General features: G+C 43.9%; 101 protein-coding genes, 1 tRNA gene, 1 pseudogene and 1 riboswitch (2 of these 104 cut by a window edge). Of the genes and pseudogenes, 37 read left to right on the top strand and 66 right to left on the bottom strand.

The window, feature by feature from the left end:
* Nucleotides 1-290: the start of an 8-amino-7-oxononanoate synthase gene (gene bioF / locus MTR11_RS06185; protein ID WP_243327148.1), read on the bottom strand. Its footprint begins 862 nt before the window's first position; 290 of the gene's 1,152 nt are visible here — the first part of the coding sequence; its start codon is at nucleotides 288-290; its stop codon lies beyond the left edge, outside the window.
* Nucleotides 277-1,329 carry a biotin synthase BioB gene (gene bioB / locus MTR11_RS06180; RefSeq protein WP_012841957.1) on the bottom strand — a complete coding sequence of 351 codons (1,053 nt, stop codon included), beginning with the start codon at nucleotides 1,327-1,329 and terminating at the stop codon, nucleotides 277-279. Before bioB ends, bioF begins: the two co-directional genes overlap by 14 nt.
* 130 nt (nucleotides 1,330-1,459) lie before the next feature.
* Between bioB and bioA the strand changes: the two genes are divergently transcribed.
* Entirely contained in the window at nucleotides 1,460-2,740 is a 1,281-nt protein-coding gene (bioA, locus tag MTR11_RS06175) for an adenosylmethionine--8-amino-7-oxononanoate transaminase (RefSeq protein WP_243327147.1), read from the top strand.
* 69 nt (nucleotides 2,741-2,809) lie between these two features.
* Here the strand turns inward: bioA and MTR11_RS06170 are convergent.
* The 8 genes and pseudogenes from MTR11_RS06170 to lrp form a co-directional block, all read right to left on the bottom strand.
* A pseudogene (locus MTR11_RS06170) lies at nucleotides 2,810-3,067 on the bottom strand (DksA/TraR family C4-type zinc finger protein); the annotation flags it as partial.
* Between the two features lie 147 nt (nucleotides 3,068-3,214).
* On the bottom strand, nucleotides 3,215-3,655 hold the full coding sequence (locus MTR11_RS06165; protein ID WP_243327146.1) for a hypothetical protein: 441 nt from the start codon (nucleotides 3,653-3,655) through the stop codon (nucleotides 3,215-3,217).
* A complete protein-coding gene (locus MTR11_RS06160) occupies nucleotides 3,649-4,380 on the bottom strand; it encodes an ATPase (protein WP_243327145.1) in 732 nt (243 codons plus the stop codon). Before MTR11_RS06160 ends, MTR11_RS06165 begins: the two co-directional genes overlap by 7 nt.
* A gap of 206 nt (nucleotides 4,381-4,586) precedes the next feature.
* Nucleotides 4,587-5,894: a serine--tRNA ligase gene (gene serS, locus MTR11_RS06155; protein ID WP_053807197.1), complete on the bottom strand. Its 1,308-nt coding sequence runs from the start codon at nucleotides 5,892-5,894 to the stop codon at nucleotides 4,587-4,589.
* 91 nt (nucleotides 5,895-5,985) lie between these two features.
* Nucleotides 5,986-7,341, bottom strand: a complete 1,356-nt coding sequence (locus tag MTR11_RS06150; protein WP_031780168.1) for a replication-associated recombination protein A — start codon at nucleotides 7,339-7,341, stop codon at nucleotides 5,986-5,988.
* Nucleotides 7,342-7,968: an outer membrane lipoprotein chaperone LolA gene (lolA, locus tag MTR11_RS06145; protein WP_012841960.1), complete on the bottom strand. Its 627-nt coding sequence runs from the start codon at nucleotides 7,966-7,968 to the stop codon at nucleotides 7,342-7,344.
* Between the two features lie 74 nt (nucleotides 7,969-8,042).
* Complete coding sequence (locus MTR11_RS06140; RefSeq protein ID WP_243327144.1) at nucleotides 8,043-11,096, bottom strand: DNA translocase FtsK 4TM domain-containing protein; 3,054 nt, start codon at nucleotides 11,094-11,096, stop codon at nucleotides 8,043-8,045.
* 152 nt (nucleotides 11,097-11,248) lie between these two features.
* A complete protein-coding gene (gene lrp / locus MTR11_RS06135; RefSeq protein WP_005378234.1) occupies nucleotides 11,249-11,743 on the bottom strand; it encodes a leucine-responsive transcriptional regulator Lrp in 495 nt (164 codons plus the stop codon).
* A gap of 156 nt (nucleotides 11,744-11,899) precedes the next feature.
* On the opposite strand from lrp, the gene ald reads away from it, so the two are divergent.
* Nucleotides 11,900-13,024: an alanine dehydrogenase gene (gene ald, locus MTR11_RS06130; RefSeq protein WP_005378241.1), complete on the top strand. Its 1,125-nt coding sequence runs from the start codon at nucleotides 11,900-11,902 to the stop codon at nucleotides 13,022-13,024.
* Nucleotides 13,025-13,117: 93 nt separating this feature from the next.
* Here the strand turns inward: ald and MTR11_RS06125 are convergent, their stop codons facing one another.
* Both MTR11_RS06125 and cysB read right to left on the bottom strand, forming a co-directional pair.
* Complete coding sequence (locus tag MTR11_RS06125; protein ID WP_243327143.1) at nucleotides 13,118-14,314, bottom strand: methyltransferase; 1,197 nt, start codon at nucleotides 14,312-14,314, stop codon at nucleotides 13,118-13,120.
* A 54-nt stretch (nucleotides 14,315-14,368) separates the two neighbouring features.
* Nucleotides 14,369-15,343: an HTH-type transcriptional regulator CysB gene (gene cysB / locus MTR11_RS06120; protein WP_006742885.1), complete on the bottom strand. Its 975-nt coding sequence runs from the start codon at nucleotides 15,341-15,343 to the stop codon at nucleotides 14,369-14,371.
* A 313-nt stretch (nucleotides 15,344-15,656) separates the two neighbouring features.
* On the opposite strand from cysB, the gene MTR11_RS06115 reads away from it, so the two are divergent.
* Both MTR11_RS06115 and miaE read left to right on the top strand, forming a co-directional pair.
* The gene (locus MTR11_RS06115; protein WP_006742886.1) at nucleotides 15,657-16,421 is read left to right on the top strand and encodes a hypothetical protein; all 765 of its coding nucleotides are present in this window, start codon (nucleotides 15,657-15,659) and stop codon (nucleotides 16,419-16,421) included.
* Between the two features lie 97 nt (nucleotides 16,422-16,518).
* The gene (miaE, locus tag MTR11_RS06110) at nucleotides 16,519-17,289 is read left to right on the top strand and encodes a tRNA isopentenyl-2-thiomethyl-A-37 hydroxylase MiaE (RefSeq protein WP_104974277.1); all 771 of its coding nucleotides are present in this window, start codon (nucleotides 16,519-16,521) and stop codon (nucleotides 17,287-17,289) included.
* Nucleotides 17,290-17,416: 127 nt separating this feature from the next.
* On the opposite strand, the gene MTR11_RS06105 is transcribed toward miaE, so the two are convergent.
* Together MTR11_RS06105 and MTR11_RS06100 are read right to left on the bottom strand one after the other, a co-directional pair.
* Entirely contained in the window at nucleotides 17,417-19,045 is a 1,629-nt protein-coding gene (locus MTR11_RS06105) for a methyl-accepting chemotaxis protein (protein ID WP_046874757.1), read from the bottom strand.
* A gap of 155 nt (nucleotides 19,046-19,200) precedes the next feature.
* Nucleotides 19,201-19,467, bottom strand: coding sequence for a hypothetical protein (locus MTR11_RS06100; RefSeq protein WP_012841963.1), 267 nt, complete (start codon nucleotides 19,465-19,467; stop codon nucleotides 19,201-19,203).
* Between the two features lie 292 nt (nucleotides 19,468-19,759).
* On the opposite strand from MTR11_RS06100, the gene MTR11_RS06095 reads away from it, so the two are divergent.
* Nucleotides 19,760-21,088 carry a sphingomyelin phosphodiesterase gene (locus MTR11_RS06095; protein WP_243327142.1) on the top strand — a complete coding sequence of 443 codons (1,329 nt, stop codon included), beginning with the start codon at nucleotides 19,760-19,762 and terminating at the stop codon, nucleotides 21,086-21,088.
* Nucleotides 21,085-22,041 (top strand): ATP-dependent dsDNA exonuclease, encoded by a 957-nt coding sequence (locus MTR11_RS06090; protein ID WP_243327141.1) that lies wholly within the window; start codon nucleotides 21,085-21,087, stop codon nucleotides 22,039-22,041. The genes MTR11_RS06095 and MTR11_RS06090 overlap by 4 nt, the downstream gene beginning before the upstream one ends.
* An 84-nt stretch (nucleotides 22,042-22,125) precedes the next feature.
* On the opposite strand, the gene trpS is transcribed toward MTR11_RS06090, so the two are convergent.
* Nucleotides 22,126-23,148 (bottom strand): tryptophan--tRNA ligase, encoded by a 1,023-nt coding sequence (trpS, locus tag MTR11_RS06085; RefSeq protein ID WP_243327140.1) that lies wholly within the window; start codon nucleotides 23,146-23,148, stop codon nucleotides 22,126-22,128.
* 600 nt (nucleotides 23,149-23,748) lie between these two features.
* Here trpS and MTR11_RS06080 point away from each other — a divergent pair.
* Nucleotides 23,749-24,705, top strand: a complete 957-nt coding sequence (locus MTR11_RS06080) for an AEC family transporter (protein ID WP_243327139.1) — start codon at nucleotides 23,749-23,751, stop codon at nucleotides 24,703-24,705.
* A gap of 46 nt (nucleotides 24,706-24,751) precedes the next feature.
* On the opposite strand, the gene MTR11_RS06075 is transcribed toward MTR11_RS06080, so the two are convergent.
* From MTR11_RS06075 to MTR11_RS06055, 5 genes are all read right to left on the bottom strand, one after another.
* Nucleotides 24,752-25,207, bottom strand: a complete 456-nt coding sequence (locus MTR11_RS06075; RefSeq protein WP_237283754.1) for a MarR family winged helix-turn-helix transcriptional regulator — start codon at nucleotides 25,205-25,207, stop codon at nucleotides 24,752-24,754.
* A gap of 191 nt (nucleotides 25,208-25,398) precedes the next feature.
* Nucleotides 25,399-28,560 (bottom strand): efflux RND transporter permease subunit, encoded by a 3,162-nt coding sequence (locus MTR11_RS06070; protein ID WP_046874752.1) that lies wholly within the window; start codon nucleotides 28,558-28,560, stop codon nucleotides 25,399-25,401.
* Nucleotides 28,561-28,562: 2 nt separating this feature from the next.
* Nucleotides 28,563-29,702, bottom strand: coding sequence for an efflux RND transporter periplasmic adaptor subunit (locus tag MTR11_RS06065; protein ID WP_053807186.1), 1,140 nt, complete (start codon nucleotides 29,700-29,702; stop codon nucleotides 28,563-28,565).
* 462 nt (nucleotides 29,703-30,164) lie between these two features.
* Nucleotides 30,165-31,802, bottom strand: coding sequence for a methyl-accepting chemotaxis protein (locus MTR11_RS06060; RefSeq protein WP_046874750.1), 1,638 nt, complete (start codon nucleotides 31,800-31,802; stop codon nucleotides 30,165-30,167).
* Between the two features lie 526 nt (nucleotides 31,803-32,328).
* Complete coding sequence (locus MTR11_RS06055; protein WP_243327138.1) at nucleotides 32,329-33,807, bottom strand: hypothetical protein; 1,479 nt, start codon at nucleotides 33,805-33,807, stop codon at nucleotides 32,329-32,331.
* Nucleotides 33,808-34,075: 268 nt separating this feature from the next.
* Between MTR11_RS06055 and MTR11_RS06050 the strand changes: the two genes are divergently transcribed.
* From MTR11_RS06050 to MTR11_RS06030, 5 genes are all read left to right on the top strand, one after another.
* Nucleotides 34,076-34,636, top strand: a complete 561-nt coding sequence (locus tag MTR11_RS06050) for a recombinase family protein (protein WP_243327137.1) — start codon at nucleotides 34,076-34,078, stop codon at nucleotides 34,634-34,636.
* A gap of 255 nt (nucleotides 34,637-34,891) precedes the next feature.
* Nucleotides 34,892-35,359, top strand: coding sequence for a ribonuclease HI (gene rnhA, locus MTR11_RS06045; protein ID WP_243327136.1), 468 nt, complete (start codon nucleotides 34,892-34,894; stop codon nucleotides 35,357-35,359).
* A 66-nt stretch (nucleotides 35,360-35,425) separates the two neighbouring features.
* The gene (locus MTR11_RS06040) at nucleotides 35,426-35,797 is read left to right on the top strand and encodes a hypothetical protein (RefSeq protein WP_243327135.1); all 372 of its coding nucleotides are present in this window, start codon (nucleotides 35,426-35,428) and stop codon (nucleotides 35,795-35,797) included.
* A 614-nt stretch (nucleotides 35,798-36,411) separates the two neighbouring features.
* On the top strand, nucleotides 36,412-37,293 hold the full coding sequence (locus MTR11_RS06035) for a hypothetical protein (protein WP_243327134.1): 882 nt from the start codon (nucleotides 36,412-36,414) through the stop codon (nucleotides 37,291-37,293).
* Nucleotides 37,294-37,566: 273 nt separating this feature from the next.
* Nucleotides 37,567-38,514, top strand: a complete 948-nt coding sequence (locus tag MTR11_RS06030) for a hypothetical protein (RefSeq protein ID WP_243327133.1) — start codon at nucleotides 37,567-37,569, stop codon at nucleotides 38,512-38,514.
* Between the two features lie 119 nt (nucleotides 38,515-38,633).
* Here MTR11_RS06030 and MTR11_RS06025 read toward each other — a convergent pair whose 3' ends face one another.
* The 5 genes from MTR11_RS06025 to MTR11_RS06005 form a co-directional block, all read right to left on the bottom strand.
* A complete protein-coding gene (locus MTR11_RS06025) occupies nucleotides 38,634-39,419 on the bottom strand; it encodes an SPOR domain-containing protein (RefSeq protein WP_243327132.1) in 786 nt (261 codons plus the stop codon).
* Nucleotides 39,420-39,534: 115 nt separating this feature from the next.
* Nucleotides 39,535-41,250: a site-specific integrase gene (locus MTR11_RS06020; protein ID WP_243327131.1), complete on the bottom strand. Its 1,716-nt coding sequence runs from the start codon at nucleotides 41,248-41,250 to the stop codon at nucleotides 39,535-39,537.
* Between the two features lie 95 nt (nucleotides 41,251-41,345).
* Nucleotides 41,346-41,433: transfer RNA gene (locus tag MTR11_RS06015), tRNA-Ser, on the bottom strand.
* A gap of 143 nt (nucleotides 41,434-41,576) precedes the next feature.
* Nucleotides 41,577-42,026, bottom strand: coding sequence for an L-alanine exporter AlaE (locus MTR11_RS06010; protein WP_005390779.1), 450 nt, complete (start codon nucleotides 42,024-42,026; stop codon nucleotides 41,577-41,579).
* Nucleotides 42,027-42,545: 519 nt separating this feature from the next.
* Complete coding sequence (locus MTR11_RS06005; protein ID WP_243327130.1) at nucleotides 42,546-44,966, bottom strand: hybrid sensor histidine kinase/response regulator; 2,421 nt, start codon at nucleotides 44,964-44,966, stop codon at nucleotides 42,546-42,548.
* Nucleotides 44,967-45,019: 53 nt separating this feature from the next.
* Between MTR11_RS06005 and MTR11_RS06000 the strand changes: the two genes are divergently transcribed.
* Nucleotides 45,020-45,631 carry a YecA family protein gene (locus MTR11_RS06000; RefSeq protein ID WP_005390772.1) on the top strand — a complete coding sequence of 204 codons (612 nt, stop codon included), beginning with the start codon at nucleotides 45,020-45,022 and terminating at the stop codon, nucleotides 45,629-45,631.
* A 73-nt stretch (nucleotides 45,632-45,704) separates the two neighbouring features.
* Here MTR11_RS06000 and MTR11_RS05995 read toward each other — a convergent pair whose 3' ends face one another.
* From MTR11_RS05995 to aspS, 21 genes are all read right to left on the bottom strand, one after another.
* Nucleotides 45,705-46,871 (bottom strand): glutathionylspermidine synthase family protein, encoded by a 1,167-nt coding sequence (locus MTR11_RS05995; protein ID WP_243327129.1) that lies wholly within the window; start codon nucleotides 46,869-46,871, stop codon nucleotides 45,705-45,707.
* A gap of 8 nt (nucleotides 46,872-46,879) precedes the next feature.
* Nucleotides 46,880-47,449, bottom strand: a complete 570-nt coding sequence (locus MTR11_RS05990; RefSeq protein WP_167426745.1) for a DUF1190 domain-containing protein — start codon at nucleotides 47,447-47,449, stop codon at nucleotides 46,880-46,882.
* Between the two features lie 8 nt (nucleotides 47,450-47,457).
* Nucleotides 47,458-47,874 carry a DUF350 domain-containing protein gene (locus MTR11_RS05985; protein WP_005390766.1) on the bottom strand — a complete coding sequence of 139 codons (417 nt, stop codon included), beginning with the start codon at nucleotides 47,872-47,874 and terminating at the stop codon, nucleotides 47,458-47,460.
* Nucleotides 47,874-48,917, bottom strand: coding sequence for a potassium channel protein (locus tag MTR11_RS05980; protein ID WP_243327128.1), 1,044 nt, complete (start codon nucleotides 48,915-48,917; stop codon nucleotides 47,874-47,876). The genes MTR11_RS05985 and MTR11_RS05980 overlap by 1 nt, the downstream gene beginning before the upstream one ends.
* Nucleotides 48,918-49,035: 118 nt before the next feature.
* On the bottom strand, nucleotides 49,036-50,097 hold the full coding sequence (gene nadA / locus MTR11_RS05975; RefSeq protein WP_005390762.1) for a quinolinate synthase NadA: 1,062 nt from the start codon (nucleotides 50,095-50,097) through the stop codon (nucleotides 49,036-49,038).
* Nucleotides 50,098-50,350: 253 nt separating this feature from the next.
* A complete protein-coding gene (gene ybgF / locus MTR11_RS05970) occupies nucleotides 50,351-51,103 on the bottom strand; it encodes a tol-pal system protein YbgF (protein WP_006742904.1) in 753 nt (250 codons plus the stop codon).
* Between the two features lie 15 nt (nucleotides 51,104-51,118).
* On the bottom strand, nucleotides 51,119-51,643 hold the full coding sequence (gene pal / locus MTR11_RS05965) for a peptidoglycan-associated lipoprotein Pal (protein WP_005378293.1): 525 nt from the start codon (nucleotides 51,641-51,643) through the stop codon (nucleotides 51,119-51,121).
* 30 nt (nucleotides 51,644-51,673) lie between these two features.
* On the bottom strand, nucleotides 51,674-53,026 hold the full coding sequence (tolB, locus tag MTR11_RS05960; protein WP_005390758.1) for a Tol-Pal system beta propeller repeat protein TolB: 1,353 nt from the start codon (nucleotides 53,024-53,026) through the stop codon (nucleotides 51,674-51,676).
* A gap of 12 nt (nucleotides 53,027-53,038) precedes the next feature.
* The gene (gene tolA / locus MTR11_RS05955; protein ID WP_046874744.1) at nucleotides 53,039-54,106 is read right to left on the bottom strand and encodes a cell envelope integrity protein TolA; all 1,068 of its coding nucleotides are present in this window, start codon (nucleotides 54,104-54,106) and stop codon (nucleotides 53,039-53,041) included.
* 13 nt (nucleotides 54,107-54,119) lie between these two features.
* Nucleotides 54,120-54,563 carry an ExbD/TolR family protein gene (locus tag MTR11_RS05950; RefSeq protein WP_243327127.1) on the bottom strand — a complete coding sequence of 148 codons (444 nt, stop codon included), beginning with the start codon at nucleotides 54,561-54,563 and terminating at the stop codon, nucleotides 54,120-54,122.
* A gap of 3 nt (nucleotides 54,564-54,566) precedes the next feature.
* The gene (gene tolQ / locus MTR11_RS05945) at nucleotides 54,567-55,265 is read right to left on the bottom strand and encodes a protein TolQ (protein WP_005378301.1); all 699 of its coding nucleotides are present in this window, start codon (nucleotides 55,263-55,265) and stop codon (nucleotides 54,567-54,569) included.
* Nucleotides 55,255-55,674 carry a tol-pal system-associated acyl-CoA thioesterase gene (ybgC, locus tag MTR11_RS05940; RefSeq protein WP_243327126.1) on the bottom strand — a complete coding sequence of 140 codons (420 nt, stop codon included), beginning with the start codon at nucleotides 55,672-55,674 and terminating at the stop codon, nucleotides 55,255-55,257. Before ybgC ends, tolQ begins: the two co-directional genes overlap by 11 nt.
* A gap of 172 nt (nucleotides 55,675-55,846) precedes the next feature.
* The gene (gene ybgE, locus MTR11_RS05935; RefSeq protein WP_041852976.1) at nucleotides 55,847-56,149 is read right to left on the bottom strand and encodes a cyd operon protein YbgE; all 303 of its coding nucleotides are present in this window, start codon (nucleotides 56,147-56,149) and stop codon (nucleotides 55,847-55,849) included.
* Nucleotides 56,142-56,249, bottom strand: a complete 108-nt coding sequence (cydX, locus tag MTR11_RS05930) for a cytochrome bd-I oxidase subunit CydX (RefSeq protein WP_000270284.1) — start codon at nucleotides 56,247-56,249, stop codon at nucleotides 56,142-56,144. Before cydX ends, ybgE begins: the two co-directional genes overlap by 8 nt.
* A gap of 12 nt (nucleotides 56,250-56,261) precedes the next feature.
* Nucleotides 56,262-57,398 carry a cytochrome d ubiquinol oxidase subunit II gene (gene cydB / locus MTR11_RS05925; RefSeq protein ID WP_006742909.1) on the bottom strand — a complete coding sequence of 379 codons (1,137 nt, stop codon included), beginning with the start codon at nucleotides 57,396-57,398 and terminating at the stop codon, nucleotides 56,262-56,264.
* Nucleotides 57,399-57,415: 17 nt separating this feature from the next.
* Entirely contained in the window at nucleotides 57,416-59,002 is a 1,587-nt protein-coding gene (gene cydA, locus MTR11_RS05920; RefSeq protein ID WP_012841977.1) for a cytochrome ubiquinol oxidase subunit I, read from the bottom strand.
* A 461-nt stretch (nucleotides 59,003-59,463) separates the two neighbouring features.
* A complete protein-coding gene (gene ruvB / locus MTR11_RS05915; RefSeq protein WP_031780162.1) occupies nucleotides 59,464-60,468 on the bottom strand; it encodes a Holliday junction branch migration DNA helicase RuvB in 1,005 nt (334 codons plus the stop codon).
* Nucleotides 60,469-60,757: 289 nt separating this feature from the next.
* Nucleotides 60,758-61,369 carry a Holliday junction branch migration protein RuvA gene (gene ruvA / locus MTR11_RS05910; protein WP_012841979.1) on the bottom strand — a complete coding sequence of 204 codons (612 nt, stop codon included), beginning with the start codon at nucleotides 61,367-61,369 and terminating at the stop codon, nucleotides 60,758-60,760.
* Between the two features lie 67 nt (nucleotides 61,370-61,436).
* Nucleotides 61,437-61,958, bottom strand: coding sequence for a crossover junction endodeoxyribonuclease RuvC (gene ruvC / locus MTR11_RS05905; protein ID WP_012841980.1), 522 nt, complete (start codon nucleotides 61,956-61,958; stop codon nucleotides 61,437-61,439).
* Between the two features lie 91 nt (nucleotides 61,959-62,049).
* The gene (locus tag MTR11_RS05900; RefSeq protein ID WP_243327125.1) at nucleotides 62,050-62,796 is read right to left on the bottom strand and encodes a YebC/PmpR family DNA-binding transcriptional regulator; all 747 of its coding nucleotides are present in this window, start codon (nucleotides 62,794-62,796) and stop codon (nucleotides 62,050-62,052) included.
* 142 nt (nucleotides 62,797-62,938) lie between these two features.
* Entirely contained in the window at nucleotides 62,939-64,717 is a 1,779-nt protein-coding gene (gene aspS, locus MTR11_RS05895; RefSeq protein WP_046874741.1) for an aspartate--tRNA ligase, read from the bottom strand.
* A 273-nt stretch (nucleotides 64,718-64,990) separates the two neighbouring features.
* Between aspS and MTR11_RS05890 the strand changes: the two genes are divergently transcribed.
* The 7 genes from MTR11_RS05890 (at nucleotide 64,991) to MTR11_RS05860 (ending at nucleotide 71,629) form a co-directional block, all read left to right on the top strand.
* A complete protein-coding gene (locus tag MTR11_RS05890; protein ID WP_243327124.1) occupies nucleotides 64,991-65,857 on the top strand; it encodes a DUF72 domain-containing protein in 867 nt (288 codons plus the stop codon).
* 93 nt (nucleotides 65,858-65,950) lie between these two features.
* Nucleotides 65,951-66,688 carry a carboxy-S-adenosyl-L-methionine synthase CmoA gene (cmoA, locus tag MTR11_RS05885; RefSeq protein ID WP_048626189.1) on the top strand — a complete coding sequence of 246 codons (738 nt, stop codon included), beginning with the start codon at nucleotides 65,951-65,953 and terminating at the stop codon, nucleotides 66,686-66,688.
* 85 nt (nucleotides 66,689-66,773) lie between these two features.
* The gene (gene cmoB, locus MTR11_RS05880) at nucleotides 66,774-67,745 is read left to right on the top strand and encodes a tRNA 5-methoxyuridine(34)/uridine 5-oxyacetic acid(34) synthase CmoB (RefSeq protein ID WP_167426749.1); all 972 of its coding nucleotides are present in this window, start codon (nucleotides 66,774-66,776) and stop codon (nucleotides 67,743-67,745) included.
* Between the two features lie 276 nt (nucleotides 67,746-68,021).
* Nucleotides 68,022-68,768 carry an ATP-dependent zinc protease gene (locus MTR11_RS05875; protein WP_012841986.1) on the top strand — a complete coding sequence of 249 codons (747 nt, stop codon included), beginning with the start codon at nucleotides 68,022-68,024 and terminating at the stop codon, nucleotides 68,766-68,768.
* Nucleotides 68,769-68,779: 11 nt separating this feature from the next.
* Entirely contained in the window at nucleotides 68,780-70,285 is a 1,506-nt protein-coding gene (locus MTR11_RS05870) for an inactive transglutaminase family protein (RefSeq protein WP_005390741.1), read from the top strand.
* Between the two features lie 3 nt (nucleotides 70,286-70,288).
* Nucleotides 70,289-71,257, top strand: a complete 969-nt coding sequence (locus MTR11_RS05865) for an alpha-L-glutamate ligase-like protein (protein WP_005390739.1) — start codon at nucleotides 70,289-70,291, stop codon at nucleotides 71,255-71,257.
* A 219-nt stretch (nucleotides 71,258-71,476) separates the two neighbouring features.
* Nucleotides 71,477-71,629 carry a hypothetical protein gene (locus MTR11_RS05860; RefSeq protein ID WP_005390736.1) on the top strand — a complete coding sequence of 51 codons (153 nt, stop codon included), beginning with the start codon at nucleotides 71,477-71,479 and terminating at the stop codon, nucleotides 71,627-71,629.
* A 142-nt stretch (nucleotides 71,630-71,771) separates the two neighbouring features.
* On the opposite strand, the gene mukB is transcribed toward MTR11_RS05860, so the two are convergent.
* From mukB to cmoM, 4 genes are read right to left on the bottom strand one after another with little or no spacing between them, the layout of a single operon-like run.
* On the bottom strand, nucleotides 71,772-76,235 hold the full coding sequence (gene mukB / locus MTR11_RS05855; RefSeq protein WP_243327357.1) for a chromosome partition protein MukB: 4,464 nt from the start codon (nucleotides 76,233-76,235) through the stop codon (nucleotides 71,772-71,774).
* Nucleotides 76,236-76,237: 2 nt separating this feature from the next.
* Nucleotides 76,238-76,963, bottom strand: a complete 726-nt coding sequence (gene mukE / locus MTR11_RS05850) for a chromosome partition protein MukE (protein ID WP_006742118.1) — start codon at nucleotides 76,961-76,963, stop codon at nucleotides 76,238-76,240.
* Entirely contained in the window at nucleotides 76,944-78,281 is a 1,338-nt protein-coding gene (gene mukF / locus MTR11_RS05845; RefSeq protein WP_046874739.1) for a chromosome partition protein MukF, read from the bottom strand. The genes mukE and mukF overlap by 20 nt, the downstream gene beginning before the upstream one ends.
* A gap of 2 nt (nucleotides 78,282-78,283) precedes the next feature.
* Nucleotides 78,284-79,075 carry a tRNA uridine 5-oxyacetic acid(34) methyltransferase CmoM gene (cmoM, locus tag MTR11_RS05840; RefSeq protein WP_012841987.1) on the bottom strand — a complete coding sequence of 264 codons (792 nt, stop codon included), beginning with the start codon at nucleotides 79,073-79,075 and terminating at the stop codon, nucleotides 78,284-78,286.
* A 114-nt stretch (nucleotides 79,076-79,189) separates the two neighbouring features.
* On the opposite strand from cmoM, the gene elyC reads away from it, so the two are divergent.
* Entirely contained in the window at nucleotides 79,190-79,975 is a 786-nt protein-coding gene (gene elyC, locus MTR11_RS05835; RefSeq protein WP_243327123.1) for an envelope biogenesis factor ElyC, read from the top strand.
* 72 nt (nucleotides 79,976-80,047) lie between these two features.
* Here the strand turns inward: elyC and torR are convergent, their stop codons facing one another.
* A complete protein-coding gene (torR, locus tag MTR11_RS05830) occupies nucleotides 80,048-80,758 on the bottom strand; it encodes a two-component system response regulator TorR (protein WP_005390726.1) in 711 nt (236 codons plus the stop codon).
* 266 nt (nucleotides 80,759-81,024) lie between these two features.
* On the opposite strand from torR, the gene torD reads away from it, so the two are divergent.
* The 5 genes from torD (at nucleotide 81,025) to MTR11_RS05805 (ending at nucleotide 85,369) form a co-directional block, all read left to right on the top strand.
* Nucleotides 81,025-81,672, top strand: coding sequence for a molecular chaperone TorD (torD, locus tag MTR11_RS05825; RefSeq protein ID WP_134646941.1), 648 nt, complete (start codon nucleotides 81,025-81,027; stop codon nucleotides 81,670-81,672).
* 467 nt (nucleotides 81,673-82,139) lie between these two features.
* Entirely contained in the window at nucleotides 82,140-83,144 is a 1,005-nt protein-coding gene (gene purR / locus MTR11_RS05820; protein ID WP_005390722.1) for an HTH-type transcriptional repressor PurR, read from the top strand.
* 285 nt (nucleotides 83,145-83,429) lie between these two features.
* Nucleotides 83,430-83,519, top strand: a riboswitch (cyclic di-GMP riboswitch).
* Between the two features lie 116 nt (nucleotides 83,520-83,635).
* A complete protein-coding gene (locus MTR11_RS05815) occupies nucleotides 83,636-84,226 on the top strand; it encodes a TfoX/Sxy family DNA transformation protein (protein ID WP_005390721.1) in 591 nt (196 codons plus the stop codon).
* A 115-nt stretch (nucleotides 84,227-84,341) separates the two neighbouring features.
* Nucleotides 84,342-85,028: a TVP38/TMEM64 family protein gene (locus tag MTR11_RS05810; protein WP_104971470.1), complete on the top strand. Its 687-nt coding sequence runs from the start codon at nucleotides 84,342-84,344 to the stop codon at nucleotides 85,026-85,028.
* 20 nt (nucleotides 85,029-85,048) lie between these two features.
* Nucleotides 85,049-85,369 carry a hypothetical protein gene (locus MTR11_RS05805; protein WP_005390719.1) on the top strand — a complete coding sequence of 107 codons (321 nt, stop codon included), beginning with the start codon at nucleotides 85,049-85,051 and terminating at the stop codon, nucleotides 85,367-85,369.
* 37 nt (nucleotides 85,370-85,406) lie between these two features.
* Here the strand turns inward: MTR11_RS05805 and MTR11_RS05800 are convergent, their stop codons facing one another.
* From MTR11_RS05800 to topA, 4 genes are all read right to left on the bottom strand, one after another.
* Nucleotides 85,407-86,210: an alpha/beta fold hydrolase gene (locus MTR11_RS05800; RefSeq protein ID WP_006742124.1), complete on the bottom strand. Its 804-nt coding sequence runs from the start codon at nucleotides 86,208-86,210 to the stop codon at nucleotides 85,407-85,409.
* Between the two features lie 110 nt (nucleotides 86,211-86,320).
* Complete coding sequence (gene glgA / locus MTR11_RS05795) at nucleotides 86,321-87,778, bottom strand: glycogen synthase GlgA (RefSeq protein ID WP_243327122.1); 1,458 nt, start codon at nucleotides 87,776-87,778, stop codon at nucleotides 86,321-86,323.
* Nucleotides 87,768-88,985 (bottom strand): glucose-1-phosphate adenylyltransferase, encoded by a 1,218-nt coding sequence (gene glgC / locus MTR11_RS05790; protein WP_243327121.1) that lies wholly within the window; start codon nucleotides 88,983-88,985, stop codon nucleotides 87,768-87,770. Before glgC ends, glgA begins: the two co-directional genes overlap by 11 nt.
* Nucleotides 88,986-89,595: 610 nt before the next feature.
* Nucleotides 89,596-92,226, bottom strand: a complete 2,631-nt coding sequence (gene topA, locus MTR11_RS05785; protein ID WP_005390711.1) for a type I DNA topoisomerase — start codon at nucleotides 92,224-92,226, stop codon at nucleotides 89,596-89,598.
* 437 nt (nucleotides 92,227-92,663) lie between these two features.
* Between topA and MTR11_RS05780 the strand changes: the two genes are divergently transcribed.
* Nucleotides 92,664-92,912 carry a YciN family protein gene (locus tag MTR11_RS05780; protein WP_005387884.1) on the top strand — a complete coding sequence of 83 codons (249 nt, stop codon included), beginning with the start codon at nucleotides 92,664-92,666 and terminating at the stop codon, nucleotides 92,910-92,912.
* A 63-nt stretch (nucleotides 92,913-92,975) separates the two neighbouring features.
* Here MTR11_RS05780 and aroA read toward each other — a convergent pair whose 3' ends face one another.
* Together aroA and MTR11_RS05770 are read right to left on the bottom strand one after the other, a co-directional pair.
* On the bottom strand, nucleotides 92,976-94,256 hold the full coding sequence (gene aroA, locus MTR11_RS05775; protein ID WP_243327120.1) for a 3-phosphoshikimate 1-carboxyvinyltransferase: 1,281 nt from the start codon (nucleotides 94,254-94,256) through the stop codon (nucleotides 92,976-92,978).
* 290 nt (nucleotides 94,257-94,546) lie between these two features.
* Nucleotides 94,547-95,023, bottom strand: a complete 477-nt coding sequence (locus tag MTR11_RS05770; RefSeq protein ID WP_005390705.1) for a glycine zipper 2TM domain-containing protein — start codon at nucleotides 95,021-95,023, stop codon at nucleotides 94,547-94,549.
* A 39-nt stretch (nucleotides 95,024-95,062) separates the two neighbouring features.
* On the opposite strand from MTR11_RS05770, the gene aat reads away from it, so the two are divergent.
* From aat to infA, 3 genes are all read left to right on the top strand, one after another.
* Nucleotides 95,063-95,770 (top strand): leucyl/phenylalanyl-tRNA--protein transferase, encoded by a 708-nt coding sequence (gene aat, locus MTR11_RS05765; RefSeq protein ID WP_243327119.1) that lies wholly within the window; start codon nucleotides 95,063-95,065, stop codon nucleotides 95,768-95,770.
* The gene (locus MTR11_RS05760; protein WP_243327118.1) at nucleotides 95,767-96,468 is read left to right on the top strand and encodes an arginyltransferase; all 702 of its coding nucleotides are present in this window, start codon (nucleotides 95,767-95,769) and stop codon (nucleotides 96,466-96,468) included. The genes aat and MTR11_RS05760 overlap by 4 nt, the downstream gene beginning before the upstream one ends.
* 81 nt (nucleotides 96,469-96,549) lie before the next feature.
* Nucleotides 96,550-96,768, top strand: coding sequence for a translation initiation factor IF-1 (infA, locus tag MTR11_RS05755; protein ID WP_001040192.1), 219 nt, complete (start codon nucleotides 96,550-96,552; stop codon nucleotides 96,766-96,768).
* Nucleotides 96,769-96,903: 135 nt separating this feature from the next.
* Here infA and clpA read toward each other — a convergent pair whose 3' ends face one another.
* The gene (clpA, locus tag MTR11_RS05750) at nucleotides 96,904-99,171 is read right to left on the bottom strand and encodes an ATP-dependent Clp protease ATP-binding subunit ClpA (protein WP_005390700.1); all 2,268 of its coding nucleotides are present in this window, start codon (nucleotides 99,169-99,171) and stop codon (nucleotides 96,904-96,906) included.
* A gap of 50 nt (nucleotides 99,172-99,221) precedes the next feature.
* Entirely contained in the window at nucleotides 99,222-99,542 is a 321-nt protein-coding gene (gene clpS / locus MTR11_RS05745; protein ID WP_031780157.1) for an ATP-dependent Clp protease adapter ClpS, read from the bottom strand.
* 704 nt (nucleotides 99,543-100,246) lie between these two features.
* Between clpS and cspD the strand changes: the two genes are divergently transcribed.
* On the top strand, nucleotides 100,247-100,465 hold the full coding sequence (gene cspD / locus MTR11_RS05740; protein WP_005378407.1) for a cold shock domain-containing protein CspD: 219 nt from the start codon (nucleotides 100,247-100,249) through the stop codon (nucleotides 100,463-100,465).
* A 187-nt stretch (nucleotides 100,466-100,652) separates the two neighbouring features.
* Here cspD and MTR11_RS05735 read toward each other — a convergent pair whose 3' ends face one another.
* Nucleotides 100,653-102,878, bottom strand: a complete 2,226-nt coding sequence (locus MTR11_RS05735; protein WP_170891654.1) for an NADP-dependent isocitrate dehydrogenase — start codon at nucleotides 102,876-102,878, stop codon at nucleotides 100,653-100,655.
* A 311-nt stretch (nucleotides 102,879-103,189) separates the two neighbouring features.
* On the opposite strand from MTR11_RS05735, the gene MTR11_RS05730 reads away from it, so the two are divergent.
* Nucleotides 103,190-103,891, top strand: a complete 702-nt coding sequence (locus tag MTR11_RS05730) for a pseudouridine synthase (RefSeq protein WP_085343558.1) — start codon at nucleotides 103,190-103,192, stop codon at nucleotides 103,889-103,891.
* Between the two features lie 85 nt (nucleotides 103,892-103,976).
* On the opposite strand, the gene MTR11_RS05725 is transcribed toward MTR11_RS05730, so the two are convergent.
* On the bottom strand, nucleotides 103,977-104,654 hold the full coding sequence (locus MTR11_RS05725) for a DUF2057 family protein (protein WP_085343604.1): 678 nt from the start codon (nucleotides 104,652-104,654) through the stop codon (nucleotides 103,977-103,979).
* Between the two features lie 76 nt (nucleotides 104,655-104,730).
* Nucleotides 104,731-105,810, bottom strand: a complete 1,080-nt coding sequence (locus tag MTR11_RS05720; protein ID WP_005378424.1) for a porin — start codon at nucleotides 105,808-105,810, stop codon at nucleotides 104,731-104,733.
* A gap of 515 nt (nucleotides 105,811-106,325) precedes the next feature.
* Here MTR11_RS05720 and dinG point away from each other — a divergent pair.
* The 5 genes from dinG (at nucleotide 106,326) to xthA (ending at nucleotide 110,808) form a co-directional block, all read left to right on the top strand.
* Complete coding sequence (gene dinG / locus MTR11_RS05715; protein ID WP_243327117.1) at nucleotides 106,326-108,401, top strand: ATP-dependent DNA helicase DinG; 2,076 nt, start codon at nucleotides 106,326-106,328, stop codon at nucleotides 108,399-108,401.
* 14 nt (nucleotides 108,402-108,415) lie between these two features.
* Complete coding sequence (locus tag MTR11_RS05710) at nucleotides 108,416-109,201, top strand: sulfite exporter TauE/SafE family protein (RefSeq protein ID WP_005390688.1); 786 nt, start codon at nucleotides 108,416-108,418, stop codon at nucleotides 109,199-109,201.
* The gene (locus MTR11_RS05705) at nucleotides 109,198-109,743 is read left to right on the top strand and encodes a primosomal replication protein (RefSeq protein ID WP_048626180.1); all 546 of its coding nucleotides are present in this window, start codon (nucleotides 109,198-109,200) and stop codon (nucleotides 109,741-109,743) included. The genes MTR11_RS05710 and MTR11_RS05705 overlap by 4 nt, the downstream gene beginning before the upstream one ends.
* Nucleotides 109,743-109,907, top strand: a complete 165-nt coding sequence (rsmS, locus tag MTR11_RS05700; protein ID WP_005378432.1) for a pleiotropic regulatory protein RsmS — start codon at nucleotides 109,743-109,745, stop codon at nucleotides 109,905-109,907. The genes MTR11_RS05705 and rsmS overlap by 1 nt, the downstream gene beginning before the upstream one ends.
* 94 nt (nucleotides 109,908-110,001) lie before the next feature.
* Nucleotides 110,002-110,808: an exodeoxyribonuclease III gene (gene xthA, locus MTR11_RS05695; RefSeq protein ID WP_048626179.1), complete on the top strand. Its 807-nt coding sequence runs from the start codon at nucleotides 110,002-110,004 to the stop codon at nucleotides 110,806-110,808.
* 97 nt (nucleotides 110,809-110,905) lie between these two features.
* Here the strand turns inward: xthA and MTR11_RS05690 are convergent, their stop codons facing one another.
* The 4 genes from MTR11_RS05690 to MTR11_RS05675 form a co-directional block, all read right to left on the bottom strand.
* A complete protein-coding gene (locus MTR11_RS05690; RefSeq protein ID WP_225462350.1) occupies nucleotides 110,906-113,626 on the bottom strand; it encodes an ImpA family metalloprotease in 2,721 nt (906 codons plus the stop codon).
* Nucleotides 113,627-113,781: 155 nt separating this feature from the next.
* A complete protein-coding gene (locus MTR11_RS05685) occupies nucleotides 113,782-114,459 on the bottom strand; it encodes an ABC transporter permease (protein ID WP_005390676.1) in 678 nt (225 codons plus the stop codon).
* A gap of 3 nt (nucleotides 114,460-114,462) precedes the next feature.
* Entirely contained in the window at nucleotides 114,463-115,203 is a 741-nt protein-coding gene (locus MTR11_RS05680; RefSeq protein ID WP_006742137.1) for an ABC transporter permease, read from the bottom strand.
* An 81-nt stretch (nucleotides 115,204-115,284) separates the two neighbouring features.
* A protein-coding gene (locus MTR11_RS05675) for an ABC transporter substrate-binding protein (protein WP_012841998.1) crosses the window boundary here: on the bottom strand, nucleotides 115,285-115,343 show its 3' end. 712 nt of this gene lie beyond the right edge of the window; 59 of the gene's 771 nt are visible here — the last part of the coding sequence; its start codon lies beyond the right edge, outside the window; it ends in the stop codon at nucleotides 115,285-115,287.

Here is a 115,343-nt window from a genome sequence, read left to right as displayed (position 1 = left end):
CATTCTGTTAGTGCCGCTTCTAAATTGCTGTGCGCGGCACTAAAACCTGTGACCATTGGAGATGCACCACTGCCACTGCCGTATACACTCAAGCCTTGCTGCCAAGCACGAACGAGCGCTTGGTCATTGGCCAATCCCAAATAATCATTACTTGAGAAGTTGATGTAGCGTCTGCCTTCGTATTCCAAAATCGATTGGTTGCCGGAAAACACCACATTCATCGAACGATTCAGCCCCTGCGCTTTACGATCGGCAAGGGCGGACTCGATACGAGATTTAAACGCTGGCATCGTAGAAAAGGTCGTCTTTTGTCGGACGAGCAGCAACGCGCTCTACGACGCGATCCAGCAACTCGTTTTCTTCGATTTCATCAGGTTTTTGAGACACCTCTTGGCTGTTAATGCCGAGCTTGTCGAACAGCATCATGTCTTTGTCTTCAGAAGGGTTTGGCGTGGTCAGAAGTTTGCAACCATAGAAGACGGAGTTTGCACCCGCCATAAAACACAGCGCTTGCATTTGTTCGTTCATGTTTTCACGACCAGCCGATAAACGGACTGCGGATTGGGGCATCATAATTCGTGCTATTGCAATCAGACGAATAAAGTCGAACGGCTCAACGTCGTCCACTTCTTCCAATGGTGTACCCTTCACCTTAACCAGCATGTTGATTGGCACACTTTCAGGATGTACTGGCAAATTAGCCAGTTCAACCAACAAACCTGCTCGGTCGTTAGCACTTTCACCCATGCCGATGATGCCACCGGAACAGATCTTCATGCCAGCATCACGAACGTGAGACAAAGTGTCTAAACGGTCTTGGTAAGTACGTGTGGTAATGATGTTGCCGTAAAACTCAGGTGAGGTATCTAGGTTGTGGTTGTAGTAATCCAGACCAGCAGTTGCCAATTGCTTTGCTTGATCTGGCGTCAGCATGCCTAATGTCATACACGTTTCTAAACCCATGCCCTTCACGCCTTTGATCATGTCGGTCAAATGCGGCATGTCACGCTCTTTCGGGTTTTTCCATGCTGCACCCATACAGAATCGAGTAGAACCAGCATTTTTGGCTTTTTGCGCAGCATCGAGTACGCGTTCTACTTCCATCAAACGCTCTTTCTCGATGTCTGTGGTGTAACGAGCACTCTGAGGACAGTACTTACAATCTTCTGGACAAGCACCTGTCTTAATCGACAGAAGCGTGCTTACTTGAACATGGTTGGTTTGTTGATATTGACGATGTACAAGCTGCGCTTCGAATAGGAGATCCATGAATGGTTTTTCCATGAGATCGCGCACTTCAGCATGCGTCCAGTTATGACGAACTTCCACGTGTATTCCTTTAGTCACTTTTGTTGTTGTGTTGACAGTCTACTGAGTCTCGATAAACTGTCAACACAACACAAAACAACAAAGTTTACACCTGTTTATTTTTTAATCTTAATTATTATTGGAATCGCACATGGATCTCGCCTTCGACCGCCAGCATATCTGGCATCCTTACACTTCGACATTAACACCTCTGACCTGCTACCCAGTAGAATCAGCAAGTGGTGTTCACATTAAATTGGAAGACGGTACTGAGCTTGTCGATGGCATGTCTTCTTGGTGGTCGACAATCCACGGCTATAATCATCCGCACTTAAATCAAGCGGCTCACCAGCAAATCGATCAGGTCTCTCATGTGATGTTTGGCGGGATTACCCATCAGCCAGCAATCAATTTGTGTAAGAAGTTGCTGTCCTTAGCACCAAGTAATCTTGAACATGTATTCCTTGCCGATTCAGGCTCCGTTTCCGTAGAAGTCAGCTTAAAAATGGCACTGCAATATTGGCATGCAAAAGGCGAACGCCGACCGAAGTTTCTTACTTTGCGACACGGTTATCACGGCGACACTTTTGCGGCCATGTCGGTTACCGATCCTGATAACTCAATGCACTCTCTCTACAAAGGCTTTTTGCCTGAGCATATCTTTGCGGAGTCACCAACTTGTGGCTTTTGGGATGAGTGGAAATCTGAAGATCTTGCTGACTTTGAGCACAAGATTGAAACACATCATCAAGAACTCGCTGCGGTGATCCTAGAGCCTATCGTTCAAGGCGCAGGTGGCATGCGTATCTACCATCCAGAATTTCTCAAAGGCGTGCGTAGGCTTTGCGACAAATACGGCTTGTTATTGATTGCAGATGAAATCGCAACCGGATTTGGGCGTACCGGTAAACTGTTTGCTTGCGAACACGCAGATATCCAGCCAGACATTTTGTGTGTCGGGAAAGCACTCACTGGCGGCTACATGACGCTCTCTGCGACCCTAGCGAGCAAACACGTCGCGGATACTGTTTGTGGTGGTGATGCTGGTTGTTTCATGCATGGTCCAACCTTTATGGGTAACCCGCTCGCCTGCGCCGTTGCCACCGCAAGTTTAGAATTGATAGAACAAGGCAACTGGCAGCAGCAAACCCAGCAAATTGAAACGCTGTTTTCTGAACTACTGCCAAAACTTGAAAAATACGACTTGGTGAAAAACACTCGTTGGTTAGGTGCCATTGGCGTTGTGGAAACGCATCGTCCAGTGAATATGGAAACCATCCAAGCCTTGTTTGTTGAACACGGAGTTTGGATTCGCCCATTTGGCAAGCTGATTTATATGATGCCACCGTTTATCAGCAAACCAGACGAAATTGAGAAGCTAGTGAATGCGATTGATGCTGCTTTGCAACGTAACGACTGCTTCGCTTCATAGTTCAACTCAACACGAAAACGGTTTGAGTATGAGACTCAAACCGTCTCTTTATTTACAAGAAAAGCAAAGCTATCGAAGTTGACTGTCTTTACTCGCGCGTCGATTGAATAATACTTGGCGTTGAGATGTCAATTCGATTGTTGACTGGCATTCGATACACAAACGAACGCCTTTCATTGCAAGACGACGCGCTTCCGGAATCTCATCACCACACTCATCGCAGTAATGGGCGCTCTCACCCTTTGTGATACTGCCACGAACACGGGAAATTTCGTCGCCTATTGTGTTTTGAATTTGTTGGCTGACGCTATCGTCGTTTGCCCCCCCCTACGGCCATAAGCCCTCCTCGTTACTTGAATGAGAAAATCTACTTACCGTGGTAAGGTGGATGATTATATCGATTACAAATAACAAGATAATTAGGGTAAATTCGAAAACACTATTACGCTTTGGTAATAATTACTCTGCAATCGATTATTCGGCACTCTCATGGAAAAGCAATGCAAGGTTACTCATACTCCCTTCCTCACATTCAAAGTACTGTGTTTGCTCAGGCTCTCTCAAAGTAACACTGAGTATCTTCTCTACCTCACCTAACTCCTCGCTAAAGTACTCACTGACTAATATGACGCGCTCACCAACACTAAATTCCAGTGACTTCTCATCTACCAACGCTCGATGATAATGTTCAACACGATAATCTTGAGGTTTTATCCGCTGTAAAACAGAGCTTTGATTCCCAATGGACTCATCAAAGATAATCCCACCTTTGCCTTGCTCTATAAAAATACTAAAGTTCATAGTTTGGTTCACTGAGCATTCAAAGACTTTTCTGGGCGAGGTGTTAGCAACAGCAAACGTGCTCATCATCGCAACACTTAAACCCAAAGTGACCGCCAATCGTTTCATTACCATTCAGCCAACACTGTAAATAGCGCTTGTTCAGACATACGGGTTAATACATATCCGTGTGAAGATGAATACGAGCCACTGAGTACACTATTCTCTTTCTCAATAACGATATCCTCGATGCCGTCAGCGTTGTAATCACCTTTTGCGGTAACGGTAATAACCTGAAAGCCATCAGTCGAATCGTAATACTCTGCTCTGACTTCACTGATGACCTGAGTTCTTTGGATATGGTCTGCTTCATCCCACGTTGATAGTGTCTTTGCTTTCTCTGCACTTTCGTCAGAAATAACAAAAGCAAGTGCACTTGGAGCGAAATTAGGAAAGGTATCGTCTAACTTAAAGTCTGATATAAATGAGCGCTTAGAGGCAGCTAACTTTGCCGTCTCACTCCATGTTTGGCACTGAGTTAAATATGCTTTAAACGCGCCGTATTCATAGGCTTTTGCCGCAGTAAAGCCCGAAGAGTATGCCGTAGCTAAGTCTTGGCAATTAGATACTAGTTTTTCTTCATCAGATGCACGTTTCAATTCAAGTTCATAGCCCCAATCGAGTGAGTTACGAAGTTGCATATTTTCTTTGGAAGATTGCGCTATTTCGCGCGCGAAAAAGCGATCGGTTCGCTCACTATCTAAGTATTGAGGCTGAATAAGTTCACTTGCGATAACACTCTTACTAACGAGCAAAGTAAGCGCAAAAATAACAAGCAATGAAAGATGATTTACTGGCATAACGTTTAACAACAAGGGCAAATGATGCCATTAGCTTGTCACGTGAAAAACCGTTTAGAAAAATATCATTTGTCTCGTACTGCTAGATTCTGGGCGAGCTCTTCACTATTGCGTGTGCTAATTACATAACAACGTATTTTCACTCGACGCAGATAACAAAAAACCCAGCACTATGGCTGGGTTTTGGTGTTCTAGTGGCTAATGCATTAACCGATGTGCGTTGCGCCGCCCATGTACTTCTGAAGTACTGCCGGGATTGCAATGCGACCGTCTGCTTCTTGGTTGTTTTCTAGGATAGCAACCATGGTACGACCTACAGCTAGACCAGAACCGTTTAGCGTGTGTACAAGCTCAGGTTTCTTCTCGCCTTTACGACGGAAACGCGCTTGCATACGACGAGCTTGGAAGTCCCACATGTTAGAACATGAAGAGATTTCACGGTAAGTTTCTTGAGCAGGAACCCAAACTTCTAGGTCGTAAGTTTTACGAGCGCCGAAGCCCATGTCGCCAGTACATAGAACGACTTTACGGTAAGGAAGTTCAAGAAGTTGTAGAACTTTCTCAGCGTGACCTGTTAGCTCTTCTAGTGCGTTCATTGAATCTTCTGGCTTAGTGATTTGTACTAGCTCAACTTTGTCGAACTGGTGCATACGAATCAGACCACGAGTGTCACGACCGTAAGAACCTGCTTCTGAACGGAAACATGGCGTGTGAGCTGTCATCTTAATTGGTAGATCCGCTTCGTCAGAAATCGTGTCACGAACTAGGTTCGTTACAGGCACTTCTGCAGTAGGGATTAGAGACAGTTTACGTGGCTCTTCGTCGTTTACTTTTTCCGCTAGAGGCTCTGTGTGGAAAAGGTCTTTACCGAACTTAGGAAGCTGACCAGTACCGAATAGGCTGTCAGAGTTCACTAGGTAAGGTACGTACATTTCAGTGTAGCCATGTTCTTCTGTGTGAAGATCTAGCATGAACTGAGCGATTGCACGGTGTAGACGAGCAAATTGGCCTTTCATCACGATGAAACGTGCGCCAGTGATCTTAACTGCACTTGCGAAGTCTAGACCGCCACCCATTTCACCTAGGTCAACATGGTCTTTTAGTTCGAAGTCGTAAGTCTTAGGCTCACCCCAACGAGAGATTTCAACGTTGTCATTTTCGTCTTTGCCATCTGGCACTTCATCTGCTGGGATATTTGGTACAGAAAGCGTGAATTCGTCTAGTTGAGCCATTACTTGCTCAAGTTCAACTTTCTTCGCGTCAAGATCGCTACCTAGAGTACCGATTTGTTTCTTGATCTCTTCTGCGCCTTCTTTGTCGCCAGCCGCCATTTTTTGGCCGATTTGCTTGGAGATGGAGTTACGCGTGGATTGTAAATTTTCTACTTCTACTTGAATGGACTTACGTTGTTCTTCAAGTTTACGAATAGTCTCTACGTCTAGCTTAAAGCCACGACGCGCCAGTTTAGCAGCTGTTTCATCCAGCTCTGTACGAAGTAATTTAGAATCCAGCATTGTTAATCCTATGCTTTTTGTTGTGAAATCACGCGCACTTTCCAAGCGTACGCGTTAAAAAAATTTACTGAACAAATGTATCCAAAAACGCCTACTTTTCATAGCGCTTTTGTTGGCTATTTGCGTCTAATTTAGCCAAGTAATCTAACTTTTCGCCGATTTTGGTTTCTAGACCGCGATTTGTTGGCTGATAATACTTACGATCTGCCATTTCTGGTGGCAAATATTGCTCACCGGCTGCATAGGCACCCGGCTCGTCGTGAGCATAACGATACTCTGCGCCATAGCCCATGTCTTTCATCAGACTGGTGGGTGCATTACGCAAGTGATGCGGCACTTCATATTCAGGCAAGTTATGTGCGTCAGTGAGCGCTTGTTTCCAAGCAACATAAACGGCATTACTCTTTGGAGCGCACGCGAGATAAACAATTGCTTGAGCAATCGCACGCTCACCTTCTGCTGGACCAACGCGTGTAAAACAGTCCCACGCGGAGAGTGCAACTTGCATGGCTCTAGGGTCCGCATTGCCGACATCTTCCGATGCTATCGCAAGTAATCGACGGGCAATGTAAAGTGGATCACAACCTGCAGCTATCATACGAGCAGCCCAATACAAAGCGGCATCTGGGTTTGATCCACGAATAGATTTGTGAACCGCAGAGATTAAGTCGTACCAGATATCACCTTTGTTATCAAAGCGAGAGACCTTTTCTCCCGCCACTTCCGCAAGTAACTTAAGCGTGATTTCTTTTTCACCCTGCGCATTGTCTTCTGCCATATCGTATAGTAGCTCAAGGTAGTTGAGAGACATGCGAGCATCACCGTTAACTAGCTCTGCTAGGCGATCTAGTACGTTATCGGCGAAATGTGCTGGTATATTCCCCAAGCCGCGATCTTTGTCGTTAATCGCTTGATCAAGCGCCAGCGATATTTCGCTCTGGCCAAGAGAAGTCAACTTATAAACGCGAGCACGCGAGAGTAATGCGTTGTTTAACTCAAACGAAGGGTTCTCTGTGGTCGCACCGATAAACGTAACCGTACCGTCTTCAATATGCGGTAAAAACGCATCTTGTTGTGATTTGTTAAAGCGATGCACCTCATCCACGAATAAGATAGTGCGGCGACCTGCCATTTTGTTCTCACGCGCTTTGTCGATCGCAGCACGGATCTCTTTAACGCCAGACGTCACCGCAGATACACGCTCAACTTCGGCGTTGGCATAGTTTGCTGCCACTTCCGCTAATGTCGTTTTGCCTGTGCCTGGTGGTCCCCACAAAATCATCGAGTGAATGTGTCCAGCCTCTAGCGCTCGGCGTAGGGGTTTACCCGGACCTAAAATATGCTGCTGTCCAATATACTGTTCGATAGTTTGTGGTCTCATACGAGCAGCAAGGGGACGAAAATCTTCGTCCCCTGAGAAATCTAACGTGTAATTACTCACTACCAATTAATTCCTTTGGTCATCCACTTCCACGCCATCTGGAATTGTGAATGTAAATCTGTCTACCTTTGGTTTACCAAGCTTAACATTACTAAAAGTAAACAGCCCTTTCTGACCATCTTGCTCAATGACGTTAAAGCCTTTCACTACGCCTTTTGCATCAATATTAATCTGGAATTGGCCTTGAGTAGAGTCAATTGCCGTTGGAATGAGCGTAAACTCATTACCTTTCTGAGAAATCTTATAGTTATCCCAGTCGCTTGCTCTATTGCGAGTTAACAGCACAAATGGTGTTTGCTCGGTCGCTTGCTCTTGCCAGTAAATGCTTACTTGCTCAATGAATGGGCTGTAATACCACAACGTCTTGCCATCAGATACTAAAAGATTTTCATCAGGAAAAGTCGTACTCCAACGGAACAAGCTTGGACGAGCGATTTCAACCGTGCCCTCACCTTCCATTACCGTTTCACCTTCAGGGCTGATCACTTGCTGGGAGAAATCGGCACTGAAACCTTCGTTCATTGCGAGACGTTTATTGAGTTCATCTTTTGGAGATGCTGCATTCGCAGCTGAGAAGAAAGAAACGCTTAAAACTAGCGCTGAGAAAAGTTTCGCTGAAAATCGTTTTTTCATTCAGATACCTATCAGAGGGTCAAAGACCTAAAGTTACTCACCTCAGTTGGACTGAAGTGAGTAAAACAAGTTCATTAATCTTTTGGCGGCGCAGGAGCTAAAACTTCGCGGTTACCGTTGTGACCCGGAGCACTCACGATACCTTGCGCTTCGAGTTGCTCAACAATACGGGCGGCACGGTTGTAACCGATCTTAAATCGACGCTGTACGCCAGAAACAGAGCCTCGACGTGACTGAACTACGTGCTCAACGACTTGATCGAAGAGTGGATCCACATCTTCATCCGCTTCCATTTGCTCACCTGGCAATAAGCTTTCTGGACTTTGATCTCCGCTGATGATCTCTTCAATGTAGTTCGGTTTACCACGCGCTTTCCAGTTGTTTACAACAGCATGAACATCATCATCTGATGCAAATGCACCGTGGACACGAGTTGTATGACTTGAGCCCGGCGGTAGATACAACATATCACCCATACCAAGCAGTGATTCTGCACCACCTTGGTCTAGAATCGTACGGGAGTCTGTTTTAGTCGATACCGTAAACGCAACACGAGTTGGAATATTCGCTTTAATCAGACCCGTGATAACATCCACCGATGGACGCTGAGTCGCAAGAATTAAATGAATACCTGCCGCACGCGCCTTTTGTGCCAAGCGTGCAATCAGTTCTTCTACCTTCTTACCAACCACCATCATCAGGTCAGCAAATTCATCGACAACAACAACGATGTAAGGCAGTTTTTCTAACAATGGCGGTTCCGTATCCATACTGTCGCCTTCTTGCCAGAATGGATCATGAATTGGGTGACCTGCTTCTGCTGCCATCTTCAACTTCTCGTTAAAGCCTTTCACATTACGAACGCCCAATGCCGACATCAATTTATAACGACGTTCCATCTCACCCACACACCAACGTAGAGCGTTTGATGCGTCTTTCATATCAGTCACAACTTCAGAAAGAAGATGAGGGATACCTTCGTAAATAGAAAGCTCTAGCATTTTCGGGTCAATCATGATGAAGCGTACATCTTCTGGGCCAGCTTTATACAGCATGCTCAAAATCATCACGTTCACACCCACCGACTTACCAGAACCGGTTGTACCTGCTACTAGCACGTGAGGCATCTTCGCGAGATCAGCCACAACAGCTTCACCCGCAATGTCTTGACCTAACACAACCGTTGTTGGTGACGTTGCTTGCTCAAACTGAGGACTACTGATTACATCAGATAAATAGACCGTCTGACGACTCATGTTTGGCAGTTCCAAACCGATGTAAGGCTTGCCTGGGATTACTTCTACAACACGTACAGCCATTGCAGACAATGCACGAGCTAAGTCAGTTGAAAGACCAGAAATACGGCTTACTTTTACCCCCGGCGCCAAATCAAGCTCAAAACGAGTGATCACTGGACCAGGATAAATCCCCACCACGTCGGCTTTGATTTTGTAGTCCGCTAGCTTGCTCTCAACCAATCGAGCGACCTGCTCTAGAGCATCACGGTCGATAAAGTTTTCGCGTTTTTCTGGATGGTAAAGCAACTCGAGCGTTGGAAGTGGTTCTTCTGGAACAGGCAAGTTTTCTTCTTTCTGTACCAAAAATGGGTTCTGTGTCGCTGCTACTTTGGCTTGCGCACTAGAAACCATGTCTTGGAATGCCGCTACATCTTCGTCGCCGTCTTGAACCTCTTCAACCTCCGCTTTTTGAAGTGCAGGTTCAAATGTTGTTGAAGGTGTTGCCACTTGCTGATGAGGTGTTGCTGGAGCTGGCTGTAGTTGTTGTACAGACTGTGACTCCACTTCGTCTTCATCGTCTAACACGTCAAAATCAGAGATCGTAGGTTCAATGTGTTGACTCGATTCTGTTTGCTCCGTGATGCTATCTAGCGCAGCGGAATCAATTACAGGCTCTTCATGCACAGGATGCTCAATACTTGGCTGCTGTACTTGCTCTGCTTCAAATTGTTCGTACTCCGCATAATCTGGTTCAACACTGTTCGGTTCTTCTGTAGCTGTATGTTGCTCTACATAGGAAGAGTAAGTGTCTGCAAGTGATGGGGCTACCTGTTCTTCAGTTCCCCAGTCATCTGCTTGTTGCGCTGCAGCTTCAAGCTCTTCTATCGTGACATTCAGCTGCTTGGTACGCTCCAGAAGCGGATCAACGTTATCAGTATTCACCGCATGGACAGGTTGCGTTTGGTGCTCAGGTTGAGCATAAACTGGCGCAGCATTAACCGTAGCCTTGCGTTGTGGTGGCGTTGGTTCCACCATCATTTGTTCCGCTGGCTTCTCAGGTTTAGCTTGCGGCATATAAATAGGATACTCATGTACAGGCGCCGATTCTTTCGGCTCATCGACATCGAACGCCGTTAAATGAGGAAGCGGCTCATCATCAATGTCATGGTCTACGTTATGTCTAGGCGTAGAGACTTTATCTTCCACGAACTCATCTAACTGAGGTTCTAAAACTTCTTGCTCAGAGCCTCTTATCTTATTTGCAAGCGCCGCAATTAGCGCTAATGCACGATCTCCAAGCCACTCAACGATGTTAAGCCATGAGATGCCAGTAAAGAGAGTAAAACCCGCTCCCCATAAGAACAGCAGTACCAATGTCGTGCCAAGTACATTCAATGTAGGTAAAGCTAGGCTAGACAACACGTCCCCGACGACACCACCGGACGAGAAATACCAAATATCATCAAAATTAATATCGGCTAGACCACAGCTCGTCATTATAAGGACGACAAGGCCGAGTAACCTCGTACCCCATAACATGAAATCAATTGGCTCATCTTCTCCTCGTTTACGGCAAATCACCCATGCAGCCGCAGCTAGCAAGAAAGGGATGGGATAAGCGAGAGAGCCAAATGTGAAGAATAGTGTGTCCGCAAGCCAAGCGCCGAAAAGGCCACCAGCATTGTCGATCTCCCCTCCCCATGCGGTTTGGGACCAAGAAGGATCGGCCGGACTGAAGGTAAATAGTGCAACCGCAAGCAATACCGAGCTAAGAACGCCAACGATAAAGCAGCACTCTTTTAAGCGTTGGAAGCCATTTAAGCGTGAAGACTGGGGCTCTTCACTGGTTTTGATAATGGTTTCGACTTTCTTTGCGTTCTCTTTGAACATAAATCAACTTGAATATGGAAATGAAATAGGAAATTGCAAAACATTCCGAGCGGCATCAAGCCGCTCGGTAAATTGATTTAACCATATCAAAGAGAAAAACCCAATTACTCTCTGGCGAAAGCGGAAGCATATACCGCTTTCTTTGCAAGAAATTAACGAGTTTTGATCACAAGCTGGTTAGATTGCTTCACTTCTTCCATTACAACGTATGTGCGAGTGTCATTTACGCCAGGTAGACGTAGTAACGTATCGCCCAATAGTCGGCGGTAAGCACCCATATCTGATACACGGGTTTTAAGAAGATAGTCAAAGTCACCTGATACAAGATGACACTCTTGTATGTCGTCTAGCTTTTGAACAGCTGAGTTAAACTGCTCAAATACATCCGGCGCACCACGGTTTAATGTAATCTCAACGAATACTAATAGTGACGCATCCAGGAACTGCGGATTCAATAATGCAGTGTATCCTGTGATGTAACCCTGACGCTCTAAGCGACGTACACGCTCCAAACATGGCGTTGGAGAAAGTCCCACACGTTTTGAAAGCTCAACGTTTGAAATACGACCGTCTTTCTGCAGTTCATTAAGAATGTTGCGGTCGATACGGTCTAGTTCCTTGGACGGCTTTTTATAGTTGTCTGCCATTTTTTATTCCACCTTATTACTTCCTTGCAAAAAAATATACTACAACTTTTTAATATTTGGTGCCAAATTTTACAAATCTATAACTATACTAGTTATTAATTCGACAATAACACCCTACAAACAGTTAATACAACCATTATAGAAAGAGGATACAGGATGATCATTGGCGTACCTAAGGAAATCAAGAACCACGAATATCGTGTTGGTATGATCCCAGCAAGCGTGAGAGAACTCATCTCACATGGTCACCAAGTTTTAGTTGAGACCAATGCAGGTGCCGGCATTGGTTTTTCAGACGATGATTACATCGCTGTCGGCGCATCCATTCTCCCTCATGCTGCAGACGTATTCGCGCAAGCAGACATGATTGTAAAAGTAAAAGAACCCCAAGCAGTAGAGAGAGCAATGCTCCGCGAAGGGCAAATTTTATTTACTTATTTACACCTAGCACCAGATTTTCCACAAACTGATGAGCTAATCAAGAGCAAAGCTGTCTGTATAGCCTATGAGACTGTAACAGATAATATGGGTCGTTTGCCACTGTTAGCACCAATGTCAGAAGTGGCAGGGCGGATGTCTATCCAAGCTGGTGCCCAAACTCTAGAAAAATCACACGGGGGTCGTGGTTTACTTCTAGGTGGCGTACCTGGTGTTGAGCCAGCGAAAGTCGTCATCGTTGGTGGTGGTGTTGTTGGTGCAAACGCAGCTCGTATGGCTGTTGGTCTTCGCGCTGACGTAACCATTCTAGACCGTAACGTAGATACACTTCGTAAGCTTGACGAAGAATTCCAAGGTCGCGCTAAAGTGGTTTATTCTACTGAAGACGCTATCGAGAAGCATGTTCTAGAAGCTGACCTTGTTATCGGTGCCGTTCTAATTCCTGGAGCAGCAGCGCCTAAGCTGGTAACAAAAGAGCACATTGCTAAGATGAAACCTGGTGCGGCAGTGGTTGACGTGGCTATTGACCAAGGTGGCTGTTTCGAGACATCTCACGCAACAACCCACGCAGATCCAACTTACATCGTTGATGAAGTGGTTCACTACTGCGTAGCAAATATGCCTGGTGCGGTTGCACGTACTTCAACTTTCGCATTGAACAATGCAACACTCCCTTACATTGTGAAACTCGCAAACAAAGGCTACCGTGAGGCACTTCTAGAAGACAAAGGCTTCCTTGAAGGTCTAAACGTTATTCACGGAAAAGTAACATGTAAAGAAGTAGCAGAAAGCTTTGACTTGGAATACGTTGAACCAACTCAAGCTATCGCTATGTTCAATTAATGACAAAATAAAACACAACTTGTCACGTTTTGTTTACAAAAGCCCACGCATAAGTGGGCTTTTTCATATAGAGCGTTTAGCTATAAAAAATAACTAATTCTTATATGCGCAAATTAAAATATTTCTAGGTGTAACTGATTTAGGGCAAAACTCTGACAATCTAACACGATAACCACGTTCTTCAAGATAAAGTGCTTTGTCCAATGCGAGCCAGATCTCCAATGGACGTTGAAAAACCAGTTGCACTAAGCTCATTCTCTCCATTTGCCAGAAGCGTTGTTCGCTTAACTTTTCAAAATGATCGAAATCGATTTCTTGAGAAAGAACGATACCTTTCTGCTCCGCCGCCCAGCGACACAAAGATTCAAAGCCTTCACTTAATTGCGACTTACGAATACTGGGGACAGGTTGGTACTCTGCCATGCCTAACGCTCGTCGAGTAATCAAATCGAAGCCAAGACGAAACACCATTTCCTGCTGACGATGGCGACGTACACGCTCTCCCCCTGTCACCGTTTGCTGTAACGGGATACGCAGTTCTTGCTTAGACAATGAGAGAGAAGAAACCCTCCCCGGTTTCGACATCGGCTGGTATTGTTCCGACTGAATCAAGTGATAACAACAAGGTGAGATGGTCATCGCAGCAATCCCATTCTCACTGCCGTACTGCATTAGACGAACATGGAGGTCACCACACGCATGCAGTGCCACCGCGTGTTGCGTTGGCTTGAATACCGCTTTTGCTTTGCTATCAAACGCGTCACCTTGAATAAACGTCATTTTCCAATGGTGTTCATTCGCAGCTTGTTGCCCTGAATCACACAGTGCTTGTTGATATTCGAAACTGGTCACAGGCTGATCGGTTTGTGTTGCCAGGATTCGTCCTAAATAACCTTTCCCTGAACACCACTCTAACCATTCTTCGCCACAGTGTTGTTGAATTGCAGCTTCACCCATCGAGCTGATTTGCTCCAGCTTACGTCCGGGAATGCCGTTGTCTAAACCACGAGCGAGTGCCAAACCATTTAAGGTTAAAGACTCTAAACGCGTGTGATAAGCGAGTTGTTCGAGTTGAGGCACGAACGCGCTTATCGCTTTTAAGGCGAGTTCAGGTTCCGCTTTATACTCTTCGATTTGAGAGGGAGAAAGAAACACTAACCACTGGCACAACTGAGGGTGTTGCTCTTGCCAAGGTAATGCGGTGTGAATGCTACTTTTAAATGGTTCAAACCGCCATAGCGATTCGTTTTCCAATAAGCAGTCATTAATAAATTGAAATTGCGTTTTCATAACTCCCCCCTACAACGAGCGCATTGTAGAGGGAATCGAAACATCAATGAAGTGTTATCTCACCGGGAGCTCGATGTCTTTAAACATCTCTTCGATTTCTGCATTAGATTTCAACGAAATCGCCTGCTCTACCACTGGGCGAGTTAAATGAGGAGCAAAGCGTTCCATAAAATCGAACATGTATGAGCGCAGGAATGTGCCGCGACGGAAGCCAATACTTGTCGTACTAGCCCCGAATAAATGGCTCGCATCTATTGCGACTAAATCGCTGTCCTGCTCTTCATCCACAGCCATGCTCGCAATCACACCAACACCAATACCCATGCGAACATACGTTTTAATAACGTCCGCATCAGTTGCAGTGAACACCACTCTCGGGGTTAAACCCTCACGATTAAATGCGGTATCTAACTCTGAACGGCCCGTAAAACCAAACACATAAGTGACCAATGGATAAGCGGCAAGATCGCTGATCGTTACCTTATCTTTCTTCGCTAATGGATGATCTTTAGGCACGACAATTGAACGGTTCCAGTGATAACAAGGCAGCATGATGGCATCTTGATATAAGTGAAGCGCTTCTGTCGCAATCGCAAAGTTCGCCGTACCTTTAGCAATTGCCTCAGACATTTGTGACGGCGTACCTTGATGCATGTGTAATGACACTTTTGGGTAGCGAGAAGTGAAACCTTTGATGACATCCGGCAAAGCATAACGCGCTTGCGTATGTGTCGTGGTGATATTCAGCGTCCCCATTTCTGGGTGGGTGTGCTCCCCTGCTACAGCTTTGATACTTTCTACACGAGCGAGAATTTCTTGAGAGATACGTACAATTTCTTCACCAGCAGGTGTCACCTGTGTTAAGTGCTTACCGCTACGTTCAAAAATCTGAATGCCTAACTCATCTTCCAGCAACCGAACCTGCTTACTGATACCTGGCTGAGAGGTATACAAGCTTTCTGCCGTCGCGGATACATTCAGATTATGGTTTACAACCTCAACAATATACTTCAGCTGCTGCAGTTTCATCGTAATCCCTTACTTGTTCATGAGATAATTTATTGGCCACTCGGACGAGCGATATAATAATTAGTTATAACGCGTTCAAATCGAAATGAACAGTAATTTCTAACTTATACCTCAATCACATACTGATAATCCTCAACATAGAAACAATATGCACAAAGTTGAGCCAATAAATGACTGAAGTTCTATGATGTGACTTCTATCAGTAGCTAAAACGTGGGAGAGACAAAATAATCAAACAAATAGGGTGCCGAGTAAGATAAGATTCATGTATTCTTTAACGCTAGCCGTAGAAAAGTAAAGCAGACGCAAAGATATGAATATTGGTTTAATAATCGCTTTGGTAGCCATCCTACTGGTGTTGATCCTAGGCTATAACATTATGTTGCAGTATAAGGTCAAGGTAGAAACTGCGAAAAGACAGGAGTCCGCACGCTATGTTGCCTTGATTGATGGCACTGAAGAGTTGATTGGTCACGCGCACCATATCCCTTTTAGTAAGGAGCTGTTGCTGTGTCTAAACAATCGTATTCTTGACGCGCTAGAAAGCATGCATGAGCTTGACCCGAAGAATAAGCAACTTGCTCAACGTATCGAAAACATGAAGCAACAGATTGAGCAACTGAAAGAGAATGGTCCCACTGGCGAGAGTACCACGTTCAAAATGCCGAGCAGTGATAAACAAGCCATCGTCATGCTTAAGTTGGTGAAGCGCCTCCGCGATACTATCCGTAACGAACACAATAAAGGCCGTATCGACACCCAGACTTATGTCGCTGAAAATGCGCGTTTAGAAACGATGCAGATTCGTATCAACATCGAAAACGTCATTAAAAGAGCAAACGACTCAATCGCTCGAGGTCAACCTGGTACAGCACTTCAACTGCTACGCAAAGGTATCGATGCATTGAGTACAAAGAGCGATCCCTACTCGATTCAAGCGAAACAGAAGCTTGAAGACATGCTGGGCGACCTAGATAAAAAACGCCAAGATAAAAGTGATGCCGAAATGCAGCAGATCGCCGATAAAGAGCGCGACAATGACATGGAAGCACTCTTCGGCGAGAAGAAAAAGTGGTAACATTCACTTAAGGTCAATAAAGGCTGCAATCGCAGCCTTTTTTCTATCCGTAAGATAGCGGATATGCCCAATTAGAATGTGAAGTACTAAAACTAAAATGATGAATCTAGACGCCTATCAAGATCTTCTTGCTCCCATTAACCAATTTCTGCAATGCAGCACACCTGATGAATGGGTAGAGGAAGCAAAGAAACCAGAAAACCTTCAAACCATTTTATTAGACCACCTACTGTGTGAGCTAAAAGCTGGCCAATCTGCGATGTTTTTAATTCGTAAGTATGCCGTTGACCAATCCAGTTCACATGCTCTGCTTGACTGGTTTAAACCCTATGAAGATTTTGCTTATCGCAATGTAGGCTCACTAGAAACTTTAAAAGGTAAGAGCAATATTTCCAAAGCGATCATGGCTAAGTCAAACTCACCGTACAGCCAAGATTTGATCGATAAAATGGTGCTTTTGATTAAAGAGGAGTTACACCACTTTTATCAAGTTTTAGAGATCATGGAAAGTCGTGGAATTGAGTATAAAAATATTCCAGCAAGTCGCTATGCTAAAGGGCTCATTTCGCATATGAAGACTCATGAACCGGAAACGCTGATCGATAAACTCATCATTGGTGCCTACATAGAAGCCCGATCTTGTGAGCGTTTTGCCAAACTAGCACCACATATGGATGACGATATCGCAAAATTCTACGTTTCTTTACTGCGCTCAGAAGCACGCCACTATCAAGATTATCTTGTATTGGCAGAGCAAATCGCGGGCAAAGACATCAGCGAACGCATAGCCTATTTTGGCCGAGTTGAGGCGGATTTAATTTCTACGCCAGATACAGATTTTAAGTTCCATAGTGGTATTCCAGCCTAGCGAGCATATTCTCCCAAGATTGAGCATGCTCTGAACTTATTTATAGACAGAGAATAAATAAGCCGGACATTTCGTCCGGCTTATTTTTTGTAGTAATGAGGTTAGGAATAAAGCTGAAACACAACAACTAGAGCTGGAATGAACCCATTCGAGTTTTCAAGTTGTGCGCTAGGCTACTGATCTGCTGGCAAGCCACAGCCGTTTGCGAAGCTCCCTCAGCCATCTCTGTTGAGGCACTATTAATATGCTCCACACTGCGATTCAGCTCTTCGGATACAGAATTCTGCTCGCTGCACGCCGTTGCGATTTGTGTGCTCATTTGCGCTATGTTATCGACAGAATGTTCAATTTCTTTTATCTGGCTATCAGCGTCATTGACTTGCTCAACACACTGAGAAATGCCCTCCTGACAATCACGGCTTGAATGCCCTATTTTGCTGCTGCTCTCTTGTAGTTGATTAACAATTTCCACAATTTGTGAAGTGGAGTCTTGAGTGCGTTGCGCCAGAGAACGAACCTCATCTGCCACAACAGCAAACCCACGTCCTTGTTCACCGGCCCGAGCAGCTTCAATTGCGGCGTTCAGTGCTAACAAGTTTGTTTGCTCCGCAATCCCGCGGATCACATCTACGACCACATTGATATTGTTTGAGCTCGATTCAAGCTCACGTGCCAGTTCATCTGACTCTTGGATCGTATGTGATACACGCTCAATTACTGCGATAGTTTGTTGTAACGTCGCCGTTCCTTGTTTAGCCACTTCCGTTGCCGAGTAAGCAGAGGTCGCGCCAACTTCGGTATTTTGTGCCACTTCACTTACAGCAGCTTGCATTTCTGTCATCGCAGAAGCCACCGAACTAAGTTCAATTTGTTGATTTTGCATACCAGAAGCGGTCTGAGAAGAAATAGCACTCACTTCCTCTACTGCTGCCGTTAGCTGAATCGTTGAGTCATTAATCTCAGAAACCAGCGAATGTAAGTTTGTTTGCATACCGACAAGCTCTTTGAGCAACGTTCCTAACTCGTCTTTGCTCAATTCACTTTCGTCGATTTGATTATTCAATTGACCCTTGGCGATTTTAGAAGCGAATTCCAATGCTCGATCAACAGGCCCGCAAATGACTCGAGAAAGCAACATGGCAGACATTACCATGACCAATGCGACGACAAGCGCCCCAACAGCAGCGCTGTATTGTGTAAATGCCGCTTCATTTTGTACTTCTTCGCCAATCAAATTCACCAACTCATCGTTCAACGCGAGGGTATCATCCAAGCTGCTCAACGCTTTTGAGTAGGTATCGAAACTTGATAAAATCACATCATTTGCACTTTCAGCATCGCCTTGGCTTAGCAATACGTTGTAAGTCTTCGTTTCTTTGATGTATTGATTCCAAGTTTCTTTAAAAACGCTAAAAGACTGCGTTTCACGCTGATTAAGGTCGAGCTTTTCGTATTCTGCAATACCAGCCTGCACATCAGAACGCCATTGGTCGAGGCCTTTTAACCACTCACCAATTTTGGGGTGATTTGCGTTTGGCAATAAAGAGAACTCATCTTTACGCACTTTGGTAATATCAACTTGGATACCTTTCAAAATCGCAACAGAAGGTAAACTTTTATCTGTTAGCACTGAGATGTCTTTATTCAGTGTTAACAAACCTTGTACCAACATTACTGACACTAAACCAAACACGGCAAAAACGGTTAAATAACTAACCGATATTTTCTTTACGACACTTAAGTCTTTAATACGCATGCACTTTCTCCCTGCAGCCTTTCCAAACCTCTCACTTAAGTGAAAGCTTAACCTCTAAAACACACTGTTTTTTGCGCTCGATATCATTGAGCACTCTTATATACATCGGCCTGAGAGATCAAATCTTGACCAGTAATTGATATTTTTATCACGTGCTATTTTAGAGATAGGCTCGCATGCTCCGTATTGTGTCTACATTTTTTTATGAGCGCTTCCCGGCGCAACTCTAAGATCTCATCGATGAGTTTTTCTTTAGCGTTGATGCCAAAGTGCTGGGCATAATTTTTGACTTTTTCAATCTCGTTAGGCTGTAAGCGGTATACCTCTTTCTTTAAACGAGCTTCTGCTTCGCTTCTAATCAAACCTTGGTCTTGTAGTAATTTAATGATGGTTTCATCGATTGGATTTACTGCTCTAGCCATGGTGCTCCATCTATCAATTTAAGTTCTAGCCATGTGGCTGGATGAATGACGCCGCACAACTTATAGAGCGAAGATGACAACTTGATTGCAGTGAGTACGATTCGGTAACCATCGCTATTATTTACAACCGCTTAAGCAACCATTAACTCTCTACCCCGACTCCTCACCATTGAATAAAGATCACATTCTGATAACAATTTTTAGTACTGGCTTCGATGTCATCCATATTTAACGTGCAAGTAATATTTATAAACAAGAATGATTGCTCTAGTTCAAATGATGGAAAAATAAGATGAAATTATCGCAGTGGGGTCTTTTATTAAGTGGCTTGGTGGCATTGCCAAGCATTGCAGATACAGATGTTTATCTAACCAATAACTCTGATCAGCCTTTAACTATTCAAGTAAAGCACGAAGGCAGTGATTTACTTCAATATGGAGAAGAGTGGCAGCAACATGTACAAGTACTTGGTCCGTGGGAAACCAAACCTGTATTGAGCTTCAATCGTTGGGAAGGCGTGAAATCCAACCAAACTTACCGTTTTGAAACTGTGGTTTCTAGCCCTAAAGGTGAAAGCATAACACTCAATCAGGTCATGGAAGGTCATTGGTATAATTCAACCATTGAATATGGCTTATCGGCGGCCGATGTCGATTTATCTCTTAAAGATGATCGTAATATTCATCGTGCCAACACTAACGCTTTTGGCATCCGAGAAACCGAACTGGCATTTAAGTCAGACAGTACCGCTCGATACGACGATCTTTATTACACCATCACACCAAGCAAAGTAAATGAACCTGTCGATAACGAAGAACAAAACCTTAAGTTGATGACATACAACATCTGGGCTCTTACGGCTATTGCCTCGCACATCGGTGATCGTTACGAACTGATTCCTCAATACGTCAAAGGTTATGATGTATTAGCGCTGCAAGAAGTGTTTGCAAGCGGTCGTGAAGCATTCCTACGTGAGTTAGCTAAGGAATATCCGTACCAAACTAAGATGTTAGATAAAGAAGGCGTTAATATTCATGATGGTGGGGTGATCATTGTCAGTCGCTATCCTATCGTGAATGAAGCGCAATATGTCTTCCCCGACTGCTCTGGCACAGACTGCTTTGCCGACAAAGGCGTGAATTATGCGGAAATTATTAAAGGTGGTCAGGCTTACCATGTGTTTGCTACCCATACCGCATCTTTCGATACAGACACCGCTCGCGAGTATCGTCAGCGCCAGTTCAAACAAATCCGCGCACTCGCTAAATCTCTCAACATTCCCTCAAACGAAACTGTGGTATATAGCGGCGACTTTAACGTAAACAAAAGAAAGTTCCCTGGTGACTACCAACAAATGATCGCTAACTTAAGCGCCATAGAGCCTCAGTATTCTGGTTACACGGAGTCAACCTTTGATCCCCGCATCAATAACTTCGCAGGTGAACCGTTATCAGGTGGCGAAAACGTGGAATACCTTGACTATGTTATGGTGAGTAGTGAATACAGGGTGAAATCATTCAATGACAACCGTGTAGACGTGCCGCGCACAACCGCAGAGAGTTTATGGAAACACTACAATCTTTCTGACCATTTCCCAGTTAGCGCAACAATCAAGCCATGAAGAAAATCGCGTTGATAATCATGTCCGCCATTATGGCGGGCATGATGTTTTTAACTTTCAGTCAAGATGGGCAGCAAGAAACGGCCGCGTCCGCTTCTGATCCGAAGACAAAAAATAAGAACGTCCCCAGTACATCACTAAAAACAAGCAATATCGCTCCCAATGCAGATGCTTCACCACAGACTGCAGAGCTCCCTTCTGCGGTTCAAATAACGACTGAGAGATTAACTCTGCTCAAAGGGAGAAAACTGGTCGCAGAGCTTGAGTCATTTTGGCATGAGTGTATGTCGAACCGCGACTGTGAGGAACAGTTAGCCTTGCTCGAGCCTTATTTATCGTCAGCACGATTTCAACTTTTGGCGAGCTACCATCAACTCAACAGTCAATGGCAAGAAAGTGTGGGTAATTTGTTGTTTGATGAGCAACAACCACTAGCCTCACGTATTGCACAACTTAAAGCCGAGGCAAGAGGCATTTGGGGCGAGTTGGCTGATGTTATTTTCGCGGATGAGTTCGCCCTATACGATTTCAATTTAGAGGCCCAACAGCTCAACACGCAAAGTCCAGAAAGCTTTTTGCAAGCTTTCGAGCAACTCATCATAGACTGGCAAGAAAATGCAGAGGCTATCGGGCTTACAAACGACCAAGCAAAATATGAGCGTGCAGTCGCCCTGATACCCAATAGCATGAGCTTTCCAGATCGCCAAACCATCATCGCAGAGCTGCAAAAAACTTACTTAACGAAGGACGAAAGCGAAGAGATTCACGATCGTCAGCAACAAATTGCTGAGCAAAAAGAGCAAGTCAGAGATTACCAACAAGCATTGCAACAACTTGAGTCCAGACTCAGAAAAGAAAGAACCACAAGCCATTCGAATTTGTCAGAACCGGAATGGCAAAGCTATTACCAACAAGAAGTAGCGGATTTTCGTCGTGAATTTTTTTCTTCTTAACAATGCGCTTTGACTGACTGGGAACTTAAAAAGGCACGTTGCTAACCAGCCGTCGTGCCTTATGTTCAACTCTCTACTTTTAATTCAGAACAAATTTAAACCAAATACATCTTTCACATCAAATAGCACTTTTTCGGCTTTCTCGCGAGAACGCTCACTACCTTGTTTTAAAATATCAATCAGCTGCGCTTTATCATTCAAATACATAGCGCGCTTTTCTCGAATAGGGCGAAGCATCTCTTGTAAGCATTCTTCTAACACTTTCTTGGTCAAACCATCACCTAACCCACCTCGTCGATAATGGTCTTTTAGCTGTTCGACGTAATCTTTATCAGGGTGAAAGGCATCGAGGTAGATGAATACAATATTCCCTTCGACTTGGCCAGGGTCCTCAATTTTCAGATGATTAGGATCGGTATACATAGATTTCACTGCCGCGGAAATCTCCTTTTCGGAGGCCCCTAAGTTGATTGCGTTCCCCATGCTTTTAGACATCTTATTTTTACCATCAGTACTCGGCAAACGAGGTGCATCACTAAGTAATGGACGGCATTCTCTAAGAACCTCTTTTCCACCCAGGTAGTTTATTTTTCTTACGATTTCATTAGTTTGCTCCAACATCGGCAGTTGGTCATCACCTACCGGAACCAACGTCGCGTGAAACCCCGTAATATCGGCAGCTTGAGAAATTGGATACGTTAAAAAGCCAGCAGGAATAGAGCGTTCAAAGCCTTTACTCTGTATCTCATTTTTAACCGTGGGATTACGCTCTAAACGCGTAATAGAGACAAGATTGCTGTAATACATCGTTAACTCTGCTAACGCTGGTATTTGAGATTGCAACGTGATCGTGGTTTGTGTGGGGTCGATACCAACGGCCAAATAATCCGCAACGACATTGAGAATATTGGAGGATACTTTTGATGGATTGTGGGCGTTATCCGTCAAACCTTGCATGTCCGCGACCAAGATCGTTTGCTCATGCTCCGTTTGCAATTTGACTCGTTGTTGCAATGAACCGACATAGTGTCCGAGGTGTAACGGACCTGTCGCTCGATCGCCGGTCAGGATAATTTCACGCTGTGATGTACTTTGAATGGTGTTCATATTTATCTCCAAGTATTTAATAGATCGCTACTGGAGATAAAAAGATAAAACACTCTTAGCTACCATCCAGCAGCTTAAGAATGTGAGTATTCCGTGCCGCTCTATTTAGAGCGCCACCAAAAGAAGGTTGTTGATGAAGGGCTAACGTGTATTTTCATGTTTTCAAACTAACAGTACATCAAGCTGAACTCAATCTGTTTTTGTATTGAATTAGCGTAAGTATTCAAAGAGCCTACAGAAACGATTACATTGGTAAAGACATCGCAATGACTAAAGCTGCACCAAACACCGAACCTGAGACAAATGCACAAAGTACGGTTTTGTTGTGTTTCCTTTTCATCGATGAACTCCTATCCATAACCACAATGACCAACCCTTTTATTTAATACGCATGTGGATGCATCACGGCAAGTAGTAAACCAACATATCGCGCATAGAACCAGTACAGCTTTGTTAAACTGGGACCTCGTCCATAACTTGGAATGCAAATGGTTCTGGAAACAACAAAAGAGGAAAATTTCATCACTTTTCTGTCCTGTCTCCCAGAGTTTATGGCTTAATAGACAGCAGGAATATTTTTCTTTTGCTGCGGGTACTTACATGGAAGCTGTTCTACATCAGTTGCAATTCTCTTTGTCGATAACCGGCCCTATCTGCTTAATGTTAATACTTGGCGTGGTGTTCAAACGCATTGGACTGATCAACGATAATTTTATCGAAGTGGGCTCTAAACTGGTGTTTCAAGCTACGCTACCTGCGATGTTATTTGTCAGTATTGTGGCTTCAGAACACGATTTTTCCGCGGCGAGTGGCTTTGTCAATTTCGGCGTCATCGCTAGCATTTCGTTTTTCATTTTCACCTACCTTTCGGTCAAGCTTCTGTTCAAAGCATCACCTGACCAAGGTGTTCTTATCCAAGGTGGGTTTCGAGCAAACACAGGTATTATTGGCATCGCTTACGTTGCCAATGCGTATGGTTCTCAAGGTGTGGCGTTAGCAGCGCTTTATGTCGCGGTCACCACGTTTCTTTATAACGTCCAAGCAGTTATTTGCTTATCTCCCAAGGGCGCAACTTCTGTCCCACAAGCCGCAAAAATGATGGGCCGAACACTGACGAGGAATCCACTGATAATCTCAATCGTCCTAGGGATGGCTTTCTATTTGCTCTCTATTCCAGTACCGAATGTTGTTATTGATGCAGGGGACTACTTGTCCAAAATGACATTACCTTTAGCGCTGTTGTGTACGGGCGGCTCACTCGATTTTAGCTTGATGAGAAAAGAGAAAGGTCCATCTTGGTTTGCAAGCAGTTACAAGCTGATCGTGGCACCCGTAATGATCACTATTGGTGCTTACTTAGTAGGTTTTCGAGGAATTGAGTTAGGTATTCTTTTCTTTATGAACGCTTCCCCAGTGGCAGCAGCCAGTTATGTCATGGCACGTTCTATGGGAGGCAATGCCACATTAGCCGCAAATATCATCGCACTCACTACGGTACTTTCTACCATCACGTGTACGTTGGGCATTCTATTTCTTAAGTTTTACGACTTAATATAATTGATCACCGATAAAGTAAAGGCGCGTTAGATAGCATTAAGATAAGCTACTGGTCGTGATTTGCAAAAGTGAGCTTTCTTACCAAACGAAAAAACTCACTCGCTTCTGATTCAGACAAACAAGCAAAAAATTCTTTCTGTAAGTTCGTCATGATTTGATGCACTTGCTTTAAAGCGTTTGCCCCCTCTTTTGTCATGCTGAGCATTTTGAGACGCTGATTCGATTTACTTTTAGAAACTTGAACAAACCCTCGCTTTTCCAAATTATCCACCATTCGCTTTGCTACACTTCGCTCAGTTCGAACCGCGTCAGCCAACGCTTGCTGACTCATGGGTTGAAACTCTTCCAAAGCGGCCAGTGCACTTGCCATCTCGAGTGTCATTAAATTTTGCTGAGAGAGCTCAGCTTGAGCACGGTTGCGATACATTCGCTGCATCACACCGCAGACAAACATAGGGCTTTGATCCAAAACGGAAATTGGGGAGATTTTCTGATCTTTCATCGTCGTTTGTTCTTCTTTAGGCTTTCATTCGGTCGGAGGAGTAAGCAGATTCTGCATAAGGCAAAACGCTCCCCCTTCAAGTTTGCGTCAAAGACGGTAACCACCAAGTGAAAACATAAAATAAAGAGCGCCGAAGCGCCCTTTTATCGTGTTTATTATCACCAGTATAACTCAGTTACAGCAACCAAGTCTTACTCGCTTTGCTGAGCTGGTTTAGGATTAGTCTCAGACAACTCTGCCTCCGATTCTTTTCTCGCACGTCGATCAAACAATCGCTCAACCACCACAAAGAAGATTGGCACAAAGAATATACCTAAGATCGTCGCACTGATCATGCCACCAAGTACACCAGTACCTACCGCATTTTGACCTGCTGAGCCCACACCTGAACTGATAGCAAGCGGTACTACACCCAGACCAAAGGCTAGCGATGTCATAATAATTGGGCGCAGACGAACACGAACGGCATGCAGGGTAGCTTCGATAAGGCCTGCGCCTTTCTCGTAGTAATCTTTCGCAAACTCAACAATCAGAATGGCGTTTTTAGTTGCCAAGCCGACCGTCGTTAATAAGCTCACCTGGAAGAATACATCGTTGTCCATACTTCGCGTCATTACCGCGAGCACAGCGCCAAGCACACCAAGTGGCACAACTAACACTACGGCGAAAGGTACTGACCAACTTTCATACAAAGCGGCGAGAACTAAGAATACGACGAGGATAGACAGCGCATATAACATTGGCGCTTGGTTTCCAGACAGACGCTCCTCATAAGAGATGCCATTCCAGTTCACCGTAAAGCCTTCTGGTAGCTTTTCTACCATTGCTTCAATTTCTGCCATGGCTTCACCAGTACTGACGCCAGGAGCTGCGCCGCCTTGGATATTCATCGCTGGCAAACCATCAAAACGCTGCAAAAGAGGTGAACCATACGTCCACTCTCCGCTCGCAAAGGCAGAGAAAGGCACCATCTCACCTTTTGAGTTGCGCACGTACCACGAATCGAAGTCTTTTGGCTGCATACGGTATTCCGCATCACTTTGCATCATGACTTTTTTCACTCGACCGCGATCAATATAGTCGTTAATGTACGCCCCGCCCCATGCCGCTGACAGGATTTGGTTGACGTCATTAATGCTAACATCCAGAGCACGCAGTTTAACGTGGTCAATGTTCACTTTGTACATTGGCGCATCTGCTTGGCCGTTCGGACGAACACCGACAAGTTTCGGGTTTTGTGCAGCCATGCCAAGCAGTTGACCTTGCGCAGCGACTAATGCGTCGTGACCTTTGTTCAACGAATCTTGAAGATAGAAATCAAAGCCTGTCGAGTTACCCAATTCTTGAATCGCAGGAGGTGCAAATGCAAACACCAGTGCTTCTTTAATGGTTGAGAAGTACCCCATCGCTCGACCCGTAATGGAAGCTGCATCAGCACCCGGCGCTTCACGCTCTGACCAATCTTTCAGACCGATAAAGGCCATCCCCATGTTTTGGCCTTGACCTGCAAAACTAAAGCCCGCAACGGAGAAGACTGATTTCACGTTGTCTTTCTCATCCACAAGGTAAAAGTCGCGCATTTTCTCAAGTGTTTTTTCCGTCTGCTCTTGCGTTGAGTTAGGCGGCAAAATGGCCATTGAGAATACCGTGCCTTGGTCTTCATCCGGCAAGAATGACGTCGGAAGGTTCATAAACAGCCAGCCCGCACCTGCACTCATTGCCAAGAATACAACCAACATACGACCTGTGCGCTTTAGGAGTTTAGCAACGCCGGTTTCATAGCCAGCTGTCATCGCATCAAACTTGCGGTTAAACCAGCCAAAGAAGCCTTTCTTTTCTAGAAGCTCAGCATCGCCTTTTTTCAGTAATGTTGCACATAATGCTGGAGTCAGAATTATTGCTACCAAAACTGAAAGTGTCATCGCCGCCACAATCGTTATCGAGAACTGACGGTAAATAACCCCTGTAGAGCCAGACATAAACGCCATAGGGACGAATACCGCAGAAAGCGTCAGACCCACACCAATCAGAGCACCAGTGATCTGCCCCATCGATTTTTTGGTCGCTTCTTTGGGCTCTAACCCATCCTCATGCATCACGCGCTCGACGTTTTCCACCACAACGATGGCATCGTCCACCAGCAAACCGATAGCCAGAACCATCGCGAACATGGTTAACGTATTTACGCTAAATCCAGTCGCGTACAAAATAGCGAAGGTGCCGAGTAGTACGACAGGCACTGCGATCGTTGGAATGATCGTCGCACGGAAGTTCTGCAAGAACAGGTACATGATTAAGAACACAAGAAGAATGGCTTCTAATAGCGTTTTAACCACTTCTTGAATCGAGGCTTTGACGAATGGCGTCGTTTCAAATGGGTAAGCAATCTGTAACCCTTCTGGGAACGTAGCACTCAGTTGGTCTAAGCGCTCTTTTACCGCATTGGCTGTCTCAAGCGCGTTTGCGCCAGTACCTAATGAAATACCTAACCCCGATGCTGGGAAGCCATTATATTGGCCTCGAATGTCGTAACTTTCTGCCCCACGTTCAACGCGAGCTACATCTTTCAAATAAACATTCGAACCGCTGGCGTCAGACTTAAGAATGATGTCTTGGAACTCTTCCACACTGCTCAAACGACTTGCAGACGAAATCGTTGCATTCAACAGCTGACCTTCCTGCGCAGGTGCTGCACCAAGTTGACCTGAAGAAACTTGCGCGTTCTGTTCACTGATCGCATTCGCTACATCGATTGCGGTCAAGTTGAACTGCGTAAGCTTAAATGGGTCCAGCCAGACTCGCATCGCATACTGCGCACCAAACGCCTGCACTTGTCCTACGCCAGTTACACGACTTATCGGGTCTTGAATATTCGTTACAACAAAGTCGCCGATATCGTTTTCTGTAAAGTCAGGATCTTCAGAATAAACTGCCACCACCATGAGAAACGCCGTGTTGGATTTATTCACGACGATACCTTGGTTTTGTACTTCCATCGGCAATGATGTCAATGCCAATTGCAGTTTGTTCTGCACCTGTACTTGCGCGATATCAGGATCAGCTTCGCTATCAAACGTCAGGGTAATTGTCGCATTACCGAATGCATCACTGCTCGATGATAGGTAGCGAAGATAATCTAATCCCGTCATATTTTGCTCGATAACCTGCGTTACCGAGTCTTCAACGGTTTTCGCTGATGCACCTGGATAACGTGCACTGATGGTGATCGTTGTCGGTGAAATCGTTGGGTATTGCGAGACGGGTAAATTGAATAATGACATTACCCCCGCCAACATCGTTAGAATCGCGAGAACCCAAGCAAATACCGGACGATCGATAAAAAATCGTGCCATGATTACTCCTGCTCACCGTTTTGGATAGTTACAGGACTACCTGGACCTACCTTTTGTAACCCAGCAGTAATGACTTTATCGCCCGCGTTTAAACCATCAATAATACGCCATTGATTATTGATCGCTTCAGCTGTCTTCACTGGTCTCGCTTCCACTTTGTTCTCACCATTCACCATCATCACTGTTGCTTTGCCTGTCGCATCACGAGAAACGGTATTTTGTGGTATCAGAATCGCGTCAGGGTCAACACCAGTAATAACCGTCGCACGAACAAACATTCCTGGTAGTAACAAACCGTCAGGGTTTGGGAATTCAGCACGAAGCGTCACGCTACCCGTACTTTCGTTCACATTGACCTCGGTAAATTTCATCGTGCCTTTATGTTCGTACGTGCTGCCATCTTCAAGCATCAATGTAACTTGCGCAGAGTCATCTTCTTGCATATGACCCTGGGAAAGAGCCGCTTTTAAACGCAGCAGTTGCGCGGATGATTGCACAATATCAACGTTGATAGGATCAAGCTGCTGAATGGTCGCTAATTTGGCTGCTTGGTTAGCCGTAACCAACGCACCCGCCGTCACACTCGATTTACCGATCACACCGCTAATCGGAGCTTTCACTTGCGTGTAATCTAAATTGATTTTTGCCGTATTGATCTTAGCTTTTGCGACTAGGACCTGTGCTTGCGCTTCCTTGTATGCTGCTTCTGCTTCATCCAAATCTTGTTGGCTGATGGACTTTTTGGTGATCAAGGTTCTGTAACGCTTCACTGTGGCATGGGTCGATTCTGCCGCTGCTTGAGCTCGGATTAATTCCGCTTCAGCGCTCAGCAAATCCGCTTGAAATGATGAATCATCAATTTGATATAGGGACTGTCCTTGTTCAACAAGGCCGCCTTCAACAAAATTTCGTTCTGAAATAATGCCTGTAACTTGCGGACGAACTTCCGCTTCTTTGAATGCACGGCTACGACCTGGCAACTCAACAGTTAACGCTTGGCGAGTTGGCTCCACCGTTAACACTTCAACTTCGGTTGCGGGCGCAGGACCACTACCTTGACTCGATCCTTCTTCGCTAGGTTGACATCCAACCACAAAAAGGCTCGACGCAATCAGCAGAGATAGCGTGGTTTTACGTCTCATGAATTTTTCTCTCTTTTACCTACAAGCCTTCAAGATTCCTTGCTAAAAACTTCTAGAATGACTTAATGATGACTAACGGATGTATATCCAGAACAAATTAATTAGGATGATAATTACCCAGTGTTGTACATACAACAAAATTTACAGTTCTATACGCTTACGAAAAACGTTTATGGTAAAGGTGTAATGAAGTTCTCAAATTTGAAGATTTTGGGTTGGAAATCACACTTTCCTGTGAGCAATTGCAATGGTTAAAAAGCAGCAAAAGTGATGATAAAAGCATCATCACGCTGTACAGAGTTTGTCACCGCTGTCTAGGATTATTTACCCCTCTGGTATACAAAGTTAAGTAAAAGAGGAATGTAAATATAGTCGAGCCTTCACAAATCAGGTTCGACCCTTATCTAAAAAATAACCCGCTAAGAAGCGGGTTATTTCGTCAGTGAGACTGCAGTTCTCAGCTTATACTTTGAACTGACTAACCTGATGATCTAAGCGCTGGGTTTGCTCTGATAACATGGCTAAAGATGCTTGCGCTTGGTTGACGATTTCCACAATAGATGTACTGCTATCTGCAATGCCTTGTACGTTGCTATTTACTTCGTCACTTACCGTACTTTGCTGGCTTGCAGCCGTTGCAATGTGTGTATTCATCTCGTTCATACGTGAAATCGCGTTCAAGATTTCAGAAAGGGATTGACTCGCCCTCCCTGCCGATTGAATTGTTTCATCACTGCTATTTTGGCTACCACGCATCACTTCTACGGCTTGTCCCGCACCAGATTGTAGCTTTTCAATCATGGTTTGGATTTCACCCGTACTCTGTTGTGTGCGACTGGCTAACGAGCGAACCTCATCTGCTACAACAGCAAAACCTCGCCCTTGCTCTCCTGCACGAGCCGCTTCAATCGCTGCGTTAAGCGCCAATAAGTTCGTTTGCTCTGCGATACCACGAATGACATCCAATACAGAAGCAATGTTACTCACATCATGATCCAATGTGTTAATGACGTGGCTTGCACTTTCGATTTCACTTGCGAGGCTACGAATTGAGCTAACGGTTTGATCCAAAATAACATTGGTATTGGTAAGTTCATCATTCGCTGTTTGGCTCGCAACCGCAGCTTCGTTAGCGCTATCGCTGACATTTCTGCTGGTGACTTGCATTTCATGCACTGCCGCTGCTACCGCCTCGCTGTCTTTTTGCTGTGAAACGGTCGAGTTCGCGATGGTCGTGGTCAACGAGCTAAGATTTTCCATCTCATTACGCAAGGTATTCGAACTTTCAATTACTTGAGAAACTGTCGCTTGGATTTTAGACACAAACTGATTAAACGCGTTCGCTAAATTGCCAATTTCGTCTTGTGTTTTCACATCGATTCGCTGGCTTAAATCACCTTCACCAGAAGCAATTTCTGTCATCGCATTTTTGATATCGTTGATAGGCTTCACGACGGTTTGCAACAACAAAAACGCCATCGCAATAGCGGCCAGAATAACAATCACAATGCCCGCTTCAAGAATTACCTGAGCTCTTGTTGCGGCTGCTGAGATTTCATCTTTCAATAGGCTTTGTTTTTCTTCTATCGCATCTTTCACAACATTCAGTTGCGCTCTTACCTCGATAAACTGATTTTCAAAGGTGTGTTTGTGTTCGTTGTAGTAACCAAGCCATTGTGATTGAGGTAAACGCAACATCGCTTCATAACTCGCCAACCATTTTTCACCTAGGGAGACAAGCTTTCTCACTTCATTACCGTGCGAAGAAGGCATCACGCCAGCTTGCGATAGCTCAATCATTTTCTCCATACGAGGCAGCGCTTTGTATGCGTTGTCTTTGTATTCACCGATGTGGTGGTCAATATCGGTTTGAGTATCAGAAAGAGCAACACCTTGGATTGCAGATGTAGCTTGGTAAAGATCGCGGTAAGCATCCTCAATCGTTAATAAGTTCGGCACTATCTGTTCGTTAAGTGTTTCACTCAACTCAGATTGTTTCCAACTTGTCATAACGTTTAATACAGAGCTCACAATAAACAATCCAATAATCAGTGACAGCGGAATCACTATCTTCTGCTTGATCGTTAAGTTCTGGAACATGAATAGACTCTCTTTAATTATGGTATACAAATTGCGAGAAATTATATCAAACAAATAGAGTATCCCATTAGGTAAAAGACTCTATTAAACATGATATCTGATGACTTTTTGACAAGCGTTCTAATTTCAACAATTAATTGATTTTATGGAAAATTTAATAAGGAACGCTCATCACAACATGCGAATAAAAACGCACTACCTGTACGGAAAATGTGTAACAAAAGATGAATAAAAAAGGAGGCTTTTTGAAGGGCTTGCCGACTCAATGAGTAATTGAGAACCAATACGATATACAGCTCTGGGATTGAACTTGTCGCGTAATACGAAAAAGCCCCAGCATTTCTGCTAGGGCTCAAATGTGGCGGTGAGTGAGAGATTCGAACTCTCGAGTGCTAGCTACCAAGTTTAAAACAATTAAAATCAACAACTTAAATGTAAACCATCTAGAGACTTTGTACCACCCTGTTGTACAAATAAGTTCAGCATAAAATCGGAGCATCTATAGTTCACATGAATTGTCTTATTTTCAGCCTCTTTTGAACTTCCATCGAATGGCTAAAGCAGATAAGGCAATACATCCAATAGATATTAAACTGTTTATCACACCAAAAATAACATATAGATAATTTACTGTCCCACTTTCTTCAATATTAAATGAAATATCTTTTAGTGTAGAGAATGGTTGTAAGACCTGCTTAATTGTTAAAATAAATGATCTAAAAACCAGTTCCCAATCAATAGGTAAACTTGGTGAAACTATAGGTGATAATAATATTGAGTTGGTCAAAGAGAAGAATATAATTGATAGAGATAGTATGATAAGAGGTCTAGTGTAATTAGTTCCATAATTGGATAAAGCCAAGTAAAGATAACTCAGGCTAAAATATTTACTAACACCGTCTTTTATATTCATTATGCTTTCTTGCTCTAAACCAAAAAACATACCTTCTAAATCTCTATCTCTTTGAGATTCCATTGCAAAACGAATATTCCGGTAACAAGAAGCATCATGAACCCCACTTCTACTTTTAAAATACTCCTTTTTAGGAAAAATACTACCACTAGGTATATTGGCTCCTAAAAGCTCAGGAGGGGTATTAAAAGTAGTATTAAGTAGTGACATTTCATGAACGATATTTTTATATCTAAGAGATAATTTATCCACTTCTGATTCAATAATGTTGATATTATAAATATAGTTATTCTCATCATCACTTGCCGTGTAAAACTCAAGAATACCTAGAACTGATTTTTTAATATCAACATTCTCAATCCTCTTTTTAAAAAAGTAAAGGTTCATCCCTTTAAGTTTAGAGTCAAAAACCTCAATGTTTTTAATAACAGTGTTTTTACTAACATTAAAACTTACTAAGCCTGATAGGGATTGAAATAGATCCTCATGATTATCCTTATCAGTTACTTGTGATTTTTTTATAATTATTTCAAGATTATCAACATCTAGAACCTCGATTTTCAACCCAGAGATAAATCTACAATTACCAAAAAACAACGATATATTTTCATTAGCCAAAATGCATCTATATGTAAACTTATCGATAAAGACAACATTAGTAAACTCAGGACATGAAATAGAATGACAATTAAAATGATGAAAAGCACAATTTTTAATGAATGGTGACAAATTTAAGTTAGAAAACAATTCTTCTTCATCAATATTTTCAGGGACTTCTTCTATAAATGAAAACACTCTACAACAAATTTCTTTAAGAGTAACATTACCAAAAATAAAATTCTTCTTGCAATTTTTAATACCAAAATAACGACCTTTTTCAAGACCACATATCTCGATTTCTTCATTGAAACTGCAGTATTTAAATTCAATGCTACTTATTGATTCAGGGATAACCAACTTTGACATGTTAATACCCACACCCTTTACTATCAGGCTAATATCATCATGACTTTTAGTAACTTTAACTATTTCACCCCAGACGTCATCATCTAAATCAACATCGATAGTTAAAGATTTATTAACAATTTCCATAATTATTTTATCATCCCAAAAATACCACAATAAATGATAATACTATATTTATATAATGTGTAAATATATACCTTTCCACTTCATCAGAGATTCAAGACCTACATCAGAGTCCAGTTAATATCTATTAATACAACCCAAGCACACGTACTCATTAGGTATACCCATATGACTATGGTCAAACACTGATCTAACAGTACCCATTAGGGTTGATTTGCATTTATAGGTACTATAGCCTTAAGCACTTCTAAGAACCAAACGGGTACACTCAGTGGCACACATAGCTTATCTAAGGGTCTCTACTGTAGACCAGAACACAGACCGTCAACTTACTGATACTGGTATCTCATTTGATAAGTCTTTCACTGACAAGTGCAGTGGTGGCTCAACTAAACGACCAGCCTTAACGGAACTGAAGGAATACGTAAGGGATGGAGACACCATTCATGTACATAGCATTGACCGTCTAGCCCGTAACTTGGTTGATTTAAAGCAGTTAGTAAATGGTTGGAATGAACTAGGTGTGAGCGTTAAGTTCCACAAAGAGAACCTTAGCTTTAACGCTGGTGGCAGTGACCATATGTCTGAGTTGATGCTGAATATGCTAGGGGCTGTTGCTCAGTTTGAGTTAGCAATGATTCAAGAAAGGCGTCAGGAAGGCATTGAGAAGGCTAAAGTGGCTGGTAAGTACAAAGGTAGACCTAGTAACGAAACGAACCACCAGCGGATCATAGAGCTACGTTCTGAAGGGGTATCACTGCGTAAGATTGCTTCTGAGGTTGGTGTGTCTTTGTCCACCGTTCAGAGAGCATTAGCGGCTAATACGCCGTGACCAAGTCACTTCATAAGGGGAAATGTGCCTAAAATTCCTGCAATCAGAAACTTTTTTTCAGAATTTTTCAGCATTTTTTAGCTCAAATGTTAATCAAAATAATTGGAGTCTACCTAATTTTCAATTGCTTAAAAAAGTTAGTTCCGCTTTGTTGACTAATAACGAAGTGGAACAATTGATTGTAATAACAATAACTTATGTATAATCTCCACCTCGATCTCTAAAAACAAAAAACAAAACGAGCAAGGAGAAAATATGACAACTAAGAAAGAAATTCCTACGACGACAGTTTACTACGCATACCCTGACGGTGCGTGTATTACTCAAACTAGACTCGGTGGCTGGGGTTATGTGCTAAGCAGAGACGATATGGTAAGAAAAGGCTCAGGGGGTGAGCTACAAACCACTGGGAACAGAATGGCACTAACAGCGGTAATCAAAGCCTTAGAAGAGTTTCAGCGTCGTCGCCCTAAGAACCCTATTGTGGTTCGTTCAGGGAGCCAGTATGTGATTAAGGGAATCAGTGAGTGGATAACTAACTGGAAACGTAACGGGTGGCGTACCGCCTCTAAGAAGCCTGTAGAGAACGCTGATTTATGGCAACAGTTAGACTCTTTAAATGATGCGCTGAACGTATCTTGGGAATGGATTAAGGGTCATAGTGGAAACCCACTTAACGAGAAAGCTGACGCACTAGCTCGCGCTGCAATACCAAAGCCGTAATAAAGCAGCTTACAAAATTGACAAGGAATGTCTCATTTAACAAAAGTATTTTAAGAAGGGCTAAGAGTGATTTCAAAACTAGTAATCGTCTTAAAGGATTACTCTCAAACTTTTTCTCTTGAAGATTTGATAGCGGGAAACCCCGATAGTTTCAATGATGAAAAGCAATTGAAGATAGTAGATTTACAAAAACCATTTGCTTTCCACGTGGACGTAAATATCAGCGTAAGATTAAGGAATCTAGCCCCCGAGTATGCCGAGCTTAGTTATCATATAGATTGGTTAATTGATAAACTTCATAAGCTTGGGTTACCCAAAGACAACATAGTGGTGACGAGTGGCGCTTACTATATATGGGATGGAGATAAAGGTGAGAATGAGCTTGGCTTTATCATAAAGGCGGCAAATGCCGACTCTCCTCTAAAAAAACACTACTGATAGAGCTAAGAGTGTTTTCAGTTTTCAGTTTACAGTTTACAGTTTAAAAAACACGCTCTGGTAAAACACCTTTTGTGTAAAAGTAGGGAGACGATGCAATCGTAACACTTTCCCTACACCTCCTACCCTCCCCCCTATACCTATAACCACCAGACTCACTCTCTAAAATTATTTAATCTAAGTGGTTAATAGTTAGTGGTTAACACGATAAGGATAATCTTAAGAAGAGTCATTTGGTTTTCTTTCCCTCTAATCTGTTTCTTACCAGAGTTAGGGGAAAAATCCCTGTTAGTGGAAAATTCCCGAAAGGGAGAACACCGGGAAATTTAGATTATGAATCAGAAAAACTTCTGACTAAACGCTCAACCTTTTGATTAAAAGAATAAAAATATTGTTCATCAATTAACTTAAACACATTCCTGCGCATATGTAATTCTTAATGCTAGCCGTTGAGCATGCTTTAAATCAGGTTTATGCGATGAATTGCCCATATACAGGTCATTTTTTAGCCTAACCTTATTGATACTTTACCACTTAACAATACATGCGCATTGCATAAACTCTGTTATTGCACCCAGTACACTTTGTCTAAGTTGCTCCACTTGGAGGTATATATGAAATCAAACTCAATACTTGTATATGCTCTAAAGGCACTTCCAACTACAATTTTAGTATTCTTAGCTGGTCTCTTTATAGCTAGTCTCTTTTTTGTTGATTCAAATAAGTCAGTTACGCCAGTACCTCACTCACCACCAAGAATAGTAAGCACTGCAAGTGAACGGCACGTAGAAGATGAAATAAAGAAGCTAGATGCCTTGCTTCGTGAAAGAGAAGCCTTGCTTCTTGAAGAAGATGAAAGAAGGAAGTTAGAAGCCTCGCCTCGTGAAGAAGTAGAACCACGAGTAATGCCACCACAACTACGGGGCAGTAACTCTACAGATTCAGAGCCGAAGTCTATAGAGTCCGATGTAGAAAATGCACTTAGGAGTATGCTTGATGCTGTAATAGCATACAATGTCCCTGAAAAGCCTATCAATATAGATAGCTCACATCAAATTCAATTATTACTAGACCTCAACCGTACAGTTGAAGAACTCAAGCAATATATACTTAAGCAAGGGGAAAGGGAAGGTGCAGAAGTTAAAGTAAGCAGAATAATGGAGGCTACACTTTCTGGGGATAAATTTTCTATTACCTCAATAACACCAGACATACAAGCCATATCAGAATCTATGCCAACTGAATGGAGATGGGAAATTACCCCAAAAATAGAGGGGAAACATAACCTACACTTAACTTTGGTGGCTTTGCTAGATATTAACGGACGACCTACCGCACGCTCTATTAAAACTTTTGATAGAGTTATTGAAGTTGAAGTCACCGGAATACAGAAAATTACTGCTTTTGTATCAAATAATTGGCAATGGCTATGGGCAACCATCTTAGTTCCTGTCGCTGGCTGGATTTGGAAGCAGAGAAAAAACAAATCACAATAGTCGGTACGTCTGTTTATTTGAGATGGTAGCTTAAAGTCCAATTAGCAGTCTCACCGTCTATATCACCAGCTCCTAGACAATGGAATTCACTAATTTTAAGTGAACGTAGTGAGACGATGTAATCGTAAAGGTACACTCCCCCCATACCTCCTGCACCTAGTAGAAAGCTCGTGCAGACATATTCAAGTTGTGTAGAATGCGCAGCCCCATCCGTGTCTAAATAAATAAGAACTAAGGCTTAGATAGCCACATAGAAGCATTATGAATGAATACATGCAAAGTAGCAGACGTACAGAGTTAGACCCACGTACACTGACTCTAGACCCTGCTATGCAAGCCCGTGATGTTGAGTTAATCAAAGACAAGCAACTCAGAGCAGCACAAGAGATCAAGCAAGCAGCACAGGACAAAGAGATATTAGAAGACCTACGAAACGGGCAACCTATCCGCCAAGCAATTACGGTCTTTGAGGTTGAAGGGACGTTCTATGTTGTTGATGGTTTTCACCGTACAGGCGCTTGCCTTACACACCTTAAGGAAAACCCAGACGCAGACCTATTTATCCCCGCTCTACTGGTAGAAAATAGAACCTACCAAGAAGCCTTTACACAAGCACAAGAGGCTAATCAATCTCATGGTGTTGGGGTTACACAGGATGAGGTGATGCAATCTAAGTTCAGAGCTTTGATTGTGTCTAAACAATTTGAGCTAAGTGTCTCTCAAGTAGCCAGTGCTGTTGGGTGTAGCCGTGGTCAAGCTAATCATATTGCAAGAGGTCTAAAGGCTTGTGGAGAAGCTCTTGGGGATTGTATTAATACAGAGCTAACTGACTTAGAAACCTTTACAGAACAACTGAAGGAAGGGCTAGAGTGTAATTACGATCTACCCCAAAGCGCTTGGGATTCTAAAGGCTTCCCAAAGATTAGACGTTTATCAGATGCTATTACTGGTAAAGATAACTTACCAAGTGATATGAACAATGATGAATGGGAGCAGCATCAAATCAAAGGAGCCTCAAATGATATCAGCCGTATCTTAGAGACATACGGAGCGGATTACTTCAGAGAGGGCTTAAGGAAAGCCGTTAAGGGCAATGGTCTAGGAGTCTCCGTATCTCTACGCAGTAAGTGGCTAGAGCAAGCTGGGTCTGTTGAGGGGGATGATGCCCCTAAAGGTTGGGATTCTTCTATGGTAGTAGTATCTGAAGACCCTGACTTCTAGAAGTCACATTGAGAGCCTGTAAGCCTTATGTCACGGGGTCTACAGGCTATTCTTGGTCGGAGTGTACACGTGTGTACAGTGAGAAAAACTTAGGGTGTACACAACAGGGTAATCCTTGGTCAGGCAGGTGAGTTCTTAAACTTAAGTTTTTGAGCTGTGGAACCAGTTATAGACTGTAACTCCAATATTTCATTATCTATATCTTTTGGATTCTGGCTTTTAGGAACAACTATCACTCTTGTAAACTCAGTTTCTTGACGAGTATAAGCATCGTAACCTCTGCGTCTCAAATCAGCAACCAAAGCAATAGCACTGTCATGGCTCCTCAGAGCAAGCAACTGAAGAATGTAATCCCCATCCTTGATTTCAAAGCTATTATTTGTCGTTTCTTTGGCAATTCCTTTACGAATATATCCAGTCAAAACTTGAGATAATTGGTCTTGTATTACTTTTAGATAAAAGAGTTTTGAGTCAGCATCTGTCCCACCAACAACTAACCCACCGTGATTTAAATCTTCAACAATAGCAACCCCTTCCAACTCCGAACCAAATCTAATATCTGAGTTAATAGCGTATCCAGTTTCAAAACCAGATTTGTTAGCTAAACGAAGGCAAGTGATTGTGACAGTGATATTTTTTGACTTATTTCCAGCACTTGGAACAAGGTTAGCCCTAAGAAATTCACCTTCTAGACGACTCTCTACATCACTATAATTGAAAGGACAATTAACACCTACAGAAGTAAACAACCCTAAATTGGTAGGTAGTTGGTTATTAGTTTCTACGAAAGGAGACTGAGCGTAAGCCAAGTTACTAGACATCACTACTAACAATAAAGCTTTCAACCACATCAAAATATTAACCTTAAAATTTATATTGGTATTTTGAGCAATGTTAACACACACAGTGAATGCTGGATTAAAACAAAAAGGTTACAAACGGTTAAGCCTGATAGCGTCATCTAGAGCTTAAATATACAAGGGAGCCACCACAATCTAATAGCTCCCAAAGATACTTCGTTTACAAGAACTGTAGTCTATTTAGAGGTAAGCTTGGCAAACGGTCTAAAGCCGCTTTTTTAGTCTTGAGATCAACGGTACCGTAAGATGCGCCAACATTAGAAGGAGCATGACCAGCAATTGAATCACTAACAGTATCTAATACCTCTAAACCTCTTAACTGAGTCCTCAACGTATGCCTAAATGAATGAAAAGGCTGACTTGTATTGATGCCCAAAGCTTTCACCTGCCTGCTCCACCACTTACCTAAAGCTGGAGACCGCTTACCATGTTTGTTACCTTTCAATTCAGGGAATAAAAACTCTGAAGAATCCTTTACGTAATCCAGAAAGCCCAGCTCAATTACATGGTCGTGTATTGGCACATGTCTAAGTGAAATGTTGTTCTTAACACTCTGGTCATCACCCCTACGTATGTTTATGTAGTGAATCCCATCATCAGACATTACTAAATCTGACTTACGAAGCTGAACCATCTCTTCTACCCTAGCCCCTGTATATCTACATAGAATTGGAACCCAATAACATGCCATCCCATACGGCTTTGGAGCATGGGGGTTATTAAAAATATCAGCTTTAAAGAGTAAGCTCACCTCAGCAGTAGAATAGCCCTTACCGTCATCAACTTCTGTCTTTCGTTCAAGAGTAGCAACAGGTACACCTCTGTGGGGGTTTACATCAATCCAACCAAGCTCAATAGCATAGCCAAACACAGCAGAGGTCTTTCTTAGGCAGTTCTTAACTGTTGTACGGGCTATGGTCGGAAGACCTTTAGCTTTCACCATCTCAATTTGAGCTTGTAGAGATTTTCTCCTAACAGCCTTTTCTTTGGATTTAGGCAACTGGAACAAAGTATCTCTATAGTCAGCAATATGACTACGCTTAACCTCAGCAACGTCAATATCACCAATGATTTCAATAAGACGCTCTATTTGTAATGTGACTTCATCAAGGGACTTAGAGTCTTTACCTTTAAGAGTTTCAGACTCAACGTACCGTTTAAACAACGCTGAGATGGAGTTAGCAGATGGTCTAGCCTTAGTTCGTGATGGCAGTGCAGCCACAGGAGCCTTAGGAGCTACTGAAAGGTGGTTATTTGAAATAGGGTTAGTGATTGGGTCAAAGCCAAAGTCACGTTTATGACGAGCTCTACACAAGGCTTCTATACGGTGAATATAGTGGTAGAACGCAACAGCTAAGCGACGAAATGAATCACTATTGGTAGAAACGACCAAGCCCTCACGATCTAACTGTTCAATGATGAAACCTTCTAGGCTGTCAGTAAGCTCTTGAAGTTGTTCTTCTGTAGCAGTTTCAATTTCTTGACCACATATAGGTAATGTGTCAGATAGACCAAACTCATGAATTTTACCGTTATTAGGGTCACGAGTAGTCGTTAAGAAACTATGGTAATCACCAGAAGTATCAACTTCAGTTTTAGCGTGCTCAAACCAACGCTCAGCTATAATTGCGCAGTCTCTAACATTAAGCTCAACATTAGACGCTTCTGATAGTTTGAGTTTTGCTAGCTCTAGTTGGTTTTGGGCATCTTCTAGATGCTGACCAAATAGGAGTTTTGCTTCACGGAGGTTTTTAGTTCTTAAGGAGGTCTTGAAGACGGTCTTCCCAATTAAGGGAACTAAGGCTTTGGGAACAGCCATGCGGAAGTAATAGACTCCCGTTTGGGGATGTTTATATGGGGACGTCATAATGCTCATTTGTACCTACCCTTTGTACCAGTAGGTAGCTACGCCAGAAACAACTAAGCCCTTGTAACATAAGGCTTCCTTACACTACAAGGGCTCACAGAATGTGGCGGTGAGTGAGAGATTCGAACTCTCGATACGTTGCCGTATACACACTTTCCAGGCGTGCTCCTTCAGCCACTCGGACAACTCACCGAATCAATTTTGGTTAGCATCATTGGCTAACGAGGCGCTAATTTAATGATTATGTGCCTGATGGTCAAGGCTAAACATAAAAAAAAGCGCCCTTTTCCACTCGATTGCTCACTAAGTAACTAAATTGAGCAAAACTGGGTCATTTAGATACTTTGAGAATAACCGGGAACACGGAACCAACGGCGGCACATGTCCAAGAAGTACCCATACAACACACCCATACCGCAAGAAATAATGGCGTTACTTGTCACCGCGGTCACTATTTGGTCTGTAGACGCACCAACTGCGAATAAAATTCCTGCATAAACTGGAGACTGAAAAAGCACATAAGCGACCAGATCAGATACGTTTTTCATAAATGAAGACGGCGATACCTTGTTGCCCTGACGTAGCACCCAATCACGAAAAACGCCATACGGCCAAGCAATAGCAATATTCACTGGAATAGATAGTGTACGTGATGCTAAAGATTGCTCAAACGTCATCCCTGAAATCAAAATCTCGACAATCATCCCTGTGATAAAGCAAAAAACAACCATAGCAAAGGTATCCGCTGCGGCGTGACGAATACAAAATGGTCCGCGAGACTTCATTAACCAACCCCTAAAATTAAATACCACCAACAATAAACAAAATAAAACTATCAACCATCAAACAAATAAATGACCAGTTAATAAGGCAATTAAATCACATAAAAAGCAGCGTATGGCACTGTATTTGAAATCAAGTTGTAAATTTATAACCATTTTTTAAAATGAAAGTAGTTTTTTTCACCACCAACAACTAAAAACGCCTAAAATGACGTAAAAATGGTAGAAAAATACGGATTTAACTTACACAAAAAGTGGGATAAGTGATTGTTTGGATGGAGGGTTAGGATAAAGTTCGGGGAATAAACGATCATTCTAATAACTTATGCTACTGAGTTGTAAAAATTCAGAGTATTCCCGATGTGAGCGCAACTGAGAGCCGCACCGTTTCTCTTATGACAGAATCTAACAGCAGCGCTAAGCTCATTGAAAGTAAGGAAAAAATAGACGATTCAGCCAAAGGTTAGGTATGAAGAGTAAAGACAATTCATGATTGCGTTGAATCGCGCTATATGGATTAAGCTATGATGATGCGAGCAAGAGCGTTAATGTATCGATATCATCTTGGTTTGGAGACTGCTGACGCTTTAAGTTACGCCTTATTCGCTCGGCAACTAAAGAAACGTCTTTATTAGCATCTGGAGTGACTTGAGCAATAATCGCTGAAATAGCCTCTAGCGCTTCGTTGAGATGACCATTATCTAGAGCAACATAGAAGTTTAGTAGCCACTTTTCCGCATCAAGGATATTCGTTGTATTATCGCCAAAGTCCGACTGGTATTGGTATAACCGTGCTGCATGGAGATATAACGCATCATTTAATTCAGACTCCACAATTGGTTTCGCAATTATGTGGTCGGCTCCTACATTTATCATGCGCTCTTGTGTTTCTTTGAATACATCCGCTGTGCAGCCAAAGATCAGTACCGACTTTACAGGCGAACTCATCGCTCGAATGGCTGATATCGCCCCAACACCATCAAGAACAGGCATATGATTGTCCATTAATATCAAATCAAATGACTGAACGGCCACCTCATCGACGGCAAGCTGACCATTTTCAACACTTGTGCACTCAAAGCCTTTGGCTCTTAGGAAAGTTTCCATAATGATCGCATTTGTTCGGTTGTCTTCGACAATGAGCGCTTTCAAACCTTTGCAATTCAGCTTATGTGCATTGACTGCTTCCACTTTCCCAGGCTCACAAGGCGTAAGCGCGATCTCGACGGTAAAGGTTGTCCCGACATTCTCTTGACTCTGCACAATCACATGCCCTCCCATATGCTCGGCAATTTCTTTTACTATCGCCAAACCAAGCCCTGTCCCACCAAACCGCCTCGTCGTCGAGGACTCCGCTTGTTCAAAAGGACGGAAAATGCGTTTTTGCGCTTCTTGAGAAATACCGATACCCGTATCTTTCACCGCGAGAATAAGCTTGGTATCTGCCTTGCTCGATTTCTCGGTCAGCTCTACCTCTACGATGCCTCGGTCGGTGAACTTGACAGCGTTGTTTAGTAGGTTAAACAATACTTGGCGCAGACGGGCTTTGTCATTGTTGTACCAGCGCCCTGTTGGTAAATGAGACACGACTCTAAAACGAAGGCCTTTTTCTGCACATAGTGTTTGATAAACACTTTTTATGCTGCCGATGATCGACTCAATTGGGAAAGGCGTATTTTCGAATTCAACATGCCCTTGCTCAATTTTTGAGTAATCTAAAATCTCATTAAGTAACGTCATCATATGATCACCTGAGTCATAAAGTGTTCTCAGGTGCTTACGTTGATCATCGGTGAGTGGTGTTTTTAACAATATTTGAGCGGTTCCTAATACACCGTTCATTGGCGTACGAATTTCATGGGATAATGTGGCTAAAAATGCCGTTTTAGCGTTCGTCGAAGCCTGGGCTTTTATTCTCTCTTGCTCTAGATAGATGGTTTTTTCATTGAACTTCTCGATGAGCTGTCCAATTTCATCTTCGCTATCGTAGTCAATATCTATGATCCCGCCAGTTTTCGAGTCATCAATCTTAGCCGCAATACGGACAATCGGTTCGACAACGTAACGATTCAGCAAGTAATACCCGACCAGTACACACAAGAGTAAGAATGGAATGATCCTCCCCTCAACACTCATGACTTGTTCAAACACTTGATCGGCTACTTTAGCTTTCGCGTTGACAACTTCCATACGCCAATCGAACTCTCCAAAATCAAGCTCACTGACGTAAATTTCGTCTGTTAGTTGGAAGTTGTGCTCAATAATCACGTTCGATTCAGCATCGCGAACCACCACACCTAAAGAATGCAGGTTCGTGTGCTCTCGAATAAACTGAAAAAGTGCATCAAGTGATAAGTCTACCGTTACAACGCCAGCGAATTGACCGTTTTGATAATATGGGGAAGACGCAGTAATCATCTGAACCTGAGTAAAAGTGTCGATATAAACCGTAGACCAACTCACAGAACCAACTGGCGCGTCAGCAGCTGCCTTATACCATGGTTCATTGTCATAACCGCCAGATTCAGGATTATTGTAGGAGTGAATTTGGTCAATACCGCCATCACTGTTTTTATTGAAGAATAGGCTTTTATATCGCCATTGTTCAGCTTTGAGTTCTGGTTTAGGCCATACGCCACCACTGACGAGCATCTCATCACTCAATTGGAGAATATGCGGAATTGTTGTGTTGAGAGATTGAATTTTTTCTGTCCCCTGGGCGAGTCCTGCTAGGCTGCTCAATACACCAGTAGAGCTAAGGAGAGGCTCTTTAATCTCTAGTGCAAGCAGTTGGGTGCGTAACTCTAGGTTTTGCTCTAGCTTTTGCCTAACCGGAGGCTCGACAACCAAATAGGCAACAGAACCAATCGTTGCGATAAAGAAACACAGGTACAGTGTCAGGGCGAGAATGCTTTTTTTTCTAAGTGATGAGCGAATTTCCATAGATGTCTGTGAATCATTCCCTAATATCGATTTATCACAAATTGATTGGTAAGATGAGCGCAATCAACCAGCCCATTAACAAATGGTATTCTATTTTGAAACTACAAGACATCCTTTCTCTCCCAGAACTTGACGGTAAACTACTAAACCTAGCAAAAACTCAAGGCTTTGTAACAGCGATGGCTGCTGCGCCAAACGTATTAATGCCTCAAGAGTGGTTGCCATTCTTATGGGGTGGTGAAGAAACAGCGCCATTTACTGACGGTGAGCAATTAGAGCAATACATTGATGAGATTGTACAAATGTGGAACCAAACTCGTCCTGCTCTTCTAGAAGGATCTTGGCAGTGGCCTGAAGGATGCGCGTTAGATGAACAAGATATTGTAACAAGCCAGACCCGTGATTTCTGTGAAGGTGTATTACAAGGTTGGCAACTTGCTCGTGATGACTGGGAAACGCTAATGCCAGAGGACAGCGAAGATAATGCTCTGCTCGGCGGTGTTTTGCTTTCTCTTACGATGCTTTACGATCCAGAAACGACCATTGAAACGTTGGCAGAACAAGGCATGGAAGGCTTAGAACAGTTTGAAGAGATCTTCAATGCCATGCCAGTGATGCTATGTGGTCTTACTCAGCGCGGTGTTGCATTAGCTGAAGAACAATAAGACACAACGCTGTCGACCATCAAGATTGAACCGCTGAATAGACAAAAGCTCTCTGGATGGAGAGCTTTTTTGATCATGTTAAAATCACATGTGGAATGTATCGCGCCATATCTTGCGTGACTAAGCTAGTGTCTTCCCGAATCGAAATCCCAGCGGCTCTATCGTTGACTAGCCAGCTGCCAATTAATGTATGGCTTTGCCCAAACTTGGGTAACGGATGATACTGCTGGACGATATTGAATTTAGATTCATAAGGCCCTGCTGTTTTGAGTATGCGTTTCCCACCTTTGACGACCTCAATATTTGCGCCTTCTCGAGAGAATAGTGGTTTGATTACATAGTCTTTCAAAGTGTTCGCTTTTGAATCGTTAGCAAAATAGGCAGGTAAAAGATTAGGATGATTCGGAAAGCGCTCCCACAATAACGGTAAAAGTGCTTTGTTGGATAGAATCGACTTCCACATGGGTTCTAACCAATTCACTTTCGCGGTCGCTAGGTATTTCGCATATTCCTCTTCAAACATAAACTCCCACGGATAAAGCTTGAACATCCAACGAATCGCTCTGTCATCTGCATCCACAAACAGACCATCTTCCGTCGCACCAATATCTTCGACATAAACAAACGCCGTCGCTAACCCAGCTTCGCGCGCGCAATCTTCTAAATACTGGACAGTCCCTTTATCTTCTTCAGTGTATTTGCAGCAGCTAAAGTGAAGGGTTTGCCCGGGTTGATATTTGGCTATCTCGGAAAAACGCTCAATCAAAAAGTCTTGAAGAATGTTGAATTGATCCGCGCTCTGGTGAATTAGACCTTTATTTACAACATCCTCTAACCACACCCACTGCCAAAAACCCGTTTCAAACAGGCTGGTCGGCGTATCCGCATTGTTCTCCAGTAACTTAGCTGGCGAAGTTCCGTTGTATGCAAAATCCAGACGCGAATAGAGTGAGGGTTCATTTCGGTGCCACGAAGAAGCAACCTGCTCCCACATAAATTCAGGGATCGCACATTGCGTCAGCAACCTCTCACTCCGAACTACTTCATCCACAATAGCCAAGCACATCTGATGCAGCTCTTCAGTGGGCGCTTCAATATCGTTCTCTATTTGCTCAAGCGTGAATTGATAGTAAGCACTCTCATCCCAATACGGTTGGTCATACATGGAATGGAAGCCAAAACCAAACTGGCGTGCTAACTCACGCCAGTTTTCTCGTTCTTGTATTTCTCGTCGAAACATAGTGCTTATTAACCGCCTCGGCTGACCGATACCGCTTTACCAAACCCGCCTCGAGACATTGCTCTACCAATAGTTCCGCCACCACGTTTATTTAGGTTACTGGTCGCAACCTTCGTCGGCTGATTACGATAGGAACCAAAAAATTGTCCGGCACCATTATAGAATTTGGATTTATAGCGATACATTGGTTCAGAGTAATAGCTCTTGTTGTAACCTTTCAAACCGCTCAGTGCGCGACTGTAAAAGAAGCCCCCAAAGTGAGGCACATAAGATCGGGAACTGGAACTGTAGTAACAATCGTCTTCGTAAAAGTCATTTTCACATTCGAACTCATTGTTGTAGCGAGGGGCATTTCGTTCGGCTCGAGCCAAAGCTTCTTGATAAGCAATATCGCACTGCTCACTGAACTCTGGCGAGTTTGATTTGCATTCATCAGCGTCAGAAAAAATGTAGCCTTCGGTTTTCGATTCTTGTGTCGCAAAGAAGAAAATACCGCCAAAAGCAGCAAAGGGAATAATTTTCCCAAGCTTTAAACTTTTGTCCATGGAAGAACGTTTAACGTTAGAACTCCGCTTCATCGTTCCTCCTAGTACGTCATACAAGCGGCATTTAATACACCGACCGATATAGAAACAGCCGCTAATACAATACCGGCAGGCAGCTCATCTTTTTCGATACGCTCAGTCACTTTTGGAAGTAAAACAAAACGTACAATCGCAAATGCAATGATCTGCGCCAGCATTGCAACAACGCCCCACACCATAAAATCGACAATGTTGACTGAGTTTTTTGCCGCCCCCGAAATCGCAATACAATAACCAAGAAATGCACCACTTAGTGCAATCGCTGCCGCTGTATTTTGCTTTTCTTTGATCAGGTGCCATTCATCGTAAGGCGTAAGCTTGACGTAGATGAACTTAAACGCCAAAACGAAAATAATAGAAACAGAAAAATAGAGTAAAAAGTTGGGAAAACCTGCTAACAGGTCAGCAATCATGTGCATTATTGTTCCTTGTTCATTTCTTTCCATGCAAAATCTTCAATACGTTCATCTGCAATGTAAAACAGCTTGGTACTCGGTGGTACTTCTGCATCTAAATCTGGGTTGAGTTGGATACCATGGCCAATGTCAAAAGCAATTAGCGTGGCATGATGACGTCTTTTGAGAAAAACAAAGAGACTCTCAACAGTAGTTACTGGCAGCCTTTCAGGATAAATAACCGAGTATTGAGTCATGCCTCGTGTTGAAGCTAATAGCTCTTGGTGAAGTGCACTTGAGCCTGGATCTACCGCCGCTTTTGCCAACATTTCTGCGCCAACAGCAGGTATGCATTCCGCTTTAGGACAGTGTTGACTTAAAAGACGGCCTAACGCCTCATCTTTAAAGTAAGCGACCAAATGTGCGGAAGGATTCACAGAAGCACAGTACAGCGCGGCTGACAGCGTGATATCGTCCGAGAGGTTATCAACAATAACGCAAGCTGCTTCAGCAATATTGGCGTTTTTCATCTCTTGTGAATCCGTGTAGCTGGTCACTTTGATAAAACTGATCTCGCCTGGTAACGGGTTTTCTATTTCTGAACGGCTGCACAAAACAATCGGACGCTTCCCCTCTTCTTCATGTTGTAACATGCGAATAAGGTGCATCGTTCTCGATCCATTCCAACCCAACAATACAATATGGTTTTCCACTCTTACTCTCCGTTTTCCTAAAATACCCGCTCGCCAGTAATCCATCGCTGCTCCAGCGACACGTCCCAATAATGCAGCGAATAGGCTCAAGCCGCCTGGGATCACAAACAGTACAACAACCCATTTACCCAAATCTGTCACTGGAGAATAATCGCCATAGCCAACCGTACTCGCCGTAACCATAAGGTAATAGATAAAGTTAGAGAAGCTGTCTGTTAATGCGGTTTCACCAGCGAGAATGAGCAACCCCCAAGAAACGCTCACATATAAGCCACTAAAGATGAGAAGACTTCGGTTGCTCAATTTAAAAAGGTGTGAACTAAGCCACTTTTTAACTACTAACCACACCGCCATAAATTTATAACCTCGACATTCATTGATTGCATCAATAGTAACTCATTGATAGTAAGACACAAAAAAACCAGCCATATTCGGCTGGTTTTTGAGATTTACTTTCAGTTACGCCTACTTTTTAAGCATTACCTTTCACTTGCATATTTAGCTGCTCAGCAAAGTCCAACATACGATTTAACGGAATGAGCGATTTAACACGCAATTCTTCATCAACAAAGATCTCGTGTTCTTCACCGCCTTCACTAAGCGCTTTCTCTATCGCTTTCAAACCGTTCATTGCCATCCAAGGGCAGTGTGCGCAGCTACGGCATGTTGCGCCAGCACCTGCGGTTGGAGCTTCGATAAGTTCTTTCTCTGGCACAAGTTGCTGCATTTTAAAGAAAATGCCTTTGTCTGTCGCAACGATCATTTGTTTGTGAGGAAGCGCTTTCGCTGCTTTGATCAGCTGACTCGTTGAGCCAACGGCATCGGCAAGTTCTACGACACTTGCTGGTGATTCAGGGTGAACCAAAATAGCCGCATCTGGATACACGCTCTTCATTTTGCGTAGCGCATCAGCAGAAAACTCATCATGAACCACACACTCACCTTGCCATAGCAGCATGTCTGCGCCAGTTTTATTAGCGATGTACGATCCTAAGTGACGGTCCGGTCCCCAAATAATTGGCTTATCTTCAGCGTCTAAGTGTTCCACGATTTCAAGCGCAATGCTTGATGTAACGACCCAATCGGCACGAGCTTTAACAGCAGCAGACGTATTTGCATAAACCACAACCGTGTGATCAGGGTGAGCATCACAGAACTCACTGAACTTATCCGCTGGACAGCCAAGATCGAGCGAACATTCCGCTTCCAACGTTGGCATTAGAATTCGCTTTTCTGGTGTTAGGATTTTGGCCGACTCGCCCATAAAGCGAACACCGCCAATGATCAGTGTGCTTGCAGGATGACGATTACCAAACTTCGCCATTTCCAACGAGTCACCAACAAAACCACCCGTTTCTTCCGCTAGGGCTTGAATCTCAGGATCGGTATAATAGTGTGCGATAAGTACCGCATCCTTTTCTTTTAGCAGCTTTTTAATGCGCTCAATGTAAGACGCTTTTTCTTCTTCGCTTAATGGAACTGGCTTCGGTGGGAATGGGTAAACAGTGTCGATTTTATCTAATATATGGCTCATTGCTCTTGCTCTACGCAACTTCCTTTAATCCGAGTATTGTAACCTCGTTAATTTTCAAAAACCAACTTGTCGCGGGGATTTCTAGCTATCTAGCCGTATATCTTTGTTACAGGTAGCATTTCTGATTGAAAGAATCCGTTGCAAGATGGGGGTAAAAGGCTCGATGCCATTCCTCTCGATTTATTCGATCACCACCGATAAAGAAACGGAAAAGAAAAAGGAAGCCGAAGCTTCCTTTTTAAAACATAACGTCTTACAGCTTAGAGCTGGCAAGTTTTGCAGATGCACTACCTGGGTATTCATCAACCACTTGTTGGTAGTACTTTTTCGCTTGAGCTGCATTGTTATTACGCTCAGCGATTTCACCTAACTTGAGCAAAGCATCGGCTCGCTTATTGGAGTCTTTATAAGACACCACCGCAGCAAAGCTCTTTACAGCATCTTTGTCCTGCTTCTTAGCGAAGTACAATTGGCCTAGCCAATAGTGAGAGTTCGCTGAGTATGTGGAGTCAGGATAATCTTTCTGGAACTGCTGGAACGCTGCAATTGCGCCAGTGTAGTCACGTTTCTTGAGAATGAGGTCGACTGCATTTTGGTATGCCGTTTGCTCATCAACATTTGGTGTGTACTGACCACCTGTTTTAGCCGGTTTCGCTTCTTGCGCAGGCGCGGATTTGATTTCTCCACGCACACGATCTAGCTCGACAAACAACTCTCGTTGACGTTGCAACATTTGCTTCATTTCGTAGCTATTTCGCTCTAATTGACCACGTAATTCACTGATCTCTTGTGACATTTGGTCAATTTGCTGTTGCATTTGGAGCTGAACGCGATTGCGGTTTTGTAGCAAGCGCTCTAGACGCTCTACTTCCGTTTCAGATGAACGGCTCTTAGAGACGGATGATGTGCTGTTGAGATCGGATACTGGAGCTGGTGCAGCGAACGCAAAGTTCGCTGCACTTGCCAGTAACGTAAGCGCAACAGCGCGCTTAGTGTTACTGAACATGAGGATTACCTCGAATTAGTATACTAGAACCGCGCGACGGTTCTTAGCGTAAACTTCATCTGATTGACCTAGAAGAAGTGGCTTCTCTTCACCGTAGCTAACGATTGAGATTTGGTCAGCTTGAACACCTAGTGCTTGTAGGTAGTTCGCTACTGCTTGTGCACGACGCTCACCTAGAGCGATGTTGTACTCAGGAGTACCACGCTCATCAGCGTGACCTTCGATAGTTACGTTAAGTGCTGGGTTCTTGCTTAGGTAAGAAGCGTGAGCCGCTAGCATCTCTTCGTAATCTGCTGCAATTGTTGAGTTATCAAAAGCAAAGTAGATTGTTTGAGTTTCACGTAGCGCTTGCTCTTTTAGCTCTTGCTCTGTTAGCTGACCGCTTTGATCAATTGGCGTAGCTACTGTTGTTTCAACTGCGCCATTGTTGTTTGTTGCTGCACCAGTGTTAGAAGCAGCGTCGTCGCTTGAACTACACGCTGTAACAGCCATTACAGGAAGCGCGATTAGTAGCCCTTTTAGAACCTTGTTCAGTTGCATCTTATTTTCCTTTATTAATCAAACTTATTACTACAAAAACGGTGACCATGCAGGCGCTCTAACACGCCCATTTGTTGCCGGTAATCTAGCTTTGAATCGACCATCAATTGACACCATCGATAGTACGTTTTTCTTGTTGTAAATCGAGCTATACACAACCATGCCACCGTTTGGGGCAATACTAGGAGACTCATCAAGCAAGGTCTTAGTTAAGACTTGAAGAGCACCAGTTTCCAAATCTTGTTTCGCCAAGTTAAATCCTGCGTTACTGCGGTTCACCATTACTAGGAATCGCCCATCAGGAGTAATCTGGCCACCCAAATTTTGGCTGCCTTGCCAAGTCAAACGGTCAATAGAACCGCTGCCCAAATTTACTTGATAAATCTGTGGTTTACCACCCCTATCCGATGTGAAAATCAACGATTTTCCATCTGGATGCCAGAACGGTTCAGTATTATTTGATCTGCCACGCGTAATTTGCGTCAGCTTGCGAGTGTTAAGATCGAACGTGTAAACATGAAGCGAGCCTGTCTTAGAGAGAACAATCGCTAACTTATTGCCGTCAGGCGAAAATCTTGGCGCACCATTATGACGTGGGTATGACGTAATCTTCTCACGCTCACCGGTGTAGATGTTCATGATAAAGATTTCTGCTTGACCATTTTGGAAGCTAACATACGCAAGCTTTTTACCATCTGGCGACCATGCTGGTGACATTAATGGTTGCTTAGAACGTAAAACCAAGCGCTCGTTGTAACCATCGTAATCAGCCACACGAAGTTGGTAAGGGAAACGGTCTTTATCATTCACCACCACGTATGCAATACGGGTCATGAAGGCACCACGGTCACCCGTTAACTGCTCATACACCAAATCAGAGATGCGGTGAGCGTACTCACGCATGCGAGGGCCTTGAACGGTCGCGACCTTATTGAACAGCACATGATCTTTTGACAGTACTAATTCGCCATCGCTACCAAGCGCTTTACTTTTTCCACCCGTTAGCTGACCACGCACAATATCAACAAGTTGATAGTTGATAACGTAATCACCTTGAGCATTTTGTTTGATTGAGCCAGTCAGCAGAGCATCTACACCTAAATTAGTCCAGGCATCAAAATTGACTTCTGATTCACTGAACGGAGTTTGTGGCATCTTGCTCGTTGGAACGGGGCTGAACTTACCACTGCGTTGCAAATCCGAGGCAATAACAGCAGAAATATCCGTTGGAAGCGCTTGAGTACCCTCCCACTTAAACGGAACAACAGCAATTGGTCGTGCTGAATCAATACCATCGGTAATGACCAACTCTAATGCGGCATTCGCCACATTTGTCATACTGCTAAACAGTACAAACATTCCTAGTAAAAGGCGTCTAATCACGTCTTATTCCTTTTAGTCCAAAGCAACAGTTATGTTGATGTCTTTTAGTCTTTCGTTTACTGCAGCTTCTGAAGATTTAGGGAACGTCCCTACCTGAGCTATCGCTCGCTTCGCCGCTGCACATACTCGAGTATCACCACTCAAAACGGTAACACCAGAGACCATCATATCAGTTCCTGTCGGAATCAATTTGATGTTTACCCTACACTCCTTTCCCAGCAAGTAGTCATCCTTAATCAACTTTTGCTGAATATTTTGAGTATAGATGGATGACATTCGAGAAAGTTCATCGTCAATAAATTGATTTCGAGCAGCACTATTTTTACTAACCTCATCCTCAAGACCCGCAAAAATATCATCTAGCGCGGCTTCTTGTGCTTTACGCTCGCGCTCCGCACGTTCTGCAGCTTCTCTCGCTTTGCGCTCTCGCTCTGCCGCTTCTTTTGCCGCTTTCTCTTTTGCAATGCGCTCTTTTTCAGCTTTTTCAGCGGCTTCACGCTCACGACGTGCTTTTTCTTCCGCTTCTTTTGCTGCCTTTTCACGAGCTAGACGTTCTTGCTCAGCTTTTGCTATAGCGGCTTCTTTCGCTAAACGCTCCTGCTCAGCTTTACGCACAGCTTCTTCTTTTGCCTTACGCTCTTTTTCTAGCTTAGCAGCTCGCTCTTTTTCTTTGCGAACGCGTTCTTCTTCCTGCTTGCGCTCTTGTTCTTTTTTCTTACGTGCAGCTTCTGCTTCTCGTGCCGCTTGAGCATCTTTCGCTTGCTGTTCTTTCAACTTGCGAATTTGCTCTTCTTCAGCTTTACGGTTTTTTTCTAGCTGCTCTGCTTCGCGTCTCAATTTATCAAGACGCTCTTGTTCTTTTTTTGCTGCCTTTTCGCGTTGCTGGCGAATTTCTTTCGCTTGTTGCTGCACAAGTTTTGGATCGATGACAACAGCTTGAACCATTTGCCCTGTAGGCTCTGGTTTAGACATGTTGAAGTCCGTCCCCCAAAGCAGGGCTGCAACTAGAATTGCATGCAAACCAACCGATATTGCTATCGGTTTGGCGTATTGGTTGGGCTTCTTCTTGTGATCTTTCATAGATAATTGATGTCTATTCCCTGATATCGGTCATTAGACCCACCTTAGGGATACCAGCTCGACTTAGTTCATCCAGTAATAGAACAACATCGGCATATGGTGTTGCCGCGTCGCCACCTACCGCAACTGGTGAATCTGGCTTAACCTCTCGCTCCGCTTTCACTCGCACAATAACATCTTGCAACGACAAACCTCGCTGAACTTCTTCATCGTTTACGCTTAGGCCTAAATTACCCTCGCTATCAATTTCGATGATGATAAAACTACTGTCAGTTTCGCCAGCAAGGTCTTGTATAGATTCAGCGGTCGATGTTTTCGGAAGATCAACATCGACGCCTTGAGTCACAAATGGAGCGGTCGCCATAAAAATGATCAACAGTACGAGCATTACGTCAATGTACGGAACAACGTTGATCTCCGCTGTCATTTTTCGCTTTTTAGGTTGATAACCCGCCATGCTTTATTCCTTATCCGCGCTGTCTCGGCCAGCCATCGCTTGACGATGAAGGATGCTGTGGAATTCTTCAGAAAATGTTGCGTAAGTGTGCTCTAGTTTGCTCACTTTATTGCTTAGGCGGTTGTAGGCCATTACAGCCGGGATAGCCGCAAATAGACCCATCGCTGTCGCGATCAATGCCTCGGCGATACCCGGTGCAACCATAGACAACGTAGCTTGTTTTACTTCACCCAACGCAATAAAAGCGTGCATGATGCCCCAAACGGTACCAAATAGGCCGATGTAAGGACTGATAGAACCGACTGTCGCTAAGAACGGTAAGCTTGTTTCTAGTTCATCAACTTCACGAGAGACAGCAACGCGCATTGCGCGGCCAGTGCCTTCCATGATGTACGCTGGTGAGTTTGCGTTGCTCTTACGTAGACGAGCAAACTCCGTGAAACCTGCGTAAAAAATTTCTTCTGTGCCTTCAATTTCGTCTTTACGCGCTTTTACTTTTTGGTAAAGCTGAGAAAGATCAGTACCCGACCAGAATTTGTCTTCAAACTGCTCTGCATTCTTTGAGGCTTGAGAAAGCACTTTGCTGCGCTTGATGATCATTGCCCATGACACAATTGACATACCAAGCAACGTCAGCATCACAAGCTTTACCAACAGACTAGCCTGAAGAAAGAGATCTAAAATGGAAATATCAGCAGTCACTATTTGTTAGCTCCGAATTTATAAAGGTTGGAATAGCTATTGGTTTCATTTTCTTATTATCGATACATGCTACCTTAACAGAGGCCTTGCACAATATCTTGCCTTGATCATTGACCAACTCTTGACAGAATTGCAGGGAAGCACGTTTTATTTCTGACACTCGGGTTAATACTGTCAAATGCTCGTCCAGCCTTGCCCCTTGGTTGAAATCAATATCCATGTGTCGGACAACAAAGCCGATATTTTGTTCCAGTAACACATGTTGAGAAATGCCTTTGGCACGTAACATTTCTGTCCGCGCGCGCTCAAAGAATTTTAGATAATTAGAATGATATACAACGCCGCCCGCATCGGTGTCTTCATAGTACACGGTGATCGGCCAGCGAAAGAGATTTGATGTGCCTAGCAAGGGAGTCCCAATATATTCAATTCTTTAAAGTAATTACTATAACTGAAGCGACAGCAATTGGTACCGAGCTAAGGGAATATTTTTGAAATTTGTAGAAAAAATAAAAGCTAGGCGAAATACCTAGCTTTTATTCGATGATTTAGTAACCGACTTTATTACAGCGTATTTCAGCCTAAAAGAAATAAAGTGCCGTTAAATAAATTAAGATAGCTAACGAAAAGTAGGGACTAAACAAAGCTTGCCAGTACCAGTTTCTCGGTTTGAAGCCCACACCGTAAACCATGCTTGAGCATACAGACCAAATCAGTGCTGGTGCGATGATTGAGTTAAAACCACCAATTGCTTGATGGTAAGCTTCAGGATCCCACATCACCAATCCTACATGCATAAAGCCAAGGATGAGAGATAAGACTCTTAACAGAGTCTTATCCATCGGAGCGTGAAGTTGCGCTACCTTATCAGCGAGATTACTCACTGTCTTTGTCCATCATTTCTGAGTGCTCTAACCAAAGAGCGTTGATGATACCGAATGCACAAGCAAGTAGTACACCTAGAATCCATGCGAAATACCACATAGTAAATGCTCCTTAGTAAAGTGAGTTTTTGTTGTCTTCAATGTACTGATCATCAAGGCGACCAAACATCTTGTAGTAAGTCCAAGACGTGTAACCAAGGATGATTGGCACCATAACAAACGCAACGCCTGTCATTAGGTTCAGAGTCAGTTCAGATGACGTTGCATCCCACATTGTTAAGCTGTGGCTTGGCATTAAGTCTGAAGGCATGATGAATGGGAACATCGCAAAACCTGCAGTAAAGATAACGCCAGCAACACCCAGACTTGAAGTAATGAACGAAATCGCACATTTTTCAAGACGAGATGCCAATACGGCAAGAAGCGGCATTGCGACACCTAGTACAGGAGCAGCCCATAGTAGTGGGTAGTTTTCAAAATTCTTCATCCACGCACCAGCTTCACGGATTACCTCTTTGTTTAGAGGGTTAGAAGCTGCATTAGTGTCGATACCGCCAACAATGACGTAACCATCAATATTTTGGATCCAGAAACCAGCAGCTACAAACGCTGCAACCGTCAGTAAACCAGCCAACTGAGCAACGTTGCGAGCACGCACATGCACTTCGCCCGTTGTTTTCATTTGTAGCCAAGTCGAACCTTGCATCAAAATCATGAACAAACTAACTAAGCCACACAGCAGTGCAAATGGGTTTAGAAGACCAAAGAATGAGCCATGGTATGTTGGCATCAAGAACTCACTCAATTGGAATGGTACACCCTGTAGTAGGTTGCCAAACGCTACACCAAAGATGATTGGTGGAACAAAACCACTGATTGAGATACAGATATCCCAGGTATTGCGCCATTTTGGATCTTCAATTTTAGAGCGGTAGTCTAGGCCCAGAGGACGAAGCCATAGCGCTGCTAGTGTCAAAATCATCGCTAAGTAGAAGCCTGAAAATGACGTTGCGTAAACCAAAGGCCAAGCTGCAAACAATGCACCACCAGCAGTGATAAGCCAAACTTGGTTACCATCCCAGTGAGGGGCAATTGAGTTAATCATGACGCGACGTTGCGTGTCGTTTTTACCGATAATAGGTACAAGCGCGCCTACACCCATATCGAAACCGTCTGTTACTGCAAAACCAACTAGTAGAACACCGATTAGTACCCACCAGATGAGTCGCAAGATTTCGTAATCAAACATGTTGTTATCTCCTTACCTTACGCTTCTACTTGGCGACTAACTTTGTCTTCAACAGAGTCAGCATTTTGCTCGAAGTGGTAGCGACCCGTTTTCAGGCTACTTGGGCCTTTACGAGCGAATTTCAACATTAGGTAAACTTCTGCAACCAGGAATACCGTGTATAGCGCCAGAATTGCGAATAGTGAAGTCCAGATTTCACCTGCAGTTAGTGCAGAAGCTGCAACATGCACTGGTAAAATTTCACCTACAGCCCAAGGCTGACGGCCGTACTCAGCGACGAACCAACCCGCTTCAATTGCAATCCAAGGTAGTGGAATGCTAAATAGTGCAGCTTTTAGAATCCATTGTTTCTGTTCAATCTTCTGACGACACGTTTGGATAAACGCCGCACCAAAGACAAACAACATGATGAAACCACAAGCAACCATGATACGGAATGACCAGAATAGCGGCCATACTGTTGGGATTGAGTCATCCGCAGCAGCTTGGATTTGCTCTTCTGTCGCATCAACAACATTGTCTGTGTAGCGTTTTAGAAGTAGACCGTAACCTAGGTCACCCTTCACTTCATCAAACGCAGTCATGTTTTCTTCTGACTTGTCGCCCGCACGAAGCTTCTCAAGAAGTTCATAAGCGTACATACCGTCACGAATACGATCGACGTGCTCATCACGTAGGTCACGAAGACCTGTTACTTGCTCATCAAAAGAACGTGTCGCGATGATACCCATTACGTAAGGGATCTTGATTGCGTAATCTGTGTGCATGGTTTCTTGGTTAGGAACACCAAACAACGTAAACGCTGCTGGAGCTGGTTCTGTGTGCCACTCTGCTTCAATTGCAGCAAGCTTCACTTTTTGAACTTCACCAAGCTCGTAGCCAGATTCGTCACCAAGAACGATGGTAGATAAGATAGCTGCAATACCGAAAGATGCAGCGATAGCAAATGAACGACGAGCAAACGCAATGTCACGACCTTTTAATAGGTAGTATGAACTGATGCCTAGAATAAACATTGCGCCACAAGTGTAACCAGAAGCAACCGTATGCACGAACTTAACCTGAGCAACTGGGTTTAGTACAACTTCAGAGAAGCTTACCATTTCCATTCGCATGGTTTCGAAGTTGAAGTCCGCGCCTACTGGGTTTTGCATCCAGCCGTTTGCGATAAGAATCCAAAGTGCAGAGAAGTTAGAGCCCAACGCCACAAGCCAAGTAACCGCTAAGTGTTGACGTTTAGATAGACGATCCCACCCGAAGAAGAATAGACCAACAAAAGTTGACTCCAGGAAGAATGCGACAAGGGCTTCGATCGCTAGCGGCGCACCGAAGATGTCACCTACATAGTGGGAGTAGTAAGACCAGTTCGTACCAAACTGGAATTCCATGGTAAGGCCTGTCGCCACACCAAGTGCAAAGTTAATACCGAATAGCTTACCCCAGAACTTGGTCATGTCCTTGTAGATTTGCTTGTTCGTCATTACGTACATCGATTCCATAATGGCCAGAAGGAAGGCCATACCAAGGGTCAATGGTACGAATAGGAAGTGATACATCGCTGTCAGTGCAAACTGCAACCGCGATAGATCAACTACGTCAATCATGGTAACTCCTATGTGTCGGCTGAATGACACTCTCTACATATTGCAATCCATATTCAAGTGTTATTTACACTTGAAAAATGTTGAATTATCACAACTCATTGTTGCAAAAATGTGCTTCATTGGTTAGTTAATTGTTAAGCATCAGCTAATATAGCTAGGGCTAATATTACTTGTAAAAACAGATTGTTTCAAAAGGTTTATAGCCGGAATGCGCTTTGATATACATCAATGTTTATGCGCGGAATTTGCACAAAAATCCATCACATTGATCCAGATCAACCAGTATTAGATACGGATGTTAAGAGAGAGTAATCAGGAGAGAAATTAACCAGTTGCGAGCAAACATAGAGTTAACAATCAATGCTTTTTACTTACTAAACTGGTATGAGAAGAAATTCAAAAAATGTGAGTTTGGTCAACTTTAATGAAGCGCTGGGCCGCAAAGGCCCAGCGCGGGAATCTTATTTTTCAATTCCGAAATGCAAATACGCACGATCTGTCGCGATTCTTCCACGTGGAGTGCGTTGTAAATAACCTTGCTGAATAAGATAAGGCTCAAGAACGTCTTCGATAGTATCCTTTTCTTCACCTATCGCTGCCGCCATGTTATCGAGTCCGACCGGACCACCACCAAATTTCTCCATAATTGCGAGTAGTAGTTTGCGGTCCATATAATCGAAACCTTCGGCGTCCACATCAAGCATATTCAGCGCTTTGTCGGCAACCTCTGCACAAATGTGACCATTTCCTTTCACTTCCGCATAATCGCGAACACGACGTAGTAGACGGTTAGCAATACGTGGTGTGCCACGTGCACGTCTTGCCACTTCCAATGCGCCTTCAGGTTCCATTGACAAACCTAAACAATCCGCGCTGCGCTGCACAATATCTTGTAGGTCTTTTATCTTATAAAATTCAAGACGCTGAGTAATACCAAAACGGTCTCGTAATGGTGACGTTAAAGAGCCCGCTCGGGTCGTTGCACCAATCAAAGTAAACGGCGGCAAATCGATCTTAATAGAACGAGCGGCCGGACCTTCACCGATCATAATATCCAGTTGATAATCTTCCATCGCCGGATACAGCACCTCTTCAACCATCGGGCTTAAGCGGTGAATCTCATCGATGAACAACACATCGTTTTCTTCTAGGTTGGTTAGTAACGCGGCTAAATCCCCTGCTTTCTCAAGTACAGGGCCCGAAGTGGTGCGAATGTTCACTTCCATTTCATTGGCAACGATATTCGCAAGTGTGGTTTTACCCAAACCTGGAGGACCAAAAATCAAAAGGTGATCAAGTGCTTCACTACGTAACTGAGCAGCTTTAATGAAGATCTCCATTTGGTCACGGACATGGTCCTGACCTTGGTAATCCGCTAATTTTTTTGGCCGAATAGCACGGTCAATGACATCTTCATCACGAAAGGCAGGGTTTTCTGGCGCGATTAAACGATCGGCTTCAATCATCTTTTTACCTTGAAAAATGGTTACCTGAGAGAATAATGCCGCTCGTTTAACAGCAAGTGGCATATTTTTTCTATATCTCGTCATCCTGTACAGCGACGAAGGAGCGTGATACAGGATCTTCTATCCGAGCGGTTTATGGTCAAATTGTTTCATTAACCGCTCAGCGTGCTGCTATTAGATTCCCAGTCTCGCTAGGCTCGCTGGAATGACACAAAAAATATCGTTAAGCGATTGGCATTAACCTTAGAGAATGAGTTATCTTGAACAAATGCTCACTGTGAAACCAGCGTTACACCATTGATTTTAGAGCTTCACGGATCATTTGCTCACTGCTCATGTCCGGTTTAGCGATCTGAGACACCACTTTCGACGCTTGAGTCGGCTTGTAACCCAAAGCTAGAAGCGCGCTAATTGCCTCTTCTTCCGCGTTGTTGGATGTCGCACCAGAATCCGCAGGAGCAGCATCCGTAAATGGTGTAAATAGATCGCCAGCGCCCCACCCTTTCAAGCGGTCTTTCATTTCAACAACCAATCGCTCTGCGGTTTTCTTGCCAACGCCTGGAAGCTTAACCAGCGTAGAAACGTCTTCATGTTCCACACAAGTAACAAATTGCGTTGCTGTCATACCAGAGAGAATACCAAGACCGAGTTTAGGACCAACGCCATTGGCTTTGATCACTTCACGGAAAAGTGCGCGTTCTTTTACTGTGTTGAAACCGTATAGCAATTGTGCATCTTCACGGACGACAAAGTGAGTATAAATAATGGCTTCTTCGCCAACATTTGGCAGCTCGTAAAAACAGCTCATTGGCATCTGGACTTCATAACCGATGCCATTAACTTCAATTAATACTTCAGGTGGTTGTTTTTCAATCAGTGTGCCACGAAGACGTCCAATCACTATAAATACTCTTTGGAAATGAATTTGCGACAGGATAATAAAGAACTGGATAGACATCCAGTTAATTTTATCGGTAGCGCCCTTTTCTAGCACTGGTTGCTTTGCCCGCTAAGGCAACGAGGGTTTTGTTCGTATTGGCATGACAAATCGCCACACCTAAAGCATCGGCTGCATCCGCTTGAGGCTTGGCGGGCAGTTTAAGCATCTGCTGAACCATATGCTGAACTTGCGCTTTGTCCGCACCACCAGTACCGACTACAGCTTGCTTAATAAGACGCGCGGCGTATTCATATACCGGCAACTCTGCATTCACCGCAGCAACAATTGCGCTGCCACGAGCCTGGCCAAGCTTTAATGCTGAATCCGCATTTTTAGCCATAAACACTTGTTCAATCGCAAATACGTCCGGTTGAAACTGAGTAATGATTTCCGTGACGCCAGCGTAAATCTGCTTAAGACGGCCCGGAAGTTCTTTTTCTGAAGTACGAATACAGCCACTACCAAGGTATTGCAAATGGCGTCCATTTTGACGAATGACCCCATAACCGGTAATGCGTGAACCTGGGTCAATGCCCAAAATAATTGACATGAATGTTCCTAAAAAGGAGGCCGAATACGGCCTCAATTTCTTATTATTACTTTCTAACTTCGGAGCGAATACCGCTCACTGCACATTGAGTTTACTCTAGAGAGGCTGCAACGTCGTCAGAGATGTCACCGTTGTGATAAACCTCCTGAACATCGTCCAGATCTTCTAAAGCGTCAATCAAACGAAGTAGTTTTGGCGCAGTGTCCACATCCAGTTCTGCTTTCGTTGAAGGGATAAGCGACACTTCGGCGTTTTCCGCCTCAAAACCTGTAGCATCAAGGGCATCTTTTACGAGTCCAAAATCGCTTGGCGCGGTGTAAACATCAATCGAGCCATCTTCTGATGTTTCGATGTCATCAGCGCCACTTTCTAACGCCACTTCCATCACCACATCTTCATCTAAACCTGGGGCGTATGAGATCACGCCTTTCTTGTCGAAAAGATAGTTTACACTACCATCCGTACCCAGATTGCCTCCTGACTTCGAGAACGCATGGCGTACGCCAGATACTGTGCGATTTCGGTTATCCGTCATACATTCGACCATGACCGCAGTGCCACCCGGACCATAACCTTCATAGATTACGGTTTCCATATTGTCATCGCCTTCACCACCAGCACCTCGGCTGACAGCGCGGTTGACAGTGTCACGCGTCATGTTGTTAGACAACGCTTTATCAATTGCAGCTCGCAAACGTGGGTTATTTTCTGGCTCACCGCCTCCCTCTTTTGCAGCAACAACGATTTCACGGATTAATTTGGTAAAGATTTTGCCGCGCTTCGCATCTTGCGCTGCTTTACGGTGACGAATATTCGCCCATTTACTATGACCTGCCATAATTCACCTTTTAATGTATTTTGACGCTTAATAGCAAACATGAGCTAAAAAGCGTTGCTTGGGAAATTGCTTTGGAAGTTTCTTAGGTTTATTTAAACAAAAACTCCCGCAGTTGCGGGAGTTTTCTTCAAATGTTGTGCGCTTATTCTGCGTCTTTTTCTTTCGCTGCAGTCACTGCGATTGCTAGCTCTTCTAGCGCAGCTGGGTTCGCAATGCTTGGTGCGTCTGTTAGTAGACACGCCGCTGCTGTTGTTTTCGGGAATGCAATAACATCACGGATGTTCTCGGTACCACATAGCAGCATCACTAGACGGTCAAGACCGAATGCAAGACCAGCGTGTGGAGGCGTACCGAATTTTAGTGCATCAAGCAGGAAGCCGAACTTAAGCTGTTGCTCTTCAGGTGTGATGCCTAGAATATCAAATACGGCTTCTTGCATATCTGCGTTGTGGATACGAACAGAACCGCCGCCAACTTCGTAACCATTTAGAACCATATCGTAAGCGTTAGAGTTTGCCGCAGCTGGGTTCGCTTTTAGCTCTTCCGCAGTCACACCTAGAGGTGACGTGAATGGGTGGTGCATCGCGTGTAGGTTGCCTTCGTCATCTTCTTCGAACATTGGGAAGTCAACAACCCATAGTGGAGCCCATGCAGATTCGTCAGTTAGCTCTAGATCTTTACCTAGTTTCAAACGTAGCGCGCCCATTGCTTCTGCAACGATACCCGCTTTATCAGCGCCAAATAGGATGATGTCACCAGATTCCGCTTGAGTGCGATCTAGGATAGCGTTGATCACATCTTCGTTTAGGAACTTAGCGACTGGAGATTGGATACCTTCCATGCCTGCTGCACGATCGTTAACCTTCATCCAAGCTAGACCTTTCGCACCGTAGATACCAACGAATTCACCGTAGCCATCAATTTGCTTACGAGTCAAAGATGCACCACCTGGAACGCGAATAACGGCAACGCGACCTTTCTCATCGTTTGCTGGGCCAGAGAATACTTTGAACTCAACGTCTTTCACTAGGTCAGCAACGTCTACTAGCTCTAGTGGGTTACGTAGGTCTGGCTTGTCAGAACCGAAACGGCGAATCGCTTCGCTGAATGGCATTACTGGGAACTGACCTAGGTCTACGTTTAGTAGCTCTTGCCACATATCGCGAACCATGTTTTCCGTCACTTCACGTACTTGGTCAGCCGTCATGAATGACGTTTCGATATCGATCTGAGTGAATTCTGGCTGACGGTCAGCACGCAAGTCTTCATCACGGAAACACTTAACGATTTGGTAGTAACGGTCAAAACCAGACATCATTAGAAGCTGTTTGAATAGCTGTGGAGACTGAGGAAGCGCGTAGAAGCTGCCTTTGTGAACACGGCTAGGTACTAGGTAATCACGCGCGCCTTCTGGTGTCGCTTTCGTTAGTACTGGTGTTTCGATATCTAGGAAGCCGTTGTCATCTAGGAAACGACGAACAAAGCTAGATGCTTTAGCACGTAGCTTGATGCGGTCACTCATTTCAGGACGACGAAGGTCTAAGTAACGGTACTTCAGACGTTGCTCTTCAGAGTTCTTTTGGTTGAAATCTAGAGGCAAAACGTCACTGCGGTTGATGATTTCAAGACCTGTCGCAAGGATCTCAACTTCACCTGTTGCCATGTCTTTGTTTGCTTGGCTTTCTGGACGAACGCGTACTTCACCCGTTAATTTGATACAGAATTCATTACGAAGTGTGTTAGCCACTTCATACGCATCCGCCATATCTGGATCAACAACTACCTGAACGATACCTTCGCGATCTCGCATATCAATAAAAATAAGACCGCCTAAATCACGACGACGGTTAACCCAGCCGCAAAGTTCTACAGTTTGTCCTGCAAGGGACTTGTTCAGGTGACCACAGTAATGGGTACGCATAATGAAATTCCCAATCTCTCAAATGTTGTTAACTACGCTCTGTCAGCCTCATTGCCAAGCAGAGTAAAGATTCAGTTATACGCTGAATGTCCACGAAAATCGACTACTCAACATACAATTACGTGTGTTTTATCATTCACTGGTGCTTTTTAGTACAACAAATGTTCAAAAGCGCACCAAAGCGAAAAAATTGGTGGGGATTATAGCGTGAAATTACCTATTTCAGCAAAACTCTCGTAAAGTATTCACACGAGTAGCAAGCAGTAAAGAATAATGGATAACTTACCTCTTCGACTTGGATTGACGATGTGGTCGCACAATCAATGGCAACAAAGCTTTTACGGCAGCGGGACAAAGTCCGCTGAACGTTTAGAAAAGTATGCACAGGTGTTCCATACCGTGGAAGGCAACACGACATTTTATGCCACGCCGACGCTCAACACGGTGCAAAACTGGAGAGCAGCAACCCACGATGATTTTCGCTTTACTTTCAAACTTCCTAAAGCCATCACTCATGAGCAAATGCTAAGAGGTTGCAGCGAACAGCTGAGAGACTTCATGAAAGTCATGGAGCCGTTGCATGACCGTGTGGGGCAATGGACAATTCAATTGCCAGCCGCATTTGGTCCTGAGCACCTTGATCGACTGAAAAAGTTCTGTGCGAGCTTTCCACCTAACTTCCCTCTTGGTGTTGAGGTTCGTCATATGGCATTTTTCTCCAAAGGTGAAGAAGAGCGAGCGCTTAACCAATGGTTAGTAGAAAATAACATTGACCGCATTATTATGGATAGCCGCCCTGTCTTTGCCGCTAAGCCAAACAATGAAGCGATCATTGATGCGCAAATGAAAAAACCAAGAGTACCAGTCCACGCCATTGCTACCGCTTCACACCCTTTGATTCGCTTTATTGGTCATCCAGAAGAACAGCAAAATTACGAGTTTTTTACACCATGGCTCAGCAAGTTGCCGCAATGGATTGCAGAAGGTAAACAGCCGTATGTCATGATCCATACTGCGGACAATATAATTGCGCCGGAGTTGGCAGCCAATCTGTATAAAGACATACAAAAGCGTATAACACTTCCTGACTTGGCATCTTTCCCGGCTAACGATGGCAACTCGCAGTTGCAGATGTTCTAACGCAACACATGACAGAGGCGCGAAATTCCCATAAAATACGCGCCTTTTTTGGTGCCTGACGTTTTCAGGCGGCTTGTATGCAGAGACTTGGTTATGAACCCTAAGAGCAATCCAGATACTATTTTTTCGGCTCCAATCGATAAAATTGGGGATTTCACGTTCGATGAACGCGTAGCGGAAGTATTTCCTGACATGATTCAACGATCGGTGCCGGGTTACAGCAACATTATTTCTGCAATTGGTATGCTGGCAGAGCGTTTTGTAAAACCTCACTCAAACATCTACGACCTAGGTTGCTCTTTGGGTGCTGCTACGCTGTCTATGCGTCGTCATATCAAACAAGAAGGCTGTAAGATCATTGCGGTCGACAATTCACCTGCAATGGTTGAGCGTTGCAAATTGCATGTAAACGCGTACCGAAGCGATACTCCTGTAGATGTGGTTGAAGCGGATATCCGTAATATCGATATAGAAAACGCATCGGTTGTCGTACTGAACTTTACTCTGCAATTTCTTTCTCCAGACGATCGTTACGCCCTGCTTGAACGAATCTACGCGGGTCTACGTCCCGGCGGAATTTTGATTTTGTCGGAGAAGTTCGTCTTCGAAGATGAAGTGTCAAACGAGCTGTTAATTGACCTTCACCACGACTTTAAACGTGCAAATGGTTATAGCGAACTAGAAATCAGCCAAAAGCGCAGCGCGATAGAAAACGTAATGCGCCCAGATTCAAAGAAAGAGCATAAAGAGCGTTTCGCTAAAATTGGCTTTTCTAGCTACGATGTTTGGTTCCAATGCTTTAACTTTGGCTCTATGTTCGCAATTAAATAAACCTTGCATACAAAGGCCCTGAATCACGCCACTTTAGGCTGTTATTTAATAATTTTAATACCATCAACTCAGCGATTAACTAACTATGTTTAACTTTGCAAACTTCTACCAATTGATTGCCCAAGACACACGTCTTCAACCTTGGCTCAATGTGCTACCACAACAGCTAACGGATTGGCAAAATGCAGAGCACGGTGACTTTGGTCGCTGGTTGAAAGCACTGAACAAGATCCCAGAAGGCTCACCGGATCAAATTGACATCAAGAATTCAGTGACCATCAGCAACGACACTCCTTTCCATGAAGGTGAGCTGAAGAAATTAGAGAACTTACTTCGTACATTCCATCCGTGGCGCAAAGGGCCATACCACGTACACGGCATTCATATTGATACTGAGTGGCGCAGTGATTGGAAATGGGACCGCGTGCTTCCGCATATTTCTCCATTAAAGAACCGCAGCGTACTCGATGTTGGTTGTGGTAACGGCTACCACATGTGGCGTATGCTGGGTGAAGGTGCACGCTTAACCGTCGGTATCGATCCATCTCACCTGTTCCTAATTCAGTTCGAAGCAATTCGTAAACTAATGGGCGATGACCAACGTGCGCACCTACTGCCGTTGGGTATTGAACAACTACCTAAGTTAGAAGCGTTCGACACGGTATTCAGCATGGGCGTACTTTACCACCGTCGCTCTCCACTGGATCACTTGGTGCAGCTAAAAGATCAATTAGTGTCTGGTGGTGAACTAGTATTGGAAACACTCGTGATTGAAGGTGATGAGAATGCAGTGTTGGTTCCAACTTCTCGTTACGCACAAATGCGTAATGTCTATTTCTTCCCTTCAGCAAAAGCGCTGAAAGTGTGGTTAGAGTTGGTAGGATTTGAAGATGTGCGCATCGTTGATGAAAGCGTCACTTCGGTTGATGAGCAACGTACCACAGATTGGATGACGCATAACTCTCTACCAGACTATCTAGATCCGAACGACCCAAGCAAGACTGTAGAAGGTTACCCTGCCCCTCGCCGCGCGGTTCTTGTCGCTCGCAAACCATAATTCGCTGAGATTCCTGACATTGTCTTAACTCATTTTACGAGTTAAGACATTACCCTCTTTCCTCGTACTGAGCGTGTTTGTTTTTCGAGTCCATTTGTTACATCAAAACATAAGCACGCTCTAAATAAGGATGCGCTTTTATGTCCTTGATTTTTAGCTTTTCATCACTATTCCTCAAACAATAAGTAATAGAGAAACATTCTTACTTGTGAGGCTTTATCGATATGAGCTAAACTCCTAAAAAATAAACAACTTAATCCAATCCCAAGGTTTTCAATGTTATTACGATTGACCCCGATTGTTGCCATCGCCTTACTATCTGGATGCTCACTAACCAAAGGCGAACAGTACCACCAAGAAACGTTAGCGGCTATTCAAACTTCAGAAGCGAATGTCAATAATCGCATTACTAACTTAGAGCTTCAGCTCAGCAACCAATCGGACTATATCGACAGCCTTGAAGAACAAGTCGATAAACTACAGGTTGAACTTCTGACATTTCGTGATGAAGCAATGGCAGAAGTGAAAAAGCCAAAAGAGCCGATTATTGTCCAATCTCCTGCTCCTGTGGAACCAACACCAACTCATGATATTGTCCTTGGCTCAATTGAAAAGGTCACTATCGACTCCATTAAGCAGACTTTTGATGCACGTGTCGACACTGGTGCCGCAACCTCATCTTTAAATGCAGTTGATATTGAAGAGTTCGAAAGAAACGGCAAAAACTGGGTTCGATTCCACCTGGCAGATACCAGTAAATCTGAAGAAGAAAAAAATACTTGGATCGAAGCGCCAGTCATTCGTTACGTAAAAATTCGCCAAGTTACCAGTGAAGAACTAGAACGTCGCGCTGTAGTCGAACTTTGGGTGCGCGTTGGAAAAATTCATGAAAAAGCGCAATTTACGTTGGCAGATCGCTCGCATATGAACCATCCTATTTTACTGGGTAGAGAATTTATGCGCGACATCGCACTTGTCGATGTAAGTCGTACCTATATCCAAACGGACGAAGATAAAAAATAATAAGGTAGATTATGACGTCAAAAATACCGTTTTACCTTTCAATCATCTTATTGGTGATTGCGGGCATTGCTTTGAGTGTTTTCAGACATGAAAACTACGGCGTGCCTTGGACACCAGGCGAAACTCGTCAGGTATGGGATGTAGAGGCACGTATTGAGTTCAATGCTAACGGCAATGAAGTCAAAGCTTCACTCGCAGCACCTCATACACAAAGTGGTTATACGCTTATCGGTGAATCCGCTTCCTCTTCTGGTTATGGCGTTTCCTACATTAATTCTGATTCTGGACGTCGTGCCGAGTGGTCAATTCGTCAGGCCAAAGGTCCTCAAACCATTTACTACAAAGCGCAGTTCTTAGTGGACCCTCAGGCTAAAGTTACGCCTCTACCACCAACTGAAGACATTACGCCACCAACTCTATCAGCGCCACAAGCTGCGGCGGCAAATGCCCTTGTTGAGCGTGCGATGAGTCGTTCTGCCGACAATGTGACCTTTACTCGTGAACTCATCAAAGCGCTTAATGACCCAGACAGTCAAAACTCATCGCTACTACTGAATGACTTCAGCCGTACTGATGCACTACATAATATTTTGCTTACCGCAGGTATACAGAGCAAAACTGTCGGTGTTATCGAACTAGAAGATGGCCGTCGACGCCAAACCATTCAACCAATGGTTCAGGTTTGGTCAGGTAAAGATTGGGTACTGTTCTCACCAAATTCCGAACAGAAAGCCGTGAAACCAAACTTATTAGTTTGGGATGAGTCGAATGTATCCCTGCTTGATCTTGTTGGTGGTAAAAATAGCCAAGTTCATTTCTCAATGATCAAGCAAGAAATGACTCCACAGCAAGCGACGAACAACAAGATAGAAGCTGATGGGCTGCTGAATATTTCAATTCATAGCTTGCCTCTTGAAGAACAAGCAATGTTTAAGACCATCATGCTGATCCCTATCGGTGCCCTTATCGTGGTGTTCTTGCGTGTGATTATCGGTCTAAAAACATCCGGTACTTTCATGCCAGTACTGATTGCTGTTGCATTTGTTCAAACCCAGCTATTAACGGGTATTGTCGGTTTCTTACTGATCGTTGGCACAGGCTTGATTATTCGAAGTTACTTATCGAGGTTGAACTTACTGCTTGTAGCACGGATATCAGCGGTCATTATTACCGTTATTATGATCATTTCGGTGTTCACAGTAGTCGCATTTAAGATGGGCTTAACGGAAGGCTTAACAATTACGTTCTTCCCGATGATCATCTTGTCTTGGACAATTGAACGTATGTCTATCCTATGGGAAGAAGAAGGCGCGAAAGAAGTTGCTCTGCAAGGTGGGGGCTCACTGCTCACCGCAGTATTGGTTTACTTAGCGATGACGAACTCATACATTCAGCACCTAACCTTTAATTTCATTGGTCTACAGTTGATTGTTCTGGCCGGTATTCTATTGCTAGGTACTTACACAGGTTACCGTCTAACTGAGTTACGTCGTTTCAAACCACTAGCGGAGGACTAAACGATGTTCGAAAGTTTTACTTCGCCAGCTAAGCTTCGCCATAAAGGCATTATGGGAATGAACAAACGTAACCACAGTTATATCGGCCGTTACAATGATCGTTCTAAATACCCATTAGTTGATGACAAGCTCAAGACTAAAATTATTGCGCAGGCAGCAGGGGCGACAGTCCCTGCCCTGATCGGCGTTATTCATAACCAAGCAGAAGTAAAGACCATCCATAAGATGGTGCAAGATTGGCCTGGTTTTGTTATCAAGCCCGCTCAAGGTAGTGGTGGTAAGGGTATTTTGGTTATTACCTCGCATAAAGATGGGGTTTATACCAAACCTTCCGGCTCTACAATTGGTAAGGACGAAGTTGAACGTCATATCAGTAATGCGCTTGCTGGCCTTTTCTCTCTTGGCGGTAAAAACGACGTCGCAGTCGTTGAGAACCTGATTAAGTTTGATGATTGTTTCGATGGCTTCAGTTATGAAGGTGTGCCTGATGTTCGAATCATCGTATTTAAAGGCTACCCTGTTATGGCAATGATGCGCTGTTCTACGGCGGCGTCGGACGGTAAAGCAAACCTCCACCAAGGCGCTGTGGGCGTGGGCATTGATATCGCCACAGGTAAAGCAATCCGAGCGGTGCAATTCGACCATCCAGTCACCCACCATCCGGATACAGGCAAAGACCTTTCTACCCTCCAAGTCCCGCACTGGGAGCGCTTGCTTGAGCTTGCGTCTAGTGCGTGGGAGATGACAGGGTTGGGGTACATGGGCACGGATATGGTGTTAGATAAAGAAGAAGGACCTATGGTTTTAGAGCTCAACGCTCGTCCTGGCTTGGCAATCCAAATCGCCAATGGTGCAGGCTTGCTTCCTCGTTTGAAACACATAGAGAGCCTCGGCACACCTGCCGAGTATCCAAAGCCGATTGAACGTGTCGCCTACGCAGCAGAGCAGTTTGGGGTAAAACCACAGTTCTAATCGCCAATCAAAATATCATTCGCCAGTAATTGTTCTGATTGCTGGCGTTTTTGTTTCCGTTTCCAAAACCGTCTACCTACTCATCTTATTAAACAAACCCATCTCACCTATAACTTGAATCAATGATCGAGCTAACAGAATCAACATAGATCGTTTCTTTTCTCCTTTAACTTTTGAGTATGATGAGGTCTCCCCTTACTCAACTTGAGAGGTTGAGAAATGCTAACAAAAGAAACAGATAACGATGAACCAGAGCTTGAAGAACAAGAGAGCTTAGACCAGCATTTACAACGCTTGTCTGAGCTTTCTGTCCAAGCACTTGAAGAGCTTGCTGAAATGATCGATATCAGAGACGATATTTCAGAGGAATAAAACTTAGCCTCCCTGCTGAGTTCTATTAATAAGCCGAGACTGTCGTCCTACAGTCTCGGCTTATTTTATACGCTTTGAAGCCTCCCTCTAACAAATACAAAAACGCCCGCAATAAATGCGGGCGTTTTGCTAGATTCGAAGTTTACGATTCAAACTCTTCAATCATCTCTTGCGCTTCGGTCTTAGGCTTATCCGTTTGACCAAAACCACGTAGACCAACTACGTGTACGTGCTCATGGTCTTTAAACACCTTACGCACCAACTTGTAGGTAGTACCTTTCTCTGGGCTGATGTTTTCTGGTGCCGCAATAAGAAGCTGCATATCCAGACGGTCACACAATTCGAACAATGTCGCGATCGATTTCGCATCCAGACGCGCTGCTTCATCCAAGAAGAGCAAACGACAAGGCACAATGTCTTTGCTGCGTAGACGACGAGATTCTTCTTCCCAGCTTTGAACAACCATCAGAAGGATTGACTGACCAGTACCGATCGCTTCACCTGTTGATAGCGCGCCAGACTCGGCCTGTAGCCAACCATCTGTACCACGGTTCACTTCTACACTTAGCTCTAGGTAGTTACGGTAATCCAGTAGCTCTTCACCCAGAACCTGAGGAGAACGTTGACCCATATCGATATGTGGGTTCACACGTTGGAACAGTTTCGCCATTGCTTCAGAGAAGGTAAAGCGAGTCGATTCGAACAGATCTTTATGCTGCTCTTGTTGTGTCGCTAGACCGTTCAGTAGCACTTCGTGACTTTCGCGAATTTTCACGTTTAGACGTACGCCCTTCACCTGACCGAACGAGATATTCGACAAGCCTTGGTTCAGCATACGAATACGGTTTTGCTCACGCTGAATCGTCTTCTTGATGATGCTCGCTACCGACTCAGAACTGATCGCTAGGCGGTTTTCACGTTGCGTTAGCTCTTCCGTTAGACGCGCTAGCTCTACTTCCATCTCTTCAATCGCTTCCACTGGATCATCAGTACGGATGATATCCTGACGAATACGCTCACGAAGATGTTGGTATACAGCAATGTAGAACAGAACTTTACGCTCTGGACGTGCGTTGTCTTCTGATAGACGCAGCGCATCACGCAAGTCGTCATTGTTCGCAACCGCTAAACGCAGCGCACCCAATGATTTATCCGACATCGAACGCAATTCATCCGCCGACATGTAAGCCAGTTCGCGCTTGTGTAGACGACGCTCAACATCGTTCTCACGCGCCAGACGAAGTACTGAACACCAGCCAGCTTTCGCAGCAACCACGAACGTACGCAGCTCAACGTATTCTTTCTGAACTTTCTTCAGACGTTTTGCCAAGCCTTTCATCTCTAGTTCAGTAGAGGTAATCGTACGCTCGTATTCGCTCTTACGACTGCGAGACGTGTGTAGACGCTCGTGCAGTTCGTCACGACGACGCATTGCACGTTCTTCCGCACCTTCGTCCGCATTAACACCAAACTCTTGAAGTTCTTGTTTGAACTCTTGAACGGTTTCTTGCTTAGCTTGATGCGAACTCTTCAAAGACGCCAATACTTGGTTGTATTGGTTCATTTGTCCTTGTGCTTGCTTCAACTCTTCACGAGAACGAGTACGAGTCTGTTCAGCTTGAACCAACTTCGCTTTTAGCTGCTCACTCAGTTCGCTACTTTTGTTCAGAAGATCAACCGAGTCTGAGTAAGCGAAGTAGTGACGACGTTCAACCAGATCCGAGAGTGCAAAGATTTGCTTCTTAAGATCTTGTAACTGTTCATCTGCTGCTTTGTATTCTGCTTCTAGTGCATCGAATTGCTCTGGGTCAGCATCAAGCGCAGACGCAATATTTTCTAGTTGCGCGACGGCTTTTGCATGGTTGTTTAAGAAGTTTTTCGCCTCTGCAAGCTGAGCGATTTTCTCTTCTAGCTCATCAAAACGCGCTTGCAATGATTCATCTTCAACAAGCACCATGTGTGATGATAACTTGTCCAGAGAAGACAGTGCTTGCTTACTAGTTTGAAGCTGAGAGCGTTGCTGCTGCTCTTTTGCATCCAGATCCGCCAGCACGCGAGCGATTTGGTTACGCTTATCACGAATGGTTGCGAGCGCTTGTTCTGGATCAGCGTCAAAAGCTACTTGAATGTGGTTAGACACAAATTGGTTAAATGCTTGGTACAAACGCTGCATTTTCTGAGAGTCAAACGCCGCTTTTGCGTGCTTCTCTACCACTTCTTCTCGTTCGTTACGCAGCAACTCTAAACGCTGCTCACGTGCCGCACGACCAAACAATGGGATCTCAGGCAAGCGAGAGTAACGCATTTGGCGATCGTTCATGCGAACACAAACCGCGCCCTCTAACTCTTCTGCATCGAACGAGCTGTCATCAAAGGCATCGATGTCACCTTCAATGATGTACAAGTCTTCTGGACAGTCGTCTAGCTCTACCAGTTTCTCTTCGATACCTGACAGGTCAGAAACAACGATAGCGTGACGAGCCGGACCGTACATCGCACTGAAGTAAGGCGCATCATCAATCGTGATGTCATCGTAGATCTCAGACAGTAATACACCGCCTAAAGTATCAGCCAAACCTTTCAGGCGAGGGTCGTTTGAACCACCAGGAGAAGCAAGACGTTCAATCTCAGTGTCAAGCTGACTGCGACGCTCAGCAAGTTTATCTTTAGCTAAGGACAGCTCCCTTTCTTGCTCAAGAACAACCTGCATGTGGTTCATTACCGCATGGCGATCCTCAAGGTCTGCCCCGCTCTGCTCTCTCAGTTTCTCTAGCGCATCATTAGCCGCAATCCAAGCTGGCGCTATCGCTTCAAGTTTACTGATTTCTGCCGCCGCGTTTTGCTCTAGACGGCGCTGTTCACCACGCTGATCACGAACTTCTTCTTGAGCTATCTCTAGTGATTCGATTTGCATCGCATGACGTTCACGTTCTTGTTCAAACGTAACTTCATCGGTTAGCTCGACGTGATATTGCTTTTTGTATTCAGCAACCAGTTCACGTGCTTGACGTTGCTGATTGAGGCTACGCTCAAGATCGCGATGTTGCGCTCGCCATTGCTGTTCGTTTTGTGCAATTTGTTGTGACTCACGCGCTTTCGCAATTGCGGTTTTCGCATGTTCAGACGCGTCTTTGCGCTCAACAGGGCCAACGATGCTCTGTACAAGCTTCAATGCAGTATCAAACTGCTCTGCCGCAGCTGATGACATATCGAGCTTATGTTTCACAGACAACAACGTATTGGTATTTTCTGTCTCTTTGTTTTTCAGCTCCGCCACTAACGCTTGTGCGGATTCTGCCGTTAGGCTGTCATCACCAAGTAGCTGCTTCGCTTTCTCCAGCGCTTGAACCGCTTGTTGGTATTGCAGCGCGCGAGTTTGCTGAACGTCAAGAGCTTGCTGGTAATCAGCAAGTTGCGTCTTAAGGCTGTCCACCTCTTCTTCTGCAACGGTCGCTTGCTCTTCAGCCATCATCACGCGTTCTTGCGCTTCTTCCACTACCATCATTTGTTCTTCAAGACGCTCGCTCAGCTCTTCAAGATCTTCTTGGTAACGTTCGATCTTCTCTTGCTGACGCAGCGCGTTTTGCACCAGTTGCAAGTGATCCGAAGCCGCTTGGTAGTCTTGCTCTAAAGAAGATTCTGATTCGATCAGCAGTTCCAGCTCTTCTTGAACGCGGTTAAGCAGGTTGTTTTGCTCAATCAAGGTCTCGCGAGAACCAAATAACTCTGAACGCAAAGACAGTGTCTGTTCTAGTTTTTTACGACGCTCGTTGGCATGGCGCATATAGTCCGCTGCCACGTAGTTGGTCGACTCTGTAATCAAGTGTTTGAACAAGTCACGGTCTGCTTGCGTAGTTTTGATCGCTTCTAGCGTCATGCGGTTTTCACGCAGCGCCGATTCCATATCTTGGAACGCTTTCTTCACGCCGCCGTTTTGTGGCAGAAGGTAGTCACGTAGCGAGCGCGTAATCGCACTTGAAATACCACCGTAAAGCGATGCTTCGATCAAGCGGTAGAATTTAGAGCGGTCACCAGAGTTGCGCAGTTTCTTCGGAATTACACCGAATTCAAACATTTGTGCGTGGTAATCAACAATAGAAGAGAAGGCTTTGAATTGAACACCTTCAAATTCCGCGATCGATTCTTTTACTTCGTTGATTTGACGTACACGAGCTTGAGTCGCAGATACGCTTTCAACCAAGATATCCGTTGGTTTCACATGGCTAGGAAGACCTTGGATAACAAACGGTTTGATGTCTACTTTCTTATCACGACCCGCAACTTGCTGCAGTTTTACTGCAAACAATAGGCGTTGGTTACGTGAGTTCACCACGTCTAGCGCTGCATAACACGCCCCCGGTTGTAGCTTACCATATAGACCTTTATCGCGAGACGATTGGCTGCTGCCCGCTTCGGTTGTGTTACGGAAGTGCAGTAGCGTTTGGTCAGGAATCAATGCGGTGATGAATGCCGCCATTGTGGTTGATTTACCTGCACCGTTACCACCTGATAGCGTGGTGACTAGACCATCGATGTCAAATGTACGGGCAAAGAAGCCGTTCCAGTTGACCATGGTCAGCGATTGGTATTTACCGCGTTCAATCATGCTCATGCTTCACCCTCTTCTGTTGTTTCTTCTTGGGCTTGGTCGTCTTGATCTTCTTCAGACAATAGGCTGCCTTGGCTTGGCTCTTTGGTGTGCACTACCGCTTCACCATCACGGATCAGACGCAATTGCGCTTCACGCATATCATCGCCTATACGTACATCGGCACCAAAGCGGAATACAGCTTCACTGATGCTGAATTTACCGGTCTCACCAATGTTGATGATCATGCCTAGGCGGCGTAGACGACGAAGTGACGTGCGTACTTTTTCAAACAGCTTTTCTTTATCAAGGTCAGAACCGGTAGCACGGTTGGTCACCAGCTTCATCAGCTTGTTTTCATCTGCTAGTGCAAGCAGTTCGTCGTACAGCTCTTGGTTAGTGAAGATACCTTCGTGCGCAAGACGCTCTGGGCTTAGGTAAAGGAAACACAGTACCTTCCCCACCAGCATATCCAGCTCAGAAAGCACACTGCGGCCAATCAGAGACGTTGAACGAGGACGAAGGTAGAAGAAACCTTCTGGCGCTTTCACCAATTCGGTGTTGTAGCGTTGGTAGAAAGAAGAAAGCTCAAGTTCGAAATCTGACAGCAACGCGTGGTTGTCTAGATCTTCACTTGAGATATGACGCCCTGCTCGAAGCATGCTGTCTAGCGCTGGGAACAGAGGGTTAGAAATTGCTTTTGCCAGTTTATCTGACATGTATTCATTAGTATCGGTCGATGACATTCGCTTGTACCTTTGCCCCAAATTCGTTGATTGCTTTCCAGTCCGGTTGAATCGCTTGGTAATCCGATTCTGAATACCCCAGACGTACGGCTTGATCAACGATAATGCGAGCTAAATCAAAATGATGAGTGTAAGGATGCTGTGCAAGGTAATCTCGCAATACCACACTCAAGTCGATTGGCGTGCCTTGATCTTTATGCGCTTTTAGCATGTCACCAATTCGTTCAGACAACTCATCATTGACTTGTTGAAATTCTTCATACTCTACTTCCATCGGAACTTGGCCGGTCACTTCGTCATCACGTAGCACCAACGCCTCATCACGAAGGTCAGAAAGCCTTTCCGCATCTGCATAAGTCAGATACCAAGGCATATCGAAATACTCTTTAATTGATTGGCGTAAACGCGAGCTAAACGCACGGTTCTTATCCATATCAATTGCAGTACGGATGAACTTGTGCACATGTCGGTCGTAACCAATCCAAAGGTCGATCGCTTGCTGGCCCCAGCTTGTGATTCGGTCCAGCTTCATTTGCAGACCAAACAACGCTTCTTCGATGAACTCAAGCTCAGGATCGCCGTAAACAATTTCTTGAATATCTAGGATCTGAGTTTGCAGTTCATCACTGGCGGCTTGCAGCGTATCTTGAAGTTCACGCAACGTGCTCGACGTTTCTGACAGTAGCGCTTCACAGTTGTTGATCGCTTCGCGCCAGTCTTTATTTAGCAGGTCGGCAATTTGTTGTTTTACAGATTGCTGCTGCTCATCCATCACACGCTGGTTAAGATCGATTTGATCGAAGATCTCGCCTACAGAATATTTTAAAACTCCGTATACGTTTTTCTTCCAGTGGCCCGGTGTGCCACCTTTTTGTGCTGCCTCAATCGCTTTCGCCATTTCATCTGCCACCATAGACAGTTGAATAGAAAGGCGCAGTTTCGAGAACTCACGATGACGCACGTAGTAATCGGTAATTCCTATCGCTAAAGGCGACAAGCGGTAAATGCTCGCTCCATCAGTAATCTCACTGACAAAACGGCTAATAAGGCGCTGCTTTACCATCTCGTTGATGGCGTTGTTAGCACGAAAAGCGGATGCTTCGCCAGTCTCATCAAATAATCGAGTGACGATGGCAAACGCATCATGCAATTCACCTTCACCCAATTCTTCATCGAACCTTTCATTACTCAGTACGGCAATGGCTATCAAGAATGCCAATCGCTCTGTGGTCAGGTTCAACGAGAAATCGTGCTGCTTAACCCAGCCAACCAACTCATCGATTGGTTGCTCTGCAGCATTGAGAGTCATCTCACTCATTGTTATTCCTGTTTATCGTTCTTTTTAGCCCACACATGAATGTAGCGGCCTAATGAGAGGTATGGCTCTTGTCGACAAAGTTGTTTTTCTAGCGCCAACACATCTTCAAACTCGTAATCGCCCATGTATTGCATATTACCTATGTAATCACTAAATGAGCGGATACCAGATTTGCCACAAATACTAAAGCCTGAATCTTCTATCCATTGGTAGACTTCTTCAGGTTTTAAGCCTTTTTGCGGCTGTAGTTTAAATCTTTTTCGGTGAGGCATGCCGTCTAATATATGAGGAATGTTGCCACAAACCACGTTTTTATAGACTAAACCATGGTGGTTATAGAACATCACTGATGCGATGCCTCCCGGTTTTACTTGTTCTAGTACCGTTTCAAGTGCGGCCTTAGGATCGACCAACCACTCCATGACGGCGTGAAACATAACAAGATCCACCTGTTCATCCATATGCTCACCAATGGATTGGACAGGCGAATGAATCAGGCGATACTGCTCAAGCAAACCGTTTTTTTCAATATCCTGCTTAGCCAACTGCAGCATTTCCGAAGATAGATCACATAAAGCGATTCGATGTCCGAGCTTAGCAAGCTTTTGCGACATTTGTGCCAAACCACCACCAGCATCCAACACCTCTAGGGGTTGCTGGTCAGCATCTAATTCACTTAGAATCTGTAGAAAATCTTCCCACACAATGATTTGGCGGATCTCCCCTTTGTCGGAGCCGTAAATATTTTTTGCAAATTTGTGGGCGATATCGTCGAAATTGCGGTCTTCTGTCACTTCTGCTGAGTTATCATAACGGATTGTGCCGCTATTCTGGCACAAGGAAAGCAGGAATAAAGAGGGGTACCCTCATTTTTATTATCAATTGATGTTTTTTCGGACTATTTATGTATGTTTGAGCTGAAAAAAGTAGTGTCAGCCTTGCTTATGCCACTTCCGGCATTGCTGCTGATAGGCTTGTTGGGTCTTGCTCTCATTAGTTTTACCACAAAACGTAAAACTGGCTGCTTCGTTGTTCTATTCTCTTTTGTTGGCATTTTTCTTGTTGCCTTCCAACCTGTTTCAACCAAGCTTCTTATGCCATTAGAGCGAGAGCATAAAGCCTTTTTGCCAGTTTCTGGCACCATCGACTACGTGATGGTTTTAGGAAATGGTCATGTTATCGATGACGAAATTCCACCCACCTCGCAGTTAAGCCGTGCAGCATTAATGCGCTTAACTGAAGGCATTCGTATTTTAAGAATGTATCCAGGTGCTAAATTAATTTTGTCTGGCTATGCTGGCGGTTCTGAAATTAGCCATGCGAGAATGATGGCGAACGTTGCCCTTGCGTTGGGAGTCGCGAAATCCGATATCATTTTATTAGAAGATGCGAAAGATACGTGGGAAGAGGCGCGTCAAGCGGCTGCATTCGTTCAACAAAAGGAGATTGTGTTAGTCACTTCTGCGAGCCACATGAACCGTGCATTGTATGAGTTCAACGCAGCAGGCATTAAACCAATCCCAGCCCCGACCAACTTCTTGGCTATTAGCGAAATCAGTCAACCTTGGGATAAATACTCACCTAAAGCACGTTACTTAGAACAAACAGAGCTTTATTGGCATGAGTACTTGGGCAGCATTTGGCAAAGGTTGCGTGATACTGTCGGCCAAACACCAATGGTTGAAGCAAAGTAGTACTATCTTGAAACCACAAAAAAGGAGAGCCGAAGCTCTCCTTTTTCTTTTTAAGACTTAGGTTTGTTCAGTTTAATCACCAGCAAACATATAGCCTTCGCCGTGCACCGTCACAAAAATTTGCGGGTTCTTTGGATCAAACTCCATTTTTGCGCGCATACGTCGAATAAGAACATCAATAGTACGATCATTGGGAGCATCAACTCGGTGGCTGATCATATTCAAAATACGCTCGCGACTTAACACCTGGTTAGGGTAAGACGATAACGCCACCAAAAGTTCGTATTCTGCTTTGGTCAATTTTACGGGTTCACCGTTACGGCTCAGCGCACGACGTTGAATGTCGAATGTCCACTCTCCAAAACGTACAATATGTTCTTCACTGGTTTCGTTCGCTTTCGCGCTACCGCTACGCGCTGCTGAAATACGCCACAGCAAGTTTTTAACGCGAACCAACAATTCCCTCAGTTCAAAAGGTTTTGTCACATAATCGTCAGCGCCCATTTCTAGGCCTACGATTTTATCAATGCTATCCGTGCGTCCTGTTACTAATATGATACCAATATCCGATTGGCTACGTAATTCACGAGTAAGCATCAGGCCGTCTTCACCCGGCAGGTTGATATCCAGCATGATCAGGTCTACATCGCCCGCTTGCAGGACCTCACGCATTTCTGCGCCACTCTCTGCTTCGCTGACTTGGTAACCCTCATTTTGGAAATATCCCGCAAGCTTACTACGAGTTACAACATCATCTTCTACGACTAATACGTGATAGCTCATTTACACCACTTTTCTGTCTTCTTATTATCCAAGACGTATTCTATTCATAACTAGTAACATTTCTAGTCATAGATACATTAAAAAGCAAGATTTAGCGTTTTTATTGATTCAAAACAAGCTTACCCATCGCTATTAATAAACGTTAATTTTTGACCATAAAACATAATAATTATAGTTACTGCTATTCATTTTAATTGATTACACTTAGGGGATATCCCTAATTGACTTTGTGATGCACAACTTGAAGCATCATTCAGGAGCCCAAAATGCAAGAAGTGAAAGCTTTTAATGAAAAACGCGCTGAAATTTACTGGTGGTTTTCGAGCTTGTTCGCAAAAGAGCTAACAGAGAAAGAGCTGGAAGCCTACCACAGTGTTGAAATTCGCAGTTTTCTAGCAGGTTTAGGTGAAAATGAGTCGCTGAAACCAGCCGTTGATAGCCTCGTTGATGCGCTAAACCGATTGCAAGATCGTGAAGACGCTCAATTGGAGCTTGCTGCTGACTTTTGTGAACTGTTTTTGAAGACAGAAAAATACGGCGCTCTTCCTTACGCATCGATGTACATCGGTGAATCAGGTTTGCTGAATGACAAGCCAGCCGAGGAAATGGAAAAGTTGATGGCAGAATTTGGCGTTCAAGTAGATGAAAATCTAAAAGAGCCTGCGGACCACTTAGCCGTTGAACTCGACTTTCTCGGCAACATGATTATCCGCTCAAACGAACTTGAGCAAGAAAAACACATGGAAGAAGCCTTCGTTAAACAAAACGACTTTATCCAGCAACAGTTGATGTCTTGGCTACCTCAGTTTGCAGACAAATGTAAACAATTCGACGAATTTGGGTTCTACTCGAGCGTCGCGAAACTATTAGTTGCATTTTGTAAACTAGACAGCGCTTACCTTATTGGGGAATAATTGCCGCCTATTTTTTAAGGAGCCCGCCTATCGGGCTTCCTGTATACCTGAAATAACTGAATGTAAGTAAGTTGGGTATATTATTCGTTTGCCTTAACTTAGCTCAAAGACGCTTGGTTATTTAGCAGTCAAAATGTGACTTCAAATACACAAATCTCTTGCTGAAAACATTGCTAGTCAGTCCACATAGGGCTAAAATGTGAGCGCAAACGATTAAATATGATTTATATGTAAACCGCTGAAATATAGCGGTTTTTGTGTTTTTTAACAGGTTGATGGCAATTTCTCATCAGATAGAAAAAAGATAAAATTCATCGACCGATGCTGCTACGTACCCTTTTGTCGTACTTGGACCAACCGCTGCCGAAACACTTAGCGCCAACCTTAGATTGCTGGGTGTAAAACCATTAGAGCATCAGGTACATCCAACACGACATATTTCAGTAGCTCGATACAGGACACCATTTATGGCCACTATAAAAGACGTTGCTCGCTTAGCCGGCGTTTCCACTACGACAGTTTCGCACGTTATCAATAAAACGCGTTTCGTTGCAGAAGCAACGCAAGAAAAAGTAATGAAAGCCGTGGACGAGTTGAATTACGCGCCAAGTGCTGTTGCACGCAGCCTAAAGTGCAACTCAACTCGTACGATTGGCATGTTAGTAACGCAGTCAACCAACCTATTCTTCTCAGAAGTGATTGACGGGGTTGAGAGCTACTGTTACCGCCAAGGCTACACTCTGATTCTGTGTAATACGGGTGGGATTTACGAAAAACAACGCGATTACATCCGTATGCTGGCTGAAAAACGTGTTGATGGCATCCTAGTGATGTGTTCTGACTTAACCGAAGAGCTTAAAGAGATGCTTGACCGTCATGCCGACATTCCTAAAGTGGTCATGGATTGGGGTCCAGAAAGCTCACAAGCGGACAAGATCATGGATAACTCAGAAGAAGGTGGCTACATCGCAACCAAACATCTGATCGACAATGGCCATACTGATATTGCTTGTCTAAGCGGTCATTTTGAAAAACTTGCTTGCCAAGAGCGCATTGCAGGTTTCCGTCGCGCGATGAGCGAAGCGAACCTAACTGTAAATGAGGACTGGATCCTTGAAGGTAACTTTGAATGTGATACGGCCGTATTAGTCGCAGATAAAATTACAGCAATGGACAAACGTCCGACAGCGGTATTCTGTTTTAACGACACAATGGCTCTGGGCCTAATGAGCCGCCTACAACAAAACGGTATCAAAGTTCCTGATGATATTTCAGTGATCGGCTACGACAACATCGAGCTTGCGGAATACTTCTCTCCACCGTTAACAACTATCCACCAACCTAAACGTCGTGTGGGTAAAAATGCGTTCGAGATCCTACTTGAGCGAATCAAAGATAAAGAACACGAAAAGCGAATTTTCGAAATGCAACCTGAGCTTGTAATTCGAAACACCGTGAAGAAAATGAACTAATATTCGCCAAATATAACGATGTCAAATAAGCGCTCTAAAAGGGCGCTTATTTTTTATCTCTAAATAACTTTTCCCTGACTTAGGTTTGTTAGACAAAAAATCTCGAATCTCTAAGTCTCTGTTTTATATGTAGGTAAATCACACTCCCTCACAACCTCGAGATCATCCCGCCTTATTCTCAAATATGCACAAATATGCGCTTGTCGACACTTTTTATTGAACCAGAATCACACTTTTACGGGTAAAACGTGATGTTAATTCAATATACGAAGTATGCTCATTCTGTCACGCACAGGGCAAACCATTCGAAAGGGTGGGACGCAAAGCCTCCGGCCTGAACCATAGTACTATATGGAAGGTAGCGGGGTTACCGATGGCAAGTGTGCAAGCGATGACTTTACCCTGTAATGACATTGCTTTTGCGCATGTTTGCTACTCTCTCGGACCTGACTTTTGGTGGCGTAATATTAATTACACCGAGATAACAAAACATGGATAAACCGATACTCAAAGACTCTATGAAGCTATTTGAGGCACTTGGTAATATCAAGTCGCGCTCAATGTTTGGTGGCTTCGGACTATTCGCTGATGAAACAATGTTTGCACTAGTTGTAAATAATCAGCTTCATATAAGAGCAGACCAACAAACTTCATCTGACTTCGAGAAACAAGGGCTAAAGCCTTACGTTTATAAGAAACGTGGCTTCCCAGTCGTTACTAAGTACTACGCAATTTCCAACGATTTATGGGAGTCTAGCGAACGCTTAATCGAAGTAGCTAACCAATCGTTGAAAAAGGCAAAGCTTGAAAAAGAACAGCAAGCAACTACAAAGCCTAATCGCTTAAAAGATTTGCCTAACTTACGACTGGCGACTGAACGCATGCTGAAAAAAGCAGGCATTGAGTCAGTAGAAAAACTGGAAGAGGAAGGTGCACTTAACGCTTATAAAGCGATAAGAGATACGCACTCTGCAACCGTCAACATTGAGCTGTTATGGGCACTAGAAGGGGCTATTAACGGTACTCATTGGAGCGTTGTACCTCAAGCTCGCCGAGATGAGTTGATGAATGGCCTCCAATAAAAGTCGGCCTTAAAAACTATCTTGTAAAACCGCAGTCTAATCTGCGGTTTTTTTGTGAAATTTTTTCGACTTTCCTTCTGTCTTATTACATATATCCCAAATTGGAATCATAAATATGAATAAGAAACTGATATTAGGCCTAATCCTGGTCGCGATCATTATCTTTTTAGGCGTTAACTTTAGTCAGTATTTAACGTTGGAAAATGCAAAAGCACAACAAGAAGCGCTGACCACATACATCGATCAGAACTTTGTTTTTTCGGCAGCTATTTACTTTTTTGCCTACATTGCAATTACCGCTTTTTCTATTCCTGGTGCTGCTGTGGTTACATTACTTGGTGCGGCTCTATTTGGTTTTTGGACGAGCTTATTACTGGTTTCTTTCGCCAGTACTATGGGTGCAACACTAGCATTTTTAAGCAGCCGATATTTGCTGCGTGACTGGGTACAAAACAAGTTTGGCAATAAGTTAATCGCAATTAACCAAGGCGTCGAGAAAGACGGAGCATTTTATCTATTTTCCTTACGTCTCATTCCGGTATTTCCTTTCTTTCTTATCAACTTGTTGATGGGCTTAACGCCAATGTCTGTAGGTCGATTTTATCTTACTAGCCAAGTAGGTATGTTGCCAGGCACTGCAGTTTACTTAAACGCCGGTACTCAGTTAGCCACAATTGAAAGCCTGTCAGGCATTGTTTCACCTGCGGTATTGGCCTCTTTTGCATTACTGGGGCTGTTTCCAATCATCACTAAATGGGTTATGAATAAAGTAAGGCCAACACCGAGTCAGCAAAACTCATAATTAGTAAGTGGACGTGTTTAATGAAAATATTCATTGCTAAAAACCCAGCAGAAGCGCATATCGTGTGCGAATTATTGAAAACCGAGCAAGTCTATTGTGAAGTCCGCGGAGAGGGTATTTTCGGTTTAAAAGGAGAGCTGCCGTTTAGTGATGATACCGATCCTTATGTCTGGCTTTTTGACGCCAAACAACAAGTAAAAGCAGAAGGAATAGTACAAGCCTACCGCAAACAATCCGATGGAAATGAGTATCAAGATTGGCAGTGCCCGAAGTGCCATGAGGTAAACGAGGGGCAGTTTGGTGCTTGTTGGCAATGTGGACATCAAATAGGGGAGCCTTAATAACTCCCCTACTCCTACTCAATCGATTTATTCAGCGCTAAGCAGAAACCGTTTGCTGCTTAATAAATTCGATGGAATGTTGATTGAAATCTTCAGGGCGCTCAACATTACAAACATGACCACAGTTGGGGATCTCTCGTAAAACACTAAGCTTATGCGCCGCAACCATTTCTTTAACAGGCTTAATAAACATGTAATCTCTGTCGCCCATTAAATAGAGTGTGGGAATGGGTAACTCTCGATCTTTAAAATACTTCATTAAAGGATTTACATCAGCAGCAAGAATAAACCAACGTTTAAATTCTTTTTGGCAAAGCTTCTTGGCCTCACGAATAAAAAGATGGCGAGACTCTCGCTGGCTTCTCTGTGGCATAACAATGTACGCAAAAAGTTTGTAGAGCCACATGTACGGCAGGATATGCTTACAAAAATTACCTAATTTAACCAATATTTGAGAACGAGTATTGAGCCTTGTGACAGCGCCACCGAGTACCATTGAACGCACGCGCTCTGCTGATAATTCAGCAAGGTTTCGAACAATAATGGTACCAAGTGACATACCGACAAAATGAGCGGATTGGATCTTTAAATGATCCAATACTTTCAAAATATCTTGGGTAACTTCCGTAAAGGTATAACGGCTGGCAATGAGCTCTTTAAGTAACTGATTTGACTTTCCATGACCTCTTAAATCGATCAGCAATAAGTTAAAGTGTTGCTTGTAAGCTTTGATTTGCTTGAACCAGATAGAAGAGCTACCGCCAGCACCATGCACAAATACAACCCACTCATGACTAGTAGGGTGCAAATAGGTTTTATGAAAAAGTAGCGGCTGGGTCATATTCAAGTATCAAAAAGGTCGTGCTATTGAGTAAAAAGCCATCCTACCACACTCCCCTTACTCAAGATAATAAAGGCACCTCATTCGGTGCCTTTCGTTACAATTTTAAGTCAATTTAACGCCGAATTGTAAAGTTGCAAATAAGCTTCTGCGGCCTTTTGCCAACAAAAATCTTGTTGCATCGCATGCAACTGTACTTTATTCACTTCAGGTTCGTTTTGAGCATAGAGCAACAGTGCCCTTAGCATCGTTAACAACAATGCCTGCGGTGTCGGTTCGAAAAAAACAAACCCCGTCGCTTCAGAAGGGTTCACATCATAATCGTTGACGCTGTCTTTTAGACCACCGACACCACGTACTATCGGTAATGTCCCATAAGCCATACTATAGATTTGATTCAAACCACACGGCTCAAACTCAGAAGGCATCAGAAAGAAATCAGAACCCGCTTCAACGATATGCGCAAGTTCATTATCATAAGCGTCTACGAAGACAAATTTACTAGAAAACTGTGCAGCAACCTCTTCTAGCTGAGCGGCTAGTACAGGGTCTCCGGTCCCAACGACAACTAGTTGAACATCGTGCTTCAAAAAATCGGCCAAAGCAGGCAACAAGTAATGCACACCTTTTTGTTGGGTCAACCGACAAACCATACCGAACATGGCTACATCTTTTTCAGGCAAATTTAGCCGCAGTTGTAATGCTTGTTTACACGCTTTCTTGCCTTGCGTCATACTTTGTTGGTCAGCGCAGTAATTAACTGGCAAGTAAGTATCCGTTTCCGGGTTCCAAGCACTGTAATCACAACCGTTCAAAATACCAACTAAGTCCTGCGCGCGTTGCTGAAACTCCCAAGCCATTCCATGACTGCCAAGCTCTGTTTTGAGTTCCTCTGCGTACGTAGGGCTGACCGCGTTTATCTTATCGGCATTCATTACACCAGCTTTGAGCATCGTAATATGCGTTGCACTCACCGCAGCATCGGGAACGTTTCGACAATGAAACTCTGGCAAGCACTGCACGTCTTCATAACTAAATACGCCTTTAAAGACCGCATTGTGAATTGAAATGACGCTTTTAGTATGAGCAAAAAACGGATCATTGCCATACCTGTGCTTGAGCAAAAATGGAACAAGACCAGTGTGCCAATCGTTCGCGTGTATGATATCTGGCTGAAAAGCAAGCTTTGGCAACATGTCTAAACATGCCGCACTAAAAAACGCAAAGCGCTCACCGTTATCGGTATACGCTTGGTTGTTCTCCGCATACATCGAAGGTCGATTGAAATACGGCTGACAATCAATCAGATAAACAGGATTTTGACCTAGCATGAGCCGCAGAACTCGATACTCCGTATGCGGCCATGATGTTAGTTCTGTTTCTAATACAACTTCTGCGTCAGCGAGTTTATCAATACTGCTGTACGCAGGGATGGTAATTCTTACGTCTTGCTGTAGGTTTTGAAGGGCTTCCGGTAGTGCCTTGGCAACGTCTGCCAAGCCACCACTTTTAATGAGACCTTCAACCTCAGAAGCTACAAACAGAATAGATAAGTTGTTAGTAGCCAACTCGAGCTCCTTTCGGAATAACAACAATGCCCTCCTCAGACACGTGGAAGTGTTTTTTATCTTCTTGAAGATTCACACCAATCTGAGTACCAGGGGCAATATCGGCATCCTTATCGACAATCACACGACGTAAAACACAGCCTTCGCCAATTTTCACGTCACCAAGAAGGATACATTCGCTGATATCGCAAGCAGATGCAATATTACTGCGGAACCCAAGCACCGACTTTTCTATTCTTGAGCCTCTGACATAACTGCCATTACATACCAAACTGTCGATGATCTGAACACGGCCATTATCAGAGTCTGTAAATGTCGCTGGCGGCAATGGAGGATAATAAGTATGCAGCGGCCATTTACGGTTATATAGTGAAAACGGTGCGTCTTTTTCTAGCAGATCCATGTGCGCTTCCCAGTACGCATCAATGGTTCCCACGTCACGCCAATACACCTCTTCTCTTTCGCCGCTGATTTTGTTAGTACTGAAGTCATACACGTACACGTCACCTCGAGGGAACATCTTAGGAATAATGTCCTTCCCAAAATCATGTGATGAAGCTTCATTATCCGCATCTTCAACCAACTCAGAGAATAACACCTGAGCCTCAAAAACGTAGTTACCCATTGAAACTAAAGCGTAATCAGGATCGCCAGGAATCGACTTCGGGTTTGCTGGTTTCTCTTCAAAGCCTATCATGCGACCTTCACTGTCCACTTCGATAACACCAAATTGCGACGCCTCTTTTAGTGGCATACGCAATGCAGATACCGTGAGAGAAGCCTGTTTCTCTGAGTGGAAGTTCAGCATTTGTTTAATATCCATCTTATAGATATGGTCAGAACCAAAAATACAAACTTGATCCGGTTCCTCTAGTTCCATAAAACGGAGGTTTTGATAGATCGCGTCTGCCGTTCCTTCGTACCAACGCTTACCAGTGCGCATTTGAGCAGGAATAGGATCGATAAAGCGGTCAGTGATGCCATTAATGTTCCAGCCCTTTTTTAAATGATGGAACAAAGATTGAGATTTAAATTGGGTGAGGACGTAAATGCGCATTAAATCCGCATTTACAAAATTGTTTAGAGCAAAATCGATCAATCGATAGCTACCACCAAACGGTACCGAAGGTTTACTACGAGATTCTGTTAAAGGTCTCAAACGAGAGCCTTCACCGCCAGCAAGAATCATTCCCAAAACACCAGCCATTTGTTGTTCTCCATATCGTTATAGCTTGGATTTGGTACTCGCTTGAATGAGTCATACTCGGGGAGTCAAGCGAATACATTTAGTAACCGTATCAGGAGTTTCTTTGAACTCTTACAACACGATAAAAAAGCTACGGCACTTCCAGTATGCAACGTCCACTCTTTTCTTATTTTTCGACGCAAAATGCACACAGTTGCACTAATTTTTGTAATAAATTATCTAAGCAGGTTCTAAATTACAATTTTTAATACGCCATTCTGTGTTCCATACAGTTCTTGCTTACTCAAGACGATATCTAGATCACACATGCAAAAGCAAACGATTACATTATGAAAACAATTTACGAACGGATTCACTACACCACCGACTTTTTGAGCTTAATATATAACAAATATATGAACGCAAAATGAAAGTTACGACGAATGTTTTTTACATAAAAAATACGTTCACTACTAATAAATCGTGACTCTGGTGTTTTCTAGCGACAATGGTGCTTGTTAAAGTGAGGAAAGGTCGATTAGAGGAAGAATGCGCAGAAGAAAACTGTAGGCCCCTACGCAAAAAAGGCAGCGATATCGCTGCCTTTTTACATTACTTTAATGGTGCATTTTTATGCTTTCGCTTTTTTACGCTTATCTGTGACTTCCCACTTACCTTCAACAAAGAGCGCTGTCCAACCAGATGGTTTGCCGTTCTCTTCCGAACGAACGTAGTTCTCTTTTGTTTTGCGACTAAAGCGTACAACTGCAGGACGACCATCAGGATCTTCTTGCGGTGCGGTCGCTAGGTATTTGAACTTCTCAGGTAAACGCTCTTCAAAACGTGCCAGTTCAGCAACCAAAGGAGCACGTGTCTCGCGCGATTTCGGGAAGTTGCTTGCCGCCATAAATAGACCTGAAGCACCATCACGAAGTACGAAATACGCATCTGAGTTTTCACAAGGCAACTCGGGGAAATGAACAGGATCTTCTTTCGGTGGCGCGACTTCGCCATTCTTCAGAATCTTACGAGTGTTCTTACACGTTTCACTCGTACAGTCCATGTATTTACCAAAGCGACCGTTCTTAAGCACCATATCAGAGCCACATTTGTCACATTCAACAACTGGACCATCATAGCCTTTGACTTTGAACTCACCGTATTCAACAAGGTAGCCTTCACAGTTCGGGTTATTACCACAAACATGCATCTTACGCTTGTCATCAATCAGGTACGCATCCATCGCCGTTTCACAGATCGGACAACGCTTTTTAGCACGAAGCGCGGCCGTTTCAACGTCTTCTTCTAAAACGTTAATAATACCTTCTTCGTCACCCAAGTTGATGGTTGTCTTACAACGCTCTTTTGGTGGTAACGCGTAACCAGAACAGCCTAAGAACACACCTGTCGAAGCAGTACGGATACCCATTGGACGGCTACACGTCGGACATTCGATATCCGTCATGACGATATGGTTTAGCTTCATACCGCCTTCTGACTCATCCAATTCCGCTTTTTCAAGATCGCCAGTGAAATCAGCAAAGAAGTTATCTAGTACTGCTTTCCAGTTCACTTCACCTTCAGCGATTTGGTCCAGTTTCTGTTCCATGCGGGCGGTGAAGTCGTAGTTCATTAAATCGTTAAAGCTGTCATCAAGGCGGTCGGTAACAATTTCGCCCATTTTTTCGGCGTAGAAACGACGCTGATCAACTTTTACGTAACCACGATCTTGAATCGTAGAAATGATCGATGCATAAGTCGAAGGACGACCAATACCTCGTTTTTCCAGCTCTTTAACCAGTGCTGCTTCAGTGTAGCGCGCAGGTGGCTTTGTAAAGTGCTGTTTAGGGTCAAGTGACTCTAAGCTTAGCTTATCGCCAAGTTGTACCGCAGGAAGGATTGTATCCTCGTTTTTGCCCATTGGACGTTGTACACGAGTCCAGCCGTCAAATTTAAGGATACGGCCTTTCGCTTTAAGCGTGTATTCTGCTGCTTTTACGCTGATGGTTGTTGAATCGTATTCTGCTGGTGTCATTTGACACGCGACAAACTGATTCCAAATCAAAGCGTAAAGTTTGTGCGCATCAGCATCGACACCTTGCAGGTCTTCCGCTTTAACACCCACATTTGAAGGACGGATCGCTTCGTGCGCTTCCTGTGCCCCTTCTTTACTGCCATACGTCAGCGGTTTCGCTGGTAAATACTTATCACCAAACTCAGAACCAATAAAATCACGTACAGCGTCCACAGCCTCGGCACTTAGGTTAGTCGAGTCCGTACGCATATAAGTGATATAACCGGCCTCATAGAGGCGCTGAGCTAGCATCATGGTCTTTTTCACGCCGTAGCCAAGACGTGTACTCGCTGCCTGTTGAAGCGTAGAGGTGATGTAAGGTGCTGAAGGCTTGCTCTTCGTCGGGCGATCTTCACGCTTACATACTTCGTAACTTGCATTCTCAAGCACAGACATCGCTGCTTTGGTTTCTGCCTCATTAACTGGCTTAAACGCAGAACCATCTTTCTGAGCAACAAGTAGTTTAAAGTCCGCTTTGTCTTTCGTTTTCGTATTCGCATGAATATCCCAGAATTCTTCTGGTACAAACGCGTTAATCTCACGCTCACGCTCAACTAATAGTTTCACCGCAACAGACTGCACGCGACCAGCAGATAAACCACGAGCCACTTTTTTCCAAAGTAGAGGTGAAACCATAAAACCAACGACACGGTCCATGAAGCGACGTGCTTGTTGGGCATTTACACCATCCATGTTCAGCTCACCAGGTGTCTGGAAAGCTTGTTGGATCGCGTTTTTCGTAATTTCGTTAAAAACTACACGTTTGTATCGCTCTTCATCGCCACCGATGATCTCACGAAGGTGCCATGCGATTGCTTCCCCTTCGCGGTCCAAATCGGTTGCGAGATAAACGCAATCTGCGTCTTTGGCGAGTTTTTGTAGTTCGTTGACAACTTTTTCTTTGCCTGGAAGGATTTGGTAATTCGCTTCCCAGTCATGATATGGGTTAATCCCCATTTTTTTGATCAACGCTTTGCGGTCTTTCTCTTTTTTAACGCGCGCTTTCTCTTCCGGACTCATCCCTTTTGTTGAGATGGCTGCGGCTTTTTTCTCACCAGTGCTTTGACCGGCCGTAGGCAGATCACGCACATGACCAACACTAGACTTAACAATAAAGTCTTTACCAAGGTACTTATTTATCGTCTTTGCCTTGGCTGGTGACTCCACTATAACGAGTGATTTACCCATAACTGACTCTAACGTCCTTCATAATAATGCGGGTAGAAACCTTGTTTAAAGGCCACCCGCATAATGTTCTATTTCATTGCTTCTTTTTTTACTATTGTGCGAGATGAAAAGAAGATCAACTGCTTTTTTGAAATTCAGATCCGATTGGTTGACAATTCATCGTCTTTATACTTCAAAGAGACAGGGTTCTGAAAGGTATTGAGCGGCATATCTAAACAGGCAAACTTAGCATCCGCTAATCCAATGCAATAAATTTTGTTACGCATCACAAAATAGTTTCGTTCAGTGGCTCTGTCATATCCTCCAACTAATCATACTTACACTCTAAAAATTGATCTGTTTAGGCTAAGTGAACGATTGACTGAATTAATCATGCAAACCCATTTTAGTTGTAGGTATACTCAGCGTTCTCAACTGAAATGAATGGTAGAAAAATTATGTCTGATAGAACGTTTATCGAAGAGTTCGACCTTCTTTTGATCGCTAACCAAATCATCCAAGAGCACGATGATTACATCGAGGGAATGCGAGCAACAAGCGTAGAAGAAAAAGAAGGTGTTTTAGTTTTTAAAGGTGAATACTTCCTTGATGACAAAGGTTTACCAACTTCAAATACGACTGCAGTATTCAATATGTTCAAATACTTAGCGCATCACCTTTCCAAGGAATTTACGCTGGTTAAATAGTAGCGGAAAACAAAAAAGCCAGAGTGTTATTCACTCTGGCTTTCCTGTTTCAGGTCAGGATATTTAGCAGCTTAAAGCCTTAAGTTTGTCGAAGTAGTCAGGGAACGTTTTCGACGTACACTTTGGATCGTTAATCGTCACAGGCGTATCACTAAGTGCCACCAGCGAAAAACACATCGCCATTCGATGATCATCGTAAGTATCAATCGCAGCATGCTTTAACTGAGAGACAGGTTTGACGATGATGTAGTCTTCCCCTTCTTCCACTTCCGCACCAACTTTACGTAATTCCGTCGCCATAGCTGACAAACGGTCTGTTTCTTTTACACGCCAGTTATAAACGTTACGAATAGCAGTAGTGCCTTCGGCAAATAGCGCTGTTGTCGCGATGGTCATTGCAGCATCAGGGATATGGTTGTAATCCATATCGATGCCTTTCAATTGACCAACACGTGAAATTACGTAGTCATCACCCCACTCAATTTCTGCACCCATTTTTTCAAGCGCATCAGCAAATTGAATATCACCTTGAATGCTGTTTTTACCGATACCTGTGACTTTAACTTCTCCGCCTTTGATGGCTGCCGCCGCCAAGAAGTAAGAAGCAGAAGACGCGTCACCTTCAACCAAGAAATCACCTGTAGCGATGTATTGCTGACCGGCAGGAATCACAAACTCTTGATAGTCGTTGTTGATCACATCGACCCCAAACTGCTTCATGATATGCAGGGTGATATCGATATAAGGCTTAGAAACCAACTCGCCTTCGATGTTGATGCGAATTTCACCTTCAGCCAATGGCGCAGACATTAAGAAAGCGGTCAAGAACTGACTTGAAATGGATCCATCGATAGAAACTGTACCTGCTTTTAGGCCAGTACCGACTATTTTGAGAGGCGGAAAGTTCTCGTTTTCCATGTACTCAACGTTCGCACCAGCATCTTTCAGTGCCGTGACAAGGTGACCAATTGGACGCTCTTTCATACGAGGTTCGCCCGTCAGTACATACTCCCCTTCTCCAAGACAAAGAGCCGCAGCTAATGGTCGCATCGCAGTGCCAGCATTACCGAGAAATAACTCTACCGGTTCTGAGACAGAAAACGGACGCCCAAGGCCTTCAACGAGACATTCTGTTTTATCTTCGGAAAGTTGGTATTGAACGCCGAGTTTAGTCAGCGCATTCAGCATATGACGGATATCATCACTGTCGAGGAGGTTAGTAAGGCGAGTTCTGCCTTTAGCAAGAGCAGCAAGTAAAAGAGCTCGATTAGAAACGCTTTTAGAGCCAGGAAGATTCACTTCCCCTTGAATTTTATTGATAGGTTGTAACGTTAGGCTTTCCATTAAAAGTTGATAATCCTTTGTGCCCTCAACATACGATTTTTTATGAGAGCTAAACAATTCTTCGTGAATTCAGACTACCCAAAAAAACACGACAAAACCAGAGCAAATCGGCGCTAATTTATGAATATACTCAAGTAGCCTAAAGATGCAGAATTAAAGGCATTGCCAGCGATGTAAATAAGAGCGAAAGAGGCGCGACGAAACAGCAAGCTATTTCGACTTTATTTGACGATAAGCCAGCCCTACTGTGCATGCCTGGTTAGGCTACCTTAGGTTAAAATAACGTAGGATTAATAAGCGATATCAACCCTGACTCCATCATCAAAATATAAGATACGAACTTCATCCCCTCGACTAAATAGCATATTTTTATCAACATCTTGGATAACATTAATCAGCTTGTCGCCCTTCACTTTGATGAGTAGCTCAACTAACTTATATTCAACCGTGTATTGGTAATTACTTTGATTTTGTGCAACCGCCGCACCTGCAAGTGCACCCACTGCCGTCGCAACTTCTCGTCCAGTACCACCACCAAATTGATTGCCGACTAAACCGCCTATTGTGGCACCAAGTAGCGTTTTCCAACCATTATTTTTCGATTGAACGACCTCTTGCTGAGTAATATAACGGACAGAGTCAATCTTCCCATACACCACTTCATTTACCGGCTTGGCAACATTTCTTTCATATGCTGCGTTGGCGGCAAGTGGGAAAAACAGTATGATCCAAAGCCATACTTTCACAATATTTCTTGACCAGGTCATCATAAACTCCTCTGACTCTAATGTTGGTAACGACTTCTTATGGCTATTTATTTAACTGAACTCGATGATACGTTCAACTTTCCCTCACCGTATAAAGCACTCAGCGATCCCAATGGTTTGCTTGCTTTTGGCGGTGACTTAGATCCCATGAGAATCCTCAATGGTTACTATCAAGGCATTTTCCCTTGGTATGGTCCTGGAGAACCTATTCTATGGTGGAGCCCTTCCCCACGCGCTGTTTTTGATCCCTTAGCGTTTAAACCGTCTAAAAGTCTCAAAAAATTTCAGCGTAAACATAACTATAAAGTAACGCTCAATTTCGCGACAGAAGAAGTGATTAGACTATGTTCATCAACACGTCCTGCAGAGGAAACTTGGCTCAACGAGGAAATGCAAGCGTCTTACATTGAGTTAGCTAAACTTGGTCACTGTCACTCTGTAGAAGTATGGCATGACAACGAGCTCATTGGGGGACTATATGGCATCTGCGTTGGTCAACTTTTTTGCGGAGAGTCGATGTTTAGCCTAAAAGATAACGCATCTAAAATTGCATTGTGGTACTTATGCAACCATTTGGCGTCAAAGCAAGGTCAATTAATCGATTGTCAGGTTATGAACTCGCACTTGGCATCACTTGGCGCATTTGAACTACAGCGTAACGAGTTTATGCAAAAACTACTATCTTTAAGAGAAAAACAAACACTATTTGATACCTATAAGCCCCAAGTTTTGCAGGATTCAGTATGAGTACGGATATACAACATATTCGAATTGGATTAACGAATAATCACCCTTGCAGTTACTTGCCTGAACGGCAAGAGCGTGTGGCGGTGGCACTTGATGCAGGGCTGCATACTGAAGAAAACTATCAACTACTGATGGCTAACGGTTTTCGTCGTAGTGGAGATACCATATATAAACCGCACTGCGAGCATTGCACCGCTTGCCAGCCAATTCGAGTCTCGATTCCAGACGTTAGACTAACAAAAAGTCAGAAGAGGCTGCTCAGTAAAGCACAGCCTTTACGTTGGGAAATGAAACCCGAAATGGATGAGGAATGGTTTGCGCTTTACAGTCGGTACATCTGCAAACGGCATAAAAACGGCACTATGTATCCACCAAAGCGTGATGAATTTTATCGGTTTGCCCAAACCAGCTGGTTGACCACTTCATTTTTGCATATTTACGATGAGTCAAATCAATTACTCGCCATTGCGGTAACGGATGTAATGACTCAATGTTCGAGTGCATTTTATACTTTTTTTGACCCTGACTACCCGTTATCTCTTGGCACTTTGGCAGTGCTCTATCAAATAAAATACTGCCAAGAAAACAAACAACAGTGGCTTTATTTGGGTTATCAGATTGATGAGTGTCCAGCAATGAACTATAAAACACGCTTTCAACGCCACCAAAGGCTAGTAAATCAGCGTTGGCGAGGGTAGAATACGCCTCAACTTTACATAATTACTATTTAGCGGCAGAATATAGACCGCTAATATTGCCTAATTTCTAAAGAGGATTAAATGGCTAAAGAAGACGTAATCGAGATGCAAGGCACGGTCCTTGACACTCTACCAAACACTATGTTCCGTGTTGAACTTGAAAACGGTCACGTTGTGACTGCTCACATCTCTGGCAAGATGCGTAAGAACTACATCCGTATCCTAACGGGTGACAAAGTAACTGTAGAGATGACTCCATACGACCTGTCAAAAGGCCGCATCGTCTTCCGCGCTCGTTAATCTCTGATTTTCGGATGCAATAAAAAACGGAGCAGTTTGCTCCGTTTTTTATTGCATGATTTTTATTTCCGAGTAGGTTCAGACAAACAAAAAGCGCACGATAAAATCGTGCGCTTTTACTTCCCTACGGAGCAATTAATGCATCGCTGCCTCTTTCTCACTCAAATATTCAAATTTAAGTGTGTCATTCACTAGTGTTACTTTCACAGTACCGCCGTCGACTAGAGAGCCAAACAACAATTCATTAGCCAAAGGTTTCTTAAGTTGCTCTTGGATAACGCGTCCCATTGGGCGAGCACCCATCGCCTTATCATAACCTTTATTCGCTAACCAATGGCGTGCATCTTGCGATACCTCCATTGATACGCCACGAGCATCAAGTTGCACCTGCAGTTCAACAATAAACTTATCAACAACTTGATGGATAACGCTTTCATCAAGGCTGTTAAACCAGATGATGTTATCAAGACGGTTACGGAACTCAGGAGTGAATACCTTCTTAATTTCCGCCATCGCATCGTGACTGTTGTCTTGCTGAATCAAACCAATTGATTTCTTCTCAGTTTCAGCCACACCCGCGTTGGTTGTCATAACGAGGATGACATTACGGAAGTCTGCTTTACGACCGTTGTTGTCCGTTAGCGTACCATTATCCATCACTTGCAATAGCAAATTAAAGATATCTGGATGCGCTTTCTCAATCTCATCGAGTAATACGACTGAATGTGGGTGCTTGATAACAGCGTCTGTCAGCAAGCCACCTTGGTCGTAACCGACATAACCAGGAGGTGCACCAATTAAGCGACTCACGGAGTGACGCTCACCATATTCCGACATATCAAAACGAAGTAGCTCGATCCCTAGAAGCTTAGATAGCTGCACCGTCACCTCTGTTTTACCCACCCCAGTAGGGCCAGCAAACAAGAATGAACCAACTGGTTTGTTATCCACGCCCAAACCTGCACGTGTCAGCTTGATCGCTTCGGATAATGCATCAATCGCATTATCTTGACCAAATACCAACATCTTCATCTTGCTATCTAGGTTCTTCAAGATGTCTTTATCTGAAGAAGAAACCGACTTCTCTGGGATTCGTGCCATCTTGGCAACCATCGCTTCGATATCGGCAACACCAACCGTTTTCTTACGGCGGCTTGCAGGAGCAAGACGACTGCGAGCGCCAGCTTCATCAATGACATCAATGGCTTTATCTGGTAAATGACGTTCATTGATGTATTTCGCCGAAAGTTCTACCGCGGCACGCAGTGCTTTATTGGTGTAACGTACTTCATGGTGTGCTTCGTACTTCGGCTTCAAGCCCATCAAGATTTTAGTTGTGTCATCCAGAGAAGGTTCTACAACGTCAATCTTTTGGAAACGACGGGACAACGCACGCTCTTTCTCGAAAATGTTGCTGTATTCTTGGTATGTAGTCGAGCCGATACAACGCAACTTACCGCTACTTAGTAGAGGTTTGATAAGGTTTGCGGCATCAACTTGACCACCAGAAGCCGCACCCGCACCGATGATTGTGTGTATCTCATCGATGAACAAAATTGCATCTTCTTCTTTTTCAAGCTGTTTCAAAATCGCCTTGAAGCGTTTTTCAAAATCACCACGGTACTTAGTACCAGCCAATAGAGAACCAATATCCAATGAGTAAATCACGCTGTTTTGAATAACTTCCGGGACCTGCCCTTCTACAATTCGCCAAGCAAGACCTTCTGCGATGGCTGTTTTACCTACCCCGGCTTCACCCACTAATAATGGGTTATTCTTGCGGCGGCGGCAAAGTACTTGAATAGTGCGCTCTAGCTCTTTATCGCGACCAATCAGTGGATCGATATTGCCATCTTTAGCGACCTGATTAAGGTTAGTCGCAAAGCTTTCCAAACGTTCTTCAGAATTCGGCTCTTCGACACTCTCTGAACTGAACGAATCTGATGATGGGTCTTCGCTTGCACCTGACGCTTTAGTAATACCATGGGAGATAAAGTTAACAATATCTAATCGGGAGATGTCGTTTTTCTTCAGTAGGTAGGCGGCATGCGACTCTTGCTCACTGAAGATCGCCACAAGCACGTTTGCACCTGTTACTTCGTTGCGGCCAGACGACTGTACATGAAAGACGGCGCGTTGTAGCACACGTTGAAAACTCAAAGTCGGCTGGGTTTCACGCGTCTCATCACTGTCTGGGATAAGAGGCGTAGTTTGATCGATGAATATATCGAGTTCGTTACGTAAAGCGTCAAGATCCGCTTTACAAGCTAAAAGGGCTTCCTTAGCTGCATCATTTTCCAATAATGCAAGTAGGAGGTGTTCGACAGTCATAAACTCGTGGCGTTTATCTCGCGCCCGAGCAAATGCACCGTTAAGGCTTGACTCTAGTTCTTTATTTAGCATAAGTACCTCCCGAAAAAACAACTTGGGTTGTTCGAGCAAGTCTTCTTTGTTTACGCTTGCTCCATAGTGCAAAGTAGCGGATGTTCATTTTCCCTTGCGTACATCGTAACTTGCGCTACTTTTGTTTCGGCAATTTCTGCACTGTATGTGCCACAGATTGCCTTTCCTTCATAGTGAATCTTGAGCATGATCTGAGTCGCTTTATCAATGTCATGTGAAAAGAATCGCTCAAGTACCTCTATGACGAAATCCATAGGTGTATAGTCATCATTATTTAGTACAACATTGTACAGCTTAGGTGGCTGAACTTTCGTACTTTCTCGCTCCAGAAGATCAGAGTCCGGAGTGACCCATTCAAAATTTTTACTCATGGCAATTCAAAGATATCGTATCAAAGGGTTGATGTTTTCGACCTATAAAAACAATCTACCACAAGCGTGCAGCGCGGTGTAGTGAGATATGGCACCGAATTCGATCTTTGATCGATAAAAGTTGCTACCTAATATAGAGACTAATGCAGGTCTTGAGGGGGCGCAAATAAAAGATGCTTGTCGATAAGTTACACATTTTTACTTATAAAATAACTTTCTTTTTACCCCCTCCGAGCTATTGCGAAACATCTCTCAGTCTTCTACCGAGATCACACTTCCTAACTGAGAATGGGGTAATTATCACGAAAACTTCATTTTTTATTCAGTTAGAGGATTCATCTATCATAAGCAACACGAACAGTATGGTTTTTCCAGTGAATACTACTTTGCAGGCTAATTGACCAAACTTCCGCGTATATACGAAAAACTGTTTGCAAATTTGTTAATCTCAAAAGTGATTTGTTTTCAATTATGTTTCTGTTTGTTGCTTAATGCTATTGACTGTCGGGATTCATTGACTACAGTGGAAAGTGTTGATGCATAAATCGTCATTTTGAATCCATTTGTTTTTAAGCAGCTTGGTGAATGTGATTTCTCATTGACTAGATGTTTGTTAGCGTTCGCTGACAATAGTAGTACCAGGTTAAAGGTATAACTTGGTTGTTGTAACAACTCAGTAAAAAATGCATGAGGGATGTAAAAGCATGGCTACAGGTACAGTAAAGTGGTTTAACAATGCCAAAGGATTTGGGTTTATTTGTTCAGATGAAGAAGAGGGAGATATCTTTGCCCACTACTCAACTATCCAGATGGACGGTTATCGTACACTGAAAGCAGGCCAACAAGTCTCATACGAGATTGAAAAAGGTCCCAAAGGCTGTCACGCGAGTAGCGTCGTGCCTCTTGAAGGTCAAGCCAAATAATTAGAGCGCTGTCGAAAAATAAAAATATTGCTCTCGAAACATCATTTTGATGTTCTGAAGAGAAAAATAAACCCGCCAAGATAGCGGGTTTCTTACTATTTGTAGCTTATGAAATGCAGATAGACCACATACAAAGTATTGATAAAATAAGAAACACGCCGAAAGCGACGTGCTCTTTTCATCTATTTTACTTGTTAATGATCGCGTTAAAGGTTTCGCTTGGGCGCATCAACTTAGAAACCAATGCATCATCTAGCAGATAGTAACCGCCCAGTTCTCCTTTCACACCCTGTGCGTTGTTTAGCTCAGCGACGATTTTTTCTTCATGCTCTGACAACGCTTTCGCAATCGGTGCAAACTCAGCAGCGAGATCAGCATCGTCTGTTTGCTCGGCAAGTGCTTTCGCCCAGTAAAGTGCGAGGTAGAAATGACTACCGCGGTTATCTAATTCGCCCACTTTACGTGATGGAGACTTGTTGGTATCTAAAAACTCACCAGTCGCTTTGTCTAGCGTATCCGCCAAAACTTGTGCTTTCGGGTTGTTTGCCACCACACTTAGATGTTCTAGGGATGCAGCTAGTGCTAAGAACTCACCTAAAGAATCCCAACGAAGGTGATTCTCTTTTTCTACTTGTTGAACATGCTTAGGAGCAGAACCACCAGCACCGGTTTCAAATAGACCACCGCCATTCATCAATGGAACGATAGATAGCATCTTAGCTGACGTGCCTAACTCTAGAATTGGGAACAGGTCTGTTAGGTAGTCACGAAGAACGTTACCCGTTACAGAGATAGTATCCAGACCCGCTTTCATACGCTCTAGCGAGTACTTACAAGCATCAACAGGAGATAGGATCTTAATCTCTAGACCTTCAGTATCGTGCTCTGGTAAGTAGGTATTTACTTTCTTAATGAGTTCAGCATCGTGCGCACGGTTTTCGTCTAGCCAGAATACAGCTGGAACACCTGTTGCACGTGCGCGAGTCACTGCTAGTTTAACCCAATCTTGGATTGGTGCGTCCTTCACCTGACACATACGGAAGATATCGCCTTCTTCAACCGCTTGCTCTAACAATACGTTACCCGCAGTATCAACAACGCGAACGGTACCCGCTGCATCTAGAATGAACGTCTTGTCGTGAGAACCATATTCTTCTGCCTTTTGAGCCATTAAGCCAACGTTAGGCACGCTACCCATAGTGGTCGGATCAAATGCGCCGTGCTCTTTACAGAAATCAATCACCGCTTGGTAAATACCTGCGTAGCTACGATCTGGTATCATCGCTTTGGTGTCTTTTTGTTTACCATCTGGTCCCCACATTTGACCAGAAGAGCGAAGCATTGCTGGCATAGAAGCGTCTACAATAATGTCGCTTGGTACATGTAAGTTTGTGATACCACGATCAGAGTCAACCATCGCAAGTTCTGGTTGAGTTTGGTAAACCGCTTGAATGGCCGCTTCAATTTCTGCTTTTTGCGCTTCAGGTAGAGACTCAATTTTCGAGTAGACATCACCAATGCCATTGTTTACATCAACGCCCAGTTCTTCAAACAGCTTACCGTATTTATCGAAAACGTCTTTGTAGTAAACTTTCACTGCATGGCCGAAAATGACTGGGTCAGAAACCTTCATCATCGTCGCTTTCATATGAAGAGACAGCAGCACGTCTTGTGCTTTCGCTTCAGCAATCTCTTTCTCGAAAAATTCAACCAGCGCCTTCTTCTTCATCACTGAAGTGTCAATGACTTCTTTATCTAGTAATGGGAAAGCCGGCTTAAGCTCTTTAACTGTACCGTCATTACCGACGAACTCGATTTTGACCTCTGTTGCGCCAGAGATGGTTGTCGACTTTTCGCTCCCAAAGAAGTCGTTATCTGACATGCTCGCGACATGAGACTTAGACTCTGATGACCACGCACCCATTGAATGTGGATTTTTCTTCGCGTAGTTCTTAACCGAAGTTGGAGCACGACGGTCTGAGTTACCTTCACGAAGTACTGGGTTAACCGCACTACCTTTGATTTTGTCGTAAGCCGCTTTAATCGCTTTCTCTTCGTACGTGCTCGGTTCTTCTGGGTAGTTTGGTAAATCGTAACCTTTCGCCTGAAGCTCTTTAATCGCCGCTTTAAGCTGAGGAACTGAAGCTGAAATGTTAGGCAGCTTGATGATATTTGCTTCTGGAGTTTGAGCTAGTTCACCAAGCTCTGTCAACGCATCGCCAATGCGCTGTTCTTCTTTTAGATGCTCTGGGAAGTTAGCGATAATTCGACCTGCTAGTGAAATATCACGAGTATCTACATTGATGCCAGACGATGCTGTGAATGATTGAATGATTGGTAGTAATGAATAAGTTGCTAGCGCCGGCGCTTCATCAGTGATGGTGTAGATAATTGTAGGTTTTTCTGTAGGCATGAAATTTCCCTATTTTTTAATCAACTTGTTGGCTGATCAACTCAGCGTCTGAGTTGGTTTAATTGACGCATTGCTGCACGTTAGCAGTACATGTCTCCTCACTAACGCCACATGCGGTTCGCACTCTTTGTTGTAGTTTGAAGCTCTGGGCTCTGAATCCATGAGTGCACTGATATAATTAAACAAATAACACGAATTAGTCTATCATTCTGTGCGCGTTTGTTAGTTTTAGGCGCGCAAATCATATCCGATCATGAGAAAACTTAAAACTTTCAAACACAGTTCATTTACATTTTTGCAGGGTAGTTAACATGTCATCTCGTACAGGTCATGAAAAAGGTCGCGGTCGCAATCAATCCCAAACGGGCCGATTTAAACACTCAGGAGCTCGCAATAGCTCAAAGACTCGTACTCAAACAAACCGTCGCCCTGTTCGCTCAGCAAGAAACCAAAAGCCAAAAGTGGATCCAAAAGACCGTAAAGTCATTATATTCAACAAGCCTTACGACACGCTCAGTCAATTTACCGATGGTGATGGTCGCAAAACGTTAGCGGACTATATCCCAATCAAAGATGTCTATGCGGCTGGCCGATTGGACCGAGACAGCGAAGGTTTGATGGTGCTCACTAACGATGGCATCTTGCAGGCGAAGCTCACGCAGCCAAAGTCAAAATCCCCGAAGACTTATTGGGTTCAAGTCGATGGCGCTCCTCTAGAGCAAGATCTTGAAAAATTGAGAAAGGGAGTAGAGCTAAAAGATGGTATGACCCTACCAGCCGAAGTTGAAGTGATTCCAGAACCACAAGTCTGGGACAGAACTCCTCCTGTTCGTTTTCGCGCAAATATCCCTACCACTTGGTTAGCCATTACCATTATTGAAGGAAGAAATCGTCAGGTGCGTCGCATGACTGCGCACATTGGCTTCCCTACTTTGCGCCTCATTCGTCATTCGATGGGTGATATCGTCCTTAAAGACCTAATGCCTGGTGAATGGAGAGAAATCTCTCTCTAATAGGCAGAAAAGATAAAAGCAGGCTCAAAGCCTGCTTTTTAGATTCGTACTTTTTCAGTTAAGCCCTATCTAATGAACTAAGGGATTACTGCTCAGCAAGCCAGTTTTTAAATGCCGCTTTTTCCGCCGGAGACGCTTTCTGGTACATCGTCTTTAACACATCAACCATTGGACTGTCTTCAGCCACTGTTATTGTTCGGGTATCGCTAGTCTCAACTCGAGGCTCAATATCGCTTACTGATTGCTGATGCTGGTTCACAGTTACATAACTAACGGCAACACTCGCGATACCTCCTGCAATATTGTAGTTACGAGATTCTTGAGGGTAATTACGACCAATCTGAACACCATCTGACTCTAATACATCTTCGACCAAAGCAATAGGTTGACCTTTGGTGTCCAGAAGTTGCCAATCTAAAGGTGAGATGTTGTTTTGCGCTTGACGAAGAGTTTTAAACTCTGGTAGTTCAAACTTTAGTTTTTCATTTTCAACATCAAACTTAGCGATGATCACGTCACTGTAAACTGTCTTAAGGTTTTCGTTAATTTCGAATGTAGGTTGATATTTGAAGACAATTTGATTCGTTCCATCAGGTAGTTCGATTGTCTTCTCACTAGAAAAAAGACCACCTTCTAGATCTGGTTTCTCCATGTTGACGGCTAAAAGCTTCACGTCTTCAGGAACCACTAAAGTCGTTGCAGCGTAGAGGTTTGTACTGGCAAAAATAGACAACGCCATTGCCACTTTTAATGATAACTGCATAGAATTTTTCATCCTTATCTTCATAGTAAAAGACCCAGCATATAGCTGGGTCTTACAATATCAAACTGGGTATTGATTACCAGTAGAAACGAGCACCAACACCGAAGTTAGTTGCGTCGTCTGTATCTTTGTTGTCGAAGTCAGTACCTTCGAAAGTGTAACCCGCTTCTGCGAATACACGTGCCCATTTAGAGAACTTGTATTCAACACCAGCGTAGAACCAAGAAGAGTCTGCGTCTACTTTACCTGCTTCGTCAGTAGACTGAGCTAGGTACTCGTAACCAGAGTATAGAGTTGTTTTAGGAGCAACAGCGAACATACCAGCTACAACAATGTAGTGTGAATCAACTGTTGATTTACCTAGTTTATCTTCGTTTTCGTTGTAGTAGTACGTTGCACCCAGAGTGTGCTCGTTTAGTGCGTACTCAGCAGTTACTTCAAAAGATAGGTTTTCGTTATCAGTACGCTCTGTGTGAGAAACTGTTTGCTCTACACCATTAAGAACTAGTTTTTTCTCTTTAGTTACGTTGATGTCGTTGTTCGCAGTAAGTACACCAGCGTGTAGAGATAGGTCGTTGAAAGATTTACCAACGAATACTTCTAGTACTTCTTCGTTAGAATCTTTTTCGCCTAGCGCGTAACCAGCTTTTAGCCAGAATGCGTCATTTTCGTAAGCGTATTTGATTTGAGAATCGTTGTTCCAAGCGTGACCGTATGCAGTTTCCGCTGCGTTACCACCGAAGAAGTAAGAGTAATCTGCGAAGTATACGTCATCAGCCCAAGTACCTTCTTTACCGAAGCGAAGAGTACCCATATCACCCATATCAAAACCGATGATGTGGCGACGTACGTATACTGAATCATCAGTACGCTCGCTTGAATCAGCACCTGCGTCGTAGTTGTCACCTAGAGCAACACCGATCTCAACTTCACCCAGAACTTTTAGGCTTTCGTCAACAACGTAAACTGCGTTCACACCAGTACGAGAAGAGCTAGTGTTTAGCTCTGCTGTGTGATCAGTTTTTTCTGTGAATAGAAGAGTTGGACGTAGCTGACCGTAGAAATCTACAGAACCTTCTTCAGATTTGAATACTTCAGCTGCGTTCACTGAAGTTGCAGACGCAACTACAGCTAGTGCTAATAGAGTTTTTTTCATAATTAATCCACTGCCTTTTCTTAGTTCGGGATATCCTTGTCTGGTTCCCTTTTTTTATATGTTTGAGATAGAGCGTTAACAAAACGTTATACAGCGCCTTCTCAAAATCTGGAGCTAAGAGTGCAAAAGATTATTCTGGCTGTCAAATTTTCTAAATACCAATGTAAAAAAACAAAAATAACATTTAAAAACAATAACTTGTAAAGTTTATCTTTATTTATTCGACGAACATCTAATCAATCCTCTTGATTTTTCATAATTTATAAAACCATTAACAATGAGATTTTAAACCCAAAACAAATACTAAAAAACACAATATATAGAATAAAAAACCATACAAATATCATATTTGGAGTTTTATATTTTTCATATAATGAAATTAATTTCATTTAGATAAGGTTCAATATTTTTTTGTGAAGAAGATCTACATTCCTCATAAAAGCATTCCGTTTTGTGAACTACTGTACAACTAGTGATGTGTGCTACTATTCGCCTCCAACGCATTTGAGGCCCGTATGCTGACCAGTAACATTCAAAAATCGATTCGTAATAGCTATCAAAACCTGCAAGATCAACTTGATAACTTTGTACCTAGAAGAGCACAAAACTACCTTGTTGCAGAGATTGCAAAAACGCTGTGCGGTCAGTACCACAAATCTAACCGAATACTGGTTGCAGAAGCAGGGACTGGAATTGGTAAGTCGCTCTCCTATCTAATGGCTGCCATCCCCGTGGCTGTACATAACAATAGAAAAGTGGTTATCTCAACGGCGACCGTAGCTCTGCAAGAGCAGCTCATAAATAAAGACCTCCCTCTTTTTCGTCGGATTACCGACCGAGAGTTTTCTTTTATTTTGGCAAAAGGCCGTCAACGCTATTGTTGTGCAGAAAAACTTGCTTCAGCTTGTGGTGCTGATGGTGGTCAGTTAGCCATGTTCGAAACCAAGCCTAAGCAAAAAGATATAGAGCTGTTGGAAACAATGCATCGCTCTCTTGCGCAAGGTAAATGGGATGGTGACCGTGATTCTTGGCCTAAAACCATCGATGATAAGCTTTGGCAACTGATTGTCAGTGATAAACACAGTTGCAATAACAGTCTACCGGGCCATCGCGGCTGTCCATTTCAAAAAGCGCGCTCGGAGCTGGATAAGAATGATGTCATCATTGCGAACCACTCTCTCGTCATGGCAGACGCAGACTTGGGGGGCGGAGTAATCTTACCTGAGCCAGAAAACACGATATACGTCTTTGACGAGGCACATCACTTACCTCACGTCGCCCGCGATCATGCTTCAGCATCTGCGAGCTTAAAAGGTGCGGCAGCATGGCTTGAGAAGTTAAATCAGTCGATTAGCAAGTTTTCGTCGCTCGCAGACGAGAAGCGCGTAGCTCGATTTCGCAACGACCTTCAAGACGCGGTTCAGAACTTGATACCAGCACTGGCTCAACTGCCTAAACAGTTCGATCCAGCTCAATTTGAAGAGAGTATCTACCGCTTTGAGCACGGTGAACTACCAGAATGGCTAGAGAACCAATCCAAAGAGTTAAAGCAGTTCAGTAAAAAAGCAAATCAAAGTGTGGCAAAAATTGCCGACCTTATTGCGGAAAGAGTAAAAGATGGGGAGCTTACGACAAGATTGGCTGAACCAGCGCTTGCAGAACTCGGCTTCTACATTCAAAGGTTAGAAAACCTAGCGCAAGTCTGGCACTTGATGGCTGAGCCAACTCGTGAAAAAGGTGCGCCTTTGGCTCGCTGGTTAGAAACCCACCCCGATCGCGAGGGTGATTTCATTGTGAGTGTTTCTCCGCTTGAAATTGGATGGCAACTCGACCAACAAATTTGGAGCAGGTGCATTGGCGCCATTTTAGTTTCCGCAACGATGCGTGCATTAAACTCCTTCCATTACTTTTGCCATCAGGTTGGTATTGATGGAAAACCAGAATCAGGCACACAGTTTTTAGCGCTTGCGTCACCATTCGATTACCAAAACCAGGCAGAATTGCTCATCCCTGCGATGAAATATGAACCACCAGCGCCTCAATTTACTGAATATCTTATTGAGATATTGCCTAAGTACTTGGAAGACAAGAAAGCCAACTTAGTATTATTCTCATCCTATTGGCAGATGAACCAAGTTGCGAAGGCGCTGTCTTCGGAGTTCATAAAAAAAGGCTGGGCGTTGCAAGTTCAAGGTGAAAGCTCACGTCAAGAAATTCTAAAAAAACATAAAAAGCTAATAGAATCAAATAAAACCAGCATCTTATTTGGTACTGGCAGTTTCTCTGAGGGGCTAGATTTACCTGGCGCATTACTTGAAAACTTGGTGATTACAAAAATTCCATTTGGTGTTCCAACCTCCCCTGTCGAACAGGCTCACTCCGAATATATCGAGAAAAAAGGAGGGAACCCGTTTATGCAAATAACTGTACCTGACGCAAGCAAAAAGCTGATCCAGAGCGTAGGTCGCTTACTGCGTAAAGAGAGAGATTCTGGTAGAGTAACGATTCTTGATCGACGCCTAGTCACTAAGCGATACGGACAAGCCTTAATCGACTCACTACCTCCATTTAAACGTAAAATAGAATATTAGAAGAATCACCATTTATGGAAATGATTGAGCCAACTATGCTGTTGGTGTTGGCGCTTGTCGCTTTTGTCGCTGGATTTATTGATGCAGTTGCCGGTGGTGGTGGCATGCTAACCGTACCTGCTCTACTATCGTTGGGCTTGCCGCCCCATATTGCACTAGGCACCAATAAACTTGCGGCTACCTTTGCCTCTTCTACTGCGGCATTTACGTACTACAAGAAACGTTTATTCAAGCCTCAATGCTGGGGAAGAGCATTTGTAGCGACGCTTGTCGGAGCAACATTAGGTACCCTACTTGTGGACGCGATTAGCACGGATTGGCTAGAAAAAGGGTTACCTCTTGTTATTTTAGCGGCGGCGTTATACACCGTCTTCCATAAAACACCACACTCTCCTCATCAAAGTCCAATTCCCGAGCCTTGCCCAAAACTTCATAGAAAACAGTACATGCAAGGATTATCCATAGGGTTCTATGACGGGCTCGCAGGGCCTGGAACTGGGGCTTTTTGGACGGTCAGTTCAATGGCTCTGTATCGGCTGAATATCTTGCTCGCCTCTGGCTTAGCAAAAGCAATGAACTTTACCAGCAACTTTACGTCTTTGATTACGTTTGCAGTCCTCGGTCATATCAACTGGGTGCTAGGCTTAACAATGGGGGTATGTTTAATGGCTGGCGCTTTTGTTGGCGCGCATTCCGCCATTCGGTTTGGTTCTAAATTCATTCGCCCTGTATTTGTTACTGTCGTCAGTATACTGGCCATAAAATTGGCTTATGACGCATGGTTTGTAGGTTTGTCATGAACATTTCTCAACTCCAGGAAAACCTAGAACAAATGGCGAAGCAAGCCGCTGTTCTTGACCGTCAAAGAGGCGAACACCATGTTCCGCTTTTTGATGAGCGCTTATTTGGTTGTCGCTCTCGCTTACTTACTCCTTGCGTAAAAGAAGCAAAAGCCACGCTGGATGCGATTGTGCGTGAGCAAAATGAAGGTAAGCTCACCGCTTTGCGTGCTGAGTACCTCACTGAACGGTTAGTAGCGCAAATAGGTGCGATTCAACGCGAGATTTCTACCACCAAAATTCGTAAGAATGAAATCAAACATAGCAGCCATTTCCGCAAGCCTATCAACGTGCTTTATCAGGAGCTCGCTCAACACCAAGAGTGGGCAAGACGCTTGCGCGAGATGGTGTTAGAAAAAGAACGTGCTGTCGAAAGCGCTCCGAGTTTTATGCGTGCCGAAGCTCAAAAAGTGTTACTAGCAACCGAGCAACGTTTAGCGCGTTGTGAAGCAGCACTTCTTAAGCTAGAGAACCAAATTACACATAGGGAAAAACATCAATAATGGCTGACCAACCAACCTCGCCTTTAGATGACGCACCTGAAGAGATCAAACTGGCTGTCGATTTAATCTATTTGCTTGAGAGCAATGAGATAGATCCAGAAGTTGCGCTTAACGCTTTGAAGATCGTGCAAAATGACTTAGAAAACAAATTAAAAGCAAAGTAGCTCAGAGCGTTTCACTCCTTTCACGAGACTCATTTTCAGTGCTCTTACACAATGATACTATTCATAAAAAAGTACGCCCCCAAAAGGATAAATAATGAAAGTAATCAGCTTTAACATCAATGGACTACGTGCGCGACTGCACCAACTCCAAGCGCTAATCGACAAACACCAACCTGATGTGATTGGTCTTCAGGAAATTAAAGTTCACGATGAAGCATTCCCGATTGAAGCTGTCGAAGCCATGGGCTACAAAGTGTATTTCCATGGTCAAAAAGCACATTACGGCGTAGCAATGCTTTGTAAGCAAGAGCCTCTACACGTACAAAAAGGGTTCCCGACGGATAACGAGGAACATCAAAAGCGAATGATCATGGCAACGTTTTTAAATGAAAACGGCGAGAAGGTCACTGTGCTAAACGGCTACTTCCCTCAAGGGGATAACATCAGCCACGAAACAAAATTCCCATACAAACGTCAGTTTTATAAAGATCTGATGACCTACCTAAACGATCATCACAATAGTGACGAGCAATTGATTGTTATGGGTGACATAAACATCAGCCCTATTGATGCAGATATCGGTATCGGCGAACCAAACCGTAAGCGTTGGCTAAAAACAGGTAAATGTTCATTCCAACCGGAAGAGCGCGAATGGCTGAAAACCTTGCTAGATTGGGGCTTTGAGGACACCTTCCGCAAGCTATATCCAGAAGTGAACGATCAATTCTCGTGGTTTGATTATCGCTCTCGCGGATTTGATGATAACCGAGGTCTACGAATTGATGTCATTTTGGCGACCCCTTCTCTCGCGCAAAAATGTATTGAGTCGGGTATCGATTATGAATTGCGCGGTATTGAAAAACCTTCAGACCACGCTCCAATTTGGTCGACGTTCAAGTAATACATAACTGAGCAATAAGCGGGACTCAACGCTAAGCTTAACCCATGAAAAAGGGAGACTCTGTCTCCCTTTTTCATGCAAGTTACTTTCTACTCAGCTAGTTCAGCGGCCAAACCGTTTGACCATCAACACTGACTGGCGTTTGAGCAAATTCGTTCAGACAGTAGCCGGTATTGCTGCTTGCAAAGTAAGTGAGCGGCATCGGCGGTAGATTCAGCGCCACAACCTGCTGTTTCGCTTTTTCTGTGAACGAGAAGCCCCACATATCTAAATAGCTCGTCATGTCTCGCTGAGAGATGTAGCTCAGAGCAATAAGCAACCAGTCGTTGTTTGAGATGCTATTTGCCTCTTCACGAGAGTAGTTGGCGAAACCAATACTCAATCGTCTCTCATTCCAAAGCGCATCATCCGATTTTAAGCGGTTAAACTCACGTTCAATCAGGTGCAATCGCGCCAATAAATGCCAACCATTTTGCAGTACACCTTCATGCTGCGTCGCCATCATCATTTGAATGTAAACGCGAGCTCCCCAACTCCAACCAGTTTGATTTTGCGCTGCCATGTAAGCGTTTGGATCCGCTTGAGTTCGGCTTGCTTGCAATAATTCAAACTGGCCTTTGAAATCCAAACTTTGGCAAGTTGAAACTTTCCCCGTATTCTGGAAGAAACGAGACTTACTGTAATACGAGTAGTAATTGGTCGTTGAATGCCCTTCCCAGCCTGCAAATCGGAATCGACCTTTTTCCAAGCCATGACCAAGCTCATGTAAATCACCGTGACCGAGTGGGCTGAATGACCAGTAAGCATCGTATGGGTTACCAGAACAGCCGTAACCACACGTCGCTTGGTCAGCGTTCATATGCTTCACCATATCAATATTGGCGATTTCCCAACCTTGATTTTTGGCATACTGGATAATTTCCGGAACCTCATCGATCCCCGGCCCTTGGAAACCAGCCAAGACATGTGGGTAGTTATGAACATACTCTTCTGTCGCCAGGGCCATTTCAGCTGGTGTCGACCACATCTCATCGTTGACCGACTCTAACATCTTGTCACGCTTTGAGTGCACTTCAAACCCAGGGGTGATCAGCTCGGCCCAATCAAACAAATTGGCTTCTAGCTGCTGAATAAAGGTGTCGTTGTCCTTCTCACTTCTCCATACAGGATGCTGTGCCACATAGTTAAATCTCAGTTCAACCGGAATATCATTTTTGTCAAAGTGAACCTGTACTGGGCCGCCATAAGGAGATGTCAGCGTGATGGTTTCACCCGCTTTAACTTCGTAAGCAAATGAAGTCAGCATTTTTGGTCGCGTGTATCCATCTTTGCTGAACTCATGAGTTGCGCCACTTCTTAAACTGTTGATGACAATTTTAGTCGTCACTTCATTACTGTCATTGCGCGTGACCGTAAAGGTCTCCCCAGGAAGCGCATACACACCAGCAGAGCGGAAGTTACGCTTTGATTCCATATTAATCGTTGCGCTGATTCTCTTTACTTCGGGGCTAAACTCACTACGGCTGAAGTTCCCCATATTTGGTTGTTTTGGGTTCACGCTTCGGCTGTTGTATTGTACGTAATCGGCAAAATACGATTTTAGGAATTCGGTCGTTTGGGTTGATTGTTTGTCCATTGGGAACACAACCGTTTGACGATAGTGATCAGCCAGCAATACCATGAGTTTTTCGTATTGGTAGCCATCTTGATTAAACAAATCTACTTTTTGTTCATCAAGCTTTTTCAACCGATGGCGAATACTGTTTGCCCCTGCATAAAATTGACTTTCCATATTCGCAGTGTCAGGACAAGATTTGTCCTCACACTGTGACAAGTCAACATTGAAGTTTTGAGATTCAAAACGAGACAACAGCGCTTGTTGCGTAGCAACAGAGTCTGGCACGAAGTTCATGAGTGATGAAGGCGCCCAATCAACCAAGCCTAACTTACGCCAATAGTTATCTCCCACATAATCAACATGGAATTTTTCCAAAATGTCTCGGCCAAGTTCAGTTAGTCCTCCATCCCAATGCAGGTATAGAACAGGAATTTGGGCTTGCTCAGCGTATGCCAGAGCATCGAGTACTTGTTGGTTGGTGTCGCCAGATTGCAGATGCTGTGACAAGATCAATAAGTTTGGAGTATTGGTTTGCAAGCAGCTAAGTAGCTTCGAACCATCGCATAGGTTGGCCTCGTTAAACGCCAACTCTTGTGAAACATTGTCTTTCAGCCAATTCCGAGTCGCTTGCTCATCAGGGAAGTAATAAGACTGATCCATTTGCGCGATGACAACGTTTGAAGTAGTTCCGCCTGACAACCAAGTGACCAGGTTGCTTAGCCATTGAGTCATCGCTGCATTCGAAGACTCGGGAAAGCGTTGTGCCGTTCTAAATGGGTTACTACCTAATAGCGCATAACGTTGACCATTAGCTTTTTCTCCAGCAACGCCAATTGACAACGCCTGATCTTTATAACCGTTGGCCATGGCCTTGTTGGTCATCAAGATGGTGTCGTTGAACCCATACTGAGGTGCCAAGATCGCTGCATCATGGGTTGGATCCCAATAAAGGCCAGAAAGGTTTTTCGCAATTGCAGATTTGATCGTATTCGACTGTTTCTTGTGCCCTTCCACAACTTGCCGACTTTCTCGGATGAAATCGTTCGGGTCAGAAACGAGCAGTGCATTACCAGTTTCCAGAGCTTGTTGAACTGGAGCTGGCGTTGGTTTTACTTGAGCATTAGATTGTGACTCTCCCTCTCCCCCACCACATCCAGTGGCAACGGCGGCAAGGCCCAACGATAGAATTGTTTTTTTCATTTTTACTTACTAAACAATGGGTTTATCAAATATTAATGTAAGTACATGAATAAAAAGAAATAGTCTTTTGTATCGGTAGGGAAAATAGGAATGAAGATAACAAAATCATCAAAAAGCAATGGTACCCATTCCGATACCATTGCTGACACTAATAATTAACTTAAAGGACGTAGGTATGCCAAGAAGCGCTTCTCTGCCACTTTAAAGCACCACAAGATCATAAACGTCAGTGCCATGTAGAACAGCCCCGCCGTTAGGAAAGATTCAAATGGCGCATAGTAACGTGAGTTAACTAAGCGCGCAGCGCCAGTTAGATCCATAATGGTAACGATACCCGCGACCGCACTACCGTGCAGCATGAAAATCACTTCGTTTGAATAAGCTGGTAATGCTCGACGCAGTGCACTCGGCAAGATAATACGTCTGTATGTCATAAACTTACTCATCCCATACGCTTTGGCAGCTTCTACTTCACCTTTGGGCAAGCCATTAATCGCACCACGAATAATTTCTGCAGTATAAGCCGACGTATTAAGAATAAAAGCGACTAAAGCACAGAACCAGGCGTTTTCCCACAAGGTATCTTTCACAGGAAAGAACTGATCCATACCGTAGTAAATCAAATACAACTGAACCAGCAACGGTGTTCCACGGAAAAAGTAAATGAATCCCCAAGAAGGTAAGCTAAAGGCATAATTCGTACTATTACGTGCCACAGCTAATGGAATCGAGACACACAAACCGATAACCAACGCTAATCCTACCAGCCAAACTGTCGTCCAAAGTCCCTGAAGATAAGTTGGGAAGCTTTCAATAATCAAAGAAAAATCCATAACTTACCTCGCATGAATACTGAACTTACGCTCAACAAGCTTGAGTAGCCCGGTCGAAACGCTGGTAAAAAACAGAAAGATGAGCGCGACAGCCATGTAAAAGGTAAACGGCATTTTCGTCGTACCTGCCGCCAACGAGCTCATTCTCACCATGTCATCCAGGCCGATGATGGAAACTAACGCTGTGGTCTTGAGTAACACTAACCAGTTATTACCAAATCCAGGTAATGCATGACGAATCATCTGAGGCAGTAAGATTCTTCTAAACGATAAGGCTGAGCTCATACCATAAGCTTTCGCCGCTTCTAGTTCACCTTTGTCCACCGCCATGATCGCTCCGCGAAAAGTCTCCGCCATGTAGGCACCAAAGATAAAACCAATCGTGAGTACACCTGCAATAAATGGGCTGACATCAATATAGTCGGGTAAGTAAGACGTCCATTCATGGTTTGGATCACTCGAAGCAAACCACTCATTGAGCGTTTCGTTAATGGAGTACAGGCTATTGTTTAAAAGTATTTGTCCACCAAAGAAAATCAGCATCATCAGAACCAAATCAGGAATGCCGCGAATGACGGTGGTGTAAAGAGTGGCAATCGCCCTTGCCCATTTGTAAGGCGCTAACTTAGCTAATGCGCCAAGCATACCTAAGATCACGGCAAGAAGGAGTGAAAGCACTGCAACTTCTATCGTTACTAAAGCCCCTTTTAAAATCGAAGCTTCGTATCCTTGTAAATCTAGCATAGGTGAGTTCCTAATCCCTAAACTCAAAAAATCGACCGTTGACTACTTCTAGGAACAAGCCAACGGTCGCTTAATTACGGTTTATTCACCGTACACATCGTAGTTAAAGTATTTACCAGCAATTTCTTGATAAACACCTT

Origin of the sequence: Vibrio sp. CCB-PB317 (genome assembly GCF_022808245.1) — a bacterium.
Lineage (GTDB): Bacteria > Pseudomonadota > Gammaproteobacteria > Enterobacterales > Vibrionaceae > Vibrio > Vibrio diabolicus.
This window is presented reverse-complemented; position numbering and strand designations above follow the sequence as displayed.

Excerpts from the sequence above, each read along its gene's own strand:
- MTR11_RS06160 (WP_243327145.1), bottom strand. The coding sequence starts at position 4,380 with ATGCCAGTAAATCATCTTTCATTGCTTGTTATTTTTGCGCTTACTTTG.
- clpS (WP_031780157.1), bottom strand. The coding sequence starts at position 99,542 with ATGAGTAAAAATTTTGAATGGGTCACTCCGGACTCTGATCTTCTGGAG.
- cydA (WP_012841977.1), bottom strand. The coding sequence starts at position 59,002 with ATGATTGACGTAGTTGATCTATCGCGGTTGCAGTTTGCACTGACAGCG.
- MTR11_RS05720 (WP_005378424.1), bottom strand. The coding sequence starts at position 105,810 with ATGAAAAAAACTCTATTAGCACTAGCTGTAGTTGCGTCTGCAACTTCA.
- glgC (WP_243327121.1), bottom strand. The coding sequence starts at position 88,985 with ATGGCTGGTGTTTTGGGAATGATTCTTGCTGGCGGTGAAGGCTCTCGT.
- ruvB (WP_031780162.1), bottom strand. The coding sequence starts at position 60,468 with ATGATTGAAGCCGATCGTTTAATCGCGCCAGAAAACCCTGCCTTTCGT.
- aat (WP_243327119.1), top strand. The coding sequence starts at position 95,063 with ATGGCTATTTATTTAACTGAACTCGATGATACGTTCAACTTTCCCTCA.
- topA (WP_005390711.1), bottom strand. The coding sequence starts at position 92,226 with ATGGGTAAATCACTCGTTATAGTGGAGTCACCAGCCAAGGCAAAGACG.
- MTR11_RS05735 (WP_170891654.1), bottom strand. The coding sequence starts at position 102,878 with ATGCCTACAGAAAAACCTACAATTATCTACACCATCACTGATGAAGCG.
- cydX (WP_000270284.1), bottom strand. The coding sequence starts at position 56,249 with ATGTGGTATTTCGCATGGATTCTAGGTGTACTACTTGCTTGTGCATTC.
- MTR11_RS06100 (WP_012841963.1), bottom strand. The coding sequence starts at position 19,467 with ATGGCTAGAGCAGTAAATCCAATCGATGAAACCATCATTAAATTACTA.
- lrp (WP_005378234.1), bottom strand. The coding sequence starts at position 11,743 with ATGGCAGACAACTATAAAAAGCCGTCCAAGGAACTAGACCGTATCGAC.
- MTR11_RS06090 (WP_243327141.1), top strand. The coding sequence starts at position 21,085 with ATGAAGAAAATCGCGTTGATAATCATGTCCGCCATTATGGCGGGCATG.
- torR (WP_005390726.1), bottom strand. The coding sequence starts at position 80,758 with ATGAGCTATCACGTATTAGTCGTAGAAGATGATGTTGTAACTCGTAGT.
- MTR11_RS05780 (WP_005387884.1), top strand. The coding sequence starts at position 92,664 with ATGTCTGATAGAACGTTTATCGAAGAGTTCGACCTTCTTTTGATCGCT.
- MTR11_RS05760 (WP_243327118.1), top strand. The coding sequence starts at position 95,767 with ATGAGTACGGATATACAACATATTCGAATTGGATTAACGAATAATCAC.
- ruvC (WP_012841980.1), bottom strand. The coding sequence starts at position 61,958 with ATGTCAATTATTTTGGGCATTGACCCAGGTTCACGCATTACCGGTTAT.
- MTR11_RS05950 (WP_243327127.1), bottom strand. The coding sequence starts at position 54,563 with ATGGCGGGTTATCAACCTAAAAAGCGAAAAATGACAGCGGAGATCAAC.
- MTR11_RS06070 (WP_046874752.1), bottom strand. The coding sequence starts at position 28,560 with ATGGCACGATTTTTTATCGATCGTCCGGTATTTGCTTGGGTTCTCGCG.
- tolA (WP_046874744.1), bottom strand. The coding sequence starts at position 54,106 with ATGAAAGATCACAAGAAGAAGCCCAACCAATACGCCAAACCGATAGCA.
- MTR11_RS05890 (WP_243327124.1), top strand. The coding sequence starts at position 64,991 with ATGGATAACTTACCTCTTCGACTTGGATTGACGATGTGGTCGCACAAT.
- MTR11_RS06005 (WP_243327130.1), bottom strand. The coding sequence starts at position 44,966 with ATGGAAATTCGCTCATCACTTAGAAAAAAAAGCATTCTCGCCCTGACA.
- MTR11_RS06060 (WP_046874750.1), bottom strand. The coding sequence starts at position 31,802 with ATGTTCCAGAACTTAACGATCAAGCAGAAGATAGTGATTCCGCTGTCA.
- MTR11_RS06055 (WP_243327138.1), bottom strand. The coding sequence starts at position 33,807 with ATGGAAATTGTTAATAAATCTTTAACTATCGATGTTGATTTAGATGAT.
- cysB (WP_006742885.1), bottom strand. The coding sequence starts at position 15,343 with ATGAAACTGCAGCAGCTGAAGTATATTGTTGAGGTTGTAAACCATAAT.
- MTR11_RS05770 (WP_005390705.1), bottom strand. The coding sequence starts at position 95,023 with ATGACCTGGTCAAGAAATATTGTGAAAGTATGGCTTTGGATCATACTG.
- mukF (WP_046874739.1), bottom strand. The coding sequence starts at position 78,281 with ATGAGTGAGATGACTCTCAATGCTGCAGAGCAACCAATCGATGAGTTG.
- mukB (WP_243327357.1), bottom strand. The coding sequence starts at position 76,235 with ATGATTGAACGCGGTAAATACCAATCGCTGACCATGGTCAACTGGAAC.
- MTR11_RS06095 (WP_243327142.1), top strand. The coding sequence starts at position 19,760 with ATGAAATTATCGCAGTGGGGTCTTTTATTAAGTGGCTTGGTGGCATTG.
- trpS (WP_243327140.1), bottom strand. The coding sequence starts at position 23,148 with ATGAACACCATTCAAAGTACATCACAGCGTGAAATTATCCTGACCGGC.
- MTR11_RS05865 (WP_005390739.1), top strand. The coding sequence starts at position 70,289 with ATGTTCGAAAGTTTTACTTCGCCAGCTAAGCTTCGCCATAAAGGCATT.
- MTR11_RS05680 (WP_006742137.1), bottom strand. The coding sequence starts at position 115,203 with ATGCTAGATTTACAAGGATACGAAGCTTCGATTTTAAAAGGGGCTTTA.
- MTR11_RS06080 (WP_243327139.1), top strand. The coding sequence starts at position 23,749 with ATGGAAGCTGTTCTACATCAGTTGCAATTCTCTTTGTCGATAACCGGC.
- rsmS (WP_005378432.1), top strand. The coding sequence starts at position 109,743 with ATGGCTGACCAACCAACCTCGCCTTTAGATGACGCACCTGAAGAGATC.
- MTR11_RS05725 (WP_085343604.1), bottom strand. The coding sequence starts at position 104,654 with ATGCAGTTATCATTAAAAGTGGCAATGGCGTTGTCTATTTTTGCCAGT.
- infA (WP_001040192.1), top strand. The coding sequence starts at position 96,550 with ATGGCTAAAGAAGACGTAATCGAGATGCAAGGCACGGTCCTTGACACT.
- elyC (WP_243327123.1), top strand. The coding sequence starts at position 79,190 with ATGTTTGAGCTGAAAAAAGTAGTGTCAGCCTTGCTTATGCCACTTCCG.
- serS (WP_053807197.1), bottom strand. The coding sequence starts at position 5,894 with ATGCTGGATTCTAAATTACTTCGTACAGAGCTGGATGAAACAGCTGCT.
- MTR11_RS06115 (WP_006742886.1), top strand. The coding sequence starts at position 15,657 with ATGAATATTGGTTTAATAATCGCTTTGGTAGCCATCCTACTGGTGTTG.
- lolA (WP_012841960.1), bottom strand. The coding sequence starts at position 7,968 with ATGAAAAAACGATTTTCAGCGAAACTTTTCTCAGCGCTAGTTTTAAGC.
- MTR11_RS05980 (WP_243327128.1), bottom strand. The coding sequence starts at position 48,917 with ATGGCGGTGTGGTTAGTAGTTAAAAAGTGGCTTAGTTCACACCTTTTT.
- cmoB (WP_167426749.1), top strand. The coding sequence starts at position 66,774 with ATGTTTAACTTTGCAAACTTCTACCAATTGATTGCCCAAGACACACGT.
- MTR11_RS05685 (WP_005390676.1), bottom strand. The coding sequence starts at position 114,459 with ATGGATTTTTCTTTGATTATTGAAAGCTTCCCAACTTATCTTCAGGGA.
- cmoA (WP_048626189.1), top strand. The coding sequence starts at position 65,951 with ATGAACCCTAAGAGCAATCCAGATACTATTTTTTCGGCTCCAATCGAT.
- dinG (WP_243327117.1), top strand. The coding sequence starts at position 106,326 with ATGCTGACCAGTAACATTCAAAAATCGATTCGTAATAGCTATCAAAAC.
- purR (WP_005390722.1), top strand. The coding sequence starts at position 82,140 with ATGGCCACTATAAAAGACGTTGCTCGCTTAGCCGGCGTTTCCACTACG.
- mukE (WP_006742118.1), bottom strand. The coding sequence starts at position 76,963 with ATGTCATCGACCGATACTAATGAATACATGTCAGATAAACTGGCAAAA.
- MTR11_RS06165 (WP_243327146.1), bottom strand. The coding sequence starts at position 3,655 with ATGGTAATGAAACGATTGGCGGTCACTTTGGGTTTAAGTGTTGCGATG.
- torD (WP_134646941.1), top strand. The coding sequence starts at position 81,025 with ATGCAAGAAGTGAAAGCTTTTAATGAAAAACGCGCTGAAATTTACTGG.
- MTR11_RS05730 (WP_085343558.1), top strand. The coding sequence starts at position 103,190 with ATGTCATCTCGTACAGGTCATGAAAAAGGTCGCGGTCGCAATCAATCC.
- MTR11_RS05985 (WP_005390766.1), bottom strand. The coding sequence starts at position 47,874 with ATGCACATGATTGCTGACCTGTTAGCAGGTTTTCCCAACTTTTTACTC.
- MTR11_RS06035 (WP_243327134.1), top strand. The coding sequence starts at position 36,412 with ATGAAATCAAACTCAATACTTGTATATGCTCTAAAGGCACTTCCAACT.
- MTR11_RS05800 (WP_006742124.1), bottom strand. The coding sequence starts at position 86,210 with ATGACCCAGCCGCTACTTTTTCATAAAACCTATTTGCACCCTACTAGT.
- clpA (WP_005390700.1), bottom strand. The coding sequence starts at position 99,171 with ATGCTAAATAAAGAACTAGAGTCAAGCCTTAACGGTGCATTTGCTCGG.
- MTR11_RS06105 (WP_046874757.1), bottom strand. The coding sequence starts at position 19,045 with ATGCGTATTAAAGACTTAAGTGTCGTAAAGAAAATATCGGTTAGTTAT.
- MTR11_RS05870 (WP_005390741.1), top strand. The coding sequence starts at position 68,780 with ATGACGTCAAAAATACCGTTTTACCTTTCAATCATCTTATTGGTGATT.
- cspD (WP_005378407.1), top strand. The coding sequence starts at position 100,247 with ATGGCTACAGGTACAGTAAAGTGGTTTAACAATGCCAAAGGATTTGGG.
- MTR11_RS06030 (WP_243327133.1), top strand. The coding sequence starts at position 37,567 with ATGCAAAGTAGCAGACGTACAGAGTTAGACCCACGTACACTGACTCTA.
- MTR11_RS05690 (WP_225462350.1), bottom strand. The coding sequence starts at position 113,626 with ATGAAAAAAACAATTCTATCGTTGGGCCTTGCCGCCGTTGCCACTGGA.
- miaE (WP_104974277.1), top strand. The coding sequence starts at position 16,519 with ATGATGAATCTAGACGCCTATCAAGATCTTCTTGCTCCCATTAACCAA.
- bioA (WP_243327147.1), top strand. The coding sequence starts at position 1,460 with ATGGATCTCGCCTTCGACCGCCAGCATATCTGGCATCCTTACACTTCG.
- ybgF (WP_006742904.1), bottom strand. The coding sequence starts at position 51,103 with ATGTTCAGTAACACTAAGCGCGCTGTTGCGCTTACGTTACTGGCAAGT.
- xthA (WP_048626179.1), top strand. The coding sequence starts at position 110,002 with ATGAAAGTAATCAGCTTTAACATCAATGGACTACGTGCGCGACTGCAC.
- MTR11_RS06020 (WP_243327131.1), bottom strand. The coding sequence starts at position 41,250 with ATGAGCATTATGACGTCCCCATATAAACATCCCCAAACGGGAGTCTAT.
- MTR11_RS06010 (WP_005390779.1), bottom strand. The coding sequence starts at position 42,026 with ATGAAGTCTCGCGGACCATTTTGTATTCGTCACGCCGCAGCGGATACC.
- MTR11_RS05815 (WP_005390721.1), top strand. The coding sequence starts at position 83,636 with ATGGATAAACCGATACTCAAAGACTCTATGAAGCTATTTGAGGCACTT.
- MTR11_RS05810 (WP_104971470.1), top strand. The coding sequence starts at position 84,342 with ATGAATAAGAAACTGATATTAGGCCTAATCCTGGTCGCGATCATTATC.
- pal (WP_005378293.1), bottom strand. The coding sequence starts at position 51,643 with ATGCAACTGAACAAGGTTCTAAAAGGGCTACTAATCGCGCTTCCTGTA.
- MTR11_RS05900 (WP_243327125.1), bottom strand. The coding sequence starts at position 62,796 with ATGGCAGGTCATAGTAAATGGGCGAATATTCGTCACCGTAAAGCAGCG.
- aspS (WP_046874741.1), bottom strand. The coding sequence starts at position 64,717 with ATGCGTACCCATTACTGTGGTCACCTGAACAAGTCCCTTGCAGGACAA.
- nadA (WP_005390762.1), bottom strand. The coding sequence starts at position 50,097 with ATGAGCCATATATTAGATAAAATCGACACTGTTTACCCATTCCCACCG.
- MTR11_RS05805 (WP_005390719.1), top strand. The coding sequence starts at position 85,049 with ATGAAAATATTCATTGCTAAAAACCCAGCAGAAGCGCATATCGTGTGC.
- rnhA (WP_243327136.1), top strand. The coding sequence starts at position 34,892 with ATGACAACTAAGAAAGAAATTCCTACGACGACAGTTTACTACGCATAC.
- aroA (WP_243327120.1), bottom strand. The coding sequence starts at position 94,256 with ATGGAAAGCCTAACGTTACAACCTATCAATAAAATTCAAGGGGAAGTG.
- MTR11_RS06065 (WP_053807186.1), bottom strand. The coding sequence starts at position 29,702 with ATGAGACGTAAAACCACGCTATCTCTGCTGATTGCGTCGAGCCTTTTT.
- MTR11_RS05875 (WP_012841986.1), top strand. The coding sequence starts at position 68,022 with ATGTTATTACGATTGACCCCGATTGTTGCCATCGCCTTACTATCTGGA.
- MTR11_RS05995 (WP_243327129.1), bottom strand. The coding sequence starts at position 46,871 with ATGTTTCGACGAGAAATACAAGAACGAGAAAACTGGCGTGAGTTAGCA.
- ald (WP_005378241.1), top strand. The coding sequence starts at position 11,900 with ATGATCATTGGCGTACCTAAGGAAATCAAGAACCACGAATATCGTGTT.
- MTR11_RS06140 (WP_243327144.1), bottom strand. The coding sequence starts at position 11,096 with ATGTTCAAAGAGAACGCAAAGAAAGTCGAAACCATTATCAAAACCAGT.
- cydB (WP_006742909.1), bottom strand. The coding sequence starts at position 57,398 with ATGTTTGATTACGAAATCTTGCGACTCATCTGGTGGGTACTAATCGGT.
- MTR11_RS05705 (WP_048626180.1), top strand. The coding sequence starts at position 109,198 with ATGAACATTTCTCAACTCCAGGAAAACCTAGAACAAATGGCGAAGCAA.
- MTR11_RS06000 (WP_005390772.1), top strand. The coding sequence starts at position 45,020 with ATGAGCGCAATCAACCAGCCCATTAACAAATGGTATTCTATTTTGAAA.
- MTR11_RS05990 (WP_167426745.1), bottom strand. The coding sequence starts at position 47,449 with ATGAAGCGGAGTTCTAACGTTAAACGTTCTTCCATGGACAAAAGTTTA.
- MTR11_RS05860 (WP_005390736.1), top strand. The coding sequence starts at position 71,477 with ATGCTAACAAAAGAAACAGATAACGATGAACCAGAGCTTGAAGAACAA.
- MTR11_RS06125 (WP_243327143.1), bottom strand. The coding sequence starts at position 14,314 with ATGAAAACGCAATTTCAATTTATTAATGACTGCTTATTGGAAAACGAA.
- MTR11_RS06075 (WP_237283754.1), bottom strand. The coding sequence starts at position 25,207 with ATGAAAGATCAGAAAATCTCCCCAATTTCCGTTTTGGATCAAAGCCCT.
- MTR11_RS05710 (WP_005390688.1), top strand. The coding sequence starts at position 108,416 with ATGGAAATGATTGAGCCAACTATGCTGTTGGTGTTGGCGCTTGTCGCT.